Origin of the sequence: Micromonospora sp. CA-259024, from assembly GCF_050936255.1 — a bacterium.
In the GTDB taxonomy this organism is placed as follows: Bacteria; Actinomycetota; Actinomycetes; order Mycobacteriales; family Micromonosporaceae; genus Micromonospora.
This window is the reverse complement of the sequence record NZ_JBNJND010000002.1, coordinates 969,028-1,080,074: the sequence shown is the minus strand read 5'-3', so window position 1 is coordinate 1,080,074 and position 111,047 is coordinate 969,028. Positions and strand designations below refer to the sequence as shown.

Annotated in this window: 120 protein-coding genes and 4 tRNA genes (2 of these 124 only partly in view); 99 read left to right on the top strand and 25 right to left on the bottom strand. The window is 69.3% G+C overall.

Annotation, left to right across the window (positions count from 1 at the left end):
• From ACQEUX_RS24410 to ACQEUX_RS24400, 3 genes are all read left to right on the top strand, one after another.
• On the top strand, positions 1–1,145 hold the 3' portion of the coding sequence (locus ACQEUX_RS24410) for a DEAD/DEAH box helicase (protein ID WP_433052647.1). The gene continues 988 nt to the left of window position 1, outside the view; only the last 1,145 of its 2,133 coding nucleotides appear in the window; its start codon lies off the left edge, out of view; it ends in the stop codon at positions 1,143–1,145.
• Between the two features lie 104 nt (positions 1,146–1,249).
• Positions 1,250–1,384 carry a hypothetical protein gene (locus ACQEUX_RS24405; RefSeq protein ID WP_433052644.1) on the top strand — a complete coding sequence of 45 codons (135 nt, stop codon included), beginning with the start codon at positions 1,250–1,252 and terminating at the stop codon, positions 1,382–1,384.
• Positions 1,377–2,303 carry a hypothetical protein gene (locus ACQEUX_RS24400; RefSeq protein WP_433052641.1) on the top strand — a complete coding sequence of 309 codons (927 nt, stop codon included), beginning with the start codon at positions 1,377–1,379 and terminating at the stop codon, positions 2,301–2,303. The genes ACQEUX_RS24405 and ACQEUX_RS24400 overlap by 8 nt, the downstream gene beginning before the upstream one ends.
• 10 nt (positions 2,304–2,313) lie before the next feature.
• Here ACQEUX_RS24400 and ACQEUX_RS24395 read toward each other — a convergent pair whose 3' ends face one another.
• The 3 genes from ACQEUX_RS24395 to ACQEUX_RS24385 form a co-directional block, all read right to left on the bottom strand.
• Positions 2,314–2,730 (bottom strand): helix-turn-helix domain-containing protein, encoded by a 417-nt coding sequence (locus ACQEUX_RS24395; RefSeq protein WP_433052638.1) that lies wholly within the window; start codon positions 2,728–2,730, stop codon positions 2,314–2,316.
• 271 nt (positions 2,731–3,001) lie between these two features.
• Positions 3,002–4,165: a class I SAM-dependent methyltransferase gene (locus ACQEUX_RS24390; protein WP_433052635.1), complete on the bottom strand. Its 1,164-nt coding sequence runs from the start codon at positions 4,163–4,165 to the stop codon at positions 3,002–3,004.
• Between the two features lie 86 nt (positions 4,166–4,251).
• On the bottom strand, positions 4,252–5,934 hold the full coding sequence (locus ACQEUX_RS24385) for a DEAD/DEAH box helicase (RefSeq protein WP_433052632.1): 1,683 nt from the start codon (positions 5,932–5,934) through the stop codon (positions 4,252–4,254).
• Between the two features lie 317 nt (positions 5,935–6,251).
• On the opposite strand from ACQEUX_RS24385, the gene ACQEUX_RS24380 reads away from it, so the two are divergent.
• On the top strand, positions 6,252–6,902 hold the full coding sequence (locus ACQEUX_RS24380; protein WP_433052629.1) for a ferritin-like fold-containing protein: 651 nt from the start codon (positions 6,252–6,254) through the stop codon (positions 6,900–6,902).
• A 75-nt stretch (positions 6,903–6,977) separates the two neighbouring features.
• Here the strand turns inward: ACQEUX_RS24380 and ACQEUX_RS24375 are convergent, their stop codons facing one another.
• Both ACQEUX_RS24375 and ACQEUX_RS24370 read right to left on the bottom strand, forming a co-directional pair.
• Positions 6,978–7,205 (bottom strand): DUF3107 domain-containing protein, encoded by a 228-nt coding sequence (locus tag ACQEUX_RS24375; protein WP_110563159.1) that lies wholly within the window; start codon positions 7,203–7,205, stop codon positions 6,978–6,980.
• Between the two features lie 64 nt (positions 7,206–7,269).
• Positions 7,270–7,908 carry a TetR/AcrR family transcriptional regulator gene (locus ACQEUX_RS24370; protein WP_184178846.1) on the bottom strand — a complete coding sequence of 213 codons (639 nt, stop codon included), beginning with the start codon at positions 7,906–7,908 and terminating at the stop codon, positions 7,270–7,272.
• 1,388 nt (positions 7,909–9,296) lie between these two features.
• Between ACQEUX_RS24370 and ACQEUX_RS24365 the strand changes: the two genes are divergently transcribed.
• The 6 genes from ACQEUX_RS24365 to ACQEUX_RS24340 all read left to right on the top strand — a co-directional run bounded on the left by ACQEUX_RS24365 (position 9,297) and on the right by ACQEUX_RS24340 (position 16,464).
• Positions 9,297–11,390 carry a hypothetical protein gene (locus tag ACQEUX_RS24365; protein ID WP_433057099.1) on the top strand — a complete coding sequence of 698 codons (2,094 nt, stop codon included), beginning with the start codon at positions 9,297–9,299 and terminating at the stop codon, positions 11,388–11,390.
• 22 nt (positions 11,391–11,412) lie between these two features.
• A complete protein-coding gene (locus ACQEUX_RS24360; protein WP_433052625.1) occupies positions 11,413–12,387 on the top strand; it encodes an alpha/beta fold hydrolase in 975 nt (324 codons plus the stop codon).
• Positions 12,388–12,392: 5 nt separating this feature from the next.
• Positions 12,393–13,247 carry a DUF3152 domain-containing protein gene (locus tag ACQEUX_RS24355; RefSeq protein ID WP_433052622.1) on the top strand — a complete coding sequence of 285 codons (855 nt, stop codon included), beginning with the start codon at positions 12,393–12,395 and terminating at the stop codon, positions 13,245–13,247.
• A 101-nt stretch (positions 13,248–13,348) separates the two neighbouring features.
• Positions 13,349–14,176: a DUF3152 domain-containing protein gene (locus tag ACQEUX_RS24350; RefSeq protein ID WP_433052619.1), complete on the top strand. Its 828-nt coding sequence runs from the start codon at positions 13,349–13,351 to the stop codon at positions 14,174–14,176.
• Between the two features lie 123 nt (positions 14,177–14,299).
• Positions 14,300–15,481: an adenylyltransferase/sulfurtransferase MoeZ gene (gene moeZ / locus ACQEUX_RS24345; protein WP_433052616.1), complete on the top strand. Its 1,182-nt coding sequence runs from the start codon at positions 14,300–14,302 to the stop codon at positions 15,479–15,481.
• A gap of 95 nt (positions 15,482–15,576) precedes the next feature.
• A complete protein-coding gene (locus ACQEUX_RS24340; protein ID WP_433057097.1) occupies positions 15,577–16,464 on the top strand; it encodes a prenyltransferase/squalene oxidase repeat-containing protein in 888 nt (295 codons plus the stop codon).
• 6 nt (positions 16,465–16,470) lie between these two features.
• Here ACQEUX_RS24340 and ACQEUX_RS24335 read toward each other — a convergent pair whose 3' ends face one another.
• Together ACQEUX_RS24335 and proB are read right to left on the bottom strand one after the other, a co-directional pair.
• Complete coding sequence (locus tag ACQEUX_RS24335; RefSeq protein ID WP_433052613.1) at positions 16,471–17,712, bottom strand: glutamate-5-semialdehyde dehydrogenase; 1,242 nt, start codon at positions 17,710–17,712, stop codon at positions 16,471–16,473.
• A gap of 115 nt (positions 17,713–17,827) precedes the next feature.
• On the bottom strand, positions 17,828–18,985 hold the full coding sequence (proB, locus tag ACQEUX_RS24330) for a glutamate 5-kinase (protein ID WP_433052610.1): 1,158 nt from the start codon (positions 18,983–18,985) through the stop codon (positions 17,828–17,830).
• A 13-nt stretch (positions 18,986–18,998) separates the two neighbouring features.
• On the opposite strand from proB, the gene ACQEUX_RS24325 reads away from it, so the two are divergent.
• From ACQEUX_RS24325 to ACQEUX_RS24315, 3 genes are read left to right on the top strand one after another with little or no spacing between them, the layout of a single operon-like run.
• Positions 18,999–19,313, top strand: coding sequence for an MGMT family protein (locus ACQEUX_RS24325; protein WP_433052607.1), 315 nt, complete (start codon positions 18,999–19,001; stop codon positions 19,311–19,313).
• A gap of 32 nt (positions 19,314–19,345) precedes the next feature.
• The gene (locus tag ACQEUX_RS24320; RefSeq protein WP_433052604.1) at positions 19,346–20,752 is read left to right on the top strand and encodes an MFS transporter; all 1,407 of its coding nucleotides are present in this window, start codon (positions 19,346–19,348) and stop codon (positions 20,750–20,752) included.
• Positions 20,753–20,779: 27 nt separating this feature from the next.
• Positions 20,780–22,282: a pyridoxal phosphate-dependent decarboxylase family protein gene (locus ACQEUX_RS24315; RefSeq protein ID WP_433052601.1), complete on the top strand. Its 1,503-nt coding sequence runs from the start codon at positions 20,780–20,782 to the stop codon at positions 22,280–22,282.
• Positions 22,283–22,320: 38 nt separating this feature from the next.
• On the opposite strand, the gene ACQEUX_RS24310 is transcribed toward ACQEUX_RS24315, so the two are convergent.
• Both ACQEUX_RS24310 and ACQEUX_RS24305 read right to left on the bottom strand, forming a co-directional pair.
• Complete coding sequence (locus ACQEUX_RS24310) at positions 22,321–23,526, bottom strand: hypothetical protein (RefSeq protein WP_433052598.1); 1,206 nt, start codon at positions 23,524–23,526, stop codon at positions 22,321–22,323.
• Positions 23,519–24,037 (bottom strand): SigE family RNA polymerase sigma factor, encoded by a 519-nt coding sequence (locus tag ACQEUX_RS24305; protein WP_433057095.1) that lies wholly within the window; start codon positions 24,035–24,037, stop codon positions 23,519–23,521. The genes ACQEUX_RS24310 and ACQEUX_RS24305 overlap by 8 nt, the downstream gene beginning before the upstream one ends.
• 243 nt (positions 24,038–24,280) lie before the next feature.
• Between ACQEUX_RS24305 and ACQEUX_RS24300 the strand changes: the two genes are divergently transcribed.
• Both ACQEUX_RS24300 and ACQEUX_RS24295 read left to right on the top strand, forming a co-directional pair.
• Complete coding sequence (locus ACQEUX_RS24300) at positions 24,281–24,862, top strand: NADH-quinone oxidoreductase subunit B (protein WP_433052595.1); 582 nt, start codon at positions 24,281–24,283, stop codon at positions 24,860–24,862.
• Between the two features lie 112 nt (positions 24,863–24,974).
• Positions 24,975–26,291: a DUF2252 domain-containing protein gene (locus ACQEUX_RS24295; RefSeq protein ID WP_433052592.1), complete on the top strand. Its 1,317-nt coding sequence runs from the start codon at positions 24,975–24,977 to the stop codon at positions 26,289–26,291.
• A gap of 16 nt (positions 26,292–26,307) precedes the next feature.
• Here the strand turns inward: ACQEUX_RS24295 and ACQEUX_RS24290 are convergent, their stop codons facing one another.
• On the bottom strand, positions 26,308–27,354 hold the full coding sequence (locus ACQEUX_RS24290; protein WP_433052589.1) for a glucose 1-dehydrogenase: 1,047 nt from the start codon (positions 27,352–27,354) through the stop codon (positions 26,308–26,310).
• Between the two features lie 104 nt (positions 27,355–27,458).
• On the opposite strand from ACQEUX_RS24290, the gene ACQEUX_RS24285 reads away from it, so the two are divergent.
• Together ACQEUX_RS24285 and ACQEUX_RS24280 are read left to right on the top strand one after the other, a co-directional pair.
• The gene (locus tag ACQEUX_RS24285) at positions 27,459–28,247 is read left to right on the top strand and encodes an NADH-quinone oxidoreductase subunit C (protein ID WP_433052586.1); all 789 of its coding nucleotides are present in this window, start codon (positions 27,459–27,461) and stop codon (positions 28,245–28,247) included.
• Positions 28,247–29,209, top strand: a complete 963-nt coding sequence (locus ACQEUX_RS24280) for a complex I subunit 1/NuoH family protein (RefSeq protein ID WP_433052583.1) — start codon at positions 28,247–28,249, stop codon at positions 29,207–29,209. The genes ACQEUX_RS24285 and ACQEUX_RS24280 overlap by 1 nt, the downstream gene beginning before the upstream one ends.
• 157 nt (positions 29,210–29,366) lie before the next feature.
• Here ACQEUX_RS24280 and ACQEUX_RS24275 read toward each other — a convergent pair whose 3' ends face one another.
• On the bottom strand, positions 29,367–30,386 hold the full coding sequence (locus ACQEUX_RS24275; RefSeq protein ID WP_433052580.1) for a glutathione S-transferase family protein: 1,020 nt from the start codon (positions 30,384–30,386) through the stop codon (positions 29,367–29,369).
• 82 nt (positions 30,387–30,468) lie between these two features.
• Between ACQEUX_RS24275 and ACQEUX_RS24270 the strand changes: the two genes are divergently transcribed.
• The 9 genes from ACQEUX_RS24270 (at position 30,469) to ACQEUX_RS24230 (ending at position 39,993) form a co-directional block, all read left to right on the top strand.
• Positions 30,469–30,897, top strand: a complete 429-nt coding sequence (locus ACQEUX_RS24270; protein ID WP_433052577.1) for an ester cyclase — start codon at positions 30,469–30,471, stop codon at positions 30,895–30,897.
• Positions 30,898–30,991: 94 nt separating this feature from the next.
• The gene (locus ACQEUX_RS24265) at positions 30,992–31,615 is read left to right on the top strand and encodes a NuoI/complex I 23 kDa subunit family protein (protein WP_433052574.1); all 624 of its coding nucleotides are present in this window, start codon (positions 30,992–30,994) and stop codon (positions 31,613–31,615) included.
• A 40-nt stretch (positions 31,616–31,655) separates the two neighbouring features.
• A complete protein-coding gene (locus tag ACQEUX_RS24260) occupies positions 31,656–32,222 on the top strand; it encodes an NADH-quinone oxidoreductase subunit J family protein (protein WP_433052571.1) in 567 nt (188 codons plus the stop codon).
• Entirely contained in the window at positions 32,219–32,596 is a 378-nt protein-coding gene (gene nuoK, locus ACQEUX_RS24255) for an NADH-quinone oxidoreductase subunit NuoK (RefSeq protein WP_433052568.1), read from the top strand. The genes ACQEUX_RS24260 and nuoK overlap by 4 nt, the downstream gene beginning before the upstream one ends.
• The gene (locus ACQEUX_RS24250; protein ID WP_433052565.1) at positions 32,593–34,530 is read left to right on the top strand and encodes an NADH-quinone oxidoreductase subunit 5 family protein; all 1,938 of its coding nucleotides are present in this window, start codon (positions 32,593–32,595) and stop codon (positions 34,528–34,530) included. Before nuoK ends, ACQEUX_RS24250 begins: the two co-directional genes overlap by 4 nt.
• Positions 34,527–36,035, top strand: a complete 1,509-nt coding sequence (locus tag ACQEUX_RS24245) for a complex I subunit 4 family protein (protein ID WP_433052562.1) — start codon at positions 34,527–34,529, stop codon at positions 36,033–36,035. Before ACQEUX_RS24250 ends, ACQEUX_RS24245 begins: the two co-directional genes overlap by 4 nt.
• Positions 36,036–36,090: 55 nt before the next feature.
• Entirely contained in the window at positions 36,091–37,587 is a 1,497-nt protein-coding gene (locus ACQEUX_RS24240) for an NADH-quinone oxidoreductase subunit N (RefSeq protein WP_433052559.1), read from the top strand.
• A 123-nt stretch (positions 37,588–37,710) separates the two neighbouring features.
• A complete protein-coding gene (gene htpX, locus ACQEUX_RS24235) occupies positions 37,711–38,586 on the top strand; it encodes a zinc metalloprotease HtpX (RefSeq protein ID WP_433052556.1) in 876 nt (291 codons plus the stop codon).
• 147 nt (positions 38,587–38,733) lie between these two features.
• Entirely contained in the window at positions 38,734–39,993 is a 1,260-nt protein-coding gene (locus ACQEUX_RS24230; protein ID WP_433052553.1) for an MFS transporter, read from the top strand.
• A 52-nt stretch (positions 39,994–40,045) separates the two neighbouring features.
• Here the strand turns inward: ACQEUX_RS24230 and ACQEUX_RS24225 are convergent, their stop codons facing one another.
• From ACQEUX_RS24225 to ACQEUX_RS24215, 3 genes are all read right to left on the bottom strand, one after another.
• Entirely contained in the window at positions 40,046–40,381 is a 336-nt protein-coding gene (locus tag ACQEUX_RS24225; protein WP_433052550.1) for a YnfA family protein, read from the bottom strand.
• Positions 40,382–40,697: 316 nt separating this feature from the next.
• Positions 40,698–41,060 (bottom strand): tyrosine-type recombinase/integrase, encoded by a 363-nt coding sequence (locus ACQEUX_RS24220; RefSeq protein WP_433052547.1) that lies wholly within the window; start codon positions 41,058–41,060, stop codon positions 40,698–40,700.
• 396 nt (positions 41,061–41,456) lie between these two features.
• On the bottom strand, positions 41,457–41,855 hold the full coding sequence (locus tag ACQEUX_RS24215) for a hypothetical protein (RefSeq protein WP_433052544.1): 399 nt from the start codon (positions 41,853–41,855) through the stop codon (positions 41,457–41,459).
• A gap of 655 nt (positions 41,856–42,510) precedes the next feature.
• Between ACQEUX_RS24215 and ACQEUX_RS24210 the strand changes: the two genes are divergently transcribed.
• Positions 42,511–42,741, top strand: a complete 231-nt coding sequence (locus ACQEUX_RS24210; protein ID WP_433052541.1) for a hypothetical protein — start codon at positions 42,511–42,513, stop codon at positions 42,739–42,741.
• 183 nt (positions 42,742–42,924) lie between these two features.
• On the opposite strand, the gene ACQEUX_RS24205 is transcribed toward ACQEUX_RS24210, so the two are convergent.
• Positions 42,925–43,308 (bottom strand): hypothetical protein, encoded by a 384-nt coding sequence (locus tag ACQEUX_RS24205; protein WP_433052538.1) that lies wholly within the window; start codon positions 43,306–43,308, stop codon positions 42,925–42,927.
• Positions 43,309–43,535: 227 nt separating this feature from the next.
• On the opposite strand from ACQEUX_RS24205, the gene ACQEUX_RS24200 reads away from it, so the two are divergent.
• Both ACQEUX_RS24200 and tcmP read left to right on the top strand, forming a co-directional pair.
• Positions 43,536–43,853, top strand: coding sequence for a hypothetical protein (locus ACQEUX_RS24200; protein ID WP_433052535.1), 318 nt, complete (start codon positions 43,536–43,538; stop codon positions 43,851–43,853).
• Between the two features lie 211 nt (positions 43,854–44,064).
• Positions 44,065–45,255, top strand: coding sequence for a three-Cys-motif partner protein TcmP (gene tcmP, locus ACQEUX_RS24195; protein ID WP_433052532.1), 1,191 nt, complete (start codon positions 44,065–44,067; stop codon positions 45,253–45,255).
• Positions 45,256–45,276: 21 nt separating this feature from the next.
• Here the strand turns inward: tcmP and ACQEUX_RS24190 are convergent, their stop codons facing one another.
• A complete protein-coding gene (locus ACQEUX_RS24190) occupies positions 45,277–46,035 on the bottom strand; it encodes a DUF5131 family protein (RefSeq protein ID WP_433052529.1) in 759 nt (252 codons plus the stop codon).
• A gap of 269 nt (positions 46,036–46,304) precedes the next feature.
• Positions 46,305–46,799 (bottom strand): YajQ family cyclic di-GMP-binding protein, encoded by a 495-nt coding sequence (locus tag ACQEUX_RS24185; RefSeq protein ID WP_433052526.1) that lies wholly within the window; start codon positions 46,797–46,799, stop codon positions 46,305–46,307.
• A gap of 147 nt (positions 46,800–46,946) precedes the next feature.
• Between ACQEUX_RS24185 and ACQEUX_RS24180 the strand changes: the two genes are divergently transcribed.
• Positions 46,947–47,030 (top strand) — tRNA-Tyr (locus ACQEUX_RS24180).
• Positions 47,031–47,620: 590 nt separating this feature from the next.
• Here the strand turns inward: ACQEUX_RS24180 and ACQEUX_RS24175 are convergent.
• From ACQEUX_RS24175 to ACQEUX_RS24160, 4 genes are all read right to left on the bottom strand, one after another.
• Positions 47,621–50,206 carry a GIY-YIG nuclease family protein gene (locus ACQEUX_RS24175; protein WP_433052523.1) on the bottom strand — a complete coding sequence of 862 codons (2,586 nt, stop codon included), beginning with the start codon at positions 50,204–50,206 and terminating at the stop codon, positions 47,621–47,623.
• Entirely contained in the window at positions 50,203–51,753 is a 1,551-nt protein-coding gene (locus tag ACQEUX_RS24170) for an Eco57I restriction-modification methylase domain-containing protein (RefSeq protein ID WP_433052520.1), read from the bottom strand. The genes ACQEUX_RS24175 and ACQEUX_RS24170 overlap by 4 nt, the downstream gene beginning before the upstream one ends.
• Positions 51,746–52,561: a hypothetical protein gene (locus ACQEUX_RS24165; RefSeq protein ID WP_433052517.1), complete on the bottom strand. Its 816-nt coding sequence runs from the start codon at positions 52,559–52,561 to the stop codon at positions 51,746–51,748. The genes ACQEUX_RS24170 and ACQEUX_RS24165 overlap by 8 nt, the downstream gene beginning before the upstream one ends.
• A 549-nt stretch (positions 52,562–53,110) precedes the next feature.
• Complete coding sequence (locus tag ACQEUX_RS24160; protein ID WP_433052514.1) at positions 53,111–53,812, bottom strand: GntR family transcriptional regulator; 702 nt, start codon at positions 53,810–53,812, stop codon at positions 53,111–53,113.
• Between the two features lie 691 nt (positions 53,813–54,503).
• Between ACQEUX_RS24160 and ACQEUX_RS24155 the strand changes: the two genes are divergently transcribed.
• The 3 genes from ACQEUX_RS24155 (at position 54,504) to ACQEUX_RS24145 (ending at position 56,484) form a co-directional block, all read left to right on the top strand.
• Positions 54,504–54,749 (top strand): precorrin-4 C11-methyltransferase, encoded by a 246-nt coding sequence (locus ACQEUX_RS24155; protein WP_433052511.1) that lies wholly within the window; start codon positions 54,504–54,506, stop codon positions 54,747–54,749.
• Between the two features lie 149 nt (positions 54,750–54,898).
• Positions 54,899–55,720, top strand: coding sequence for a GntR family transcriptional regulator (locus tag ACQEUX_RS24150; protein WP_433052509.1), 822 nt, complete (start codon positions 54,899–54,901; stop codon positions 55,718–55,720).
• Entirely contained in the window at positions 55,708–56,484 is a 777-nt protein-coding gene (locus ACQEUX_RS24145) for a glycosyltransferase family 2 protein (RefSeq protein ID WP_433052506.1), read from the top strand. The genes ACQEUX_RS24150 and ACQEUX_RS24145 overlap by 13 nt, the downstream gene beginning before the upstream one ends.
• On the opposite strand, the gene ACQEUX_RS24140 is transcribed toward ACQEUX_RS24145, so the two are convergent.
• Positions 56,474–56,917 carry a hypothetical protein gene (locus ACQEUX_RS24140; protein WP_433052503.1) on the bottom strand — a complete coding sequence of 148 codons (444 nt, stop codon included), beginning with the start codon at positions 56,915–56,917 and terminating at the stop codon, positions 56,474–56,476. The two genes, ACQEUX_RS24145 and ACQEUX_RS24140, sit on opposite strands and share 11 nt — an antisense overlap.
• A 103-nt stretch (positions 56,918–57,020) precedes the next feature.
• Positions 57,021–58,199 carry a Fic family protein gene (locus ACQEUX_RS24135; RefSeq protein WP_433052500.1) on the bottom strand — a complete coding sequence of 393 codons (1,179 nt, stop codon included), beginning with the start codon at positions 58,197–58,199 and terminating at the stop codon, positions 57,021–57,023.
• A 205-nt stretch (positions 58,200–58,404) separates the two neighbouring features.
• On the opposite strand from ACQEUX_RS24135, the gene ACQEUX_RS24130 reads away from it, so the two are divergent.
• The 5 genes from ACQEUX_RS24130 to ACQEUX_RS24110 all read left to right on the top strand — a co-directional run bounded on the left by ACQEUX_RS24130 (position 58,405) and on the right by ACQEUX_RS24110 (position 61,565).
• On the top strand, positions 58,405–58,800 hold the full coding sequence (locus ACQEUX_RS24130; RefSeq protein WP_091402451.1) for a transcriptional regulator: 396 nt from the start codon (positions 58,405–58,407) through the stop codon (positions 58,798–58,800).
• A gap of 175 nt (positions 58,801–58,975) precedes the next feature.
• A complete protein-coding gene (locus ACQEUX_RS24125; RefSeq protein ID WP_433052497.1) occupies positions 58,976–60,571 on the top strand; it encodes an FtsK/SpoIIIE domain-containing protein in 1,596 nt (531 codons plus the stop codon).
• Entirely contained in the window at positions 60,568–60,834 is a 267-nt protein-coding gene (locus ACQEUX_RS24120; protein ID WP_433052494.1) for a hypothetical protein, read from the top strand. Before ACQEUX_RS24125 ends, ACQEUX_RS24120 begins: the two co-directional genes overlap by 4 nt.
• Before the next feature lie 3 nt (positions 60,835–60,837).
• Positions 60,838–61,026 (top strand): hypothetical protein, encoded by a 189-nt coding sequence (locus ACQEUX_RS24115; RefSeq protein WP_433052491.1) that lies wholly within the window; start codon positions 60,838–60,840, stop codon positions 61,024–61,026.
• Positions 61,023–61,565, top strand: coding sequence for a DUF2637 domain-containing protein (locus ACQEUX_RS24110; RefSeq protein WP_433052488.1), 543 nt, complete (start codon positions 61,023–61,025; stop codon positions 61,563–61,565). Before ACQEUX_RS24115 ends, ACQEUX_RS24110 begins: the two co-directional genes overlap by 4 nt.
• A gap of 26 nt (positions 61,566–61,591) precedes the next feature.
• On the opposite strand, the gene ACQEUX_RS24105 is transcribed toward ACQEUX_RS24110, so the two are convergent.
• A complete protein-coding gene (locus ACQEUX_RS24105) occupies positions 61,592–61,945 on the bottom strand; it encodes a hypothetical protein (protein WP_433052485.1) in 354 nt (117 codons plus the stop codon).
• 95 nt (positions 61,946–62,040) lie between these two features.
• Between ACQEUX_RS24105 and ACQEUX_RS24100 the strand changes: the two genes are divergently transcribed.
• The 3 genes from ACQEUX_RS24100 to ACQEUX_RS24090 are packed head-to-tail and all read left to right on the top strand — an operon-like array spanning position 62,041 to position 65,410.
• On the top strand, positions 62,041–63,795 hold the full coding sequence (locus tag ACQEUX_RS24100; RefSeq protein ID WP_433052482.1) for a replication initiator: 1,755 nt from the start codon (positions 62,041–62,043) through the stop codon (positions 63,793–63,795).
• On the top strand, positions 63,792–63,977 hold the full coding sequence (locus ACQEUX_RS24095; protein ID WP_030329852.1) for a helix-turn-helix transcriptional regulator: 186 nt from the start codon (positions 63,792–63,794) through the stop codon (positions 63,975–63,977). The genes ACQEUX_RS24100 and ACQEUX_RS24095 overlap by 4 nt, the downstream gene beginning before the upstream one ends.
• On the top strand, positions 63,974–65,410 hold the full coding sequence (locus ACQEUX_RS24090) for a tyrosine-type recombinase/integrase (protein WP_433052479.1): 1,437 nt from the start codon (positions 63,974–63,976) through the stop codon (positions 65,408–65,410). The genes ACQEUX_RS24095 and ACQEUX_RS24090 overlap by 4 nt, the downstream gene beginning before the upstream one ends.
• Before the next feature lie 11 nt (positions 65,411–65,421).
• Here the strand turns inward: ACQEUX_RS24090 and ACQEUX_RS24085 are convergent, their stop codons facing one another.
• A complete protein-coding gene (locus ACQEUX_RS24085) occupies positions 65,422–65,943 on the bottom strand; it encodes a hypothetical protein (RefSeq protein WP_433052476.1) in 522 nt (173 codons plus the stop codon).
• A gap of 277 nt (positions 65,944–66,220) precedes the next feature.
• Between ACQEUX_RS24085 and ACQEUX_RS24080 the strand changes: the two genes are divergently transcribed.
• From ACQEUX_RS24080 to rpsK, 58 genes are all read left to right on the top strand, one after another.
• The gene (locus ACQEUX_RS24080; protein ID WP_433052472.1) at positions 66,221–66,433 is read left to right on the top strand and encodes a hypothetical protein; all 213 of its coding nucleotides are present in this window, start codon (positions 66,221–66,223) and stop codon (positions 66,431–66,433) included.
• A gap of 297 nt (positions 66,434–66,730) precedes the next feature.
• Complete coding sequence (locus tag ACQEUX_RS24075; RefSeq protein WP_433052470.1) at positions 66,731–67,048, top strand: hypothetical protein; 318 nt, start codon at positions 66,731–66,733, stop codon at positions 67,046–67,048.
• Between the two features lie 307 nt (positions 67,049–67,355).
• A complete protein-coding gene (locus ACQEUX_RS24070) occupies positions 67,356–67,922 on the top strand; it encodes a hypothetical protein (RefSeq protein ID WP_433052467.1) in 567 nt (188 codons plus the stop codon).
• Between the two features lie 795 nt (positions 67,923–68,717).
• Positions 68,718–69,017, top strand: a complete 300-nt coding sequence (locus tag ACQEUX_RS24065; RefSeq protein WP_433052464.1) for a hypothetical protein — start codon at positions 68,718–68,720, stop codon at positions 69,015–69,017.
• 342 nt (positions 69,018–69,359) lie between these two features.
• Positions 69,360–70,550: an epoxide hydrolase family protein gene (locus tag ACQEUX_RS24060; protein ID WP_433052461.1), complete on the top strand. Its 1,191-nt coding sequence runs from the start codon at positions 69,360–69,362 to the stop codon at positions 70,548–70,550.
• Between the two features lie 574 nt (positions 70,551–71,124).
• Complete coding sequence (locus tag ACQEUX_RS24055) at positions 71,125–71,283, top strand: hypothetical protein (protein ID WP_433052458.1); 159 nt, start codon at positions 71,125–71,127, stop codon at positions 71,281–71,283.
• Positions 71,284–71,341: 58 nt separating this feature from the next.
• Positions 71,342–73,870 carry a putative bifunctional diguanylate cyclase/phosphodiesterase gene (locus tag ACQEUX_RS24050; RefSeq protein WP_433052455.1) on the top strand — a complete coding sequence of 843 codons (2,529 nt, stop codon included), beginning with the start codon at positions 71,342–71,344 and terminating at the stop codon, positions 73,868–73,870.
• Between the two features lie 93 nt (positions 73,871–73,963).
• A tRNA-Thr gene (locus tag ACQEUX_RS24045) sits at positions 73,964–74,036 on the top strand.
• A gap of 24 nt (positions 74,037–74,060) precedes the next feature.
• Positions 74,061–74,133: transfer RNA gene (locus tag ACQEUX_RS24040), tRNA-Met, on the top strand.
• Between the two features lie 132 nt (positions 74,134–74,265).
• Positions 74,266–74,433, top strand: coding sequence for a 50S ribosomal protein L33 (gene rpmG / locus ACQEUX_RS24035; RefSeq protein ID WP_007073056.1), 168 nt, complete (start codon positions 74,266–74,268; stop codon positions 74,431–74,433).
• A gap of 126 nt (positions 74,434–74,559) precedes the next feature.
• Positions 74,560–75,006, top strand: a complete 447-nt coding sequence (locus ACQEUX_RS24030; protein ID WP_433052451.1) for an FAS1-like dehydratase domain-containing protein — start codon at positions 74,560–74,562, stop codon at positions 75,004–75,006.
• 1 nt (position 75,007) lies between these two features.
• Positions 75,008–75,400, top strand: coding sequence for a MaoC family dehydratase (locus ACQEUX_RS24025; RefSeq protein ID WP_433052448.1), 393 nt, complete (start codon positions 75,008–75,010; stop codon positions 75,398–75,400).
• Between the two features lie 129 nt (positions 75,401–75,529).
• Positions 75,530–75,602: transfer RNA gene (locus tag ACQEUX_RS24020), tRNA-Trp, on the top strand.
• Between the two features lie 214 nt (positions 75,603–75,816).
• Entirely contained in the window at positions 75,817–76,209 is a 393-nt protein-coding gene (gene secE / locus ACQEUX_RS24015) for a preprotein translocase subunit SecE (RefSeq protein ID WP_089018931.1), read from the top strand.
• A gap of 41 nt (positions 76,210–76,250) precedes the next feature.
• Entirely contained in the window at positions 76,251–76,970 is a 720-nt protein-coding gene (gene nusG, locus ACQEUX_RS24010) for a transcription termination/antitermination protein NusG (protein WP_433052445.1), read from the top strand.
• Positions 76,971–77,157: 187 nt separating this feature from the next.
• Positions 77,158–77,589, top strand: a complete 432-nt coding sequence (rplK, locus tag ACQEUX_RS24005) for a 50S ribosomal protein L11 (protein WP_203174332.1) — start codon at positions 77,158–77,160, stop codon at positions 77,587–77,589.
• Between the two features lie 78 nt (positions 77,590–77,667).
• Positions 77,668–78,384 (top strand): 50S ribosomal protein L1, encoded by a 717-nt coding sequence (gene rplA, locus ACQEUX_RS24000; RefSeq protein ID WP_433052442.1) that lies wholly within the window; start codon positions 77,668–77,670, stop codon positions 78,382–78,384.
• Between the two features lie 81 nt (positions 78,385–78,465).
• Positions 78,466–79,275, top strand: coding sequence for an ABC transporter ATP-binding protein (locus tag ACQEUX_RS23995; protein ID WP_433052439.1), 810 nt, complete (start codon positions 78,466–78,468; stop codon positions 79,273–79,275).
• Entirely contained in the window at positions 79,272–79,961 is a 690-nt protein-coding gene (locus tag ACQEUX_RS23990) for a hypothetical protein (RefSeq protein ID WP_433052436.1), read from the top strand. Before ACQEUX_RS23995 ends, ACQEUX_RS23990 begins: the two co-directional genes overlap by 4 nt.
• Positions 79,962–80,313: 352 nt before the next feature.
• The gene (gene rplJ / locus ACQEUX_RS23985) at positions 80,314–80,859 is read left to right on the top strand and encodes a 50S ribosomal protein L10 (protein WP_030329872.1); all 546 of its coding nucleotides are present in this window, start codon (positions 80,314–80,316) and stop codon (positions 80,857–80,859) included.
• A 54-nt stretch (positions 80,860–80,913) separates the two neighbouring features.
• Complete coding sequence (gene rplL, locus ACQEUX_RS23980; RefSeq protein WP_433052433.1) at positions 80,914–81,303, top strand: 50S ribosomal protein L7/L12; 390 nt, start codon at positions 80,914–80,916, stop codon at positions 81,301–81,303.
• A gap of 572 nt (positions 81,304–81,875) precedes the next feature.
• Complete coding sequence (locus ACQEUX_RS23975; protein ID WP_433052430.1) at positions 81,876–85,307, top strand: DNA-directed RNA polymerase subunit beta; 3,432 nt, start codon at positions 81,876–81,878, stop codon at positions 85,305–85,307.
• Positions 85,308–85,387: 80 nt separating this feature from the next.
• Positions 85,388–89,275 carry a DNA-directed RNA polymerase subunit beta' gene (locus tag ACQEUX_RS23970; RefSeq protein ID WP_433052427.1) on the top strand — a complete coding sequence of 1,296 codons (3,888 nt, stop codon included), beginning with the start codon at positions 85,388–85,390 and terminating at the stop codon, positions 89,273–89,275.
• 94 nt (positions 89,276–89,369) lie between these two features.
• Positions 89,370–89,738 (top strand): hypothetical protein, encoded by a 369-nt coding sequence (locus ACQEUX_RS23965; protein ID WP_433052424.1) that lies wholly within the window; start codon positions 89,370–89,372, stop codon positions 89,736–89,738.
• Positions 89,739–90,250: 512 nt separating this feature from the next.
• A complete protein-coding gene (locus ACQEUX_RS23960; protein WP_433057093.1) occupies positions 90,251–90,622 on the top strand; it encodes a hypothetical protein in 372 nt (123 codons plus the stop codon).
• A 518-nt stretch (positions 90,623–91,140) separates the two neighbouring features.
• Entirely contained in the window at positions 91,141–91,515 is a 375-nt protein-coding gene (gene rpsL / locus ACQEUX_RS23955; protein WP_014440718.1) for a 30S ribosomal protein S12, read from the top strand.
• Between the two features lies 1 nt (position 91,516).
• On the top strand, positions 91,517–91,987 hold the full coding sequence (gene rpsG / locus ACQEUX_RS23950) for a 30S ribosomal protein S7 (RefSeq protein WP_007465317.1): 471 nt from the start codon (positions 91,517–91,519) through the stop codon (positions 91,985–91,987).
• Between the two features lie 75 nt (positions 91,988–92,062).
• Positions 92,063–94,159, top strand: coding sequence for an elongation factor G (fusA, locus tag ACQEUX_RS23945; protein ID WP_433052420.1), 2,097 nt, complete (start codon positions 92,063–92,065; stop codon positions 94,157–94,159).
• Positions 94,160–94,373: 214 nt separating this feature from the next.
• Positions 94,374–95,567, top strand: a complete 1,194-nt coding sequence (gene tuf, locus ACQEUX_RS23940) for an elongation factor Tu (protein WP_433052418.1) — start codon at positions 94,374–94,376, stop codon at positions 95,565–95,567.
• 350 nt (positions 95,568–95,917) lie between these two features.
• A complete protein-coding gene (gene rpsJ / locus ACQEUX_RS23935) occupies positions 95,918–96,226 on the top strand; it encodes a 30S ribosomal protein S10 (RefSeq protein ID WP_007073037.1) in 309 nt (102 codons plus the stop codon).
• Between the two features lie 11 nt (positions 96,227–96,237).
• A complete protein-coding gene (gene rplC, locus ACQEUX_RS23930) occupies positions 96,238–96,903 on the top strand; it encodes a 50S ribosomal protein L3 (RefSeq protein WP_433052415.1) in 666 nt (221 codons plus the stop codon).
• A complete protein-coding gene (gene rplD, locus ACQEUX_RS23925; protein ID WP_433052412.1) occupies positions 96,900–97,550 on the top strand; it encodes a 50S ribosomal protein L4 in 651 nt (216 codons plus the stop codon). Before rplC ends, rplD begins: the two co-directional genes overlap by 4 nt.
• The gene (gene rplW / locus ACQEUX_RS23920; RefSeq protein WP_007465304.1) at positions 97,547–97,849 is read left to right on the top strand and encodes a 50S ribosomal protein L23; all 303 of its coding nucleotides are present in this window, start codon (positions 97,547–97,549) and stop codon (positions 97,847–97,849) included. Before rplD ends, rplW begins: the two co-directional genes overlap by 4 nt.
• Positions 97,850–97,861: 12 nt before the next feature.
• Entirely contained in the window at positions 97,862–98,701 is an 840-nt protein-coding gene (gene rplB, locus ACQEUX_RS23915; RefSeq protein ID WP_030329891.1) for a 50S ribosomal protein L2, read from the top strand.
• A gap of 12 nt (positions 98,702–98,713) precedes the next feature.
• The gene (gene rpsS / locus ACQEUX_RS23910; protein WP_007465299.1) at positions 98,714–98,995 is read left to right on the top strand and encodes a 30S ribosomal protein S19; all 282 of its coding nucleotides are present in this window, start codon (positions 98,714–98,716) and stop codon (positions 98,993–98,995) included.
• A gap of 41 nt (positions 98,996–99,036) precedes the next feature.
• Entirely contained in the window at positions 99,037–99,495 is a 459-nt protein-coding gene (gene rplV / locus ACQEUX_RS23905; RefSeq protein ID WP_007465297.1) for a 50S ribosomal protein L22, read from the top strand.
• Entirely contained in the window at positions 99,495–100,382 is an 888-nt protein-coding gene (rpsC, locus tag ACQEUX_RS23900; RefSeq protein ID WP_433052406.1) for a 30S ribosomal protein S3, read from the top strand. Before rplV ends, rpsC begins: the two co-directional genes overlap by 1 nt.
• A 3-nt stretch (positions 100,383–100,385) precedes the next feature.
• Positions 100,386–100,811: a 50S ribosomal protein L16 gene (gene rplP, locus ACQEUX_RS23895; protein ID WP_007465292.1), complete on the top strand. Its 426-nt coding sequence runs from the start codon at positions 100,386–100,388 to the stop codon at positions 100,809–100,811.
• On the top strand, positions 100,811–101,047 hold the full coding sequence (rpmC, locus tag ACQEUX_RS23890; RefSeq protein ID WP_007465283.1) for a 50S ribosomal protein L29: 237 nt from the start codon (positions 100,811–100,813) through the stop codon (positions 101,045–101,047). Before rplP ends, rpmC begins: the two co-directional genes overlap by 1 nt.
• Complete coding sequence (rpsQ, locus tag ACQEUX_RS23885) at positions 101,044–101,322, top strand: 30S ribosomal protein S17 (RefSeq protein ID WP_112584814.1); 279 nt, start codon at positions 101,044–101,046, stop codon at positions 101,320–101,322. The genes rpmC and rpsQ overlap by 4 nt, the downstream gene beginning before the upstream one ends.
• 97 nt (positions 101,323–101,419) lie before the next feature.
• The gene (gene rplN / locus ACQEUX_RS23880) at positions 101,420–101,788 is read left to right on the top strand and encodes a 50S ribosomal protein L14 (protein WP_007073026.1); all 369 of its coding nucleotides are present in this window, start codon (positions 101,420–101,422) and stop codon (positions 101,786–101,788) included.
• Positions 101,785–102,105, top strand: coding sequence for a 50S ribosomal protein L24 (rplX, locus tag ACQEUX_RS23875; RefSeq protein WP_007465276.1), 321 nt, complete (start codon positions 101,785–101,787; stop codon positions 102,103–102,105). Before rplN ends, rplX begins: the two co-directional genes overlap by 4 nt.
• Complete coding sequence (gene rplE, locus ACQEUX_RS23870; RefSeq protein ID WP_354858655.1) at positions 102,105–102,671, top strand: 50S ribosomal protein L5; 567 nt, start codon at positions 102,105–102,107, stop codon at positions 102,669–102,671. The genes rplX and rplE overlap by 1 nt, the downstream gene beginning before the upstream one ends.
• A 1-nt stretch (position 102,672) precedes the next feature.
• Positions 102,673–102,858 (top strand): type Z 30S ribosomal protein S14, encoded by a 186-nt coding sequence (locus tag ACQEUX_RS23865; RefSeq protein WP_007465272.1) that lies wholly within the window; start codon positions 102,673–102,675, stop codon positions 102,856–102,858.
• Between the two features lie 116 nt (positions 102,859–102,974).
• A complete protein-coding gene (rpsH, locus tag ACQEUX_RS23860; protein ID WP_007465270.1) occupies positions 102,975–103,382 on the top strand; it encodes a 30S ribosomal protein S8 in 408 nt (135 codons plus the stop codon).
• A 16-nt stretch (positions 103,383–103,398) separates the two neighbouring features.
• The gene (rplF, locus tag ACQEUX_RS23855) at positions 103,399–103,941 is read left to right on the top strand and encodes a 50S ribosomal protein L6 (RefSeq protein ID WP_203174876.1); all 543 of its coding nucleotides are present in this window, start codon (positions 103,399–103,401) and stop codon (positions 103,939–103,941) included.
• A complete protein-coding gene (rplR, locus tag ACQEUX_RS23850; RefSeq protein ID WP_357080808.1) occupies positions 103,938–104,327 on the top strand; it encodes a 50S ribosomal protein L18 in 390 nt (129 codons plus the stop codon). Before rplF ends, rplR begins: the two co-directional genes overlap by 4 nt.
• A 33-nt stretch (positions 104,328–104,360) precedes the next feature.
• Positions 104,361–104,975 carry a 30S ribosomal protein S5 gene (gene rpsE, locus ACQEUX_RS23845; RefSeq protein ID WP_074314587.1) on the top strand — a complete coding sequence of 205 codons (615 nt, stop codon included), beginning with the start codon at positions 104,361–104,363 and terminating at the stop codon, positions 104,973–104,975.
• Positions 104,975–105,157: a 50S ribosomal protein L30 gene (rpmD, locus tag ACQEUX_RS23840; RefSeq protein ID WP_074314584.1), complete on the top strand. Its 183-nt coding sequence runs from the start codon at positions 104,975–104,977 to the stop codon at positions 105,155–105,157. The genes rpsE and rpmD overlap by 1 nt, the downstream gene beginning before the upstream one ends.
• Positions 105,157–105,600, top strand: a complete 444-nt coding sequence (gene rplO, locus ACQEUX_RS23835; RefSeq protein ID WP_030329906.1) for a 50S ribosomal protein L15 — start codon at positions 105,157–105,159, stop codon at positions 105,598–105,600. Before rpmD ends, rplO begins: the two co-directional genes overlap by 1 nt.
• A gap of 233 nt (positions 105,601–105,833) precedes the next feature.
• Entirely contained in the window at positions 105,834–107,162 is a 1,329-nt protein-coding gene (gene secY / locus ACQEUX_RS23830; protein WP_433052395.1) for a preprotein translocase subunit SecY, read from the top strand.
• The gene (locus tag ACQEUX_RS23825) at positions 107,163–107,816 is read left to right on the top strand and encodes an adenylate kinase (protein ID WP_088950228.1); all 654 of its coding nucleotides are present in this window, start codon (positions 107,163–107,165) and stop codon (positions 107,814–107,816) included.
• 87 nt (positions 107,817–107,903) lie between these two features.
• Positions 107,904–108,755 carry a type I methionyl aminopeptidase gene (gene map / locus ACQEUX_RS23820; RefSeq protein ID WP_433052391.1) on the top strand — a complete coding sequence of 284 codons (852 nt, stop codon included), beginning with the start codon at positions 107,904–107,906 and terminating at the stop codon, positions 108,753–108,755.
• A gap of 147 nt (positions 108,756–108,902) precedes the next feature.
• Entirely contained in the window at positions 108,903–109,469 is a 567-nt protein-coding gene (locus ACQEUX_RS23815) for a DUF1707 SHOCT-like domain-containing protein (RefSeq protein ID WP_433052388.1), read from the top strand.
• Between the two features lie 305 nt (positions 109,470–109,774).
• On the top strand, positions 109,775–109,996 hold the full coding sequence (gene infA, locus ACQEUX_RS23810; RefSeq protein WP_007073013.1) for a translation initiation factor IF-1: 222 nt from the start codon (positions 109,775–109,777) through the stop codon (positions 109,994–109,996).
• Positions 109,997–110,087: 91 nt separating this feature from the next.
• Complete coding sequence (gene rpmJ / locus ACQEUX_RS23805; protein ID WP_043965539.1) at positions 110,088–110,201, top strand: 50S ribosomal protein L36; 114 nt, start codon at positions 110,088–110,090, stop codon at positions 110,199–110,201.
• Between the two features lie 266 nt (positions 110,202–110,467).
• Positions 110,468–110,848, top strand: coding sequence for a 30S ribosomal protein S13 (gene rpsM, locus ACQEUX_RS23800; protein WP_030329917.1), 381 nt, complete (start codon positions 110,468–110,470; stop codon positions 110,846–110,848).
• A gap of 87 nt (positions 110,849–110,935) precedes the next feature.
• A protein-coding gene (gene rpsK / locus ACQEUX_RS23795) for a 30S ribosomal protein S11 (RefSeq protein ID WP_007073011.1) crosses the window boundary here: on the top strand, positions 110,936–111,047 show its beginning. Its footprint extends 296 nt past the window's final position; 112 of the gene's 408 nt are visible here — the first part of the coding sequence; it begins with the start codon at positions 110,936–110,938; its stop codon lies off the right edge, out of view.

The following is a 111,047-nucleotide window of genomic DNA, read 5'->3' as shown; positions in this document are numbered from 1 at the left end:
CGATCGCGTACTACCAGCAGGTCGGTCGCGCCGGCCGGGCCGTCGAGCACGCCGAGGTGCTGCTGCTGCCCGGTGTCGAGGACGCCGCCATCTGGCGCTACTTCGCCTCGCTGGCGTTCCCACCGGAACAGCAGGTCCGGGCCGTGCTGGCCGCCCTGCACACCGACCGCCCGCTCTCCACCCAGGCCCTCGAACCACTGGTCGACCTGCGCCGGGCCCGGTTGGAACTGATGCTCAAGGTGCTCGACGTGGACGGCGCGGTCCGCCGGGTGCGCGGCGGCTGGCTCGCCACCGGCGAGCCCTGGGTCTACGACGAGACCCGGTTGCGCCGCGTCGCCGAGGCACGCACCGTCGAGCAACAGGCCATGCGGGAGTACGCGACCACGTCCGACTGCCGGATGCGGTATCTACGGGAATGCCTGGACGACACCGGGGCGGCCGACTGCGGCCGGTGCGACCGGTGCGCGGACCCACTCTTCGGCGCGGACGTGTCGACGGCCGCGCTCGCCGCCGCGCAGACCTTCCTGGGTCGGCCCGGGGTGGAGGTCCCGCCGAAGAAGCTCTGGCCGACCGGGATGGACGCGGTGGGCGTACCCCTCAAGGGCCGGATCGCCCCCGCCGAGCAGGCGCTGCCGGGGCGTGCCGTCGGGCGCCTCTCCGACCTGGGCTGGGGTGGTCGGCTGCGTGACCTGGTCGGCCCGGAGGCGCCCGACGCGCCGGTGCCCGACGACGTCGCCGGCGCGGTCGTGGAGGTGCTGAAGGCCTGGGCGCACGGCGACGACCCGTGGCCCCGCCGGCCGGTGGCGGTGGTCGCGCTCGGTTCCCGGCGACGGCCCCGACTGGTCGGGTCGCTCGCCGAGCGGATCGCCGCCGTGGGCCGGCTGCCGCTGCTCGGCGAGGTCGTCCCGGCCGGCCCGGGCGGCCCAGCCGGGCCGCGCGGCAACAGCGCCCAGCGGGTACGCGCGTTGCACGACACCTTCACGGTGCCGGCCGACCTGGCCGACGCGCTGGTCGGGCTGGACGGCCCGGTGCTGCTCGTCGACGACCTGGTCGACTCGGGCTGGACGATGGCACTGGTGGCCCGGGCGCTGCGCCGGGCCGGCGCACCCGACGTGCTCCCGCTGGCCCTCGCCGTGGCCGGCTGAGCGTGTTGGCGCGAGAAAGTTCCCGGGCATCGCCGAATGCGACAGTCGCCACGCCGTCCGGGCACCGGTCGGGAGCGGCCCGACGCGGCGGTACCGTGGGCGGCATGACCGACCAGCAGCCCGTCAACCGCGCGTACGCCGGCACCGCGCCGGTGACCAGCGACGTGCCGCTGCCCGACGAGTCGGTGCGGGCCGCCGTCGACGAGGCTGGCCACGCGCTGGGCGCTGGCGGTGCCTGACCAGGTCTCCGCCGCGCCGGATCGGAGCACGCTCCGGCTGGCGCTGGTGGTCGGCGGACTGGTGCTGGCGGTGCTGCTCGGCTTCGGCCTCGGCCGGCTGAACGCCACCGGCACCACCACCGGCAGCCCGTCCTTGGCAGCCGATCACACCGACCCGCCCGGCGTCGGGCCGCACAACCACGGCACCGCCACGGGCACCGATCAGGGTGGGACCACCGAGCCGGGCGGTCTGTCGGTCAGCTCAGCCGGGTTCACCCTGGCACCCCTGACCACGGAGTTCGCGGCCGGCCGGCCCGGTCAGCTCCGCTTCCAGGTGCGCGACGTGCAGCGCCGCCCCGTCACCCGCTTCGCCGTGGTGCACGACAAGCCGATGCACCTCATCGTCGTCCGCCGGGACCTGACCGGCTACCAGCACCTGCATCCGACCATGGCGGCGGACGGCACCTGGTCGGTGCCGTTGACCCTCGCACAGCCCGGGGTCTGGCGCGCGTACGCCGACTTCACCGTGGTCGCCGGCAACGGCGCGCAGACCGCGGTGACCCTCGGTACGGACCTGGTCGCGCCCGGCGGCTACCAGCCTCGTCCGCTGCCGGGGCCGGCCACCTCGACGACCGTGGACCGGTTCACCGTCGGCTATCAGGGCACCCCGCAGGCCGGAGCGACCGTGCCGCTGGCGTTCCGGGTCGCCGACGCTGGTGGTGCCGCCCCGCTGGAGCGTTACCTCGGGGCGTACGGGCACCTGGTGGCGTTGCGCGAGGGCGACCTCGGTTACCTGCATGTGCACCCGGAGCCGGAGCTGGTGGACGGCCAGGTCAAGTTCTGGCTGACCACCCCCGGCCCGGGCCGCTACCGCCTCTACCTCGACTTCCAGGTAGGGGCCGATGTGCACACCGCCGAATTCACCCTCACCGTCCCGTGAGCCGGCAGGCTCAGCCGGCGCGGCGGATGGGTCGGCGGGCCAGGTAGCGGAGCAGGTCGCGGATGTGGTGCTTCTCCTCGGCCGGGACCGTGGGGTCGGCCAGCCGATCCAGGATGGCCCGGACGTCCGCCTCGACGGGGCCCTCGTCGTTGCGGCGGCGGGGAGCCGGGCCGGCGTCGGGTAGCCCGAGCGCCCGGAACGCGGCCGCGACCGGCAGATCCAGTGCCGCGCAGAAACCTCGAACTTTGGCCAACTCGGGATAATCCTGCCAATCCCCGGCCAACCAACGGAACACCGTGGAGCGGCCCACGCCCGTGTGTGAGGCAAGGTCGGTCACGGTCCACCCGCGTTCGTCACGAGCGTCGTCAATCGCGCGCCGGACGAAGCGGGCGAATGCCATTTGTGGCGAAACCTCTGCGGAGCCCATGCCTGCGGGCTTCCCCCTCCCGGCCGGAGCACTGGGACGATGCGCCTTCCGAGGGTAGTACGCCCGGGGCCGGAAACAATTGACTGACCGCACAATCTGTCCCGTGTACGGGACTTTTTCTCGCACATCTGCGGGACTGCCGAAAGAGACATCGTTCAACCATTGCCGTTCATCAACCAAGCTCTGGTCCCGGCAACGCGCTCCGTCCTGCCGTCTTCGACCGCAGCACTGCTGAGGGCCATCGACCGGCCGCAGGCCCCCCGTACGACAACTAGGCGGCGGGCGCCCCGTCGACGGACAGCAGTGTCTCCAGTCGTGGCGTGACCTGCCACTGGTCGACCAGGTCGCGGTACTCCGCGCGCTGCGACCCGGTCGGCCCGTTGCCCGTCCGGCGGGCGCGGATCAGCAGGTTGCGGGGCGTGTGCTGGGAGTCCACGAACTCCACCACCTCGGCCCGGTACCCGTGCACCCGCAGCAACCCGGCGCGCAGCGCGTCGGTGAGCACGTCGGCGAAGCGCTCGCGCAGGATGCCCTGCCGGGTCAGCAGCTCGTACGGGGCCGGGGCAGGGTGGGCGCGGAGCTGCTTCGCCAGATCGTGGTGGCAGCACGGCGCGGCCAGCACCCAGCGGGCCTCCCAGCGCACCGCGCGGGCCAGCGCCTCGTCGGTGGCGGTGTCGCAGGCGTGCAGCGCCAGCACCAGGTCGGGGGCGGGGTCGACGACAGCGTCGGCGATCGTGCCGGCCACGAAGCTGACCCGGTCCGCCCAGCCCAGCCGCTGCGCCAGCTCGGTGTTGCGCTGCCGCTGGTCCTCCCGGACGTCCACGCCGATCAGCTGGACGTCGAGCCCTCGGCTCGACAGGTAGCGGTACGCGGCGAACGTCAGGTAGGCGTTGCCGCAGCCCAGGTCGACAACCCGCAGCGGACCGGTCAGCTCGTCGGGCAGGGTCGCGGCCAGGGCACGCAGGAACGCGTCCACCTGGCGGCGTTTGGCCGCCGAGCCGCCGATCTCGGTGAAGATCGGGTCACCCGGGTCGAGGAGGTACTCCTTTGTCCGGTCATTCCCACCGGGCGTGGCCGCCGCCGGGCGGGACGTCGCGGCCCGGTGCACCTGCGCCTCGCCGGACTTGGTCACCCGCAGTTGCAGCGTCGCGTCGGTCGTCTCGACGTGCCAGTTGCCGAACGGTTCGGCCAGTAGCTCGTCGATGGCCTGGACTGTCTCCGGACCGAGGGCGACGTTGCGGGTGTACGGGCGCGTGCCGTCAGAGGTGGCGATCTGCAGCCGCGGGCCGGCCTTGAGCGTCACCGGCCGCAGCTCGGCCCGAATCACCACGGGATGGCGCCCACGGCGTCGTCCGGCGGCGACCGCCCGGGTCAGCGTGGGGTCGAGCAGCAACGCCCGAACTTCGGTCAGGGCGGCGTCCAGTGATTCCGGCATCGTTCCATCTTCGGCAGGTGGGGTGGGAAGGGAACATCCCCCGTACCGCGCGATGCGGTGCGGGGGATGTCAGGTGTGGCTGGTGGTCAGTCCGCGGTCGCCTCGGCCGGCGTACCCGCACCGGAACCGCCACCACGGCGGCGCCGGCGACGGCGCGGCTTCGACGGCTCGCTGTCGGACGCGGCGGCCGGCTCGGTGGGGCCGGCGTCGGCGGAGATCACCGCGGTCGGCTCGCCCACGACCACCTCGCCGGCCCGGCGGCGACGCCGGCGGCGCGGGGTACGGGTGCCTTCCTCGGCGGCGTCTTCCACCGGTGCCTCGGCGACGGCCGGCGTGCCGGAGCGCTCGCTGCGGCCGTCGCCCCGACCACGGCGCTCGCCCCGGCCCTCGCTGCGGCTCTCACCGCGTCGGGGACCCCGGCCACCACTGTCACCCCGGCGGGAGCGCGTCGTCCCACCCAGGTCCTCTTCGACCTCGGCGGACAGGCCGGCCCGGGTGCGCTCGGCGGTGGGCAGCGTGCCGCTGACGTCGGTGGGGATGTGCAGGTCGGTGTAGAGGTGCGGCGACGTGTGGTACGTCTCCGGCGGCTCCGGCATCTCCAGACCGAGGGTCTTGTCGATGATGCGCCAGCGCGGCATGTCGTCCCAGTCGACGAAGGTCACCGCGACACCCGTCGCGCCGGCCCGGCCGGTGCGGCCGATCCGGTGGGTGTAGGTGTCCTGGTCTTCCGGGCAGTCGTAGTTGATCACGTGGGTGACGCCGGTGACGTCCAGCCCTCGTGCTGCCACGTCGGTGGCGACCAGGATGTCGATCTTGCCGGCTCGGAAAGCCCGCAGCGCCCGCTCACGGGCACCCTGGCCCAGGTCACCGTGTACCGCGGCGACCGCGAACCCGCGGAAGTCGAGATCCTCGGCGACCCGGTCGGCGGCCCGCTTGGTACGGGTGAAGATCATGGTCAGCCCACGCCCCTCCGCCTGGAGGATGCGTGCCACCACCTCGACCTTGTTCATCGAGTGGGTGCGGTAGACCAGCTGCTGGGTCTGCGGCGACGGGCCGGTCTCGGCGGTGTGCCCGGCGTGGATCGTCATCGGCTGACGCAGGAAGCGCCGGGACAGGGTGACGATCGGGTCCGGCATGGTGGCCGAGAAGAGCATCGTCTGCCGGTCTTCCGGAAGCATCGCGAGGATCTTCTCGACGTCGTCGAGGAAGCCCAGGTCGAGCATCCGGTCGGCCTCGTCGAGGACGAGCGCGTGCACCCGGTCCAGCCGGAGGTGCTTCTGCTTCTGCAGGTCCATCAACCGGCCGGGGGTGCCGACCAGGATCTCCACGCCCTTGCGCAGCGCGTCGATCTGCGGCTCGTACGCCACGCCGCCGTAGATCGGCAGCACCCGGACGCCCCGCGTCCGGCCGGCGGCGGCCAGATCCTTGGCGACCTGGATGCCCAGCTCGCGAGTGGGGACGACGACCAGCGCCTGGGGGACGCCGTCGCTGCCCTCGCCCGGCGCGAAGACCCGGTCCAGCAGCGGTACGCCGAAGCCGAGGGTCTTGCCGGTGCCGGTGGGTGCCTGACCGATCAGGTCGACGCCGCGCAGCGCGATCGGGATCGCGTACTCCTGGATGGCGAACGCGCGGGTGATGCCGGCCGCGGCCAGCGCCTCGACGGTCTCGGCGCGGGCGCCGAGTGCGGCGAACGTGGGGGCCTCCGGTCGAACCGGGGCGGTGGGGGCCAGTTCCTGGCCGTCCATCAGATCTTGAGTCAACTCGCTCATGTGGATGTGGGGGTGCCCTCTCGTGGGTGCGCCCCGTCATGTCCTCAGGGCGCGTTCGGTATGACGCGGGCCACACGGTCGGCGGCAGATTGCCGAGCCGGACCGGGCCGCACGCGCGCCGCGGGCTGAGCTTCGATCAGATCGGCGCCCACGGCAACTGCTCCATGCTACCTGAACAGGGATGCCCCCGTCCCGATTCCCGCGCGGCCAGGCGCCACGCGGGGGCGATGATTGTGACCTGCGCCACGCTAGCGGCGGGGGTGAGGACGTGCCCCGCGCGGGTCACGCGCCTGGTTGCCGCGCGGTAGCCTGCCCTCGTGTCCGCGCCGCCCACTCCCGGTGCCGCCGTTGCCGACCTACTGGGTCTCGTCGCCTTCGGTGAGCTGCTCGCCTTCGAACGGATGGCCGGCGACGCCCGGCTCGCCCCCGACCTGCACCGCCGGGCCGCGCTGAGTGAGATGGCCGCGGCCGAGATCACCAACTACCGGCGCCTCGCCGACCGGCTCACCGCGCTGGGCGTGCCGCCGGAGGACGCGATGGCGCCCTACCTCGAGCCGTTGCAGGCATACCACGACTCGACCGAGCCACGGGACTGGGCGGAAGTGGTCACCAAGGCGTACGTCGGCGACGCGATCACCGACGACTTCCTGCGAGAGATCGCGGACGCGCTGACCGAACCGGACCGGGCGCTGGTGCTGGACGTCCTACACGACTCCCGGTACGCGGACTTCGCCGCGGCGGAGATCCGGGTGGCCGTCGCCGACGACCCTCGGGTGGCGGGCCGGCTCTCGATGTGGGCGCGACGGCTGGTCGGCGAGGCGCTGTCCCAGGCCGGCCGTGTCGGCGCCGAGCGGGCCGCACTCACCACGTTGATCGCTCAGGGCGACCGAGTCGACGTGCCGGGGCTGTTCGGGAGGCTCACCGCCGCGCATACCGAGCGGATGGCCGCCGTCGGGCTGAACAACTGACCGCCCGGAAGTCGGGCCCGGCGCCGGCCCGCGGCAGGTGGGCCGGACGCCGACCTGCCGCGATGGCCGGACCGGTCAGCGGACGGTGAAACCGACCGACCGGGGCGACGCCTCGGCGATCTCGACGTAGGCGACCTTCTCGACCGGAACGATGACCCGCCGGCCCTTCTCGTCGGTCAGGGAGAGCGTGCCGCCGTTGCCGGCGAAGGCGTCGGTCACGATCTGCTCGATCTCGGCCGGCGACTGCGCGCTGTCCAGTACCAGCTCGCGCGGCGCGTACTGCACGCCGATCTTGACCTCCACTGTGCCTCCTCAACTGGGGCGAAAGAACCGCCCTGCGAAGGCTATCCGATCACGGGGTCAGCGGTCAGGCTGACTCACCTTGCAGCGGGAAGCTCGCGATGCCCCGCCACGACAGCGCGGCCACCAACGCCTCGGCCTCGGCCTTCGGCACCTGCCGACCGCCGGCCAGCCAGAACTGCGCGGCTGTCTCCGCCGCGCCGACCAGCCCGGAGGCGAGCAACTCGGCGTGCGCCCGGCTCACCCCGGTGTCCGAGATGATGGTGTCGGTGATCGCCGCGATGCAGCCCTGCTCGACCCGCTCCACCCGCTGCCGCACCGCCGGGTCGTTTCGCAGATCCGACTCGAAGACGAGGCGGAACGCCTCGCTCTCGTGATCGACGAAGTCGAAGTACGCCCGCACCGAGGCGCCGACCCGTTCCTTGTTGTCGCTGGTGCCGCGCATCGCGTCGTGCACCTTGGCGACGATGGCGTCACAGTGCGTGTCGAGCAGCGCCAGATAGAGATCCATCTTTCCGGGAAAGTGTTGGTAGAGCACCGGCTTCGAGACCCCGGCCCGCTCGGCGATGTCGTCCATCGCGGCGGCGTGGTAGCCCTGCGCGACGAACACCTCCTGCGCCGCAGCGAGAAGCTGCTTACGGCGCGCGGAGCGGGGCAGGCGGGTGGGCCGGCCAGCGGTCTGTGCACCGTTCCCCGCAGCGGTCATGGGATCCTCCGAGTTCTCCGTACGAGCCGGCATTTTCCCCCCAGACCGGGCGAGGCCCGTGACCCTCGTCGTGGAAATGGCCCGCCGCTGTAACTTATCGCCACTCTCGGCACACGGTAGCCTCAGCGGGGGCGACCAAGGAGCGCGCGGTGAGTGAAACAGGGCAACCCGGAGCCGCCACCCCGGGAGAGCACGGTGACGGAGCGGGTCAGCACGACGACCCGGGCCGTTCCGTCAGCGGGTGGGCACCCCCGGCGGGTGGGTGGCCCCGAGCCGCCGATCGCGAGGACGCCCGGGACCAGGCGCCGCGCTGGCAGCCCGATCCCGCGTCCGGCTGGCGCACCTCTTCCACGCGCCACGGCGACCTGCCGTCGCCCCTGGTCGGGCTGTCGAATGACCTCGACCCGTCGGCCCGGGTCAACGGTCACCACGCCAACGGTGTGCACCACCCGGACGACGCCAACGGCGTCCGCCATCCGGGTCTCGAATCACCCGCGGGACGCCCCACGCCGGTGAGCGCACCACCCGGGCTGCCCGCCGAGAGCCGACCCGAGGCAGCCAGCGACCGGCTGGTGGTGCCCGCCCAACGTCCCGCACCGCCGACCGAGCAGGGGGTCGGCGAGCCCGAGACGGGCCCCGCCCAACATTCCACCGTCGATCCGGCCACCGGCCGCCGCGCCCGCTGGGCCGAGCCCGGGTTGCCCGCCTCCGCGCCGCCGGCCGTCCAGGTGCCGCCCGTCGGCACCGCCGCATCGGGTTTCGAGGTGCCGCCCGGCTTCCACGCGCCCACCGTCGAACGGCTGGCCGGCGACGAGCCACCGGCCGCGCCGCGCGACTGGCGGGACCCGCCCGCACCGGAGCACGCGGCAGCGCAGGGACGCGGCCCGGGGCCGGCCGGTCACGCCGACGCGCCCGAGCCGGGTCGCGCCGCCGAGAGTTCCGGGCCGGGAGAAACACACCGTGCCGGGGAGTCGCACCGTGCCGGGGAGTCGCCGGACATCGAGCCGGACTGGTCCGGGCCGAGTTGGAACCGCCCGAGCTGGGGCGGCGGGTGGGCACCGCCCTGGTCCCGACCGGATGACGAGCCGGCTGGCCCGGCGGCCGGGGACGAGTCCGCGCCCGGTTGGGCCGCCGAGCCCCACCAGCCTTACGAGCCGGTGCGCGCCGAGTCACCCCGCCCGTACGAGCCGGTCCGGGCCGAGCCGCCCCGCGGGTACGACCGCGCCCGGGGTGAGTCCGCGACCGAGGCTGCGCCGGAACGGGCCGCCGAACCAACCAGCGCGCCGCCGATCGACCGCCCGTCCTGGGCCGCCCCGCCCACCGCCCAGCCCGCCGATCGCCCCCTCCCGGCTGCCGACGCCGACCCGTCCCCGACCAGTGGGCCGCCGGTGTCGTCGCCCCGCGCGGCACCGGTCGTCGAGCGCCCCGCGTGGGCCGGCGGCCCAACGCCGACCAGCGGCCCGCCGGCCGACCGGCCATCCTGGGCCGGTGCACCCCGGGTCGACCGCCCGTCCTGGGCCGGTGGGGCCGACCCCGAGCCCACCAGCGCGCCGCCAGCGCGGCCCTCCCGGGCCGGCGGGTCCGATCCGGCGCCGACCAGCGTCCCGCCGGGACGCCCGTCCTGGGCCGGCGGGTCCGACACGACGCCGAGTGCTCCGCCGGCGCGGCCGTCCTGGGCTGGAGGGTCCGACCCGGTGCCAACCAGTTCCCCGCCAACGCGGCCCTCCTGGGCTGCCAGCCGGTCATCGGCCGACGCCTCACCTCCGGCGCCAGCCGGGCCACCCCCCACGCTGGCCGACGCGCCACCAGCTCCGGCAGGCCCGCCCCTGGTGGCGGAGCGCCCGTCCTGGGCCGGCGGTTCGCCGACCACCCCGGCGAGCGCAGCCCGGGCGGAGCGGCCGGACTGGTCCGAGGGCCGCATTCCCGCATCCCCTGTCGAACGCCCGTCCTGGGCGGCGAGCCAGTCGGCCAGCATGTCCCGTGGAGGCGACGCGGGCGAGAGCCCCGGCCTGCCCCGACCCGAGATCCGGCCGGCCGCACCGTTCCGGCTCCGACCGGCGACTCCCGAGTCGCCCGGTCCCGTCGAGCCACCCCGCGTGACCGGGCCGACGAACGACCCGTCGTCCGCCGACGCCACGTCGGCCTCCACCGGAGCCGTCCCGCCCCCCGCCGCGGGCGGGTCCGGGCGGCGCGACCGGCCCGCACCCGCGTCCGCCTCTCCCTACGCGGCTCGCCGATCCGCCCCTGACCCGACGACGCCAGCCGACGAGAGCCGGCAACCGGAGCCGACGGCGGTGGTGCTGCCGCAGCGCGTCCCCGCGGAACCGGACGTGCCCGTCGTGCCGGAGCCGCCAGCCGTGGAGCCACCCGCCGAAACCCCGGAACTCGCCCGCATCGCCACCCACCTGCGCCGTGACGACGAGCCAGCCCCGCTGCGGGAGCGCCCCGAGGGGTTCGACGTCAACGCGATCCTGGACGCCGTTCGGGAGGTGGCCGGTGTCCGCGACGCGGCGCTGCGCCGTACCCCGGCGGGGGCGCACAGTCTGCGACTGGACCTGGCCGACGGTGCCGACCCGGCCGAGGTGAGCCGACAGGTGGCCCGGCTGCTCCAGGAGCGGATGGGGCTGGCCGCCGCTCCGCAGAACGTGCCCGGCCTGCCCACCACGCCACCCCCGCCGGTTCGCCGTCGCGCGGCCGAGTCCCGACCCGCCGAGCGGCGCGGCCAGGAGCCCCGGACCGCGGAGCCGCGCGACGCCGGTGTGGACCCGCGTGCCGGCGAGGTGCGCAACGGCGAGGTGCGGGCGGCCGAGTCGACGGCGGTCGGTCGTCCTTCGGGCGGGCGGGCCGAGGCCGTGCCGGCTGGTACGGAGCAGTGGACCGGCACGGACACCTCGCGCCGGCGTCGGCCGAACGCCCCGCACCGGGGTCGCGCCACGGTCGAGGAACCCGGATCGGTCTCGGCCGCGCCGGGTGGTGCCGCAACCGGCAGCCCGGCGACGCTCGGCACGTCGTACTCCGGTGGTCAGGTGACCACGACGGAGTCGGCGCCGTCCCGGCCTCTGGACACCGGCGGCGCGCCGGGGCCGCGGGTCGTCATCGACCACGTGCAGGTCAGCACCTTCGGCTTGGACGCCAACGTGGAGGTCCGGCTGCTGGCCGGGGGCGACAGCGCCTCCGGGTACGCCACCGGGCCGGCGGTGGACGGCTACGTGCTGCGGCTCTGCGCGGTGGCGGCGGCCGCCGCCGTGGACGAGCTGCTGCGCGGCGCCGAGAACGCCGAGCGGGGGCGCTGCTTCGTCGAGCACGCGGCGGTGGTGCCGTTCGGCAACTGCGAGGTGGCCACCGTGGTGGTGCTGCTCGTCTGTGAGGGTTGGGTCGAGCAGCTCGCCGGCTCGGCTCTGGTCGCCGGCGATCCGCGCCAGGCGGTGGTCCGGGCGACGCTGGCGGCGGTGAACCGTCGGCTGGAGGCGCTGCTGTCCTGAGTGGTCCGGGCAGACTGGAACTATGAAACGCGCCACTCTCTGGCCGGACCATCTGCTCCCCGATGACCGTGTTCCGCCGCCATGGCCGGGCCGGGAGGTCCGACTCGATGGCCTGGTCACGTACGTGCGGGACACGCCGGCCACCGCCGCCGACGCGGAGCCGGCGCTGTACGTGCACGGGCTGGGCGGCTCGTCGCAGAACTGGACCGACCTGGCCGGGCTGCTCGCCGACCGGCTGGACGGTCAGGCCATCGACCTGCCCGGCTTCGGCCGCAGCGAGCCGGGGCGCAGCTACACCATTCCTGCCTTCGCGGACCTGGTGGTTCGCTGGATCGGGCACTCCGATCGGGGTCCGGTGCACCTGTTCGGGAACTCGCTGGGCGGTGCGGTCGCGGTCCAGGTGGCCGGGCTCCGGCCTGATCTGGTCCGCACCCTCACCCTGATCTCCCCGGCTCTGCCGTTCCTGGACTTTCGTCGCTCGTTGCAGGGACGGCTGCTGCCGGTGCTCGCCATTCCCCGGGGTGAACGGCTGGTCGCCCGGCGGCTCACCCAGCTGGCCCCCGAGGTGATGGCCCAGCAGGTGTTGGAGGCGTGCGTGGCTGACCTCAGCCGGATCTGCGAGCAGCGCCGGGCCGAGGCGTTGGAGGAGATCCGGGTGCGCTACGAGGCGGCGCACTACGCCGCGGCGTACGTCCGGACGTTTCGTGGTCTGGTCTCCAGCTTCCTGCGGGCGTACCTGCCGGGGCCGGGGTCGCTGTGGCGGCTCGCCCGGGCGGTGCGGGCGCCGACCCTGGTGGTGGGCGGCCGGCAGGACCGGCTGGTCGACGTGCGGGTCGCGGCGCAGACCGCCCGCGTCATCCCGGACAGCCGGTTGATGATGCTCCACGGCGTCGGGCATGTGGCGCAGCTGGAAGTTCCCCGCCTGGTTGCCCGGGCGGTGGTCGGCCTGCTCGCCGAAACGGGGGAGAGCGTCGGGCGGTCTGATCTGGCAGGCTGAGCTGGATGCCCAGCTCAGCCCGCCGCCCCGTTCGTCGTCAGCGGCGCTTCGCACTGTTTGCCCAACTGGTGGCGGTGGTGTTGGCCGTCGGCGCGGCGGTGACCGTGATCGCCGAGGGGCCGGGTGGTCACCCTGGCGCCGATCGGCTTCTCGCGGAGGAGGTCGCCGGGCCGCCGCCGCTGGTGGCCGCGCCGCTGCCGCCGTCGGCCGACCCGTCGCCCTCCGACCCGGTGCCGTCCAGCCCGCCCGTGGTGCTGCGGGTGCCGGGCGCGGTCCCGAGCGCGGGCACGGGCCGGTTCGGCTACGACGACCGCTCCGGCCCGGTGCTGGGTCGTGCGGGTGAGCTGCGCCGTTATCGGGTGGCGGTGGAGTCGGGCAGCAACGAGGACGCCGCCGAATTCGCGCAGGCGGTGCAGACCGCGCTCGCCGGGCCGGGCAGCTGGGTCGACAGCGGCCGGCTGCGGTTGCAGCAGGTGCCTGGGGGTGCGCCCCGTGACTTCACCGTCTATCTGGCCACCGCCCGTACGGCGGGTCGGATGTGCGCCGACGGCGGGGTGGACATTCGGGTCGACGGTCGGCCCTACACCTCCTGCCGGGCGCCCGGCCAGGTGATCATCAACCTGGATCGGTGGCGGCTGTCCGTGCCGCACTTCGTCTCGGCCCGCGTGCCGCTGGCGGTCTACCGGACGTACGTGGTCAACCACGAGGTGGGTCACCAACTCGGGCACCGGCACGAGCGCTGCCCGGGCGCGGGCCGGCCAGCGCCGGTGATGATGCAGCAGACGCTCTTCCTCAACGGGTGCCGCGTCAATCCGTGGCCGTACCTCGACGGGCGCCGTTACGCCGGTCCTGCGCTGTGAGTGACCGGACGACACGCCGGCGGTCCACCCGCCATCAGGCGCCTTGCGCTAATAGCGGCAAAAACGGAGAAATGCCCGAATAATCTGGCAGGCTCGACGTCATGACGCCGTCGTCCCGTTACGGCCCGACCCGGCCCGACCCGTCGGGCCGGCCGGCGTACGGGGGCGTGCGTTCCGCGCTCGTCCGGATGCACCGGCGGCGTCGCCGTAGTCTGCTGCTCGGCCTGCTCGTCCTCGCCGCCGCCATCGGCGTGCTGCTCGGCAGGGGCGGCGAGCGACCAGCCGAGACCCCGGCCACCGCCACCCAGGGCGGCATGGGCCACGGCGGCGGGCTGGCCGCGCACCCGACGCCCACCAGTTACCCGTCGGCCGGGGAGGGACGGTTCACCGCGGCCGACGGCGAGACACCGGTGCACGGTGCGGACGGGCCACTGCGTCGCTACCGGGTCGTGGTCGAACGCGACACCGGCCAGGACGCCGACGTGTTCGCCGCCAAAGTGGACGAGGTGCTGGCCGACCCGCGCAGTTGGATCGCCTCCGACGAGTTGCGGGTGCAACGGGTGGCCGACGCCGATGCCGCCGACTTCACCATCTACCTGGCCACCCCGGTCACGTCCGAGCGGATGTGCGCCGAGGGTGGGCTGACCACCGAGCGCTACACCTCCTGCCGCCTGCCCGGCCAGGTCATCATCAACCTGGCCCGCTGGATGGAGGCGGTTCCCGACTACGGTGCTCCGCTGGACACCTACCGCACCTACGTGATCAACCACGAGGTGGGACACGAGTTCGGCGAACAGCACGAGGCCTGCCCCGCCCCGGGGGAGCCCGCCCCGGTGATGCAGCAGCAGACGTACGGCCTGCACGGCTGCGTCGCCAACGCCTGGCCCTACCTCGATGGTCGTCGCTACGGCGGGGACATCGTCCCCTGATCGACCGGGTCGTCGGTTATTCCCGCTCCCGTATCGCGGACCACGTGTCATCCCTCATGGCCGAGTGGGGCTCCGGCGAGCAACAATGGCGCGGTTCACACCGCCGATCCCGGGGAGTCCACCGTGTCGTTGCCCCCGCTCGTCGAGCCCGCCGCCGAGCTGACCGTTGACGAGATCCGCCGCTACTCACGCCACTTGATCATCCCGGATGTCGGGGTGACCGGGCAGAAGCGGCTGAAGAACGCCCGGGTGCTCTGTGTCGGCGCTGGTGGCCTCGGGTCGCCCGCCCTGATGTATCTCGCCGCCGCCGGGGTCGGCACACTCGGCATCATCGACTTCGACACCGTCGACGAGTCCAACCTCCAGCGCCAGATCATCCACGGCGTGTCCGACATCGGCCGGTCCAAGGCCGAGTCCGCCGCCGCGTCGATCCGCGAGATCAACCCCCTGGTCAACGTGGAGATCCACAACACCGCCCTGGACCGGGAGAACGTCCGGGAGATCTTCGCCCAGTACGACCTGATCGTCGACGGCACCGACAACTTCGCCACCCGCTACATGGTCAACGATGCGGCGGTGCTGCTCGGCAAGCCGTACGTCTGGGGCTCGATCTACCGCTTCGACGGCCAGGCGTCGGTGTTCTGGGCCGAGCACGGCCCCTGCTACCGCTGCCTCTACCCGGAGCCGCCGCCGCCCGGCATGGTCCCCTCCTGCGCCGAGGGCGGCGTGCTCGGTGTGCTCTGCGCGTCGATCGGCTCGATCCAGGTGAACGAGGCGATCAAGCTGCTCACCGGCATCGGCGACCCGCTGGTCGGCCGGCTGATGGTCTACGACGCCCTGGAGATGGAATACCGCAAGATCAAGGTTCGGAAGGACCCGAACTGCGCGCTCTGCGGAGAGAACCCGACGGTCACCGACCTGCTGGAGGACTACGAGGACTTCTGCGGCGCGGTCTCCGAGGAGGCCCAGGAGGCGGTCGTCGAATCGACGATCACCGCGCTGGAGCTCAAGGAATGGCAGGACGCCGGCAAGGACATCTTCCTCGTCGACGTCCGGGAGCCGGCCGAGTACGAGATCGTCCGCATCCCCGGCGCCACCCTGATCCCCAAGGGCGACATCATCTCCGGCGAGGCGCTCGCGAAGCTGCCGCAGGACCGGCAGATCGTGCTGCACTGCAAGTCCGGCGTCCGCTCGGCGGAGGCGCTCGCCGCGCTCAAGGCGGCCGGCTTCCGGGACGCCGTGCACGTCCAGGGCGGCGTGCTCTCCTGGATCAAGCAGATCGACCCGTCGCTGCCCGCGTACTGACCGGCTGAGCCGGGGCGGCCGACACCGCCGCCCCGGCAATCCGACGCAGCCGACACCGAGCAGCCCTCCGGCCGCAGCGACGCAGCCATCCCGGGCTGGCCGATTCTCCGAGGCGGCATCGCGTCTGCGCAGGTAGCGTTCCCGCCGTGGTCGATTTGGAAGCCGCGATCGGGTTCGTCGTGGCGCATGGGGACGCGGTGGAACGCGCCCGCCTCTCCTGGCTTCGCAACGGCACTCCGGTGCCCGCCGAGTTGCTGGAGACGGCCGAGGTCGGCCAGTCACCCGACGGCGGTTGGCCGCCCACCTGGGGCGGCGAGATCGCCTCGATCGACGCCACCTGCTTCCGGCTCGCCGAGCTGGACGACCTGGGCGCGCTCGGCCGTCCCGCCGCTCGCCGGGCACTGGACTGGCTGGCGTCCCGGCAGCAGGCCGACGGCGGCTGGGACGAGGACGCGTCGCTGGCCGACTCGGCTCCGGAGTGGGCCCGGCCGGGCGATCCGGAGGCCGGGTTCCTGCTGTCGGCCAACGCCGGTTTCTGGCTCACCGTCGCCGGCCTGGACGCCCGCGCCTCAGGCCCGCTCGACCATCGGGTCGGTGGGGCGTACGCCGGGGTGGTGCAGGCCGCGGCCCACTCGCTCGCCGGGCGGCTGCGCCCGGACGGCAGCTGGCCGTCGTTCCTCGCCGCCGGCTGGTTGAGCGCGGCCGTGCTGCACCGGCAGGAGATGTTCCAGGAGTCGGCGCGGATCCAGGTGGTGCTCGCCGAGCGGATGCCGAAGATGTCCCCGGGGGACGTGGCGTGGCTGGGGGCCACGCTGCGCCGCGCCGGCGTCGACCCGCAGGACTGGATCATGGTGCGGGCCCTGCGCCGGCTGGCCGAGACCCAGCGCAGCGACGGCGGCTGGGAGAGCGACGACGGCCACCAGTTCGACGTGCACGCCACGCTGTCCGCGATCCGCGCCGCCCGGCCCGCGCCGCCCGGCTGAGCCGCTCTAGCGCAGGTGCCCGTCCCCGGTGACGACGTACTTGGTGCTGGTCAGCTCGGGTAGGCCCATCGGGCCGCGGGCGTGCAGCTTCTGCGTGGAGATGCCGATCTCCGCTCCGAACCCGAACTCGCCTCCGTCGGTAAACCGGGTGGAGGCGTTCACCATCACCGCCGCCGCGTCCACCCGGGCGACGAAGTCGCGGGCCGCGCTCGCCGAGTCGGTGAGGATCGCCTCGGTGTGCCCGGTGCCGTAGCGGCGGATGTGCGCGACCGCCGCGTCCAGCGAGTCGACCACCGCGACCGAGATGTCGGCGGACAGGTATTCGGTGGCGAAGTCCTCCTCGGTGGCCGGGACCACGGCCGCGGAGTACGCGGCCACCTCGGGGGAGCCGTGCACGGTCACCCCCGCCTCGGCGAACGCGGCCAGCATCGGCGGCAGGAACGCGTCGGCGACGCCCGCGTGCACCAGCAGCGACTCGGCGGTGTTGCAGGTGGACAGGCGCTGCGTCTTGGCGTTCAGCATCACCGCGACGGCCTTCGCCACGTCCGCGGCGGCGTCGACGTACACGTGGCAGTTGCCCACCCCGGTCTCGATCACCGGCACGGTCGACTCCTCGACCACGGTGCGGATCAGCGACGCGCCACCGCGCGGGATGAGCACGTCGACCAGCCCTCGGGCGCGCATCAGCTCCTTCACCGAGTCGCGGGAGCTGGCGTCGAGCAGTTGCACCGCGTCGGCCGGCAGCCCGGCGTCGACGATCGCGTCGCGCAGCACCGCGACCAGCGCGGCGTTGGAGTGTGCGGCCGAGGATGACCCGCGCAGCAGCGCCGCGTTGCCCGACTTGAGGCAGATCCCGGCGGCGTCCACGGTCACGTTCGGCCGCGCTTCGTAGATGATGCCGACCACCCCGAACGGCACCCGGATCTGGCGCAGTTCCAGCCCGTTGGGCAGGGTCGAACCGCGGACCACCTCACCGACCGGGTCGGGCAGCGCGGCCATCTGGCGCAGCGCGTCGGCGATGCCGGCCACCCGGCCCGCGTCGAGGGCGAGCCGGTCCAGCACGGCCGCGCTCAGCCCGGCCTCCCGGCCGGCCGCCAGGTCCGTCTCGTTCGCGGCCAGGATCTCCGGGGTACGCGCCACCAGCGCGTCGGCCATCGCCGCCAGCGCGGCGTCCTTGACCGTACGGGTGGCCACGGCCAACTCGGCGGCGGCGTCCCGCGCCCGTCGCGCCTGCTCGACGACGCTCATGCCGGCACTCCGCTGCGCTCCGTGCCGCCCTGAGGCACCAACGCCCTGAGTCGATGATTCGCTCGCTGGCGCTCACTCATGCTGCACTCCTCACGTGTTGACAGGCTGCCCTTGCTCACAGCAGTACGAGGTCGTCGCGGTGGACGACCTCCCGTTCGTACGCCGGGCCGAGCGCCGCGGCGAGTTCGGACGTGGAGCGGCCGAGCAGCCCGGGCAGCTCCACCGCGTCGTAGTTGACCAGCCCGCGGGCGACCGACGCGCCGGCGGTGTCCACCAGGTCCACCGGGTCGCCCGCGGTGAACGTGCCGTCCACGGCGGTGATACCGGCGGGCAGCAGCGACTTGCGGCGCCCGACGACGGCGGCCACCGCGCCCGGGTCGAGGTGCAGCCGGCCCCGGGGTGAGGTGGCGTGGGCCAGCCAGAACAGCCGGGCCGTGGGGCGTTGCCGCTGCGGATGGAACAGCGTGCCGACCGGCTCGCCGGCCAGTGCCGGACCGGCCAGGTCGGCGGCGGTGAGCACCACCGGGATGCCGAAGCCGGTCGCGATCCGGGCGGCCTCGACCTTGGTCACCATCCCGCCGGTGCCGACGCCGGACCGGCCGGCCCCGCCGATGGTGATCCCGGCGAGGTCCGCGTCGCCGTGGACCTCGGTGATCCGGGTCGAGTGCGGTTTGGTGGGGTCGCCGGTCCAGAGCGCGTCCACGTCGGAGAGGAGCACCAGCAGGTCGGCGTGCACCAGCGCGGCCACCAGCGCGGCGAGACGGTCGTTGTCGCCGAACCGGATCTCCTCGGTGGCCACCGTGTCGTTCTCGTTGACGATCGGCACCGCCCGCAGGTCGAGCAGCTTGCGCAACGTCCGGTACGCGTTGCGGTAGTGCGCCCGCCGGGTCACGTCGTCCACGGTGAGCAGCACCTGGCCGACCGTGCGGCCGTGCCGGGCGAAGCTGGCCGCGTACCGGCCGATCAGCAGCCCCTGCCCGACGCTGGCGGCGGCCTGCTGGGTGGCCAGGTCGCGCGGGCGTCGGGTCAGCCCGAGCGGGGCGAGGCCGGCGGCGATCGCGCCGGAGGACACCAGCACCACCTCCCGCCCTTCGGTGGTGAGTCGGCCGAGGGTGTCGACCAGCGCGTCGACGCGCTCGTCGGCCAGCCGGCCGGTGGCGGTGGTCAACGAGGAGGATCCGATCTTGACGACGACCCGCCGGGCCGTCGTGACTGCGTCGCGCACCCGACCATTCTGCGTGGTCACGGCCGCACCGCCCGGCGGCGTTCCCATATGGTGGCGGGTTGTGACACCTGACGAGTACGTCGAGGCGGTGCTCGACCTGGTCGAGCGGATCCCGGAGGGCCGGGTGATGTCGTACGGCGCGGTGGCCGACGCGCTGGCCGAGCGCTCAGGTCGGGCCTCGGCGCGGCTGGTGGGCAGCATCATGGCCCGGCACGGTGGCGCGGTGCCCTGGCACCGGGTGGTGACGGCGGGTGGCCGGCTACCGCCGGGGCACGAGCGGGAGGCGCGGGCCCGACTGCGGGCCGAGGGGGCCCCGCTGCGCGGCCACGGCGTGGACATCGCGGCGGCGGGTTGGTCACCGGATGAGGGGATGTGACCTACGACATAACGTGAGTAACATTCGGCCCCATGAAAACGCCGCCGGGCGCCGGCTCGTCAGCCGCCGGCTCGCTGCCCCGACCGGTGCGCGCCGGCTACGCGCTCGGCTCATTGGCGACCGGCGCGTTCGGCACCGTGCCCGGTCTGCTGCTGCTGCCGTACCTGACCGACACGCTGGGCGTGGCCGCCGGGCTGGCCGCCCTGCTGGTGCTCCTGCCCAAGGCATGGGACGTGCTGGTCAACCCGGTCGCCGGGCGGATCTCCGACCGCACCCGATCGCGCTGGGGCGCCCGCCGGCCGTACCTGCTCATCGCCGGCCTCGCGCTCGCCGTCCTGTTCGCGTCCATCTTCGCCGCGCCGTTCGGTAGTGGCCCGGCCGCCACGGCGTACGTGGCGTTCGCCTTCCTCGCCACCGCCACCGCGTTCGCCTTCTTCCAGGTGCCGTACGTGGCGATGCCGGCGGAGCTGACCGACGACTACACCGAGCGCACCCGGTTGATGACCTGGCGGATCGCGGTGCTGGCGCTGGCCATCCTGGTCTCCGGCGCGGTCGCCCCGCTGGTGGTGACCGCCGGTGGCGACGGCGTGGCCGGACACCGGTGGATGGGCCTGTTCGTGGCGGTGCTGATCGCCCTCGGTGCCCTCGGCGCGTTTTTCGGCACCCGGTCCGCGCCGACCGGCACGGTGGGCGGCAGCGAGCCGACCCTGCGCGCCCAGCTCGCCGTGGCCGGTGCCAACCGCCCGTTCCGGGCCCTGCTGATCTGCTTCGTGGTGCAGTCCGCCGGGGTGGCGACGATCCTGGCCGGGGTCAACTACTTCGCGGGGCAGATCCTGCGCGACGACAAGAGCGGACCGACCCTGCTCTTCGTCTGCTTCGTCGGGCCGGCGCTGCTGGTGATGCCGATCTGGACCCGGGTCGGCGCCCGGCTGGGCAAGCGGACCGCACTGGTCGTCGCCTCGCTGGTCCTCGCCGCCGGGGCGCTCGCCCTGGTCGCCGCGTCGGTGCTACCGCCGGTCGCGGTCTACCTGGTGGTCGCGGCGATCGGCGTCGGGTACGCCGGGCAGCAGGTCTTCGCGCTGGCCATGCTGCCCGACTGCATCGCGTACGAGACGGCGCGCACGGGTCGACGGCAGGCGGGGGTCTTCACCGGCCTGTGGACCGCCGGGGAGACCCTCGGCCTGGCGCTCGGCCCGGGCATCTACGGCCTGGTGCTCCAGATGTCCGGCTACGTCTCCTCCGACACCGGAACGGCGGCCGCCCAGTCCGACGGTGCCCGCCTGGGCGTCCTGCTCGGCTTCACGGTCATCCCCGCCCTCCTGATAGCCCCTCCGATCCTCCTGCTGCGCCGCTACACCCTGACCCCAGCCGTCCTGGCCGCAGCCCCACCGGTCCCGTCGGACGATCATGGAGTTGTGCTGGGGGACAAAAGCCGTTGACCGTCACGAGAAGGGCACCATGACTCCATGATCGACGAGAGCAGGGTCGGGGCTTGGGCGTTACCGCCCGGGGTTTCGGCGGAGGTTGCGCTTTCCGAGGTTCGTCAGTTGCGCGCTGGGGACCGGCCCACCCACGGGGGGCGGTTGTTCGCGTACGTCTACGACCCGGCGGTGCCGGGGCTGGACGAGCTGGCCGCCGCCGCCCACCGGGAGAGCGCGCACGTCAACGGCCTCGACCCGACCGCCTTCCCGTCCCTGCTGGCCATGGAGAACGCGCTGGTCGGCGCCGCCGGCCGAGTGCTCGGCGCTGGCCCGGGCACCACCGCCCCGGACGTCGTCGGCAGCGTCACCAGCGGCGGCACCGAGTCGCTGATCCTCGCCGTCAAGACGGCCCGGGACGCCCACCCGGAAATCGCCGCGCCCCGGATCGTGGTGCCGTCGAGCGCGCACGCCGCGTTCGCCAAGGCGGCGCACTATTTGCGGGTGGCGATGGACGTCGTGCCGGTCTCCCCGGACACGCTGCGCCCCGACCCGGCTGCGGTGGCCGCCGCGATCCGCCCCGAGACGGTGCTGGTCGCCTGCTCGGCACCCTCGTACGCGCACGGGGTGGTGGACCCGGTCGAGGAGATCGCGGCCGTGGCGGCCGACGCGGGGGTGCGCTGCCACGTGGACGCCTGCTTCGGCGGCTGGACCCTGCCCTACCTGCGCCGTCTCGGGGAGCCGGTGCCGGCGTTCGACTTCGCGGTACCCGGGGTCACCTCCATCTCGGTCGACCTGCACAAGTACGCGTACGCGCCGAAGGGGGTGTCGGTGCTGCTGCACCGTGACCCCGCGAGACGTGCCCCGCAGTACTTCGCGTACGCCGACTGGCCCGGTTACACGATGATCAACCCGGTGATCGCGTCCACCCGCTCGGGCGGGCCGATCGCGGCCGCGTACGCGACCCTGCGGCACCTCGGCGACGACGGTTACCTGCGGCTGGCCGCGGTCACCCGGGACGCGGTCGCCGGTCTGGCCGACGCGGTCCGCGGCGTCGACGGGTTGCGGCTGATGGCCGAGCCGGAGTCCACGGTGGTCTGCTTCACCGCCACCGAGGGTGGGCCCGACCTGTTCGTCCTGGTCGACGAGCTGACCGCGCGCGGCTGGCACACCCAACCCCAGCTCTCGTACGCCGGCCTGCCCGCCAGCGTGCACCTCACGGTGACCGCGGCGGTCGCACCCCGGGTGGCCGAGTTCGGGCCGGCCCTGGAAGACGCCGTGGCTGTGGCCCGGTCCACTGGCCCGGTGCGGCTGCCCGCCGAGTTGGCGTCACTGGTCGGCGCCCTCACCCCCGAGGCGCTGACCCCGGAACTGGTGATGGGCCTGGCTGCCGGGCTGGGTCTCGGTGACGGTTCGGGCACGGGGCCGCTGCCGGAGCGCATGGCGCTGGTGAACACGCTGCTCGACGCCGCGCCGCCCTCCCTGCGTGAGCGGTTGTTGGTCGAGTTCGTCGGTCTGCTGCAACGACCCGCGTGGGGTTCGGACGGCTGAACGGCGACGCCCCACCTGGCTCCGGACACCCCTCCCGATCAGCCGTAGTAGTGGGTGATGGTGGCGAAGTTGTCGTCCCGATCACGTTCCACCAGGCCGTTCCCATCCGCACCGGTGACGAGAAGTTCGATGGTCGCCTTGCCGGAAGGCAACGGCGTCCCCTGCGCCCGCCGCAATTGAAGGTTGAAACGGATGTCTGCGTGCGGTGCCAGCCGCCCCAGGGTGCAGTGATACGGCGCTCGCGCCTCGAGCATGTTCTCGCGACATCGGTCCCAGCCTTCCCCGAACGGCCGCAACTGCCACGGCAGGCCGAACGACAGCACGGCAATGGGCACCTCGCCTGCGCTGGCGTTGCGTACCCGGACCTGGATCGTGCCCGCGAAACTGTCGCCCGGCTCCCTGGTGAGAGCCAGGTTCGAGGAGCTGACCGACACGTCTGCGGCGTACGGGTTGGGGCCGAAGCCCTGTGGCCCCTCCACCTGCCGGAACCGTTGGCCGTCCCACTTGTACCCGCGCCACTGTCGCTGTGACTGCTCCAGCGGCCAGCCAACTCCCGGCGCCCGGTCGGCCATCGCCACCCGGGTCACCCCGTCGGCGGCCCGCACCTCCAGCCCGATCAGCCACTCGGGAGTCGGGTCGGCGGTGGCGGCCACCCGGCCGAGCGTGACGATCCGGCCGGCGGCGTCCCGGTCGAAGGCGACCACCTGCGCCGGCCCTCGAGTGCCGAACAGGCAGCGCACCAGGACGACGGTCTCCGTTGCCCCGTCCCGATCGACGTCCCCGTAGCCCAGTTCGACGAGCAGGTTGACGTCGTCGCCTACCGGGTCACCGCTCAGCCGGATCCCACGGGAGTGGCACTGCTTGCCGTCCGGGCGGTCCGGCAGGTCGTCCCAGCTGGGCAGGTCAACGGTGGCGGCGAGCAACTCGGCACGCTCGATCCTTCCGTCCGGCGCCGCCGGGGAGAGGGAGACGCTGGGAGTCGGCGATGGGGAGTCGGACGGGGTGGGTGAAGTCGTCGTCGGAGTCGCAGGCGGTCCGGGGTTCCGGCGCAACCCGGCCTGCCCTGCCACCGGCACGGCCACCGCCACCACCAGCGCCGCGGCCACAGCCACCGCCCTGCGCCGCCGTCGGCGACGGACCGTCTGCCGGACCGAGGCCGGGCCGTCCGGCGCGATGGCCGGGAACAATGCCGTTCGGTACGCGGAGAACTCCGCATCGAGCCGGACTTCGTCGAACTCAGCCATGGTCGGTCACCTCGTTCTGAGGAGCCAGCTGGGCCGCCAGCGCGGCACGGCCCCGATGCAACCAGGACTTGACCGTGCCCTCCGGCACGTCCTCCTGCTGGGCGATTTCGGTGACGGAGAGGTCCGCGAGGTGGTGCAACACCACCACGCGCCGATGGTTCGGCGGCAGTGCCGCGAGTGCTCGTGTCAGCACCACCCGGTCCGGGACCGGGCCGGGCACGTGCTCCTCCCGCTGACGTCGCAGGTATGACTGGGCGGTTCGCAGCCGACGCCAGCGACTGGTGGCCAGGTTCCAGGCGACCCGCCGCACCCAGGCGACCGGGTCGTCGTAGCGGGAGACCTTCGCCCACCGGGCGAAGGCCCGGCAGAACGCCTCCTGAACCAGATCCTGAGCCTGGTTCAGGTCGCCGCAGTACGCGGCCAGCTGAACGGTCAGCGACCGAAAGTGAGCGTGGTATAGCTGATCGAAGTCGACGGCTTCGACCGAGGGTCGACCGGCCTGGCGGACCATGTCCTCTGGTGGAGGCTTGTCGAGCCTCGATTCGGCGCTCACCTCACCTGGGTCCTCCCCGTCTCCGTCACCCTCCCTCGTCGGGGCGACGCTGCTCTCTCGCCACACGTGGGGGAGCCGGATCAGGTTGCGGTCTTCACGCAGCAGTTCGGTGAACGCTCGATGTCGCTCGTGACCGCCACTCACCGCCGGGCCGCGCCAGCGTCGACTGTGATTCACTGTCGGTGAGGGAAGGGGTCGCTCGTGCAGCTACCGGCAGTGCTCGGTGAGCCGATCCGGTTCGTGCTGAACTGGGGGCGCCGCTACTCGCTCTGGGTGTTCAACTTCGGCCTGGCCTGCTGCGCGATCGAGTTCATCGCCACCAGCATGGGTCGGCACGACTTCATCCGGCTCGGCGTGATCCCGTTCGCCCACGGCCCCCGCCAGGCCGACCTGATGGTGGTCTCCGGCACGGTGACCGACAAGATGGCTCCGGCGATCAAGCGGCTCTACGACCAGATGCCCGAGCCGAAGTACGTCATCTCGTTCGGCGCCTGCTCCAACTGCGGCGGCCCCTACTGGGATTCGTACTCGGTGACCAAGGGCGTCGACCAGCTCATCCCGGTCGACGTCTACGTGCCCGGCTGCCCGCCCCGGCCCGAGGCGTTGCTGCACGGCATCCTGCGCCTGCAGGAGAAGATCGCCGCCGAGCAGTCCGGCATCGGCGGGGTGCCCCAACGGGATGTGCTCGCCGCGCCGCTGGACGCCCCGCCCCGCGAAGCCGCCGCTCCGCGCTCCGTCGACTCACTCACCGCCCCGTCGGTACGCCCACCCGCCCCGAACTGACGCCGCCGGAGTCGACCTGTCAGCCGTTCGCGGCGACAGCCAGCCTGGTTCGAACGACGTTGTCACCCGGGTCGGACGTCCGTGGTGGCCGGGCCGGGCTAGCCTGCGCATCATGAGCAGCTCCACGGACCAGCGGTCCGCCCACATCGTCGACGTGCTCACCGAGGAGTTCGGTGCGTCGATGGCGATCGACCCGGCCGCCTTCCGCCGCAAGTTCCGCAAGATGGCGGCCTCTCCGTTCGCCTTCTACCGGGGCAGCGCCGCGCTGTTCTACGCCGACCAGCTCGGCGATTTCGCCGACGACCGGTTCTCCGACGAGCGGACCAGCCGGGTGTGGATCCACGGTGACCTGCACGCGGAGAACTTCGGCACCTACATGAACGCCTCCGGGCAGCTGGTGTTCAACGTCAACGACTTCGACGAGGCGTACGTCGGGCCGTTCACCTGGGACCTGCGGCGACTCGCGGCCAGCGTGGCGCTGCTCGGCTACGGCAAGGCGCTCTCCGACACGGCGATCGGTGACCTGGTGGCCGGCTTCGCCCGGTCGTACCTGACCGAGCTGCGGGCGATCGCCGCCGGCGGCGACGACGCGATCGGCTCGATCACCCTGGACAACGCCGACGGTGTGCTGCGCCGGGTCCTCCAGCAGGCCCGGCTCAACACCCGCGTCGACCTGCTCGCCACGCAGACCACCATCGACAACTACGAGCGGCGCTTCTCCATCGGTGACGGGGTCTTCGAGATCGACGACGCCACCCGGGACAAGGTCCGCGCGGCCTTCCAGGAATACCTCGGCACCCTGCCCGTCACCTCGACACAGCTCCGGCCGGTGGAGGCGCGGATCAAGGACGTGGTGCTGCGCAAGGGGGTCGGCATCGGCTCGGCCGGGCTGCCGTCGTACAACCTGCTGCTGGAGGGGCACACCCAGGCCCTGGAGAACGACGTCGTCATCTACATGAAGCAGGCGCAGGTGCCAGCCGTGGCGCGGTACGTCACCGACGAGTCGGTCCGCGGCTACTTCCAGCACCAGGGTCACCGGACCGCCGAGTCGCAGCGGGCGTTGCAGGCGCACGCCGACCCGTGGCTGGGCTTCACCGAGCTGGACGGGGCCGGTCAGCTCGTCGCCGAGGTCTCTCCGTACGCCGCCGACCTGGACTGGTCGGACGTGAACGAGCCGGAGGAGCTGACCGGGGTGTTCGTCGACCTCGGCCGGGCGGTGGCCCGGATGCACTCGGTCGCCGACGACGAATCCAGCCACGACCTGGTCGACTACTCCACCGAGGAGGCGATCGTCGGGGCGGTGGGCACCGACGAGACGGGCTTCGTCACCCACCTGGTGGACTTCGCGCACGCGTACGGGGTGCGCGCCCGGCAGGACCACCAGCTCTTCGTCGACCTGTTCCGCAACGGTCGGTTGCCGGGCATCTGATCGGGTGGAGCGTCGCTCAGGCGGCGAACTCCAGCACCACCTTGATGTCGTCCGGCCCGGCGGTGTACGCGTCGGCGTACCTGGTCACCGGCACCCGGCGGGTGATCAGCGACTCGAGCCAGGCCTGGTCGGCGCGGGCGAGTGCCTGCGCGGCCATGTTCCAGTGCCGCCGGTTGGCGTTCACCGAGCCGAACACCACGTTGTTCTCCAACACCAGCGCCCGATTCAGTGCCCCGGCGTCGAAGTCGATGCTCCGGCCGCCGCTGGACACCCCCGCCAGGCAGACGATCCCGGTCGGCGCCGCCTTGCACATGACGTCGAGAACGACCGTGGGTGCGCCGGTGCACTCGATCACCACGTCCGGCTCGAAGGGCAGGTCGTTGACCGGCACCGCGTGGTAGGTGGCCCCGAGCGCGGCGACCAGCGCCGGCTTCGGTCCCTCGGTGGCCCGGTCCAACACGTGGACGGTGAGGCCACGCTGGGTGCCGAGCAGCGCGGCCAGCAGCCCGATCGGCCCGGCGCCGGTCACCAGGACGGTCTGCGGCTGCCATTCGGCCCGGCGCCCGATCCGCTCGATGTGGTCCCACGCCTTGGCGACCACACTTGTCGGTTCCAGCAGCACGCCGACCTGGCCCAGCGCCGGGTCGAGCCCGACCGCGAACTGGGGCTCGATCCGCCAGCGGTCGCGGGCGAACCCGGGTAGTGCCTTGATGCCGTGTTCGGTGAACTGACCGTTGCGGCACATGTCCCACTCGCCGACCGCGCAGTTCAGGCAGGGGACCGGGTCGGGATGCCGGACGATCCCGGCCACCAGGTCACCCGGTTGCAGGGTGCCGGTCGGGTCCTCGATCACCCGACCCAGCGATTCGTGCCCGATGACCAGGCGGTCCGCACCCGGCGGTGCCTCGCCGTAGTCCCCGGCGATGATCTCGTGGTCGGTGCCGCAGATGCCGACTGCCAGCGCCTCCACCAGGACCGAGCCCTCCTCGGCAGCCGGCTCCGGCTGATCCTCGATGAGGCACAGCGAGTTGGCGACTCCGGGTGTCACAGTGACAGCGCGCACGCCCTCATCTTTCCCCGCCGGGGGCTGCGCCGCGCCCAAAGCGGCAGATCGCCGGGCATCGGCGGCGGACGGGCGAGGGCCGGGCCGGCACTAGGATCAGCGGCATGACTCCCGAAGAGGTCGGCGCTCGGCTGGTCGTGCTGCTCGCGCCGGTTGAGGCGACCCCGTCGGTCTCCGGCGGGCAGCGGTTCGCCCGTGCCACCGTCGATGTGCCGTCGGCGAGCTGGCTGGTCGCGGTTCGCGCGGCCCGCGACGACGCCGAACTGGCCTGCGACTTCTTCGACTGGCTCTCCGCCGTCGACGAGTTGGCCGAGGGTTTCGACGTGGTGGCGCACCTCTGGTCGACGCGACTGCGGCACGGTGTGCTGCTGCGTACCCGGGTGCCGCGTGGCGCGCCCACGGTCGCCTCGGTGGTCGACATCTACCCGGGGGCGGCCTGGCACGAGCGGGAGACGCACGAGATGTTCGGCATCGACTTCGCCGGGCATGGGGAACTGCTGCCGCTGTTGCTGCCGCCGGAGTTCGAAGGTCATCCGCTGCGGAAGGAGTTCGTGCTCGCTTCCCGGGTGGCCAAGCCGTGGCCGGGTGCGAAGGAGCCGGGCGAGTCCGAGGCCGGTGGCGGGCGTCGACCGATCCGCCCGCCGGGCGTTCCCGCTCCGGGCGAGTGGGGGACCACCCCCACCCCGGCCGGTGCGGGTGGCGTGGGGGAGGGCCCGCGTGGCGGCACCCCGGCCAGGCCGGCAGGTGAGCGTCCGGCGCGGCCGGCCCCGGGGGCCCGTCCGGCGCGTACCCCCCGGCCCGCCGCAACCGACGACGGCCCGGCCGCGCCCGGCCCGGTCGCGGACCCGCCGGCCCGCGCCGACCGCACCGACGACGACGGGGGTACGACCTGATGCCGCTCTGGGTGGAGCTGCTGCTGCGAGTGGGCGGCGTGCTGGTCGCGTTCCTCACCCTGCCGTTGCTGGTCGGCCAGACCGAGCACAAGGTGATGGCGCACATGCAGGGCCGGCTCGGCCCGATGTACGCGGGTGGCTTCCACGGCTGGGCCCAGTTGATCGCGGACGGGGTCAAGTTCGTGCAGAAGGAGGACGTGACCCCGCGCGAGGCGGACCGGGCGGTGTTCCGGCTGGCCCCGGCGGTGGCGCTGGTGCCCTACCTGCTGGTGCTGCTGGTCATCCCGCTCGGCCCGAACGACCTGGTCGGGCAACCGTTGGACATCGGCCTGTTCTTCGTACTGGCCGTGGTGGGTGTCGGGGTCGTGGCGGTGCTCATGTCGGCGTGGGCCTCGGCCAACAAGTACAGCCTGCTCGGTGGGCTGCGTGGGGCCGCCCAGTTGCTCGGTTACGAGCTGCCGCTGGTGCTGGCCGCCGCCTCGGTGGCGATGGCGGCGGGCACGCTCAGTCTCTCCGGCATCGTCGAGGCGTGGCAGCCGTGGTGGCTGCTCTGGCAGGCACCCGCGATGATCATTTTCTTCGTCGCCGGGCTGGCCGAGATCCGCCGGCCGCCGTTCGACATGCCGGTGGCCGACTCGGAGCTGGTCTTCGGCTACATGACCGAGTACACGGGTCTGCGGTTCGCGTTCTTCCTGCTCGCCGAGTACGTCGGCATCGTGGTGATCGCCGCGCTGACCACGGTGCTGTTCCTCGGCGGGTGGCAGGGCCCGTTCGCCGACGAGCAGTTGGGCTGGCTCTGGACGCTGCTCAAGGTCTTCGCCGTGTCCTTCGTGATCATCTGGCTTCGGGTGTCCTACCCCCGGTTGCGTGAGGACCAGTTGCAGCGGCTCTGCTGGCTGGTGCTGGTGCCGGCGTCCCTCGCGCAACTGGTCCTCACCGCAGCCGTCCGCCTAGCCCTCTAACCCCTCCCCCGCGCCCTCACCCCACCCCACCCCCCGCGCCGATCTTGCGGTTTCTGTCCTGGCGAATGTGGCGAAGAGGGCATTTCGGCGTCGCAAAGTGCAAGATCGGCGGGGTGAGGGCGGGGTGAGGGCGGGGCGGGGTGAGGGCGAGGGTGGGTTAGGGCAGCGGGGTGTGTGCGGGGTTGACGGGCTCGGCGGGGGGCGGGGGCGGCGTGCCGTCGCCGAAGGGACGGCCACCCAGGGTTTCCCGACCGTGCGGGGTGACCCAGTTGGACAGGTCGGGGCCGAGCGGCACGATGCCGGTCGGGTTGATGTCGCGGTGCACCTCGTAGTAGTGCCGCTTGATGTGGTCGAAGTCGATGGTGTCGCCGAAGCCGGGAGTCTGGAACAGGTCCCGGGCGTACGCCCACAGCACCGGCATCTCGCTCAACTTCTGCCGGTTGCACTTGAAGTGACCGTGGTAGACCGGGTCGAAGCGAACCAGCGTGGTGAACAGCCGCACGTCGGCCTCGGTGATGGTGTCGCCGACCAGGTAGCGCTGGTCGGTCAGCCGCTCGGTCAGCCAGTCCAACCGGTCGAAGAGCCGGTGGTACGCCTTGTCGTACGCCTCCTGGCTGCCCGCGAATCCGCACCGGTAGACGCCGTTGTTGACGTCCCGGAACACCACGTCGTTGATCTCGTCGATCTGCGCCCGCAGGTGTTCGGGGTAGAGCTGCGGGGCGCCCTCACGGTGATACGCGCGCCACTGCGTGGACAGGTCGAGGCTCATCTGGGCGTAGTCGTTGGTCACCACCTGCCCGGTCGGCACGTCCACGATCGCCGGCACGGTGATGCCGCGCTCGTAACCGGGGAAGCGCTTGAAGTACGCCTCCTGGATCCGCTCGATGCCGAGCACCGGGTCCCGGCCGCCCGGGTCGAGGTCGAAGGTCCAGCTCCGGGCGTCATGGGTCGGGCCGGCCACCGCCATCGAGATGGCGTCCTCCAGGCCGAGCAGCCGCCGCACGATGATCAGACGGTTGGCCCACGGGCAGGCTCGACTGACAGCCAGCCGGTACCGGCCCGGCTCCACCGGGTACCCGTCGCGCCCGTCCGCGGTGATCCGGGTGGCGATGTACCGCTGGTCCCGGGTGAACTCGCCGCCCGGCTCGACGTACTTCCCGCCTGTTTCCTCGCCCACGTCACCCTCCCGGTTCGGTCACTGTCTCTACCCCATCCTCACGGATCTACGGCTCACCAGCAGGCCCGGTTACCCTGCCGGGATGACGGATGTGGAGACCGCGGCCCGGCGGTTCATCGCCGACGTGTGGAACGCACGCCGGGAGGAGTCGGCGTACGAGTTGATCGCCGAGGAGTGCCCGGGGCTGGGCGGCACCGGGCCGGAGGCGACGCTGGCCTGGCACCGCGAACGGCGGGCGGCCTTCCCGGACCTGCGCTACAAGATCGTGGACGTGGTGGCGGCCGGCGAGCGGGTGGCCGTGCACTGGCGTGCGGCCGGCACCCACGTCGGGCAGTTCGGGCCGGTGCCCCCGACCGGGCAGGTGGTCAGCTACTCCGGGGCGACGTTCCTCCGCTTCGACGCGGCGGGACGAATCGTCGAGGTGTGGAGCTGCAACGAGTTGTTCCAGTTGCTCCAGCAGCTCGGCGTCGAGATGCTCCCTCCGACCGCCGTCAGCGGGCCCGGGGCGTGATCGGACTGATCGCCAGGTCGCCGCGCTCCCCGCGTACACCCTAGGGCCGCCGACCCACGGGTGGTGGTCGCGCGCGCCGAGGCCACAGGGCAGGATGGTCGACATGAGCGACCCCAGCGAGCACGGCGACCCGGCCGGCGCCACCAGCGCGCGCGGCCTACCCGGTGCGGGCCTGGTGAAGGGGTTGGCGGTCACCCTCAAGACGATGACCAGCCGCTCGACCACCCAGCAGTACCCGGACGCGGCCCCCGACCTGCCGCCCCGCTCGCGTGGCGTGATCGCGCTGTCCGAGGAGAACTGCACGGTCTGCATGCTCTGCGCCCGCGAGTGTCCGGACTGGTGCATCTACATCGACTCCCACAAGGAGGAGGTGGTGGTGCCCGGCGCCACCCGCCCCCGCCAGCGCAACGTGCTCGACAAGTTCGACATCGACTTCTCGCTCTGCATGTACTGCGGCATCTGCATCGAGGTGTGTCCGTTCGACGCGCTCTACTGGTCACCGGAATTCGAGTACGCCGAGTACGACATCAAGGATCTGCTGCACGACAAGGATCACCTCGGTCAGTGGATGGCCACCGTTCCGCCGCCGCCCGCGCACGACCCCAACGGCGAACCGGCCAAGGAGGAGACCGCCGCCGCGCGCAAGGCGGCCGCCGCGCGTCCCGCCCCTCCATCGGTACGCCCCGAGCCCGGCGCCGATCCAGGTTCGGCGTCATGAGCGCGCGACGTGTGGCCGCCGGAGCCGTGAGGGAGGCCCGGTGACGGGCGCGGATGTGCTGCTGCTCGCCCTCGGCGCGGTGGCTGTCGGTGCCGGCGTGCTGGTGGTGACCACGAAACACCTGGTCCGGGCGGGGCTCTACCTGGTCGTCTGCCTGGGTGCTCTGGCCGGTGACTTCCTGGTGCTCAGCGCCGAGCTGGTGGCCTGGGTCCAGGTGCTGATCTACGTGGGCGCGGTGGTGGTCCTGCTGCTGTTCGCGGTGATGCTGACCCGGGCACCGATCGGCGCCTCCGAGGACCTGGACCGGCCCGGCTGGCCGGCCGCCCTGATCGGTGGCGGTGCCGGGCTGGGTCTGACCGTCCTGCTGGTCGACGCGTACCGCTGGAGCAGCGTCGCGCTGCCCGACGCGGGCACCGCCGAGCGGCTGGGGGAGCAGATCTTCCAATCCTGGGTGCTGCCGTTCGAGGTGCTCTCCGTGCTGCTGCTGTCCGCCCTGGTCGGCGCGGTGGTGCTGTCCCGGCCGGACATCGGCCGACCAGGCCCGCAACGCGATGGCACGACGGCGCCGGGTGACAGGGCCGGCGTCGGGTCCGGGGGGCGGCGGTGAGGCCGGTCATCCCGTACGTCACCGCCGCGCTGCTGTTCGGCCTCGGCGTCTACGGCGTGCTGCGTCGGCGCAACGCGGTGCTGGTGCTGATGTCGGTCGAGTTGATGCTCAACGCGGTCAACCTGATCCTGGTCACCGCGGACACCACGGCCCGCGCCGTCCTGCCGCACTCCGGGCAGGTCTTCGCGCTGTTCGTCATCGTCCTCGCCGCCGCCGAGATCGGGGTGGGGTTGGCGATCGTCCTGCAGCTCTACCGGTTGCGGGCCACCGTGGCGGTGGATGACGTGCCGCTGACCGAGCCGGCCGAGTCGCCGCAGCCCGTCGGTCAGCGAGAGTCGGCCACCGCCGGCCGGGACGGGGAGGCCGCCCGGTGACCGGGCTGCTCGGGGCACTGCTGCCCGCCGTACCGTTGGTCGCCGGTCTGCTCGGCCTGCTGATGCCGCCGGCCCCCCGTGATCCGAGCGCCGGTGCGGAAGGTGGTGACCGGGCCCGACGGGCGTCCGTCGCGCTCGGGGTCGTCGGCGCGGCCGGTGCGTTGGCGTTGGCCGTCGCGCTGCTGCTGGCGGTCGGCGCGCCGACGGAGACATCGACCACCTGGGTCGACGTCGGCGGGCTGACGGTGACGCTCGGCGTACGGCTGGACGGCGCCGCCGCGCTGGTCGCCGTGGCGGTCACCGCGGTCGCCCTGGCCGTGCAGGTCTACTCGATCGGTTACCTGCGGCGTGGCCCGCACGACGACATCGACGTCGACCACCGCTATCCGCCGTACGCCGCCCAGATCAGCCTCTTCACCGGTGCCATGCTGCTGGTGGTCGTCGCCGGTGACCTGATCATGCTGCTGGTCGGCTGGGAGGTGATGGGCCTCTGCTCGTACCTGCTCATCGCCCACGACCGCCGACTGCCCGGCGCGCCGGCCGCCGCGATGAAGGCGTTCCTGGTGACCCGGGTCGGTGACGTCGGGTTCCTGCTCGGCATCGCGTTGCTCGGCGTGTCGACGGGCAGTTTCCGGATCGCCGACGTGCTCGCCCACGACCACTCCACCGCGACGTTGACCGCCGCCGGCCTGCTACTGCTCGCCGGGGTGGCCGGCAAGAGCGCACAGTTCCCGCTGCACACCTGGTTGCCGGACGCGATGGCCGGCCCGACGCCGATCTCGGCGCTGATCCACGCGGCGACGATGGTCGCCGCCGGGGTGTACGCCGTGGCCCGGCTCTACCCACTGTTCACGGCCGCGCCGGTGACGCTGACCGTGCTCGGCGTGCTCGGCGCGATCACGCTGCTGCTCGGCGCGCTCGCCGCCACCGCGCAGGACGACATCAAACGCGTGCTGGCCTGGTCGACCGTCTCCCAGTTGGGCTACATGACCGGGGCGCTGGCGGTCGGCTCGCCGTCCGCGGCGCTGTTCCACCTGCTCACCCACGCCGCGTTCAAGGCGCTGCTGTTCCTCGCTGCCGGCGCGGTGATCCACGCGGTCGGCACGACGCTGATGTCGGAGATGGGCGGGCTGCGACGGAGCATGCCGGTGACGTTCTGGTGCACCCTGGTGGGCCTGGGCGCGCTGGCCGGGGTGCCGCCGCTGGCCGGTTTCTGGAGCAAGGACGGCGTACTGACGGTGGCCGAAGCCGCCGCGCTGGGGGGCACCGGCCCGGCGCCGTCCTGGGTGGGCTGGCTGGTGTGGCTGGCCGGGTTGGTCGGCGTGGCGATCACCGCCTGGTATGCCGGTCGGTTGCTCCTGCGAGCCTTCTTCGGCGCTCCCCGCCTGCCGCTGGTCCGGCCGCACGACCCGCCGGCGTTGCTGCGCTGGCCGGTGCTGCTGCTGGCCGTGCCGGCCGCGCTGCTCGGTCTTCTCGGGTTCGTCGGGGCGTTCGCCGATCGGTTGCGGTTTCCCACCGTGCCGGTGGCGGGCTCCGAGGACGGCCTGGTCCACCTCGGGCCAGGGCTGCTGCTGCCGCTCGCGCTGCTGCTGGCCGGCGCCGGGCTGGTGGTGCTGGGCTGGCGTCGTGACCCGGCCGCCGACCCGGCGGCAGCGCTGGGTCCGCTGCGGCCGGTCTTCGCCCGCGCGTTCCGGCTCGACGACATCCAGCACACCCTGGTGGTACGCCCCGTCCGCGCGCTGGCCCGCGCCATGCGCACGGGCGACGAGGTGGTGGTGGACGGCGCTGTCGAGGGCAGCGGTCGGGCCGCGTCCGGCCTGGGCGCGGGGCTGGCCGCGCTGCACCGGGCGGCGTTGCCCCGGGCCGCCGCAGGCGTGCTGACCGGCGCACTGTTGCTCGGGTTGGCCGCGGCCGTGATAGGAGCAACCCGATGACGTTCGGGCAGGTGTTGCTGGTCGCTGTTCTGGCGGTGCCGGCGCTCGGCGCGGTCGCGGTGGCGGCGACGCCACGGGACCGGGCGGCCCGGCTGGTCGGCACGGTCGCGGCGGCGCTGACCCTGCTGGCGACCGTGCTGCTGGTGTTCGGCGGTCGGGGCTGGTATGCCTGGTCCGCCGACGGGCCGGCGGTGCGTCCCTGGCACCAACTGGACCTGCCCTGGGTGCCCGGCCTGGAGTTGCGCTTCCACCTCGGCGTCGACGGCATCTCCTGGCCGTTGGTGGTCTTGACCGCGCTGCTCACGCTGCTCTGCTGCGCGTACACGATGTGGCGGGTGCCGGACGGCGGGAGCGGCGGGGCGTTGGTCGCGTTGCTGTTGGTGGTCGAGGTGGGCATCCTGGGCACCTTCCTCGCCCTGGACCTGGTGCTGTTCTTCCTGTTCTTCGAGGTCGTCCTGCTGCCGATGTACGCGATCATCGCCGGCTGGGGTGGTGCGGACCGGCGTCGGGCGGCCCGCAAGTTCGCGCTCTACACCCTGTTCGGCTCGGTGCTGCTGCTGGTCGGCGTGTACGTCGTGGTCGCGGCCACCGGCACCGCCGACATCGTGGCGCTGACCGGTGGCCCGGGGTTGTCCCGGGGCACCCAGTTGGCCGCGTTCACCCTGCTGGCATTGGCGTTCGCGGTGAAGAGCCCGCTGTGGCCGCTGCACTCCTGGCTGCCCGACGCGCACACCCAGGCCCCCACGGTGGGCAGTGTCGTGCTGGCCGGGGTGCTGCTGAAGATGGGCACCTACGGTCTGATCCGGGTGGCGGTGGGGGTGGCGCCGGAGGGTGCCCGCTGGGCGGCGCCGGTGCTCGGCGTGCTGGCTGTCGCCGCGATCCTGGTCGGTTCGCTGGTCTGCCTGGCCCAGACCGAGGTGAAGCGGCTGATCGCGTACTCGAGCGTGGGGCACATGGGCTTCGTGCTGCTGGGCGTCGCCACGCTGACCACCGTGGGCATCCAGGCGGCGTTGATCGGCAACGTCGCGCACGGGGTGATCACCGGCCTGCTGTTCTTCCTGGCGGGTGCGGTTAAGGACCGCACCGGCACGGGCACTCTCGCCGAGCTGTCCGGGCTGCGGGAGACCGCGCCTCGGCTGGCCGGCCTGCTCGCGTTCGCGGCGATCGCGTCGCTCGGCCTGCCCGGGCTGGCCGGCTTCTGGGGCGAGGCGTTCGCGGTGATCGCGGCCGTCCAGGTGGGCGGCCCGCTCTGGACCACTCTCGGGGTGCTGGCCGCGATCGGCGGAGCGCTCACCGCCGCGTACTTCCTGCGGCTGCTGCGCCAGGTCACCCACAACCGTCCGAGCCCCGCCGTCGGGCAGGTCGGCCCCGGCCTGGCCGGTGCGGAGCTGACCGCGTGGGTGCCGCTGGTGCTGCTCGCGTTGGCCATCGGGCTGGCCCCGGCGCTGGTCCTCGGCGTCGCTGAAACCCCCGTTGCCGCCCTGGTGGGGGTGGTCTTCCCGTGAGCGCGAGGAGCGCAGCGCGGCGGAGCCCCGCAGTCGCGAACGAAGGCAGGCTCCGATGAACGTCGTGCAGAGCGTGGACAGCGTCGCGCTGCTGCCGGCCTACCTGGCCGCCGGCACCGCCGTGCTCGTGCTCCTCACCGACCTGCTGCTGGCCCGGCCACGGGCGACGATCGTGGTGGCCGCACTCGGGGCGCTCGGCACCGCCGTCGGCGCAGCCCTGGTCGGTGCTGCCGGGGAGCGGCGGACGTTCTGCGTCGGCGTCGACTGCTCCTGGATCTTCGGCGGTCGTGCCGCCCTGGTCGGCGCGGTGGTGGCGCTGCTCACCCTGGGCGTGCTCGGGCTGTCGGTGCCCGCGCTGCGGGCCGGGCGTTCGCCGGTGGGGGAGTACTGCTTCCTGCTGGCCTGCTCCATGACCGGTGGTGTGGTGCTCGGCGCGGCCGGCGACCTGATCACGCTGATCGTCGCCCTGGAGACGCTGACCCTGCCGCTGTACGTGCTGGTCGGTCTGCGCCGGGGGAGCCTCGCGAGTGCCGAGGCCGCAGTGACCTTCTTCGTGGTCAGCGTGGTGGCGACCACTCTGACCCTGCTCGGCGCGGCGCTGCTGTACGCGGTGACCGGCGGGCTGCACCTGGACCGGCTCAGCGCGCTGCTCGCCGAGCGGCCGGAGCTGCGGGACCTGCCGCTGACCACTGCGGCGGTGGCGGTGCTGCTGGTCGGGCTGGCCTTCAAGGTGGCGGCGGTGCCGTTCCACGCCTGGGCGCCAGCCACCTATGACGGAGCGCCGCTGCCGGTGGCCGCGTACCTGTCCACGGCGTCGAAGTTGGGCGGCCTGGTCGCTCTGCTCGCCGTGGTGCAGCGGGCGCTGCCGGCGGACCAGACCGGGCCGGTGCTCGCCCTGCTCGCGGTGCTCACCATGACCGTCGGCAACCTCGTCGCCCTGCGTCAGCGGCGTACGGTCCGGCTGCTCGCCTGGTCGTCCGTCGCGCAGGCCGGCTACATCCTCGCCCCGCTGGGGGCGTTGGCGCTGGCTGCCGGTCGCACGGACGAGGCCCGGTCCGCCGCGTACGCCGCCGCGATGGCGTACGCCGTCTTCTTCGTGGTGTTGGAGCTGGCGGCGTTCGCCGGGGTGACCGCGCTGCGCCCGGCCGGTGCGGACGGCGGCAGCCTGGACGACCTGCGTGGAGCGGCCCGTCGGCACCCGTGGCGGGGCGCGGCGCTCGGTCTCGCGCTGGTGGGTCTGGCTGGCCTGCCTCCGGGGCTGGCCGGCCTGTTCGCGAAGGTGACCGTGGTGCGGGCGCTGCTGGACGGTGGTGCGGCCTGGCTGGCGCTGGTGGTGGCCCTGAACGCCGTGATCGGGCTTGCCTACTACCTGCGGGTGACCGCCGCACTCTGGGCGCCGTCGACGACGTCCGGCGCCGCTGTGCCGCTTCCCGGCGGCGCGGCGGCCGTGCCCCTGGTGGGTGTGGTGGCCGTGGTGCTGGCGGTGGCGACGGTGGCCGCCGTGGTGCTCGGCGTCGCCCCACAGTTGGTGCTCGACCTGGCCGGCCGCTGACCGCACACGGGTCCGGCCCGGCACGTCTCAGTCAACTCTCAGCGTTGAGACGGATGGTTGGTGGGTACCGGGTTGTTACACCGGTCAGCGGATCCCGGCGATCCGTGCACCGAAGGAGACATCGTGCACCACAACCGTCTGAAGACCGCGGCGCTGCTTGGCCTGCTCACCGCCCTGATCCTCGCGGTGGGCTACTGGTTCGGCGGCAGTGGCGGCCTGGTCATCGCCGTCCTCGTGTCTCTGGTCATGAACGGCATTTCCTACTTCTACTCCGACAAGCTCGCACTGCGCTCGATGCGGGCGCAACCGGTCAGCGAGGCAGAGTTCCCCGACCTGTACCGGATGGTGCGGGAGTTGGCGGCTGAGGCCCGGCAGCCGATGCCGCGGCTCTACGTCAGCCCGACCGCGCAGCCCAACGCGTTCGCCACGGGTCGTAACCCGCAGCACGCGGCGGTCTGCGTGACCCAGGGCATCACCGAGATCCTCGACTACCGCGAGCTGCGCGGTGTGATCGGGCACGAGCTGTCGCACGTCTACAACCGGGACATCCTGATCTCCAGCGTGGCGGCCGGTCTGGCCAGCATCATCACCCTGCTGGCGAACCTCGCCTTCTTCATCCCGCTGGGCGGTGGGGACGACGAGGACAGGCCGAACCCGGCCGTGCTGCTGCTCACCCTGATCCTGGGCCCGATCGCGGCCACCGTGATCCAGTTGGCGATCAGCCGGAGCCGCGAGTTCCAGGCGGACGCCTCGGGCGCCGAGTTGAGCCGCGACCCGCTGGCCCTGGCCAGCGCGCTCCGCAAGATCGACGCGGTGGCCCGACGTCGGCCGTTGCCGGCCCAGGGCCAGCTCACCAGCACCGCGCACCTCATGATCGCCAACCCGTTCCGGGGCGGTGGCATGGCCGCGCTCTTCTCCACCCACCCCAAGATGGAGGACCGCGTCGCCCGGCTGGAGCAGTTGGCCCGCAACTCGGGGCCGGTGCAGTTCCAGCGCTGACCCACTGATTCACCGCCTCCGCCCGTACCCGGTCACACCGGGTACGGGCGGATCGCTGTCTCGGGGCGAATATCTGGTGTCTTCCTGTCGGACGGCGGCGTTAGGGTCGTAACGGCTCATGCTCATTACACCTTCGGGAGGTTCACGGTGACCGCGCTGCGTCAGTACCTGGGTGTCTGGCGGATCCCCGGCGCGCCGATGCTGCTGATCACCGGCATCATCGGGCGGCTCGGGATCGGCATGACACCGCTGGCGCTGCTCCTGGTGGTCGAGCACGTGACCGGGCGATACTCGCTGGCCGCCATCGCGGGCGGGATCTACGCCGTGGCCGGTGCCGCGCTCAGCCCGGTGGCCGGGCGGATCGCCGACCGGGTCGGCCCGAGCCCCGTCCTGCTGGTCACCGCCGTGGCTCACCCGCTGGCGCTCATCGGGCTGCTGCTGGCCAGCCGCTCCGGCGACGACGCTCTCCCCACCATCTACCTCGCCGCAGGCGTGGCCGGCGCCACGTACCCGCCGCTCACCGCCGCCATCCGAGGCGCCTGGAACGACCTGACCGGCCCCAGTTCCGGCCGGTACGCCCTGCGCAACACCGCGCTGGCCGCCGAGACCACCCTGTTCGAAATCGTCTTCGTGCTCGGCCCACTGCTCGTCGCCGGCTTCGTGCTGGTCGCCGACGCGGCGGCGGCGCTGATCGGCGCGGCCGTGGTCACCCTGGCCGGCACGACCGCCGTGGCCCTCGGCCGGGTGATGCGCGGCTGGCGTCCACACCCGCAGGAGCACCACGCCCGCGGGCTCGGCCCCCTGCGGGTTCCCGGTTTCCCGGCCCTGCTGGTCTGTGTGGCCGGGCTGGGCATCGCGTTCGGCGCCGCCGGGGTGATCGTGCCGGCATTCGCGAGCGGTCACACCACCGACGACCCGGAGAGCCTGGCCGGCCTGCTGCTCGCGGTCTGGGGGATCGGCAGCGCCATCGGCGGGTTCATGTTCGGTGTCCGCAAGCCGGCACCGAACATGACCCGACAGTTCGCCCTGCTGCTCGCCGCGTTGGCCGGCACCTTCGTCGTGTTCGCGGTGATGCCCACCCCGCTGGCGTTGGGTGTCGCGCTGGTCGCCGGCGGGGCCGCCATCGCACCCGCGCTGACCCTGGAGAACACCCTGGTCGGCCGGATCGCCCCGACCGCCATGCTGAACGAGGCGTACACCTGGGTGGTCACCGTGGCGGTGGCGGCGAGCGCCGCCGGTGGCTCGGTGGCCGGCCTGATCGTCGACCATGCCGGCGGCGTCCGGTGGGCGTTCATCTTCGCCGGGGCGGCGGTCGCCGTCGGGGCCGCGGTCGCCGCGCTGCCCGCCGGGCCCATCGCCCGTGCGGAAAACACGGCGGTACGCGCCGACGAGCCGGTCACGGTCTGAACAGTCCCGCTGGTGCGACTCAGGTGCGCCGCTGTCGCCGGCGGGGCTGGAGCTACGAGCCGCGGGGGGCGTACATGATGATGGCGACGCCGACGAGGCAGACGGCCGCGCCGATGAGGTCGTAGCGGTCGGGGCGGAACCCGTCGACGACCATGCCCCAGACGAGCGAGCCGGCGACGAAGACTCCGCCGTAGGCGGCCAGGATGCGCCCGAAGTTCGGGTCTGGTTGGAAGGTGGCGGCGAAGCCGTAGAGCCCGAGTGCGATGACTCCGGCCGCGATCCAGAGCAGCCCTCGATTTTCCCGCCAACCTTGCCACACGAGCCATGCGCCGCCGATTTCGGTGATCGCGGCGAGCACGAACAGCAGGATCGATCGGACCACCGTCATCGTCGGACCTTAACCGCAGCACCCGGCGGTCGGGCTGGTCACCGGCAGCCGCTCAACACGCCGGACCTCGCCATCGACCTCGGCGGGCCACAGCGGCCAATCGGCGGTTGGCAGACTGCCCGCGCCCGGCACTCTGTCGTGACGTGTCGGTCGCTCGTACCCCGACGGTAGGCCTGCACCTGATTACCGGATGCAAGCCCACGTCCGAGTCCGGGTCGCCGCCTGGCCGGATGTGCGGCGCAGACGGGCCCTACCGGTAGTTGTTGAACTGGAGGGATACCGTCCGCTACCAGCCAGAATGCAGCCATGATCGTCGCTAGGCCGTCGCCAGGCCGTCCGAGGGTGACCCGAACACCTTGTCGACAGCGCGCCGCGTGCGGTCCTCGCTGGTCGGCATCAGGTGCGTGTAGGTGCGCAGGGTGAAGCCGGGATCGGTGTGGCCCAGGTACTCCGACAGTGCCTTGACGCTCTCCCCAGCGTCGAGCAGGACCGAGGCGTAGAAGTGCCGCAGCGCGTGCATCCCGGTGGCCCGCGAGGACTGGATAGCTGCGGCCGTGAGTGCGGGATGCCAGTAGTCACGGTTGAACGTGTGCCGGTCTATGGCGACGTTTGTGCGCCCGTGGACGACCAGGTTGACGGTGACCGGAGGACCGCCGGGCACCTCCCACGGCAGCGTCACCGGCACCGGGCTACGTCAGCAGCTCCACCGGCAAATCCCCGTGGTGCACGTTGGCCAGGTCGACGCGGTCGATGCTGTCCGCCTGGCCTTCCCCGACGTTCGGTGGACCGTGGTTGCTCTTACCTGTCCCCGAGACGTGGCGGAACGACGCATCGTTGAACGCCAGACCGGCGACTCGGCGGAACGCCTCAGGGTATGGGACGAGACAGAGACGGTTCCTGCCGCCGATCTGACCATCGACACGTCCAAGTCTTCCCCCGATGTCGCCGCTGGGTTGGTCGACCAGGCGGTCCGACGCAGCCAGGTAGCGGCGGGGTAGCGGCCGGCCGACTGCCGGCGTGTCTAGTCCCACCACATGCTTTACAGATCCGTCCGAGCACATGCTTCACACATCGCCTAGCAGCTCTGTAGGACGCGCTCCACGTCCGCGCCCGCTTGGACGACCACGGCGTCGGCGCGAAGTTCCTCGGGAAGGTGGTGCCGCTGACCTTCGTGCGCGAGCAAGGTGGGGCAGCCAGGTGGAAGCACAACGGCATCGGCGAGCCCGATGAACTTGACGAGCAGGTCGAGAACGGCGCCCACGGAGAACCGGCTGATCATGAGACTGTCGAGCGCGTCGTCGGCAAGGGCAGCGTAGATGTTTGCGGTGCCGCCGTCGTCGGCGCTGATGTGCCAGTAGCTGTGCTGAGGTTCCCGGCGGTCGACGCGGGGCTCAAAGGCGGCCAGGAAGGCATCACCCGCCATTGGGGCGGCATCGCCCTGCTCGAACCGTTGAACGAACATGTCGTAGCTCACCGGAGCAAGTTAGCGCCTCGGTCAGAACGATCATGTCAAGCATCTGGTGGGACGCAGGTGTAAAGCATCAGCCGTGACGGGACAAGCCGACTGCCGGCGAAGTGGTGAGAACTTTCTGTACGTCTTCATGGCGGACCGCAATGGGCCGCACGCGCCGCCGCCAGGGCGCGTGTCCGACGCTCCGCTGTCGCTTCACGCCGGCCACGCAACACGCCCGGCGGCTGGCGCGGAGAGCGGGGAGCCCGGGGCCGCCGCAGACGGTAGCGCCGAGGTGGTTGAGGTTCGTGGGCCGGCAGCCGGCCGGGCCGCGCCCGATCGGGCGCGGCGCAGGAAAGGGCACGCCAGGTCCGCGCGGCGGGTCGTGGCGGCGAGCTGGTCGCGGTTACCGCGCCTCCGGCGGGGGCGCAACGACTCCGAGATGGCCGGGTGTCCGTCGGCGGGTCGCGATCCGTGGGTGGTTGCGCAGGACCATCCCGCCAGCCGACGACCCGGGCGAGCCGAGCAGACCACCACCCGGCCCGCCAGCGTCCGTACGTGCGTCAAGGCCGTCTTGACGTGGCGGACCGGGCGGCGGCCCGCTCCCCAGGAGGGCGGGTTGGCGGCAGACGGGATGGCAGGAAAGGTGCTAATCGTTCAGCGTGGATAGGATGACGGAGTGATCAAGTATGCATACGCTCAGCTCTTCACCTATCTCCGGGACAGCAGCTACCGGACGGCCGCGTTCGTCGATTCCGATGGACGTTCTCAGGAGTGGACCGCTGAGAACTACGACGTGATCCACCTGAGCCGGGCCGCCGCCGACGGTTGGCGAGTGATCAACGTTCAGACCGACTCTGAAGAGGGCGTTGCCTATCTGCTGGAGAGGCAGATCAGCTCGCGCCCCTGAGGCGACGCTCCGGGTAACCAACTGAGTGACAACCGGCACGGACGTTCATGGACCACGCCGGACGTCGATGGACTGTTTACGCAGCTCAGGGCCGCTGTCCGCGCAGCTCGACGTTCCGGGGTGGTCCTTCACACAGGAGGGGTCGGTCGCCGGCCCGCACGACGGGCGGAGGGTGAGCCTTTACTACCGAGGTCGCTTGTCCTCAACGTGAACGACGTGAAGTTCGTGGCCGTCCGCGTCCCGCTTGCGGCGCCCGTACAAGCCGACGGCCACACCGCTACTGTCTGAGACCTCGTCCTCTCCTACGTAGGTCAGCACATCCGGGTGGTGGCCGTAGACCACCCATCCTGGACCGGGATCCAGGATTACCGTGCTGAAGTCGCCGGCAGGTGAGCCTGCGTAGACGGGCCCAAACTCGCGAAGGATGTCCACGGCCTGGGCGGCGAGGTCGGCAGTGGGTCCGGGGTCCGGTAGCACGACACACGTGTCGTGGGCAAATGCTACCCATGACTTGCCGTCCCCTCGGATGATGCGACGCCAGGTTGCGGCAAGATCGTGCTCCATCATGACGGTGATGATGTATGAGTCAATTTGCCATCGCTACCCGCCGGAGCGTGCCCGATGCAGGGGTCAACGCGGGGCTGTGCCTGTACCTGCGCTGACCGCTGCCCGACGCTCGGTAGCGGTATCCCTGGTGACGCAACTACCCATTGTGCAGATCAATCCGATTCCCAAGCTGATGGTTGGCACCTTCCAAACTGACGGTGCCTAGCGGCGGCTGAAAGAGGGACGACATGACGCTTGCTCGGCACGACCAGGAGGCGACCGAGGCCGCCGTCGCGCACCTGCTGACGGAATCGTTGCTGATGATCCGTTACCTGGCAGCACCTGACGGGGATCTGGCAGTGCTGGGCAACCGCCGCCAGGAGCAGGTGCACGGGCTCGCGGACCTCTCCCACAACCTCCCGGCCTGGCTCGACCCGGCGCGCCGCGAACGCATCCATGAGGGAATCACCTTCATGTGGCGTACAGCCTCGCCGGTCAAACGCAAGTGGGTTCGCCAGTGCTGGGACGCGATCAGCTACGACTACCGCTGGCTCTTGGGTGACTAACTGGTTGACGACGGGCACGAGCAAGGCCGGACGTCTATGGACACTGCCGGACCGTTCAAGCCGCTCGGCCATGCTGTCAGCGCAGCTCTTCGAGGGACGATCGTTCCTTCGGGACGAAGGGGTCAAATCATATTGACGGAGGTCCGCAGCCTTCCGTGTATCGCAACCTTCCGCTAGCGTGACGCTACTTGCTGTAGCCGGGAGAGGGCTCATGGCTGGCGCGGACTTCTTCGCTTCCAAGAAGGCGGCTGCCGTCTTCAAGCACGGCATCTTGAGCCGGTACCCGGTTGTCTTCGCATCGAAGACCGGCAAGAGCGTGGAGGGTAACCGGGTTGTCTTCCTCGATGGGTACGCAGGCCGCGGAGAGTACGACGACGGCCTGCCCGGTTCGCCGCTGCTGCTGTCGCGGTGTGCCGAGTTCGTCAAGGACTACCGCAACGTCCTGGGGTTCTTCATCGAACAGAACCCGAACAACTTCGCCAACCTGGAGCGGGTGCTCGACGAGAAGGGTGGCGACGCTGAGCGGATCGTCCGGCCCGGCTCGGTTGACAAGCACCTCCCTGAAGTCCTAAAGCGGGCTGAGGGTGCGTCCCTGTTTGCTTTCCTCGATCCGTTCGGCCCTGCGTTGGACTTCGACCTTCTCAAGGCTGCCCTGCTCGGTCGGCCGTCATGGCCGCCTACTGAGGTCCTGCTGCACTTCAGCGTGTTGAGCGTCGCTCGGATGGGTCGCGCCGTATATGCAGCTCGTGCGAAGCGCGGGGAGCTTTCGGCGGCAGATCAGAAGACAGCTGACCGGCTGGACCGCTTCCTCGGCGGCGACTGGTGGCAAGAGCACTTTGCTGGCGTCCGAGACGATAGTGATGAGCAGCGGGCTACCGAGATCGCCTTAGAGGTGTGCGACGGGTACGAGAAGCTGTTGACGACCGGAACGAGATACCGAGCGGTCAAGATGCCGGTACGGCCCAGGCCCGATCTGCTGCCGAAGTACGTGCTGGCGTTGTTTACGGCCAGCAACGAGGGAGCCTGGCACTTCGCGGACTCGCTGGGTAAAGCGGGCGTGGAGTGGTCCGTGGCGTGGCAGACGGACCTGCTCCGCAAGGGGGAGAGATACGGACAGGGTTCGCTGTTCGGCGACGATGAGTTGCCAACCCCTGACAGCCACAGGAGCAGTCACGGCCCGGAGTGGACGAGGATCATTGCAGGGAACCTCGAACGGCTGCTGGACGAGCTGGGCCCTTTCTGTCCTGCCGATTACGTGCCGGAGGTCTACGGCACGACGCTAGGCCAGGCAGGCACGCCGCACGTCCGGGCCGCAGTGAAGCTATTGAGCGGAACGTCTGTGGCCAACACCGGTAAGGGCGACTTCTGGAAGGAGCAGCTGCGGCGCCCGGAGGGGCTGTAACCCCTTCTCGGTCGGTGGCTTCTACCCGATCGAGGTAAGTTCCCGCGCTGCCGGCATCTCGTCCCACGTTCGGCCGTCCAACTCCCGGCCGCCGGCCTTTGGCGTTCTGCCGCCCCACTGCTTGAAGAAGAAGGCCGTTCCGCTAGCGCCGCACTGGTCGCGCAGAGATCGCACCCAAGCGGGATCGGCCGGTCGGCAGCCGGGACCAGACTCGCCACCGGCGATCAGCCAGTCAATGCCCTCAAGGTTCAGGTCGTCCAGCGGACCGAGCAGCGGCTCGGCCGAGACGAACCGAACGGCAGCAGGCACCTGACGGAGATGATCGATGCGCTCCGTCTGTTCATCGTCCTCGACAGAGACACCCATCCAGACGTTGGCCGGCCAGGTCAGTCGTGGAGCGAGCTTCGCAAGCCTCGCGGCTCGCTTTGTGAGTACCTGGTAGGTGTGCTGCGGGGTTGCCGCCATGACTTCAAAGACCTGCTCGACGAAGTTGAGGGGCACCTTCGCGTGGAACAGGTCGCTCATCGAATTGACGAACACGACCCGGGGCTCTCGCCACCGAAGAGGCAACGTCAGCTCATTTGGGTGTACTGCGACTCCGAAGCCTGGTCCCGACGTACGCGGGTCTCCGTCCGTCTGATACTTGGCGGACCCCATGGCCTTCAGTCGCTTTGCCAAGGTCAACGCGTAGCAGTGATCGCAGCCACGCGAGATGCGGTCACAGCCAGTTGTTGGGTTCCACGTGGCTTCGGTCCACTCGATAGAACTCTTGTCCGCCATCACCACACTCCCCGCCGGTTGGGACGATTCTGTCGAACATGCGTACGGATTGAAAGGTGTGGAAGCGATCTTTCTTGACGGCCAGCAACAAGCGCAGCAGTCGGCCACACCCCGCTCAACCAACGTGCAGAAGGCGGAGTCAGACGCGGCTAGGCCGTCACCAGGCCGTCGGAGGCCGAACGCTGGCGACCAACGATGACCGTTGGTGACATTGTTTGCCCAGGTAACGAGGCGTGGCCGACCCACCCATCAGGCCGTCCAGACTCCTATTACCTGTAGTTGTTGAACTGGAGGGCGACCCCGAAATCCTCGCCCTTGAGCAGGGCGATGACCGCCTGGAGATCATCCCTCTTCTTGCCGGTGACGCGCAGCTGATCGCCCTGGATCTGCGCCTGCACGCCCTTCGGGCCCTCCTCGCGGATCTTCTTGCTGATCGCCTTGGCCTTGTCCGTCTCGATGCCCTGGATCACCTTGCAGTCGATCTTGAAGATCTTGCCGGACGGTCGCGGCTCGCCGGCGTCCAGCGACTTCAGCGAGATGTTCCGCTTGACCAACTTCTCCTTGAAGACGTCCAGTGCGGCACGGACCCGCTCCTCGGTCTCCGCCTGAAGACCGATCGACTCCTCACCGGACCAGGAGATCTCCGCACCGGTGCCGCGGAAGTCGAACCTCGTCGCAAGCTCCTTCTCCGCCTGCCGGAGGGCGTTGTCGACCTCCTGGCGGTCAACCTTGCTCACGATGTCAAACGACGGGTTCGCTGCCATGTTTCTGCTCCTGCTGTCCGGCGGTCTGGGCCTGCCGTCGGCCGCCGACCAGCGGCACGACCCCCTGACGGTACCCGGTTGCGCTGCGGCCGGGGGGAGCCGCTATCCTTGCTTCCGCCGCCGCGTTACGACGCGGTGGGGTGCCCTGGCGGGTTGCCCGAGCGGCCAATGGGAGCGGACTGTAAATCCGTCGCGAAAGCTTCAGAGGTTCGAATCCTCTACCCGCCACCAGGTGCAGACACGGCCCCTGACCAGCAGAGATGCTGATCGGGGGCCGTTGTCGTTTGTCCGGGCGAATCTGGCTAAGTCCAGCCGTTGACGACTGGTTGTGGGCAGATGGTGGGCAGGTCGATCTTGCCGCTGAGGGCTCCTCTGAGTACGCGACAGTTGACGTTGGTGGCGCTTGCCGTGCTGGCGTGGGCCGTGCGCGTAGCGACTGGCTGAGGGCTCCGCGGTGCCGTCTCGCTGGCTAAGGGAGGCAGACCGGGGGCAAGCCAGTCCCGGGGTTGGACTTGCGCGGCAGTCGGAAGCCCTGACCGTCGACCAAGTCGACCCGTTCGGCTTCCGTACCGCCTGGCCGTGATCGTGTCACCCTTGGGGCGGCGGTCCGGCGGCAGTCGGTGGCTCTCCGCCCCGGCGCCGCAGGCGGCCGGGGCGGCTTGCCGCCGGCCGGCTCACCGCCCCCGCGTCGCGCGGAGCGCGGCGCCTTGATCCAGAATAGAGGAAATCGGCAATAATAACCGCCTATGGTCCCGGATAACCACGGCTTGTGCCGCCAGCCGTTCAACACTAAACCCCTCTGGCTAGCGCTGATGCTGTGCTTACTCTGGTACGAGCAACTCCGTCGTTCGGCCTTCAAAAGCGCTGAGTTCGCGATTTGCCCCACGCTGATGACCCGGCACAGCGTCGGAAAACTCGCCGCCGCTAATGGTCCTGTCCCACAACCCGACGTCGCCCTCGGGTTGTACCTCCCGGTCTCTATCGGCGTAATGGAGACTGTCTTGTTCGAACATGCGGAACTGAAAGATCGCCGCGTTTAGGTTCTCTTCATTGAAGAGCCTCAGCCGGTTCAACTTCTTGAAGTCGTCTATCGTGAGCCCGGTCACCTTCTCGAAGAGCGCCGAGTCAAGCGACTCGATAACATGCCTCAGCGCCTCCTCGCGGAAATCGGTGACGTACATAAAAACTGGGATCTTTGCAAGGAATTTCTGCAACTTCTCCCTGATCTCCTTGCGGAGCCGAGCCGTCTCCTTCTGCTGTTCGCGCTGCGCCGGGTCGAGTTGGCCGCCCTGTTCGCGCTTGGCCTTCTTGAGCATTTTGGTCGAGGTTACGACCTGGTCCCCGAGATTGATCAGGGCGCGGAAGTCTTCGACTTGATCGAGCGCCTCCATCAACTCATGGTCGGCGAGTACAGCGGAAATGGTGTGCTCGTTGACCTCAACCAGAAGCGGCGAGTTCCATCTGGCGGCAAGTGCCGTGGCGCCGATCCCAACCGTTGCCCAGTCGAGGACTTCGGTAGTGTCGAGGCGGTGCATCTCGCCGCCGGAGAACGCGAAGATCGGGAGATAACTCAGAAGTTCGCCGATGGATTCGCGGGGTGTCACCCCATCGTCGCGCCCTAGGCGGGTGCCGTAGTCGGCGACGAGTGCCAGCGCGCGGTTGGGGTCGAACTCGAACACGTAGCAGGTGGGCTTGTGGATCGTGAGGTTATCCTCGGCATCCCGGTGCGCCCAGGGCGACTGCACACGGAATGCAGCCTGGAAGTAGGACTCGGCGGCATTCAGGGTACGTAGCATGAGGATTGCGCCCCATTCGCGGACGGTTACCCCGGTCATGAGCTTGCCACAGGACAGCGTGATTGACCCAGACTTGTTCTTCTTCGTGGCTGTGCCGATGGCAGCCTCGACTGGCGGCTTAGCTGCTGCACCCTGGCCGGTGCCGTTGCCCGCTGCGACGACCACCTCGTACCCAGAGAAGTACGGATGCTCGTCGAGCATGTCGCGCATTGCGAAGCAGGAGGCAACATCGGCCATATACCAAACCGAGTGCCTGACCGCTGGGGCGAAATCGGGGTACTCGTACGGGAACGGCGGCTTCTGGCCTGCGAGGACCTGCACCTTCATCTGGTCGGTGAGCTTGCCTCGCAGCATCTCCAGAAACTCCCGGACCCGCTGGCGACCCTCGAATACGTAGGCGCCGGCCCCCGTCCAACGGCTGGACTTGTCGACCTTATGGGCTTTGAAATACTCCGACAGGTTGAATGAAGAGAACTCGCCGTCCTCGGCGTACTCGGCGGCTTCGGGTGCGATCTTGTAGGCGTACATCTCCATAGCCGGCAGTTCGAGGTACGGGTTTTCCCCGCCGGCGGGATCCCAATTGGCCTTCGCGCGCTGCTCGTGGACGTAGGTCCAGTTGAAGACTTGGTCCTCGGTGAACTCACCATTGGTAATTGCCCGAAAGGGTGTACCGGACAAATAAAGGTAGTGCCGCGAGTTGAGGCCGAGGTCGTCCTCGGTGACCCATTCGTCCGGCTCTTCAAAATCGGCCAGTGCTGAGTCGCTGGGGTCGTACAGGGATCGAGCGCTGTCCCGCCAGGCACCGAAGTGGTACTCGTCAATGACGATGCAGTCCCAGTCGGTTAGGTGGATCGACTCGTTGTGAGCCTTGACTTGGCCGTCTGGCGACTTGCCGTTGAGGTCCTGGAAGGATGCGAACCGGACAACAGGAGCAGCGCCGTCGAGCAGTTGGTCGGCATGCTCGATCGGGGTGTCACGGTCAACGAAGTGCCAGCCTGCAAAATCGACGTGGCTCAGCAGGTCATCTCGCCAGGCTGCCTGTACAGCAGGCTTATATGTGAGGACTAGCAGCCGCGTCCAGCTCATCTCCCGGGTCAGATGGTAGGCCGTGAAGGTCTTACCGAAGCGCATCTTGGCGTTCCAGAGGAACTTGGGGGGACGATCGCCGCGGCTCTTGCGGAAGTACGCTGCGGTAACGTCAACCGCTTCCTGCTGCTCAGGGCGCATCGCAAACTTTGCGGTACGGGTGGCGTCGAAGTTGGAGCCGGTGCGCACCGAATGAATGGCGGCCTTAACCTCGTCGAGGGTCGCTTCGAACCACTCGCCACCGGGGCGCTTGATCCCTGCCGTAACAAGAGCGGCGTGGACATGGTGGTCGGTAAACGCGCTGCCGTCGTCGCGGGCCGCTTTCTCGTCGAGGAGGATTGTCACGCCGTCGAGGTTCGGGTAGGCCGTTCCGAGCTGTTGTTTGATCCGCTCTCTGGCGGTCCGACTGGTGGTCTGCCCAACCTTGATGAGTCCGGTCCCGGTGGTGCGGGTCTGGCCGACGGTGCGCTCCCAGGTTTCTGAGTCCTTGCCATTATGCGTGTATGCGTAGATGCGAAGCGTCATGCCAGTGGCTCGACCGGGTCATGTGCGGGCATTTCCTTGACTTGCGACTCGATAAAGGCGATCTCTTCTTCGGTCAGGCCAAAGCGCTCGTATAGGTCAGCGTCGGTCCACCTCCGGTCCATCGGAAGGTCGGGGACGAAAGTGAAGGTGTCACTCTTGATGTCCTGGGTGTTCATTCGGAGTTGGATGAGGAACCGGACGAAGCGGGTCCGTAGGTACGCATCCAGGTTTCCGGCCTCTTCCGCAGTAGGGAAGGCTCCGACGACCAGGTAGGTACCCGAGCATGCTGTTTGTGGACCTACCAGGGTGGGGTAGGCGGTGACCTTGTACGGCGGCTCGCCGTCCTCGCCATATGCCCGATGCATTAGTACCTTGTGCATGGGCACCGCGGTGGCGTTCACCTTGATATCGCTGCGAGCCATCCACGACTGCCGCCTGCTGCCGTAGAACTCGACGGGATTCTTGAGGCCGGTTGGCGTTGACGCCCCATGCACGTTGGTCTGAAACCCGAATGGGAGACGTGAGGAAACCTTGGAAGCGAGGCTCGCCCCGCCCGCGCCCTGTACCTTCCGCAGGATGCCGACCGCCTCGTTGCGGCGTACCAGCACGTCCCATTCGTTTAGGCAGCGCTCAACCGGCTCGCCGATGGGGTTTCCATTCCACATGGTCTGCACCCGGCAGGGGCCGTTGTACTCCCGTTCCCAGAGGAAGTACGAGACGCCACCGCGGATCTTGACCCCGGGGAAAGCGTCGTAGAGTCGTGGGTAGTCGACGAGCATGCGCATCCGACGGTCATTCAGGCGATCGTTGCGGAACTCTGCGAGGCCCAGACCTCCTGCGAACCACCGCGAGGGTGTAATCATTGCGATGTAGCGTGGGTTCAGGGCGATGGCCTGGTCAACAAAATATTGGTAGAGAGGCCGGTCTCGGTTGCTACCCTCTGTCCCAATCTGATATGGCGGGTTTCCAACAATTACATCGAACTTCATTCTTCTCATCTCCTCGGTCGGATACGTCCCGTGGATGAAGGAGTAAGCGTAGTTTTCGCGGCCCTCGCCGCGTTCAAGTTCAAGCGGGGCGCCGCAGATGCTGCAGCTCCCATCGGCCGTTCTGTTTTTTTGTTTCGGGCGGGTGTGGTTGCTCCGGATAAAGGGCAAATTCCCATCAGCGCTGCCAAATCTGATTACCGACGCTGCGCCCGAGGCATCGCGTGAGTAGTAGAGCGAGCGACGCGAGATCATCCCGGTCATTTCGGTGGTGGCGGTGCCCCATAGCATCTCTCGATAGATGTGTTCGCGGCGCATGTCGAAGTTGGGGATCTGATCCGACAGGCCTTCGAGGAGGCGAACGGCGATCTCGCGCAGGAAGATCCCGGACTTGCACACCGGGTCCAGCCACACATAGTCGGGCTTGCCCCACACCTCGGCGGGGAGGATGTCGAGCGTGGCCCGGGCCAGTCTGGGTGGTGTAGGGACTTCGTTATTCGACAGCTGTGCGAGGCAGTCCAGGATGTCAGGGATGTGCCGTTCGGTGCTCGCTTTACGCATCGTGGCTCCCCTGCTCGCTGTCGGACCCTCGGTGGACCGGCCCGGGGTGTTTTGCCAGCTCGGTGTAGTTGATTGGGAGGGCGTCCCGAACGGGCTCTATAGACGCTTTTGAAAACAAATCCAGCTGGCCGTTCTCCTGCAGCAGCGACCACTCCCGCAGGAAGCAACCGTCGCCGACAGACTGGTACTCGACTAGTTGAATCTTTTGGGCATCGGCCAAGGTGTCTGCGCACTGAATGTTCGTGTCAAGCACGGCGTCCACCGCTGCGAGGAGTTCGATGCTGACGGGCTGGCCGGCGAGGTGGTTTTCCAGGACTCCGCGCATCCGATCGCGCGCTTCGACCACGTTGGCCTCGAAGATGTCGATGCCGTAAGTCGAAGTGAAGCACCGCAGAATTCGGTACTCGAAGTCCTCCTCTGTTCCGTAGCGGTCGGTAGTGACATGCGCGAGTTTGCGTCGGAGGACCTCGACCAGGAAGTTGCCGTGGCCGCAGGCTGGTTCCAAGAAGGTCCGGTCGATGTTTTCCGGGTCGTCGGCGCTGGGGAACATGTCGGCCACCAGATCGAGCATCGCGTTGACCTCGCGGTCGTGCGTGTAGACCTCGGCGAGATCGCGGACCCGCTGGCGCGAGCGGATCTGCATCCTGGGGTGCCAGACATCGTCGGCCCGAATCTTGCCCTGACCGTCGGTTGGCAGTCGGTGGTCCCCGATTTTGATGCCCTGACTCACTAGGGTCCCTTCTCCGCGAATCTCTACGGGCACCCTAATTGAGGCCCTGCCACCAGTCACGACCTCGCGCAGAGACACCCGACGACCGGACCACCGTTGCGACAGACAGCTAACCCGACGCCTTCAGTTGCCGTTTGAGAGCCGTAGTTCCATCCCGCCGTCATCGGCCCGCCCTCTTGGAAGCGGGCCGCCGCCCGGCCTGCCATGTCAAGCGGACCTTGACGGCTCGTACCGACGCTGGCGGGTCGGGCGGCGGTCTGCTCGGCTTCTCCGGGGCAATGGTGAGCGGATGGCTCGCTTGACCACCCACGGAATGTAACGCGCCGACGGATCTTGAACATCCCCGAGCCAGAGCGCCCCGCCGGCGGCGACCTAACCGCATCCCTGCGACCGTCGCCCGGTCGCCGACGCGGCCGGCGTGCGCTTCCCTGCGCCGCGAACTTGTGGCTGCGCGCACAGGCGGGCCGTCGGCTCACCGTTCACCGGTCAACGATCTGTCCTTCTGCGGCGGTCCCTCCCGGCGCCCGCTCCCCGCGCCAGCCGCCGGGCATCCGGCGCACGCCCAGACGGCGGCGCCCGCGGCCCGTTGCGTGCCACCTTGAGGACGTATAGAAGCTGCGAACGGTTCTACTGGCTCGGCCGAGGCAATCTGTAGGTTCTGACGACCGCAACGACGGCTTCATGTGTTCGGCTGATGCTCTGCTGTTCGAGTAGGGCTGCACCAACCTCTACAGCGAAAAGGGCTGCAAGTTCCGGGTCTGCGGCGATTTCCCGGTGTCCGGTCTCGGATCGGGAGGGCCTGGCTACTCGGCTTCCCTGTGGCCGAGGGCTTGCGTAAGTGCCGCGGCCGTGTTCGGTAGCGACCAAGCCCGCCTCGCGCAACACAGCTACGGCTTGGCGAATCGTGCCGCGGCTTACCCGAAACTCGGCGGTGAGGACGCTCTCGGCTGGTAAGAGAGCACCCGGCGGGATGACGCCGCTTTCGATGCGCTCTTTCAGCTCGTTGGCGATGACGCGGTAGCGGGGCGTTCCGTAGTGCGGGGTGGGCACAGGCTCACCGTACCTGGCACTTGTCTTGACAACTGCCAACCAAGTGACCTGTTTCGACGTCTGGACAACTCGTCCACTTGTAGATACGTTTCTTTTTGTGCGGCTGAGGTGACGGCTCGCGTCAGGGGTGTTCTCGCGCTGGCCCTGGTCGCACCTGATGCGCGGCGTCCTGTCGGACCGGTTGCGGTAGCCGCGCGTACAAGTTGGCTCGGCGATACCCGACCCGTCCGGCGTCGGACGGTGTGCCGTGCCTTCATCCGGGCCGGTGGCCGGCCGCATTTCCCCCGTGGCTGGCCACCGGTTCCTGTCTACCTGTGGAGGTGCGATGTCCGGCTCTCATCGTCGGCAACATTGGCTCTCGTCCTGGTGGTCTCGGAAGCGCCTATCTGCCCGGCGTGCCACCAGCAACGTTCAGTCGAGTCCACGCGCGAGATCTACTACCCCCTCGCCGCGGTGGTCGACGGGTGTCACCCGCGAACTGCCAGCGCTCCGGTACGCGCCCTTGATGACGCGAGCCCAGCTCTTCCGAGGCAACGGCGGGCGGTGGCCGCGATGAGTCGCACGAACAAGCCGGCCGCTGTCACGAGCCACCCGGACTGGTGCGCCCCGGACCGCTGCGGCTACCTCGTGCCGCCGGTGATGGCGCACATGGCCCGCCGTCATCGTGGCCCGATGCAGCGGGTCGGCGAGAGTCGGGCGGGCGGACTCGTTGTCACGTACCTCATCGGCAGTGAGGCTCTGGACGGTCCCATGGTTGGCGTTCACGTGACGTGCCGGGCCGGGAACGCCTGGGCGGAGCTGTCCTTGCCGCAGGCGGCCCAACTGGTCGAGCACCTTCGCGGATCGCTGGCACAGGCCACCAGGCAACAAGGGGCCGGCGATGAGTAAGAGTGCTGCCGTCCCAGAAGGCTCGCCGCCGTCGTCGATCGCGTGCCCGGTCTGGTGTCGAGGCTGTGGACCGAACGACCCGATGCACCGTGGGTTTCTCACCACCATCGGGCGAGAGCGGACCGGCTGGGTCACCGTCCAACTGGTCGTCGACCGGTTCGCCCGCCGGGACCTGGCCGTGAAGCTCGACGCGACCCGTTACGGCGCGACGCAGACCGTGCTCCTGTCGTCCGCGCAGGTAGACCGGCTCATCGACGAACTGGTATACGCCCAGCTGGAGATGCTGACACCGGCAGAAGGCGGCGAGCGGGCCGGAGAGACGCGGTGAATCCCAATACCCGTCAGGGCTCAGCCGTTCCTCGTACTTCTGGCCTGCGCCCTGCGCGACCACCGCGAGCAGCCGTAGCCGTACCGCCGGTTCCTGAGCGGCCCGCTGGCGGCACCACCTGGCAGACGTTGGAACGTCTAGGGGGTACGGTGACCGGTGTGCAAGGCCGGGACTGGCGCCCTCGCTACCTGCAACTCGCGGAGGAGTTGCGGGCGAAGATCGTGAGCGGCGAACTTGCCCCCGGCACTCTGATGCCTAGCGAGACCGAGCTGGCCGACACCTCGGGCCTGTCGCGAACGAGCGTCCGCAACGCTATACGGCAGCTCCGTGAATGGGGTCTGGTCCGCGCGGAGCAGGGGCGCGGCACCTACGTGCGGGCACCCCGTCAACGGGTACGCCGTCGCAACACCGAGCGGTACCAGTGGGAGAAGGATCGCGTCCTGCTCGACGAAAACGAGCGGCTGAAGACTGGCGCCACCGAGCACGACACCGGCCTAACCGTCGACGACCTGAAGTTCCACGCCGAGTACTCCCGGGTGGAGGCTGATGCGGAGATGGCGGCGGCCTTACAGGTCGAGCCGGGTACGTCGCTGCTACGCCGGGTCTACTGGACGTCGTCGCGGCACGAGAACGCGCCGCTGACTGTGTCGTACTCCTACCTGCCGTACGGCCTGGTGGCCGCGAACCCGGACCTACTCGATGCGGGCAAAGAACCGTGGCCGGGCGGCACGCAGCACCAGCTCTACACGCTCGGCATCGAGCTGGACCGGATCGACGACGAGATCCGCGCCCGCCCGCCGTCGCCCGATGAGGCCGAGTTGCTGGACATCGACCCGGGCGTCTCCGTGCTCACCGTGCGGAAGACCTCGACCGACACCACCGGCCGGGTCGTCGAGGTCGCCGACGTGGTGATGCCGGGTGACCGCACCGAGCTTGTCTACTCCCACAAACTCCAGCGGTGGAAAACTTGACGCAGCTCGTCTCAGTCATCACCCCGGTCCACGCGCCCAGCATCGAGCACCTGCCTGGCGCCTACGAGTCGTTGGCCAAGCAGGAGATGCCGACTGGGTGGGACTGGGAATGGCTCGTCCAAGAGGACGGGCAGACCGGCGCCCTGGTCGACGCGCTGCCCGACGATCCCCGGATCAGTCTGGGCACCGGCCGTGCCGGTGGGCCTGGTGTTGCCCGTACCCTCGCGCTCTCGCGGGTTTCCGGGAAACTCATCAAGGTCCTGGACGCTGACGACCAGTTGACCCCCGGCGCGCTCGCCCGGGACATCGCCGCATTCGAGGCGCATCCACAGATCGGCTGGACCACCTCGCGGGTACTCGACCTGCTGCCCGACGGATCGACCGCCGGTTGGGACAAGGACCCAGCTGGCGGAGTCATCGACCGCGGTTCGGTCCTGACGTTCTGGAAGGCCAACGACTACCGGGCATCGGTGCACCCGGCGACGCTGTGCCTGCGGCGGGATCTCGTCTTCGCCTTGGGCGGCTGGATGGCGCTGCCGGCCTCCGAGGACACCGGTCTGCTGCTCGCCGCTAACGCGGTCAGCGCGGGCTACTTCATCCGTGAGTACGGCTTGCTCTACCGCAAGTGGCCCGGCCAGGTCACCAGCCAGGCCGCGCACCGAGAGCCGGCCGAGTATCTGGCACGTATGAGGATCATCGAGGCCAGAGCCAACGCCCTGGCCTCGATGATCCCGTACGGCTTCGGGGACAGCGCTACGGCGTAGCCTCGTGCCCCGGCATCCCGTGGGTACGCCGCCGCTCCTTCATTTCCGCCTCGAAGATGTGCCGTCGACCGCCGGCCAGCTTCTCCCGCGCGTCCCGCTCGATTTCCTGGAACGCGGCGTAGTAGCCGTCGTCGAATTCCTCCACGATCTGGAACGTCCACCTGCCGGGTAGCACGTTGCGTCCCAAAAGCTCGTGCTCGACCCGGTCGGCCACCTCGTCGTGCCCGGCCTGGCGCAGCAGCTTCACGACCCGGTCAAGGGTGAGATCCGCGCCGCCGACGAGCTGGTGCGCCGAGTATAGGTGGCCGCGTACGCGATGCATCGTTTCCAATGCTTTGCTTAGCTCACCAAGGGCTTCAATGGTTGCATCGTCAGTCCCCGGCGGACGACGGTGCGCTTCGCTCGCCCAAACAGCAGAATTATCTTCCCGCATGCGCTGCTTATACCCTTCAATGCTAGCTCAGTTGGCCTTCTTTTTCGCCTTGGCATAAGTCAGCCCGTCTGGTCGTGGAACCGGCTGGGATAAGTTGTCAAGATTAGTTCTCTGCCCGCAGTGGCAGGAAGGCTCTGATTACATCGGTGTTTGCCAGGAGCCCGCCGCGAACTCGTCTTAACAGCTTCATCTTCACTAGCTCGTTAACATCCCTGCTGATCGTTTTCGAGCCCTTGCCCGCGTACATCACAGCAAGTCTGCCGGATACTTCCGGCAACTTACTTGCCGGAATCGGGGTTCCCTTTTCGCTAAGATCAAGGACTAGGCACTTCTGGCGTCTCTTGGCCGGAGTGTCAGCGTCGCGAAACGACTCATGGACAAAGTTTTCCCAGGTAACCCGCATCTGCTCGCGGCGGATGTCCTCAAGCTGCTCCCGCAGTTCGTCCACGAAACCCTGCACTGCGTAGTCGATGAATCTTTCGACAGGAAATGGCGGTCGACTAGTGCGTGCGAGTTCCCGATAGTAAGCGTCACGGGTTTTGTTGTAGAAGTCCGACAGCAGGTGGGCTGCGGGTACCGGCACGCCGGCTTGGATTAGGAGCTGAAACTCGATTAATCGAGCGGTTCTTCCATTGCCATCCCCGAACGGATGAATCCATGCGATGTAGAGGTGTGCCAGGATCGCCTTGAGTATGGCGAGGGGGAACGTCATCGCGTCATCGTCAATGCGCAACTGATTCAACCATGTGCACATTCGATCAAGCAGGAATTCGCAATCTTCGGCAGGAGCTCCGCGATAGTTAAGGACCCCAACCTGATGCTGTCGAATTTCGCCGGGAGCAACGCCGTCCTCTAGGTCGAGACCGCTGAGGACTTGGCCGTTGAAGGTAGAAATCCGCGCTGGGGTCAGTTCCATCGGGCGCCTGTTCGCTACATCGCTAAGGATGTTGTTGCAGGCGGCAAGAATGTTGTCGATTTCGCGGCCTAGATATTCCCTGGACGGTGGCAACTTAAGCTCGCCGGTGACGCGTTGTAGCACCTCGTCCTCGGAGAGCGTGTTTCCCTCGATGCTCGCGGTGCCGTGGATGCCCTTGCTCAGGTAGATCTCGTGGAGCCGTCGCGCGACGGCGGGTCGTAGGGGTACGCCGGCGACATGTTGGCACTTCGACTCTGCTTCGCCTAGCAGTAGCCAGGTCTTGTGGGAGAGCTTCGTGAGGTCAACTTGAAAGGTGATCCAGGGGTGAGTTTCAGCGTATTGCCGTGCTGGTGCGGGTCCGGTCATGGCTGGTAGCTCCTGGGTCATCGGGGGGGTAGCTGATTTATAGCACCTTTTCTGTCCTCTGACATGTCCTTCCGGTTGTCTCTCTTGATGTCCACTGAGCTGTCCTCAATGTGCGCCTGGCTCGCAAACTCGTTGACTTGTCTGCCAAGTTCCGTCTACCTTGGATGCAACTTGGCAGACAAGTTAACAAGTTGGAGGTTGAACGATGGCTCTGCGCGGCGGTACGAGGTTCGCGGTGCGGTGTGAGGACGTGTTCCCGGCGGGGTGCGCGTTGGTGCCCGAGTCCCTGGGCGAGGTTGAGGACTACGACGAGAAGACCGGCCGGCGTAGCCCGGCGAAGGACAAGCTGACCGGCCAGCGGGTGTGGCAGGTCCGGGTGATGGACCTGGATCCGGAGCTGGGGAAGCGGTCGCGGGAGACGACGGTGAAGATTTCGGCCGACTACCAGCCGGTGCCGCCGACGGGTGGCCTGTTCGAGGCGGTCGAGTTCGACGGCATGACCGTCACCCCGTACGTGGGCAACAACGGTCGGATGGCGTATTCGCTGCGGGCGACCGGGATGCGTGCCCCGGCGGGCGTGGCCACGAAGGCGGCGCAGTAGCCGCATCTGGTGGGGGCGGGGCTGTCAGGTCTTGGCGGACGGCAGCCCCGCCCTCTGTCTCTTTCCCCTGCTCTGTCGAGAGAGGTAGTGACATGTCCAAGCGTATGCCCACCGTCCTGCGGCGGCCCACAGCGGCGGGTGCGCGATGATGCGCCGGCCGCGTGGCGAGGTCGTGATGACCACCGCCGGGGACCTGATGGTGATCCGCCCGCGCAGGCTGGAGCTGCCGGTCTGGCTGATCGCGGTCGGCCTGGTACTGCGGTGGCTGTGGCGGGGCCTGTGGTGGTGTCTTCGCCACCCCGTCGCCGTCGGCCTGGTCGTGGCCGGGGTGAGCCTCTACCGGGAGTTCGGCCGGGCCGGCGTGATCGTGCCCGTGGTCCTGGCCTCTGCCGCGTCGGCGCTGTGGCGGTGGCGGCACGAATCGTCCTGGTGGACCTGGTGCGCCGGGCCGATCCTCGGCCGTTTCCGTCAGCTCTTCGTCTACCGGCGGGCTTGGCGTGAGGCCATGACCCTCTGCGGCCTGGCCAAGGTGTACGACCATCGCACGGTCCTGCCGGAGCTGCTGCGGGTCCGCTCGGATCAGGCGCTCGACGTGCTGACCATCCGCATGGTCCGCGGCCAGACACCCGAGGAATTCCAGAAGGCAACGGCAAACCTGGCGTACGCCTTCGGTCGGCGGCACGCCCGGGTCTATTCCGAGCGCCCTGATGACCCGCCGATCCGGTCGGGCTACTGGGCGCTGGTCCTGGGCGCGGTGGACCGGCTGCGGTTCCGGGACCGGCCGTCGGTGGTCTATCTGGTGGTGGTCCGCACGGATGCGCTGCGCACTCTGGTCGACCCGTTCGACGTGCCGTCGGTGCCCGACTTCACCGCGCTGCCCCTGGCTCGACGGGAAGACCTGCGGCACTGGTGCCTGCACCTGCTCGCCACCCACGTCCTCGTCGGCGGTGCCACCCGGTCCGGTAAGGGCTCGGTGCTGTGGTCGCTGGTCCGCGTTCTGGCCGGTGGGATCTCCTCCGGGCTGGTCCGGCTCTGGGTGATCGACCCCAAGGGCGGGATGGAATTCGAGATGGGGCGGCCGTTGTTCGCCCGGTTCGCCTGCAAGTCGTTCGAGGCCATGGCCGATCTGCTCGACGAGGCCGTGACGGTGATGCGGGAGCGGCAGACCCGGCTTGCCGGTGCGGTGCGGGTGCACACTCCGACCCTGGCTGACCCTCTGGTCGTGGTCGTCATCGACGAGATGGCGGCACTGACCGCGTACCTCCAGGACGTCGAGCTGCGAAAGCGCATCGCCGGGTCGCTCGGGCTGCTGCTGTCGCAGGGTGCCGGCGTCGGTGTCCTGGTGGTGGCGGCGTTGCAGGACCCCCGCAAGGAGGTGCTGCCGTTCCGGGACCTGTTCCCGACCCGGATCGCGCTCGGCCTGACCGAGGCCGCTCAGGTCGACCTCGTGTTGGGCGACGGTGCCCGTAACCGGGGTGCCCTCGCCGACCAGATGCCCCGCTGGGCCAAGGGCGTTGGCTACGTGATCCTCGACGGCACTCCCGAGCCCGCGCGGGTCCGCTTCTCCTACATCTCCGACGACCACATTCGGGAGCTGGCCGCCGAATACCCTGCACCGGCCGACGCGGCGGACATCCTCGCCCAGGTCGGCCGGGAAACCGCCGCTGAACCGGCCCGACCGCCCCTGCCCCGGCAGCGTCGCGGACCACTGCTGCCCGACTCACTGCTGAACATCCTCGACCGGGACACCGACGGGGGTGAGCCGCGGTGACCGCCCCGACCGACGGCCGAACCTTCTACCGGCTACGCGCACCCGGCATCGACGGCGCCACCAGCACGGCGGTGTCTGTCCGCGTCGACCCCGCCCGGCCCGATGCGTACCCGGTCTATCTCGCCGTCGGTGGTGGCCGGCGCCGCATGTACCTCACCCCCGACGAGGCGTGGGCGCTGTGGCGCTGCCTCTCCGAAGCGGTGGCCTCTCTCGGCGAGCCACCCGACCACATCCGTACCCGCGTCACCCCGGCCCGGAGGTAACCGATGTCCCTCAAGAGCTTCTTCCTCGGCACCCACCGGCTCAAGCCGCTGCACATCGAACTCGACGGCTCCCCGGACCGGCTCGCCGGTGCCCTGCACGGCCTGGCGCACATGGTCAACCGCCGCCGCGACCTGAACGGCCAGCAGATCTGCATCATCCTGACCGTCCGTGACAACAGGGGCGGCCGATGATCCGCGAACGCGCCGAGTCCGCCGTCCGGGTGCTGATCCTGCTCGCCATCGGCACCATGGCCGGCGCCGCAGCCTTCACCCACGTCCACGACCTGACCGTCGCCCACGGCCAACCCGACTGGATCGGCTGGGCCAACGCCGTAGCGGTCGAGCTGATGGCTATCTACCTTGGCCTGGAGATCCGCGCCCGGCGTCGCGCCGGTCGACCTGTCGGCCTGGTCGGCGTCCTCCTGATCGCGTTCGCGCTGCTCTCCCTCGCCGCCCAGGTCGCCGAAGCCGAACCCTCCGTCTGGGGCTGGATCGTCGCGGCCGTGCCCTCGCTGGCGTTCCTCGCCCTGGTCAAGGTCGTCCTGTCCAGCGCACCCGCTGTCCCGCCGGCTCCCGGGCCCGATCAGCCGCAGGGTGACTGGTACGACAAGCCGCAGCCTGTCGAACCCACGCCGCCGGCTCCGGTGATGCCGCCGGCATCAGTCGCGGTGTTGCCTCCGGTCGGTGTCGTCCACCCAAACCGGCCCCAGGTCGTCGGGATCATCCGATGACGGCCACCCTCGCCGCCGGGCCGCGGCTACCGGAACTCGTGCACGACCTCGATCAGTCCAACGATGTGAGCGTTGAACTCGTCCAGCTCCTCGGCCGGCACCCACAGCTCCAGAATGGTCTTTCCGCCGGCCTGGCGTACCGGGTACCGACTCAGGAACTCCGACTCCACCCGGAAGCGGGTCACGTAGCCGATGCCGGACGCGGGCACGTTCCAGTCCCGGGCGATCATCACCGCGTAGTCCTCGTTCAGAACCGGGTAGAAGATCGGCTGATCCGGCAGGCGCGGCGGCCACGCCCGCCATCCGGACTCGCGGACGAGATCCAGCTCTTTCGGCCCGGTTGGGCGCCACAGCACCGTCGTACCGTCATCGCTGTTCATCTCGACCTCGCCGCTCGGATTCTTGGTGAGCCCGGACAGTACCGGCGGCCCTGCACCCGAGACCACCGCATTCGACTCACGGTGGGGGTGGGCCGATGACGGCTCCGACCCTGCCCGGCCTCGAACCCGCCCCGACCCCGGCTGCTCCTCGCCCGGGGTCGCGGGCGGCCCGCATGGCACTGCCCCGCTCGATCGATGTGCTCAAGGACATCGCCATCGAGTACGGCGTCTGCGTCCGCCCGCTCGCCATGCGCCGCACCGACCTCGACACCGGCCTGACCGAAGTCATCGACCTGCCCTGCGGCGCGACCCGCGAGGACAAATGCCCGCCGTGCGCCAAGAAGAACCGCCGGCTACGCCAAGCCCAGATCCGCGAGGGCTGGCACCGCGACGACGAGCCGCTACCCGGCCCGGAACCCGCAACCGAAGCACAGAAGTCACTGATCCTGTACCGCGCACACCTGGAGTTCTCCCGCGACGAGGCCGTACGCGCCGCCCAGTGGGACCAGGTGACCGACCTCGACGAGGCAATCCGCGAGGTAGAGGAAGCCATCGCCGCTGAGGGCCTGCGCGGGCGCGTCGGACCACCGCACACCAGCGACGACGAGGACCAGGACGACGAGCCCGGCCCACGGCGCAAGCGCTCCACCAAACGGCGCCAAGATGCCCCCGAACTGCCCAGGCGCAAGGTCGAGCGCCGCACCGTCGGCAAGACCTATACCGCCCCGGACGGCTCCACCTACCAACCGTCGATGTGGCTCACACTCACCCTCGACTCCTACGGCCCGGTCCGCCCCGACGGCACACCGGTCAACCCGGCCAGGTACGACTACCGCCGCGCTGCCTGGGACGCCGTGCACTTCCCCCGACTGCTCGACCGGTTCTGGCAGAACCTCCGACGGTGTGAGGGCTGGAACGTCCAGTACGCCGGCTGCGTCGAGCCGCAACGCCGCCTCGCCCCGCATGCCCACTTCGCCATCCGGGGCACCATCCCTCGGGACGTGCTCCGCACCGTGGCGGCAGCCACCTACCACCAGGTGTGGTGGCCCTCGGTCGACGTCCAGCGCTACACCCTTGACCGGCTCCCGATCTGGGACGAGCAAGCAGCGGCATGGGTCGACCCGGACACCCGCGAGCCGCTGACCACCTGGACGGAAGCCCTCGACACCATCGATGACGACCCCGACGCCGAGCCTGTGCACGTCGTGCGCTTCGGCACCCAGGTCGATGCCCGCGGCGTCATGCCCGGCACCGAGGACGCCGAACGGACCATCCGGTACGTCACGAAATACATCGCCAAGCACACCGGCGACTGCCACAAGGCGACTACCGACCGGCAACGCAAGCACCTCGACCGGCTCTGGCAGCAACTCCAGCTCACCCCTTGCACCGACCGGTGCGCCAACTGGCTGCTCTACGGCGTCCAGCCGAAGAAGGCACACGCCAAGCTCAAGCCGGGCCGCTGCAAGGGCAAGGTCCACCAGCGCGACACCCTCGGCATCGGCGGCCGACGCATCCTCATCTCCCGCGACTGGTCCGGCAAGACCCTCGCCGACCACAAGCACGACGCTCGGGCCTGGGTGCGGGCACTGCTCGGCGTCACCACCGACGGCACGCAGCTCGTCGACGACCAGGGCGACACCGCCGAACGGATCCGGCACGCCTGGGAGTTGGCCCGACCCGATGACCCGGACGTCGGCCCGATGACCCACCGGCTCATGCGATCGATCAGCGAACGCGCCCGCTGGCGGTCCGAACTGCTCGCCGCGAAGGACCGGGCCGCGCAGGAGCCTCCAGATCTCTCGGCAACTCAGCACAGCGCACAGCACCACGGGGAGGAAACGCAGTGAACGAGGAGTTGTTGACCGTGCCGGAAGTGCTCGCCGAGCTACGCGTACCGCGCTCGACCTGGTTCTACTGGCGGCAGACCGGCAAGGGACCACGGGTGATCAAGCTCCCGAACGGGCAGCTGCGGGTCCGCCGGTCGGCGCTCGGTCGGTGGCTCGGCGACCTGGAGCAGGACGCCGCATGAAGAGCTACGAGGTCCAGATCTGGGAGATCGGTAAGCGCGCTGACCGGAAGGCTCGGCCGTGGCGGGTCCGTTGGGCGGTGAGCGGCCAGCGCTTCGAGGACATGTTCCGTACCAAGGCGCTGGCGCACTCGTTCCGCGCCGAGCTGGTTCAGGCGGCCAACGCGGGGGAGCCGTTCGACCCGGCCACCGGGCGCCCGGTTTCCGAGGCGAGAACCAAGAACCCCACCACCTGGTACGCGCACAGCCGCGCGTACGTCGAGATGAAGTGGCCTCGGGCGGCTGCCAAGACCCGGCGTTCGATCGTCGAGGCGCTGACCTCGATCACGGTGACCCTGACCCGGCCGGCGAAACGGGGCCGACCGACTGACGCCCTGCTCCGCGAGTCGCTGTACCTCTACGGCCTCAACCCACGCCGCTGGTCCGACGAGATCCCGCCCGAGCACGCGGCGGCGCTCGCCTGGCTGGAAACAGCGTCCCTGCCGGTCGTCGAGCTGGACTCGCCCGCGATGGTCCGCCGCGTCCTCGACAGCCTCTGCGTACGCCTCGACGGCAAGCCCGCGGCTGCCTCCACCGTCCAGCGGAAGCGGGCGACCTTCTACAACGTGCTCGGGTACGCCGTCGAGCTGGAGCTGATCGCCTCCAACCCGGTCGACCGCGTCCAGTGGACTGCCCCCGAGGTAGCGCAGTCCATCGACCGGCGGGTGGTGGCGAACCCGGCCCAAGTCGCCACGCTGCTGGAGGCGGTGAAATCTCTCGGCAAACGCGCCGACAAGGTCACGGCCTTCTTCGGCTGTCTCTACTACGCGGGGATGCGGCCCTCGGAAGCGGCGGACCTACGGCGGGAGGACTGCGACCTTGCCGGCCGGTGCGCCGACTGCGGGGCCGACTTCGACGACCTGGCGGCGGTGAAGCCTTCTCGGTCCTGCGAGCACGAGAAGATCGAATATCGCTGGGGCCGCTTGGTGCTCGCTGGCACCTCGCCGCGCGCCGGGTCGCACTGGACCGATCATGGCGGCTCACACGAGCGGCGGGGACTCAAGCACCGGGGGAGGGCGGAGACTCGTACGGTCCCGATCCCGCCTCGGCTCGTCGAGCTGCTGTGCGCGCATGTCGAGAATCACGGGGTCGGCCCAGACGGCCGGTTCTTCCGCGGCCTGCACGGTGGGCCGCTCTCCGAGTCGGTCTACGACCGGTGGTGGAAGCTCGCCCGCGAGAAGGCGCTGACGGAGTCGCAGGTCGCCTCGCCGCTCGTCCGCCGGCCCTACGACCTACGTCACGCGGCTGCCTCGCTCTGGCTGAATGCCGGCGTCCCGCCGACCGAGGTAGCCCGGCGCCTGGGTCACGGCGTCGCCGTCCTGCTCCGCGTCTACGCCAACTGCATCGACGGCGGCGACGACACCATGAACGACAAGATCGGCGATGCACTCGAATGAGAGCCCGCGCTTCAGTCCTTCTCGGCGGTCGTCGCGTCGCCGAGAAGGCGCCCAGCTTCGTCGACGACGGCCGCGTCAATATCCCTGGTTTCGGTGCTGGTGTGCGGTTGCCAGTCGTGAACGGCGTCTACGAGCTCGTAGGCGTTGTCCAAGGCGATCAGCTCGGCTGCCAGGGGAGTCCCGTCGTGGGAGATGAATCGGTATGCCCAAGAGGTGAGATCACGAGGTGTGATGGCCTGTGCGAGCAGTCGCCGGGCCATGAGTCGGAGGGCTTCCTCCTCGCTCTCGCGGCTTCCCTCACCGTAGTAATCCAGAGAGAGTTCGGACAGCGCGCCTTCGAGCCAACGCCGCAGCTCGTCATTCTCCTCGCCCTTCACCGGCGAGATGCCGGCGAGGATCCCGAGAGTCGGGCTGTCTATACCCGCGGTGAGGCAGTCGCAGGCGGCTTCGATCACCTGGGCCGCGGTGCCGGAACCGACGCTCCAAAAGACAGCGGCGTCCTGGAGGCGAGCGAGGGCATCCTGACCGAGCATCGCTACATGATCCGGCAGCGCGCCCCCGCTGTCGCTGGCTTATCCGCGGCTCGTCTGCCGGCCGTACGACCTGCGGCATGCGGCGGCCGCGCGGAGGCTGAATGCCGGCGTCCCACCGACCGAGGTCACCCGGCGCCTGGGTCACGGCGTCGCCGTCCTGCTCCGCGTCTACGCCAACTGCATCGACGGTGGAGACGACACCATGAACGACAAGATCGGCGACGCCCTCGGATGATTGACGATTTCTGGCCCGGGGTTTGCGGGCGAGAATGGCTCCATGTTTCACGTGATGTTCTACTCGGCGGCGGTGGTGGCGCTGGGCCTGGTAGCCGTGCTCGCAGCAGTGCGCCTCGCGATGTGGTTCTGGGGTGTGATGAGGCGGGGTGCTGCTGCGCTGCCGGGGGCGTTGAAGTCACTGACGGTCGAGCCACCACAGGGAGGGGCCTTCAACGACTCCCGCGACGTGTGGCCGATGCCGAAGGACAACTGAGGCGTGCTCCCTGTGGGCGTGGGCAGATGGTGGGCGACCTGACGGCAGCGCTCACCTCGTGAGAGAGAAGCAGCAGCTCAGACCGCTTGTCCACCACAAGATCACGGACGCCCTGTAAATCCGTCGCGAAAGCTTCAGAGGTTCGAATCCTCTACCCGCCACCAGGGAACGGCAAGGCCCTTGACCTGCGGAGACGCTAGTCAAGGGCCTTAGTCGTCTTCTGCCGCTGTTGACCGCCATTGCGCCTGATCGACCCACCGATCGGGCACGTATCGGGCACGCGAGGGGGCTGACGTCATGGCTGAGCTTGAGGAGCTGGTGCTCACGATCGCGCGGCACCTCGAACTCGACTGGCAGTACGTCGAGCGTGTCGAGGCGTGGAATACCGAACGCATCGCCGATGTCCGCTCGGCTGGCCGTAGAGCTGGGGGTCGGATCGGCTACAAGATCGCCACCTTCCAGTCTGACGCGGACGATGAGGGCAGGGTCGTCGTGATCGTTGCGGTGCGGGAGCCGCCGAACGCCGAGGACCACCGCCGGATGACGGACCGGGGGATGCTGCTCATGAATGACTTCTGGTCGAAGCTGCTGCCGGGCGACGACCGCGAGCCGTAGCAGCGTCAGTTTGGAAGAGCGTGATCAACCGTTCGTGATGCCCGAAACGCCTGCGGGCGGCAGCCAGCTCGGTTGCGTCTCGTGCCCGCTCGTGACCGATACGCGCCACGGTTACTGGCCCATGGATGGCCCATGCCGGCCTTCGAATTAGAAGAAGATCGCGGATGCCGATCAGGTGGCCTCGCCCCTGGTCAGCCCGCCTGCGTTGTCGGCCAGCGTCGGTGCCAGCCGACAGTCTTGGCTGTACGGATGGCTGTACGGTCAAGCCCTCTAAGATCAGGATGTGTGGATAGACCGGATCGTCGAAGTGACCGGATGGCGCCAGGGTGCTGAGGGCCCTGAATGGGGGCAGGTAGAGGCCGAGCTCGGCGTTGCGCTGCCCGGCGACTTCAAGGAGTTGAGCCGGCGGTTCGTGCCGGGGACGTTCTGGGGCTACCTCAGCCTGCTGCGGCCGACGGATGAGCACTTCGAAACGCCGTTGCTGTCGATGTGGCACGGCGGCCGTCAGGTGTCAGCCCAGAGTAAGTTCGGCGCTCAGATCTTCGAGCCGTACGGGGTCTACGGGCCGGACACTGGGCCAGGGCTGGTTCAGTGGGGGCTCGACATCACCGAGGGGGACTACTACTGGCTGGTGGACAGCTCGGTGGAGCCGGATCGGTGGCCGGTGGTCTCCCGACGGGCGGAGGATGAGCCGTGGCACCAGTTCGACATGTCGACGGCGGAGTTCGTCTACCGCGTGATCGCGGACCCGGAGTTCAAGCCGTTTACGGTGGCCGACCCCCCGCGGCAACCGTTCTACCTTCCGTACTGGGCGCCATACCCACCCAGCCCTGAGGAGTGGGCTGCTCTCAGCAGCCCGAACCGCGAGGACTGAAAACGTTGACCGCCGACGTGGCAACCGGAGAACCTTCCTATCTGGACGTGCCGCGCTTTGCCATCGATCGGCGGCGAGATAGAGGGCACCTGAGGCGGATCTCCTCGTCGGGCAGTCGTAGACCGTCCAGCCTCCCCGGCTGCACGTGTGTAACGATGATCGGTATGTCGACTCCACGAAAGGGCAATGCCGCGTAGGCGCCCCGCACAACTGCGTGCCGACTCCATCTACCGGCGACCGCTTGACGGGTCAACCTCCGTCATCCCGGGGCTCTCGACCCGGGGTTTGAAAGCCATCGCCTACCTCGAACGCACCCGCCTGTGGAACCAGGCCGTGTCTGATGCGCTGCGGACCTGGTCATGGTTCGTACGCCACCCAGGGCGCCGCGTGTGGGACCCGACTGCCGGCTGTGGGGTGATGGAGTGCTGTCCGAACCCGCCCGAGTTGCGTTGGGTCCTGGACGTCGCCGTTGCGGTCCTGCCGGGGAAGGATGCCCGAACCCTCCGTCAGCAGATCGCAGCCCTCGATGAGCAGTGGTGAGCGGTAAGGCAAGTTCGTCGGGTCGGGCGCCTCCGACCCGTCGTTCATGACCCCCGTCATTGACATCAGGTCCGGCCCGCATCAAAGCTTGCGCTGCCCTTGCCGCCTGGGCCGCGGGCCGCCCGGCCCTGCCGCTGCAAGATTCCGTGCGTCAGCCAGAGATCGACTGGCAGTACGTAGGGCACGTCGACCAGGGGGACACCGAGCGGATCACGCTGGTTCGTCCGCAGACCTGGACCACGTACCGTGCATCGCATGGCCAGTCGGGTGTTCGTCGACGACGTCGGCATCAGCCTCGTCTACCCCAACGGCACGGCGCAGTACCTGTGGCCCGAGATTGCCGATGTCACCGTGCAAGCCTCGCTACCGCCGCCCGGTGATCAGCGACTCGTGGAGATCGACATCAGCCACGTCTCGGGAGAATTCACAACTGCGAGCGAACTGTTCGACGGCTTCTACGAGTCAGTTGCCGCCGTCGCGGCACGCTCTGGTGTCAGGCTCCCTGATCTGGCGACCCTGGAACCCTCAGACGGCGTCGTCCAGATCTATCCCTGAGTGCGGCGAGGCCCGTGCCCGCCGTGCCGGGCGATCCCCGCCCGGAGGCCGCCAGCAGGCCGAGCGCGAGTGGGCAGTGTTCGGCCGCCGCGGACCTGGACGGGCTACGACGTCAATCTCGTCAGCATCGAGCGGCGTATCGACGTGCTGTAGCGCAACCGTCAGACGATCAGGGCGCCTACCTGCGCGCCTGGGCGGGGGCTGAACCCACGACGTGACGGCGTCGGACCGAATGCGAAATGGTGTTTCGGCCTGTCGGCCCCCGGACCGCTGCGAAACTGGGCGAGTGCCAGCTCCGCCGGCGCAGCGGCGCCGGTCGACCCGACCCGGCAGGTGGAGACCATGTCCAACGACAACGACATCCGCCCGTTCCGGCTCGACACGCCGGAAGAAGTGATCGACGACATGCGTCGCCGGATCGCAGCCACGCGGTGGCCCACCCGAGAGTTGGTCAGCGACCGCTCCCAGGGCGTGCAGCTGGCGACAATCCAGGAGCTGGCCCGCTACTGGACGAGCGACTACGACTGGCGCGCGCTCGAGGCGCAGCTGAACGCCCTGTCGCAGTACACGACAGTCATCGACGGCGTCGAGATCCACTTCATCCACGTGCGGTCGCAGCACGAGAACGCCCTGCCTCTGATCATGACGCACGGCTGGCCAGGATCGGTCGTCGAGTTGCTCGGGGCCGTCGGTCCGCTCACCGACCCGACCGCGCACGGCGGCACCGCCGAGGACGCCTTCCACCTGGTGCTGCCGTCCCTGCCTGGCTACGGTTTCTCCGGCGAGCCGACGGACCTCGGCTGGGACTCCGGTCGCATGGCGGCGGCGTGGGCGGTGCTGATGAACCGCCTCGGCTACACGCGCTACGTCGCTCAGGGGGGCGACGTGGGCGCTGCCGTCACGGACGCGATGGGTCGCCAGGCACCCGAGGGGCTGATCGGCATCCACGTCAACCTGCTCGCCGGGGCGATCGGCATCAAGGACCAACTGCCGGCGAAGACCGAGCAGGAGCGAGCAGCGCTCGACGCGCTCAACCTGTTCACGAAGGACGGCTTCGGTTACTTCCTGGAGCAGTCCACCCGGCCGCAGACGATCGGCTACTCCCTGCTGGACTCACCGGTCGGGCTGGCGGCCTGGATGCTCGACCACGACACGGACAGCTACTACAAGATCTCCCGCGCGTTCGTCGAAGGCAAGCCCGCGGGCATGCTCACCCGGGACAGCATCCTCGACAACATCACGCTGTACTGGCTGACGGGCACCGGCGCCTCATCCGCCCGCTGGTACTGGGAGTTTGGCCGGTTCCTGGCCGCGGCCCAGGCGTCCGGCCAGGCCCCTCCGCCGGTCGGGGTTCCGGTCGGCTTCACGACGTTCCCTGGTGAGATCTGGGCTGCCCCGCGCAGTTGGGCCGAGACGGTCTACCCCAACCTCGCGTACTTCAACGAGGCCGCCCGCGGGGGTCACTTCGCCGCCTGGGAGGAGCCGGAGCTCTTCTCGACCGAGGTACGAGCCGCGTTCCGGCCGCTGCGGTGATCCTGAGGCAGAGTCGGGAGCCGTCAGCTCGGCGGAAACTCGTCCGTCGTCCAGGTCAGGGCTTCGGCTGGTGCTGCTGACCGGTGCGGCTCAGCGGCGGTGCGCGCCCACCCGCAACCGTCGAATGCGGCCTGCGATCTGAGTTGCGCTGGCGCTGCTCACGGCTGGGGCCGTGCTGAGCCGCCTCCGGTGTGTAACGAACCCGTCGAGGGACTGGCGGGATGGCGATGAGCCGGTATGGTGGTCGATGGCTGACACGGAGAGCGAGCATCGGCGCACCGCCTCCACGTATTACGCACGGTGACCATGGCGCTGAATTCGGTGAGTGTTCCTACGGCTGGACCGAATTGTGGTGAAGGTCGTATTCAACGTTCTGCGAAGCGGTGAGCTGCCCCGCAGGCTTGTGATCTGGTCCGGTGCGACGAGGGCGGTGGGCCGAACGGCGGGAAGTCACAGACGGTGGGGTCACTCGGGGCGTCCACCACTTTTCTGGCTGCCCGCGCTATGGCACGATCGTGGAATCTTCATCCACGCTGCACATCTTCTGACAGGAGCGATAATGTCTGGTCGTAGGTTGGGCCGACTGAGCGGGTCGCTTCTCCTCCTCCTCGCTGCCGCCGCCATCGTCGGATTCAACGCCGGTCTTTACGACGGCATCGCCGATGCTTACCAGGCCACCGACATCATTTGGACCATCGGTACAGAGAGCGCTGTCGTCGACAGCGGCCGCTGAGCGGTCCCGCCGTCATCACCACCGGACGGCGGGGACCGCAGAAGCCGTAGGGAGCGACATGGCGCAGCGTGATCGCTCGCGACGTCGATCAGCAGATCGGGCCTGGTTCATCACTGGGCCGTTGGTGCTGTTCGCGGCTGTCTGTTCCCTGGTCACGGGGCTGGTGTCTGACTCGCCGTTCGGCGACTGGCTGTTGGCGGCCGCATTGCTGGTCGCCATGGTCGGCATCGGTATGCCGGTCCTCAACTTTGTCATCCGTCGGCAGTCGTTCGGCGTGACGCTGACCGAGATTCCGCTGGTCCTCGCACTCTTTCTGCTGCCTCCGCTGACTGTCGTCGTGATCTACACGGTGGCGTCCATGCTCACGCAGACGCGGCACCGGTTCGCGCCCGTCAAGTTCTGGTTCAACGTGGCCAAGGCGGCCGCTGGGACATCACTCGCCGTCCTCGTCCTCCAGGCACTGCCGCCCCTGGAGAAGGTCGAACCCGGCACCTGGCTGGGTCTGTTCGCGGCCGTCACCGCAGTGATCCTCGTCAGTCTGGTGGCCGTGGTCGGCGTACACACGCTGTTGCAGGGTTGGCAGGCGGGCCGGGACGCCCTACGCACCGCGCCCCCCGCTCTCCTCACCGCAGCGATCAACGCCTCGCTCGGTCTGATCATCCTGATCGCCGTCACCACCACGTGGTGGTCTGTGGTGCTGCTGGCCGCACTCGGTGCGGCCCTGGTGCTGGTCTACCGCTCCTACGCGGAGTTCTTCCGTCAGCACCGGACGCTGGCCGCGATGTACGACCTGACCCGCGCAATCGCGGAGCGGGGCCAGGACGGCACGCTCGTCGATGCTCTCCTGGGCCGGGTCCGAGCCCTGATGCAGGCCGAATACGCGACTCTCTGGCTGCCCGCCCAGGGCCGTCATCCCGAGGTGCTGCTCACCGCCAGGGTCGACGATTCGGGCCTGCTGGACGTCGTGCCTACGCCGGCATCCCTCCGTCAGCGGGCCGCAGACGAGGGGCGGACCCTCGCGGTGGGACGTGCCTTCGACGGAGAGTCGAACGAGCGCCAGGCGCTGAGTCAGGGCAAGGTCAAGGACGTCATCGTGGTGCCGCTCCGGTCCGGCCAAGCGGTCATCGGCACGCTGGAGGTGGCCAACCGGCTCAGCGATGTCGGTCATTTCACCCGTGGCGACATCCCCATCTTCGAGACCGTGGCGGCGCACGCGGCGGTGGCGTTGGAAAACTCCCGGCTGGTGGACCGGCTGCGGCACGACGCCTACCACGATGCGCTGACCCGGCTGCCCAACCGGCGGCGGATCACCGGAGCGCTGGACGAATCGGTCAAGATCCGTCTACCCGGTGAGGTGGTGGCGCTGCTGCTCTTCGACGTCGGCGGGCTGCGCCAGGTCAACGAGTCTCTTGGTCACGCGGCGGGGGACAAGGTCCTCGCCGAGGTCGCCAGCCGGTTGCGGGCCAGCGCGCCGTCGTCGGCTCTGGTCGGCCGGGCCGGTGGGGACGAGTTCCTGGTGACGCTGCGGTTGGAGAGCGCTGAGGCGGCGCTTGAGTTGGCCGCTCAGCTACGCGACCAGATCCGCGACGAGATGGTCTTCGACGCGCTCACTCTCGACGTGAACACCGCCGTCGGGGTGGCCGTACACCCGGATCATGGCAGCGACGCGGCGACCCTGCTGCTGCGGGTCGACCTGGCCGCCACGGCGGCCAAGTCGGTGCCGGGCAGCGTGCAGCTGTTCAACCCTGCGCTGGAGTCCCGGTCGCTGCGCCGGTTGGGTCTCGCCGGCGATCTGCGTCAGGCTCTGGACCAGGACGAGCTGGAGGTCTACTTCCAGCCGAAGGTGACCCTGCGGGACCGGCGCCTGGTCGGTGTCGAGTGCCTGGCCCGGTGGGAGCATCCGACGCACGGCACGGTCGCCCCCGAGGACTTCGTGGCGGTGGCCGAGCACACCGGCCAGCTGAGTCGGCTCACGGAGGTGGTGCTCCGCGAAGGGCTGCGCCGCAGCCGGGACTGGGCACTGGCCGATCAGCCGCTGCCCATCGCGGTGAACCTCTCGGCCCGTACGCTCACCGATCAGCACTTCCCGGACCGGGTGCAGGAGTTGTTGACCGAGTACCAGGTGCCGGCGCAGCGACTCACCCTGGAGATCACCGAGGCGGGGGTGCTGGACGGCACGGACCGGCCCATCCCGACCCTGCGGCGGCTGCGCGATCTTGGTGTCCGGCTGTCGGTGGACGACTTCGGCACCGGCGACTCGTCCCTGGCGCATCTACGCCGGCTGCCGGTGCACGAGGTGAAGGTGGACCGCTCCTTCGTGCAGGGCATGGCGACCGACCCGGGGGACCTGGCCATCGTCAACGCCGTGGTGACCCTCTCTCAGCAGTTCGGCCTGGCCGTGGTCGCCGAGGGCGTGGAGAGTGAGCTGACCCTGGAGCTTCTCCAGGACATCGGCTGTGAGATCGGGCAGGGCTTCCTGTTCAGCCGGCCGCTGCCGTACGAGCGGTTGGCCGCCTGGTTCGGTGCGCAGGTCGAGCCGGAAACGATCTCCGACGGGGTGCTTCCGCGCCTTCGTGTCGTGCCCTGAGCAGGGCGCGGACGATCACGGGGGATCCGATTTCACCTGTCGAGCCGGGCCGTGTACTCTTACTTCTGCGCGCCCCACGGGGAGATCGCGCAGGCCCCCTTAGCTCAGTCGGCAGAGCGTCTCCATGGTAAGGAGAAGGTCTACGGTTCGATTCCGTAAGGGGGCTCGAGGGTTCAGCTGGACCCATCGCAGCGGTGTAGCTCAGATGGTAGAGCAAGCGGCTCATAATCGCTGTGTCGCCGGTTCAAGTCCGGCCACCGCTACTCTCGTCTTCCGGGCTCGTTGCCGGTGGTCGTAAGAATGGGCGCTTCTGGCGCCCACTTTGCATGTCCGCGCTGTCAGCGTCTAGGCTGGCGCGTCGTAGTTGTTTCCGTTAGCGAGGAAGGCACTCCGCCGTGGCGAAGGCTACCGATGTCCGGCCGAAGATCACTTTGGCGTGTGTGGAGTGCAAGGAGCGCAACTACATCACGCGCAAGAACCGCCGCAACGACCCCGACCGCATCGAGCTGAAGAAGTTCTGCCCGCGCGACGGTCGTCACACGGTCCACCGCGAGACCCGCTGATTCGTGGCCGGCTTCGCTGCCGGCCACCGTCGAAGCGTTCCAGTCGCCGATCTGACCGGTTTGGCGCGGCTCTGCCGCTGCCTGCCGATCAGGTCGGCGATTGTGCTTTCCGTGTAGGTTCGCGGCATGCCTCTGGACCCTTCCTTCGTCGGCCGGACTTATCCGCCGACCGCCCCCTACCAGGTGGGCCGAGAAAAGATCCGTGAGTTCGCCAGCGCCATCGGCGCCACCGACCCGGCCCACCACGACCCGGAGGCCGCTCGGGCTCTGGGCCACTCCGACGTGGTGGCCCCGCCGACCTTCCCGGTGATCGTCACGATGGCCGCGAGCCAGCAGATCATCGAGGACCCGGCCCTGGGTGTCGACTATAGCCGTCTGGTGCACGGCGACCAGCGGTTCGAGTACGCCCGACCGGTGGTCGCGGGCGACGAGCTGGTCTGCGTCAACACGATCGAGGACGTCAGCACCCGGGGCGGGCACGGCTTCCTGACCACGCGCACCGACGTGAGCACCGTCGGCGGGGAACCGGTGGTCGCCGTCTGGGCCAAATACGTCGTACGCGGGGAGGCCTGAGATGGAGTTGCCAGCCAAGACGTTCCAGGTGACCCGTGCGGACCTGGTCCGCTATGCCGGCGCCTCGGGTGACTTCAACCCGATCCACTGGAGCGATCGGGTCGCCACCAAGGTGGGTCTGCCCGGGGTGATCGCCCACGGCATGTTCACCATGGCGCTGGTCGGCCGGGCGATCACCGAGTGGGCCGGGACGCCGGACGCGGTGGTCGACTACGGCGTCCGGTTCACCCGGCCGGTGGTGGTCCCGGACGACGACCAGGGGACCGAGATCGAGGTCACCGCGCGGGTGCGTGAGGTGACCGAGGACGGCCTCACCCGACTGGACGTGACCGCCACCTGCTTGGGCGAGAAGGTGCTGTCGCAGGCCCGGGCAACCATCCGGACGGCACGCTGAAACCTCCCCGCCACGCGTGGCGGGGAGACCGGTTGGGAAAGTCGGGCGGGTACCCGTACACTGGTCCGCCGTGGGGCAAGTGACCCCTGCTCGGTCGTCTGTGACCGCGTGGGGCGAGTGTTGCCGCATAGGGGTGTAGCTCAATTGGCAGAGCAGCGGTCTCCAAAACCGCAGGCTGCAGGTTCAAGTCCTGTCACCCCTGCGCCTCAGGCCTGACCGTTCCCGTGGGTCGCGCCGCCAGCATGGCGGCGTCCGGCCCGTGGTGGTGGCATCGGCGGGGTGGTTCCGAGGCAATCGGGGCCCTCCGGATGATCCACCGGCCGCGGCCCGTCGCGGGACGGTTGGGCCCGGCCGGCGTGACCAGCGCTGCGCACGCCGCCCGGCGTGCGACCCGAGATTCCGCGACGGAGGGCGAAGTGGCCGACAACAAGCGGCGCGGCGAGGACGCCGGCGACGATCGTCTGGACGACGAGGTCGTCGACGACGTAGCTGACGACGACGCCACCAGCGCGGACGAGCCGGTCTCCCGGGGAGGCACCGCGACGCGGTCGCGTGCCCGGGCGGAGTCGGCGGACAGCCGGCCGACCACGCGGTCGGAGACCGGTCGGGTGGGCGTCTTCGGCCGCATCGCCCGGTTCTTCCGCGAGGTCGTGGCCGAACTGCGTAAGGTCATCTGGCCGACGCGCAAGGAGTTGCTGACCTACACCGCCGTGGTGGTCGCGTTCGTCGCGGTGATGCTGACGATCGTGGGTGTGCTGGACTACGGCTTCGCCAAGGTCGTGCTGTTTGTCTTCGGCAACTCGAGCTGACCGGCTGCCTCCAGAGCCGATAGTGACGGAAGTGAGCGAGCGTGCCTGAGTACGACGAGACCGCCGGACCGGTGGACGAGCAGTCCACCGTCGCGACGGCGGCTGGTGACGAGTCGGTTGAGGCCGCCAGCGAGCCGGAGTTCCCAACGACCGAGCCCGCCGACGAGGACTACGACCCGGTCGCCGAGCTGCGGCAGAAGCTGCGCTACGCGCCGGGTGACTGGTACGTGGTGCACTCGTACGCCGGTTATGAGAACAAGGTCAAGACCAACCTCGAGACCCGGATCACGAGCCTCGACATGGAAGACTTCATCTACCAGGTCGAGGTGCCGACCCGGGAAGAGGTCGAGGTCAAGAACGGCAAGCGTTCCCAGATCCAGGCCAAGGTCTTCCCGGGTTACATCCTGGTCCGGATGGAGCTGACCGCCGAGTCCTACTCGTGTGTCCGCAACACCCCGGGCGTGACCGGCTTCGTCGGCGCGACCGACCGGGCCGACCGGCCCGCCCCGCTCTCCCTCGACGAGGTGCTGAAGTGGTTGGCGCCGGCCGTCGAGACCGAGCAGAAGAAGGCGAAGCCGGAGATCAAGGTCCTCGACTTCGAGGTGGGTGACTCCGTCACCGTCACCGACGGCGCGTTCGCCTCGCTGCCGGCCACGATCAGCGAGATCAACGCCGACCAGCAGAAGCTCAAGGTGCTGGTGTCGATCTTCGGTCGCGAGACGCCGGTGGAGCTCAACTTCAACCAGGTCGCCAAGATCTGACTGGTCGTCGGCGGCGGGCCCGGCCCGCCGCCGACGTCGGCGTACGCCCTCCCGCTCGACCTCGGCGGACGAGTGGGCTGCGGCCTGCGCTACTCTTGAATGTCGCCGCTGTCGCACCGCGCTGACCGTGCGCGCTCCGAGGGCGGCGACAGCCGCATTTTCCCAGCTCCAAGCCCCAGGAAGTGACATGCCTCCGAAGAAGAAGCTCGTCAAGACGTTCACGCTTCAGCTGCCGGCGGGCCAGGCCACGCCGGCGCCGCCGGTCGGCCCCGCGCTCGGCCAGCACGGCGTGAACATCATGGAGTTCTGCAAGTCCTACAACGCGCAGACCGAGTCCCAGCGGGGCGACATCGTCCCCGCCGAGATCAGCGTGTACGAGGACCGGTCCTTCACGTTCGTGCTGAAGACCCCGCCCGCTGCCCGGCTGCTGATCAAGGCCGCCGGTGTCCAGAAGGGCTCGGGCGTTCCGCAGGCCGAGAAGGTCGGCTCGGTCAGCCGCGCCCAGCTGCGTGAGATCGCCGAGAAGAAGATGGCCGACCTCAACGCCAACGACCTGGACCAGGCCGAGAAGATCATCGCCGGCACCGCCCGGTCGATGGGCATCACCGTCAACGACTGACGTCGGCCCAGGCCAACGACCCGACCGTGGGAGGGCCCGCGCCGAGCGGCCCGCCAGAGACCACAGGAGTAATCAGCAATGCAGCGCAGCAAGAGCTACCGCAAGGCCGCCGATGTCATCGACCGGTCCAAGCTCTACACCCCCGCCGAGGCCGTGAAGCTGGCCAAGGAGACCACCAACGTCAAGTTCGACGCCACGGTCGAGGTCGCCATGCGCCTCGGCGTCGACCCCCGCAAGGCGGACCAGATGGTCCGCGGCACGGTCAACCTGCCGCACGGCACCGGTAAGACCGCCCGCGTGATCGTGTTCGCCGGTGGCGCGAAGGCCGACGAGGCCACCGCGGCGGGTGCGGACGAGGTGGGCACCGACGAGCTGGTCGCCCGGATCCAGGGTGGTTGGCTCGACTTCGACGCGGCGATCGCCACGCCGGACCAGATGGCCAAGATCGGCCGGATCGCGCGGATCCTGGGCCCGCGCGGTCTCATGCCGAACCCGAAGACCGGCACGGTGACCATGGACGTCACCAAGGCGGTGCAGGACATCAAGGGCGGCAAGATCACCTTCCGGGTGGACAAGCACTCCAACCTGCACCTGATCATCGGCAAGGCCTCCTTCACGGAGAGCCAGCTGGTGGACAACTACGCGGCGGTGCTCGACGAGGTGCTGCGTGCCAAGCCGTCCGCGGCCAAGGGCAAGTACCTTCGCAAGGTCATCCTGACCACCACGATGGGCCCGGGCGTCCCGGTCGACCCGAACCTGGTGAAGAACCTCACTGAGGAGTCGGCCGAGGCCTGAGCCGACAGTTCGCTCGCACCGGGGCGCCGCCACGACCGTGGCGGCGCCCCGGTGTGTCTGAGGTGTGGGAAGCTCGACCGCATGCGGCTGGAGAACGTCTGGTTGCGGTACCACCGGCGGGGGCCGTGGGTCCTGCGGGGCGTGGACGTGCGAATCGGTCCGGGTGAGGTGGCGGTCGTTCTGGGCCGCAACGGGGTGGGCAAGTCGACCCTGCTCCAGGCGGCCGCGGGGGTGCTCCGACCGGGCCGTGGCCGGGTCACCGGCCGGCCTGCGCGGGTGGGCTGGGTGCCGGAGCGTTTCCCGGCCGACCAGCCGTTCACCGTGGCCCGCTACCTGACCGGGATGGCCCGGGTGGCGGGGCTGGGCGGCGCTGCGGCGGACGAGGCGGTGGGCTTCTGGACCGACCGGCTCGGGCTGTCCGCCTTCCGCTCGGTCCGGCTTCCGGAGCTGTCCAAGGGCACCGCGCAGAAGGTGGGCCTCGCCCAGGCGATGTTGCGCCCGCCGGGCCTGCTCGTGCTCGACGAGCCGTGGGAGGGGCTGGACGCCGCCACCCGCGAGCTGGTTCCGGAGGTGATCGCCGAGGTGCTCGCCGCCGACGGTGCGGTCCTGGTCAGCGACCACCGTGGGGAGACGGTCCGGCTGCCGGCCGCGCGCCGCTGGTTGGTTGCCGACGGTTCGTTGACCGAGGAGACGTCGCCGGCGGACGAGGCGATCGCGGTGGTCGAGGTCGCGGTGCCGGCCGCGCGGGTCGCCGGCACCGTCGCCCGGTTACGCGCCGAGGGCCACCAGGTGCTGCGGGTACGCTCCGACGCGCCATCTGCCCCGGCAGGGGAACCAGAGGCCGCGTACGGCGCCGTGGTGGCCGAACGGGCGGCGGGGGAGGTCCCGTGATCGCCCTGGTGCGGATGCGCCTGGCCGGTTTCCTGCGGACCGGGCGGGCGGTGGCACCGCTGCTCGCCGGCCTGGTCACGCTCGGCATCCTCTACGGCGGTGGCCGATCCCAGCCGGCGGAGGCGTATGGCGTCTCGGCCGTGGTGCTCTTCCCGGTCGTCGCGTGGCAGACCAAGATCCTGCTGGACGTGGAGCCGGACGTGCAGCGCCGGCTGGCGCAGACCGTGGTCGGGGTGGCCCGGGAGCGGTTCGCGGGGCTTCTCGCCGCCGGCGTAGCCGCGCTGGTCACGGTGGCCGTCGCGCTGCTCTTCCCGTGGCTGGTCGGCGGGGTCTCCGGCCCGGTCGATCCGGGGGACCGGTCGATCCCGGTCGGCCTCGCGCTGGGGGTGTGGGCGCATCTGCTCGCCGTGCCGGCCGCGGTTGCCCTCGGCGCGCTGGCCAGCCGGGCATCGGTGGGCAGCGCCGGGTACGGCGTCGCGGTGTTGGCTCTCGGTGGCGTCGGCTCGGTGGTGCTCGGCCTGGCCGACTCGGCGGCCCCGTGGCTGGCGCCGCCGATCATGGCCGTCGCCCGGACCACCGCGGGCGATGCCGCCGCGCTCACTCTGCTCGGGCTCAGTGCGTGGGCGTTGGCCTGGAGCGCCACCGCGCTCGGCGGGTACCTGTTGCGGCGGCGGGCCCAGGGCTGACCGACGCGGGGGCTACCCGCAAACGGTGGCCCGGCCCACACGGTCCCGATTTGGCGCAGGTCGGGGCGTCGCGTACTCTTCAACCGTCATCCGTGTTCTCATGGATGAGGAACCACCCAGAGACCGCTGGTCACCGTGCTTCGGCACGGTCGAAGGCCCCGCGATGACGGGCGACCCGCGTAGGGCGGCAAGCGTAACTCGGCAGTGAGCATGGTCCGCCGACCGTGACGATCTGCTGGCCCTCGCCCCGTGCGCCCTGCGCCGGGGCTTTTCTCGTTGTCGTGCTGCCTCCGCTCCTGTCCCGGCTTCGGCTGTGACGGGGACCAGCCTCGAGTAACGAGAGAGGAGGGACATGGCGGACAAGCCGATCCGGGCCGACAAGGCCACGGCCGTCGCTGAGCTGACCGAGAGCTTCCGCAGCTCGGGCGCCACCGTGCTGACCGAGTACCGCGGTCTGACGGTTTCCCAGCTCACCCAGCTTCGGCGCTCGCTCGGCGCCGACACCAGCTACACGGTCGCGAAGAACACGTTGGCGAAGCGTGCTGCGACGGACGCGGGCATCACCGGCCTCGACGAGCTGTTCACCGGTCCTACCGCGCTGACTTTCGTTTCGGGCGACGTCGTCGAGGCGGCGAAGGGGCTTCGCGACTTCGCGAAGGCCAACCCGAAGCTCGTCATCAAGGGCGGTGTCTTCGAGGGCAAGGCCATTTCCGCGGCCGAGGTCACGAAGCTCGCCGACCTGGAGTCCCGCGAGGTGCTGCTGGCCAAGCTGGCCGGCGCGATGAAGGGCAACCTGAGCAAGGCCGCGGCCCTGTTCCAGGCCCCGCTGTCGAAGACCGCCCGTCTGGCGGCTGCCCTGCAGGACAAGCGCGAGAAGGAGGGCGCCGAGGCGGCCTGAGGCCCCCACGGCGCACCAGTTCTTACTTAACAGAACCAGGAAAGGACGCCAGACATGGCGAAGCTCAGCACCGACGAGCTGCTTGACGCGTTCAAGGAGATGACGCTGATCGAGCTCTCTGAGTTCGTGAAGCAGTTCGAGACGACCTTCGAGGTCACCGCTGCCGCTCCGGTCGCGGTTGCCGCGGCCGGCGGTGCCGCCGGTGGCGCTGCCGCTCCGGCCGTGGAGGAGCAGGACGAGTTCGACGTCATCCTCGAGGCTGACGGCGGCAAGAAGATCCAGGTCATCAAGGTCGTGCGCGAGCTGACCGGCCTGGGCCTCAAGGAGGCCAAGGACGCGGTCGAGTCCGCGCCGAAGGCCATCCTGGAGAAGGTCAACAAGGAGACCGCCGACAAGGCGAAGGCCAAGCTCGAGGGCGAGGGCGCCAAGGTCACCCTCAAGTGACCTGACGTTCCACCAGCGCGTACCCGGCTCGTGAGCCGGGACACGAATCGCGTCGCGGCGGGCGGTGATCCGACACGGATCGCCGCCCGCCGTGTTGGTGGATCCAGCGCCGACCGGTCCTGAGCTGGGCTCCGACGACCGGCGCCGTTGGCCCGAACGAGCATGGTGGGTCGCCCTCCAGTGGGAAAGAAGCGGCGACCCGGATACCGGCCCTTGACGTGGCCCCGGGCTGCCAGGCACGCTGACACCAGCAAGACACCGCGCTTGCGACGGCTACGACGTGGGTATGACAGCGGCGGCACCATCGGCCGTTGCAACCCGAGCGGCCCAGTGGGGACGTTGCGTTCTGAGCGGCCCGGCAGCCCCCGGTTTACGGGGGGCCGAGGCACGTTCCGCAAACGACCTGCAGGGTGGGCTGGACAGCGGTTAGCCTCTCGGCTACACTGCTAGTTTGCGCTGCCTTCCGACTAGACCCCTGCTCGGAAATGTCCGTTTACGGATATTTCTGGTGGGGTCATTGGAGTGCACGCGTACCAGCCGTTCTGCAGCACCGGTCCTCGGAAGGACGCATCTTGGCAGCTTCCCGCCCTGCGAAGACCAGTCGTACGTCGAGCGCATTCGCTCCCCGCCGAGTTTCATTCGGCAGGATCACCGAACACCTCGAGGTCCCCAACCTCCTTGCCATCCAGAACGAGTCCTTTGACTGGCTCGTCGGCAACGAGGCTTGGCAGGGCCGGTCGGCGGACGACCCGCACGCACGCTCGGGTCTCGCGGAGATCCTTGAAGAGATCAGTCCCATTGAGGACTTCTCCGGCACCATGTCGCTCTCCTTCTCGGCGCCGCGCTTCGACGAGGTCAAGGCCTCGATCGAGGAGTGCAAGGAGAAGGACCTGACCTACTGCGCTCCGCTCTTCGTGACCGCGGAGTTCACCAACAACACCACTGGCGAGATCAAGAGCCAGACGGTGTTCATGGGTGACTTCCCGATGATGACGCCCAAGGGCACCTTCGTCATCAACGGCACCGAGCGCGTCGTGGTCAGCCAGCTCGTCCGGTCCCCGGGCGTGTACTTCGACAAGCAGCCGGACAAGACCTCCGACCGCGACCTCTCCAGCGTCAAGGTCATCCCGAGCCGGGGTGCCTGGCTGGAGTTTGACATCGACAAGCGCGACACGGTCGGCGTACGCATCGACCGCAAGCGTCGGCAGGCCGTCACGGTCCTGCTCAAGGCCATCGGTTGGTCGGCCGAGCGGATCCGTGAGCGGTTCGGTTGGTCCGAGCTCATGATGACCACGCTCGAGAAGGACCACATCGCCGGCCAGGACGAGGCCCTGCTAGACATCTACCGCAAGCTGCGCCCTGGCGAGCCGCCGACGCGCGAGAACGCCCAGACCCTGCTCGACAACCTCTTCTTCAACCCGAAGCGGTACGACGTCGCCAAGGTCGGGCGCTACAAGTTCAACAAGAAGCTCGAAGTCAACGTGCCGATCACCACGGGCACGCTGACCGAGGACGACATCGTTGCCACCGTGGAGTACCTCTGCCGGCTGCACGCCGGTGAGGACGGCTACGAGGCCGACGACATCGACCACTTCGGCAACCGGCGCCTGCGCACCGTGGGTGAGCTGATCCAGAACCAGGTTCGGGTCGGCCTCTCCCGCATGGAGCGGGTCGTCCGTGAGCGGATGACCACGCAGGACGTCGAGGCGATCACCCCGCAGACCCTGATCAACATCCGCCCGGTGGTGGCGGCGATCAAGGAGTTCTTCGGGACGTCGCAGCTGTCCCAGTTCATGGACCAGACCAACCCGCTGGCGGGTCTGACCCACCGGCGTCGGCTGAGCGCGCTCGGCCCGGGTGGTCTGTCCCGGGAGCGGGCCGGCTTCGAGGTCCGCGACGTGCACCCGTCCCACTACGGCCGGATGTGCCCGATCGAGACGCCGGAAGGCCCGAACATCGGTCTGATCGGCGCGCTGTCCACCTTCGCCCGGGTCAACCCGTTCGGCTTCATCGAGACGCCGTACCGGAAGGTCGTCGAGGGTCGGGTCACCGACCAGATCGACTACCTGACCGCGGACGAGGAGGACCGGTTCGTCAAGGCCCAGGCCAACGCGCCGCTGAAGGCTGACGGCACGTTCGCCGAGGACCGGGTGCTCTGCCGCCGTAAGGGCGGCGAGACCGAGGACGTCGTCCCCGGTGCCGTCGACTACATGGACGTCTCGCCCCGGCAGATGACCTCGGTCGCGACCGCCATGATCCCGTTCCTCGAGCACGACGACGCCAACCGGGCACTGATGGGCGCGAACATGCAGCGCCAGGCGGTGCCGCTGGTCAAGGCCGAGGCGCCGCTCGTGGGTACGGGCATGGAATACCGGGCCGCGGTCGACGCTGGCGACGTGGTGGTCGCCGAGGTCGGCGGTGTGATCGAGGATCTCTGCGCCGACTACGTCACCATCCACCAGGATGACGGCCACCGCCGGACGTACCTGCTGCACAAGTTCCGCCGCTCCAACGCCGGCTCCTGCGTCAACCAGAAGCCGGTGGTCTTCGAGGGCGACCGCGTCGAGGCCGGTCAGGTCATCGCCGACGGGCCGTGCACCGACGAGGGCGAGATGGCACTCGGGCGCAACCTGCTCGTGGCCTTCATGACCTGGGAGGGGCACAACTACGAGGACGCGATCATCCTGTCGCAGCGCCTCGTGCAGCAGGACGTGCTCACCTCGATCCACATCGAGGAGCACGAGGTCGACGCTCGGGACACCAAGCTCGGCCCGGAGGAGATCACCCGCGACATCCCGAACGTCAGCGAGGAAATGCTCGCTGACCTCGACGAGCGCGGCATCATCCGGATCGGTGCCGAGGTCGTCCCCGGTGACATCCTGGTCGGCAAGGTCACGCCCAAGGGTGAGACCGAGCTGACCCCGGAGGAGCGACTGCTCCGCGCGATCTTCGGTGAGAAGGCGCGCGAGGTTCGGGACACCTCGCTGAAGGTGCCGCACGGCGAGACCGGCACGGTCATCGGTGTGCGCACGTTCTCCCGCGAGGACGGCGACGAGTTGCCGCCGGGTGTCAACGAGCTGGTCCGGGTCTACGTCGCCCAGAAGCGCAAGATCCAGGACGGCGACAAGCTCGCCGGCCGGCACGGCAACAAGGGCGTCATCTCGAAGATCCTGCCGATCGAGGACATGCCGTTCCTGGAGGACGGCACCCCGGTCGACATCGTGCTCAACCCGCTGGGTGTGCCGAGCCGGATGAACATCGGCCAGGTGCTGGAGACCCACCTCGGTTGGGTCGCCAAGACCGGTTGGAAGGTCGAGGGCGACGACGCGGCCTGGAAGAAGCAGCTGCGTTCGATCGACGCGCACGAGTCCGAGGGGGACACGAACGTGGCCACCCCGGTCTTCGACGGTGCGCGTGAGGAGGAGATCGCCGGTCTGCTCTCGTCGACCCTGCCCAACCGGGACGGCAACCAGCTGATCGGTTCCAGCGGCAAGGCGCAGCTGTTCGACGGTCGTTCCGGTGAGCCGCTGCCGGACCCGATCGCGGTCGGCTACATCTACATCCTGAAGCTCAACCACCTGGTCGACGACAAGATCCACGCTCGGTCGACCGGCCCGTACTCGATGATCACGCAGCAGCCGCTGGGTGGTAAGGCGCAGTTCGGTGGTCAGCGTTTCGGTGAGATGGAGTGCTGGGCGATGCAGGCGTACGGCGCCGCGTACGCCCTGCAGGAGCTGCTCACGATCAAGTCCGACGACGTGCTCGGCCGGGTGAAGGTCTACGAGGCCATCGTCAAGGGCGAGAACATCCCGGAGCCGGGCATCCCGGAGTCGTTCAAGGTGCTGCTCAAGGAGCTGCAGTCGCTGTGCCTCAACGTTGAGGTGCTCTCCAGCGACGGTGTGGCCCTGGAAATGCGCGAGACCGACGACGAGGTGTTCCGGGCCGCTGAGGAGCTGGGCATCGACCTGTCCCGGCGCGAGCCGAGCTCGGTCGAAGAGGTCTGAGGTGAGCGGTCGGGGGCCGGTTCGCCGGCCCCCGACCTCGCCCGAGAATTAGCAGTACAGACGACGACATAGGGGACATAGTGCTCGACGTCAACTTCTTCGACGAGCTGCGCATTGGTCTCGCCACCGCCGACGACATCCGTCAGTGGTCGCACGGCGAGGTCAAGAAGCCTGAGACGATCAACTACCGCACCCTGAAGCCGGAGAAGGACGGGCTCTTCTGCGAGAAGATCTTTGGTCCGCAGCGCGACTGGGAGTGCTACTGCGGTAAGTACAAGCGCGTTCGGTTCAAGGGCATCATCTGTGAGCGCTGCGGCGTCGAGGTGACTCGCTCCAAGGTCCGTCGTGAGCGGATGGGGCACATCGAGCTCGCTGCTCCGGTGACCCACATCTGGTACTTCAAGGGCGTTCCGAGCCGGCTGGGTTACCTGCTGGACCTCGCCCCCAAGGACCTCGAGAAGATCATCTACTTCGCCTCGTACGTCGTGACGAGCGTGGACGCGGAGTCGCGTCACCGTGACCTCTCGACGATCGAGAACGAGATCCTGGCCGAGAAGCGGCAGTCCGAGAACAGCCGCGACTCGGAGATCGAGAAGCGGGCCGCCAAGCTCGAGGCCGACCTGGCCGAGCTGGAGGCCGAGGGTGCCAAGGCGGACGTCCGGCGCAAGGTCAAGGAGGGCGGAGAGCGCGAGATGCGCCAGATCCGCGACCGGGCCCAGCGCGAGATCGACCGCCTGGACGAGGTGCTGGACACCTTCCGCAAGCTGGAGCCGAAGCAGCTGGTCACCGACGAGCTGCTCTACCGCGAGCTGCGCGACCGGTTCGGTGAGTACTTCACCGGTTCCATGGGCGCCGAGGCGATCAAGGCGTTGGTCCAGAACATGGACCTCGACGCCGAGGCCGAGAGCCTGCGGGAGACCATCCGGTCCGGCAAGGGCCAGCGGAAGATCCGGGCGCTCAAGCGGCTCAAGGTCGTGGCGGCGTTCCTGAACACCCGCAACTCGCCGCTCGGCATGGTGCTGGACTGCGTCCCGGTCATCCCACCGGACCTGCGCCCGATGGTGCAGCTCGACGGTGGCCGGTTCGCGACCTCGGACCTGAACGACCTGTACCGCCGCGTGATCAACCGGAACAACCGCCTCAAGCGGCTGATCGACCTCGGCGCGCCCGAGATCATCGTCAACAACGAGAAGCGGATGCTCCAGGAGGCCGTCGACGCACTGTTCGACAACGGCCGTCGCGGCCGGCCGGTCACCGGTCCGGGTAACCGCCCGCTCAAGTCGCTGTCCGACATGCTCAAGGGCAAGCAGGGCCGGTTCCGCCAGAACCTGCTGGGCAAGCGCGTCGACTACTCCGGCCGTTCGGTCATCGTGGTCGGCCCGAAGCTCAAGCTGCACCAGTGCGGCCTGCCCAAGCAGATGGCGCTGGAGCTGTTCAAGCCGTTCGTCATGAAGCGGCTGGTCGACCTCAACCACGCGCAGAACATCAAGTCCGCCAAGCGGATGGTCGAGCGTCAGCGCCCGGTCGTGTGGGACGTGCTGGAAGAGGTCATCGGCGAGCACCCGGTGCTGCTCAACCGGGCGCCGACCCTGCACCGCCTGGGCATCCAGGCCTTCGAGCCGCAGCTGGTCGAGGGCAAGGCGATCCAGATCCACCCGCTGGTCTGCACCGCGTTCAACGCCGACTTCGACGGTGACCAGATGGCGGTGCACGTGCCGCTGTCCGCTGAGGCTCAGGCCGAGGCGCGGATCCTGATGCTGTCGTCGAACAACATCCTCAAGCCGGCCGACGGCAAGCCGGTCACCATGCCCACCCAGGACATGGTCATCGGTCTCTACCACCTCACCCACCTCACCGCCGGTGAGAAGGGCGAGGGCCGGGCGTTCAGCTCGGACGCCGAGGCGCGGATGGCCTTCGACAACGGCGAGCTGCACCTGCAGGCGCCGGTGAAGATCCGCCTGCGTGGCGTGATCGGGGTCGACAACGGCGCCGGCTCCGAGGCGTGGACCGCCCCGGAGGGCTGGGTCGAGGGTGACGCGCTGACCGTGGAGACCACCCTGGGTCGGGTGCTGTTCAACGAGACGCTGCCGCAGGGCTACCGCTTCGTGAACTACGAGATCCGCAAGGGTCAGCTCTCCGCGATCGTCAACGACCTCGCCGAGCGCTTCCCCAAGGTGGCGCTGGCCGCCACCCTGGACGGGCTCAAGGAGGCCGGTTTCCACTGGGCCACCTGGTCCGGCGTGACGATCGGCATGGAGGACGTCATCGCGCCGCCGCGCAAGGCGGAGATCCTGGCGAAGTACGAGAAGGAAGCCGACCGGATCGACAAGCAGTACCAGCGTGGTCTGATGACCGCCGAGGAGCGTCGCGGCGAGCTCATCGAGATCTGGACCAAGGCGACCAACGAGGTCGCCAAGGAGATGGACACCGCGCTGCCGCAGGAGAACCCACTGTGGAAGATGATCCACTCGGGTGCCCGCGGTAACCTGCTCCAGCTCCGGCAGATCGCGGCGATCCGTGGTCTGGTGGCCAACCCGAAGGGCGAGATCATCCCGCGGCCGATCAAGGCCAGCTACCGGGAGGGTCTGTCCGTGCTGGAGTACTTCATCTCCACGCACGGTGCCCGTAAGGGTCTCGCCGACACCGCGCTGCGGACCGCCGACTCGGGTTACCTGACCCGTCGTCTGGTGGACGTCTCCCAGGACGTCATCATCCGCGAAGAGGACTGCGGCACCGACCGGGCGATCCCGATGCAGATCGGCGAGAAGCTGGACGGCAAGCTCGTCGTCCACACCCACGCCGAGACCAGCGTGCACGCCCGGACCCTGGCCGACGACATCAAGGGGCCGGACGGCACCGTGGTGGCCGAGCGCGGTCAGGACATCAACTCCATCGGCGTCGACAAGATCGTCGCCGCTGGCGTGGAGACGGTCCGGGTGCGCAGCGTGCTCACCTGCGAGTCGAAGCTGGGCGTCTGCGCGGCCTGCTACGGCCGGTCGCTGCCGACCGGTAAGTCGGTCGACATCGGTGAGGCGGTCGGCATCATCGCCGCCCAGTCCATCGGTGAGCCCGGTACGCAGCTGACGATGCGTACCTTCCACACCGGTGGTGTCGCGGGTGAGGACATCACCCAGGGTCTGCCGCGTGTCCAGGAGATCTTCGAGGCTCGGGTCCCGAAGGGTAAGGCGCCTATCGCCGACACCCCCGGCCGGATCCGGATCGAGGACGGCGAGCGCTCGCGGAAGATCATCGTTGTTCCGGACGACGGCAGCGAAGAGATCGTCTACGACAAGATCTCGAAGCGGGTCAAGCTCCGGACCCACGACGGCGGCCACGTCGCGGTCGGCGAGAAGCTCACCGAGGGCACCATCGACCCGCACGAGTTGCTGCGGATCATGGGTCCGCGGGCGGTCCAGGTCCACCTGACCAGTGAGGTTCAGGAGGTCTACCGCTCGCAGGGTGTGCTCATCCACGACAAGCACATCGAGATCATCATCCGCCAGATGCTCAAGCGGGTGACGGTCATCGACTCCGGTTCGACCGAGTTCCTGCCGGGTGTGCTCGTCGACCGGGCGCTGTTCGAGTCGGAGAACCGCCGACTCGTCTCGGAGGGCGGCGAGCCTGCCGCCGGTCGTCCGGTGCTGATGGGTATCACCAAGGCCTCGCTGGCCACCGACTCCTGGCTCTCCGCGGCCTCCTTCCAGGAGACCACCCGGGTGCTGACCGACGCTGCGATCAACTCGCGCAGCGACTCGCTGGTCGGCCTCAAGGAGAACGTGATCATCGGTAAGCTCATCCCGGCCGGTACGGGCATCAGCAAGTACCGCAACGTCCGGGTGGAGCCGACCGAGGAGGCCAAGGCCAAGGTCTACTCGATGACCGGGTACCCGGAGACCGACTACGGTTTCGGGCCGGCCAGCGGGCAGGCTGTGCCGCTGGACGACTTCGACTTCGGGTCGTATCGCTAAGCACTCAGCACACGACGAGGCCCCCGGCACCCGCCGGGGGCCTCGTCGTGTCTGGACCGACCCGGTCCCGGTCCGAGTTCGGCATGATGGGGGGATGACGACCGCACCCGGACAGGTGTCCGTCGCGCAGGAGAGCCTGCGTCACCCGCTGGACCCGGATCCGGCCCGGGCCACGAAGGCACGGGCGGTTTTCGCGCTGGGGCTGCTCGGCATGCTGACCGGGCTGTTCATCGGTGGGGTGGTGCCGGCGACGGTGGCACTGCAACTGGCCCGGCAGGCGCGCCGTGAGGCGTACGCCTCCGGGGGTTTCCTGACCGGCGGAGCCTGGCTGCGACGGGGGGAGTGGATGGCCTGGACCGGCCTGCTGCTGGTCGCGGTCACTGTGGTGGCCGCGGTGGTCATCGGGGTGGTTCGGTTGGCCGGAGCGCCGTTCGGCCACGACTACCCGGCGAACATGGACTGAGCCGTCCGCGGCCGCGCCCGGCGCGGGCGGCGGTGCTCTCGGCGGTAGCCTGGCCGGTGTCCCGCCGTGCGGCGGTGGCGGCCTTTCGACAGGAGGACCTCGTGACGGAACCGGCGCGGCCCCCTGCGGACGAACCGGCCGGCCCTCCGGACGCGCCGGCTCCGTCCGAGCCGAGTGGCTGGGCGCGACCGGGCCCGAGCGGCGAGCCGCACCCACCCGTCTCCGCGTCGGGCTGGGGCGCGCCGCCACCCTCCGCGCCGCACCCCGGATGGGGTACGCCCGGCTCCGCGCAGCCGTACCCGGTCTCCGGGGTGCCGACTCCGCCGCCAGGCTGGGGCCCGCCGGCGTCCGGGGCTGGCATGCCGTACGGCTGGGGCCCTCCACCGCCGGGCCACGCGCCCGGCTGGGGCCCTCCGGCGCCGGGTCACGCGCCCGGCTGGGGTGCGGCGCCAGGGCATCCGGTGCGACCGCCCACCGACGACCAACGCCGTCCGCCGAAGCGGGTGGAGATGGTGCCCGGTACGCCGTTCGGCGTCGTGCACCTGGACGTGGCGCCGGTCACCTCCGGGCTGGCCATCGGGGCGCTGGTGGCCGGGATCGCGTCGGTCCTGGTCGCACTGCTGGTGATCTGCTTCGGGGTGGCCTTCGTGAACGAGGGCGGGGCCTGGGCGTCCGGCGCGTTCGCTGCGCTCGGTGTGCTGGCCGGCGTGGCGGCGGTCGTCGCCGGCCTGCTCGGCCAGCGACAGATCCGCAGGCCGGCCGCGCCCTCTGCGGTTCGGTTCACCGGCCGGGGGCTGGCCGTGGCCGGGATCAGCTGTGGTGCGGCCGGGGCGCTGCTCAGTCTCCTGGGCCTGGGTCTGGCGCTGCTTCTCGCCCTGACGTGAGGCTGGTCACCGTTCGCCCCGCCACCTGACGCGGTTCCGCAGCTCCCGCGAGGCCTCCCGGTGCCCGCCCCGGGGGCGCCGGGTGGTCCCGAGGGAAAGCCGGTACACTTGTGTTCGTAGGTGCCCATCGCGGGCGACGGGGCAGAACGAGATCTGACCGGCGGGTGTGAGACAGTCGCCGGGCCATTCCGTTTTGACCTGGGCGGTTGTGGTAGGTACTCTTTCCCCTTGTGCCCGGGCATGCCCGGGCAACTCGTGCGTGCGCTGTTTCCGGAACCCGGACGGCGGCACGACAAGCCAAAGATCCGGGGCGGGGCGACTCGCGAGCCGGTGACACAAACCCGGTACGCACGTGAAAGCGTCCGCAACGGGACCGTGATGAGGGCGACACGCCCGACCGCGGGTGCCGGGGTCTCCGTGAGGTGGCCCTGGTTGGAATGTAGGAGAGCCGGTCATCAGGCTGGCTAACGAGCAGACGGCGCGGCCGCGAATGCGGCCGAAGGGAGCGGAGAAACCCGGTGCCCACGATCCAGCAGCTGGTCCGAAAGGGCCGCCAGGCGAAGACGAGCAAGACCAAGACCCCGGCGCTGAAGGGTTCCCCTCAGCGGCGCGGCGTGTGCACCCGCGTGTACACCACTACCCCGAAGAAGCCGAACTCGGCGCTGCGCAAGGTCGCTCGTGTGAAGCTCAGCAGCCAGATCGAGGTGACCGCCTACATCCCCGGCGTCGGTCACAACCTGCAGGAGCACTCGATCGTGCTCGTTCGCGGCGGCCGGGTGAAGGACCTCCCCGGCGTGCGTTACAAGATCGTTCGCGGTTCGCTGGACACCCAGGGTGTCCGCAACCGCAAGCAGGCGCGCAGCCGTTACGGCGCGAAGAAGGAGAAGAGCTGACATGCCGCGTAAGGGACCCGCTCCGCGGCGGCCACTGGTCGCTGACCCGGTGTACAACTCGCCGCTGGTCACCCAGCTGGTGAACAAGATCCTGCTGCGCGGCAAGCGCCAGCTCGCCGAGTCCATCGTGTACGCGGCCCTCGAGGGCTGCCGCGAGAAGTCCGGCACCGACCCCGTCGTCACCCTCAAGCGGGCGATGGACAACGTCAAGCCGACCCTCGAGGTGCGCAGCCGTCGTGTCGGTGGCGCCACCTACCAGGTTCCGGTCGAGGTCCGTCCCACCCGGGCGACCACCCTGGGCCTGCGCTGGCTGGTCACCTACTCCCGCGCCCGGCGCGAGAAGACCATGGTCGAGCGGCTCATGAACGAGCTGCTGGACGCGAGCAACGGCCTCGGTGCCGCCGTCAAGCGGCGCGAGGACACGCACAAGATGGCCGAGTCGAACAAGGCCTTCGCGCACTACCGCTGGTAACACCCTGGTTCCGGCGCCCCACGGGCGCCGGAACCGCCACCAGTTGAGTCGAGACGACGATAAGTAGGGATTGAAGTGGCCGCCGCAGACGCGCTCGCCAACGTACGCAACATCGGCATCATGGCGCACATCGATGCCGGTAAGACCACGACCACCGAGCGGATCCTGTTCTACACCGGTATCACGTACAAGATCGGTGAAGTCCACGAGGGCGCTGCCGTCATGGACTGGATGGAGCAGGAGCAGGAGCGTGGTATCACCATCACCTCCGCTGCTACCAAGTGTGAGTGGAAGGGCCACACGATCCAGATCATCGACACGCCCGGACACGTCGACTTCACGGTCGAGGTCGAGCGGTCGCTGCGGGTCCTGGATGGTGCGGTCGCGGTCTACGACGGTGTCGCCGGCGTGGAGCCGCAGACGGAGAACGTCTGGCGGCAGGCCGACAAGTACAACGTCCCGCGTATGTGCTTCGTCAACAAGCTCGACCGGACCGGCGCCGACTTCTTCCGCTGCGTGCAGATGATGATCGACCGGCTGAACGCGACCCCGCTGGTGCTCCAGATCCCGATCGGGCTCGAGGGTGACCACATCGGTGTCGTCGACCTGATCGGCATGCGCGCCCTCACCTGGCGCGGGGAGACCCAGAAGGGTGAGGACTACGCGATCGAGGAGATCCCGGCCGACCTGGCCGACTCCGCGGCCGAGTGGCGCGAGAAGCTGATGGAGACCCTCGCCGACGTCGACGACGCGGTGATGGAGAAGTACCTGGAGGGCGAGGAGGTCTCCGTCGAGGAGATCAAGGCCGCCATCCGGCGTGCCACCATCGCCGGCAAGGCCAACCCGGTGCTCTGCGGCTCGGCGTTCAAGAACAAGGGTGTCCAGCCCATGCTCGACGCCGTGGTCGACTTCCTGCCGTCGCCGCTGGACGTTCCCGCGATCGAGGGTACGGCCACCGACGGCGAGACGCCGCTGCTGCGGAAGCCGTCCAACTCGGAGCCGTTCTCCGGTCTGGCCTTCAAGATCCAGACGGACAAGCACCTCGGCAAGCTCACCTACGTCCGGGTCTACTCCGGCACGCTCGATTCCGGCTCCCAGGTGGTCAACTCCACCAAGGACCGTAAGGAGCGGATCGGCAAGATCTACCAGATGCACGCCAACAAGCGGGAAGAGCGCAACTCGGCCCAGGCTGGCGACATCATCGCGGTGCAGGGTCTCAAGCAGACCACCACCGGTGACACGCTGTCCGACCCGGCGAACCCGGTCATCCTGGAATCGATGACCTTCCCGGAGCCGGTCATCTCGGTGGCGATCGAGCCGAAGACCAAGTCCGACCAGGAGAAGCTGGGCACGGCCATCCAGCGGCTGGCCGAGGAGGACCCGACCTTCCGCGTCCAGCTGGACGAGGAGACCGGTCAGACGGTCATCTCCGGCATGGGCGAGCTGCACCTGGACATCCTGGTCGACCGGATGCGCCGCGAGTTCAACGTCGAGGCCAACGTCGGCAAGCCGCAGGTGGCGTACCGCGAGACCATTCGCCGCAAGGTGGAGAAGGTCGAGTACACCCACAAGAAGCAGACCGGTGGTTCCGGCCAGTACGCCCGCGTGATCGTGAGCGTGGAGCCGCTGCCGCTGGACAACGAGTCGCCGACCTACGAGTTCGCCAACGCCGTCAGCGGTGGCCGCATCCCCCGGGAGTTCATCCCGTCGGTGGACGCCGGCGCCCAGGACGCGCTGCAGTACGGCGTCCTCGCGGGCTTCCCGCTGGTCGGTGTGAAGCTGACTCTGCTGGACGGCCAGTACCACGAGGTCGACTCGTCGGAAATGGCATTCAAGATCGCCGGCTCGATGGTGATGAAGGACGCGGCCCGCAAGGCCGATCCCGCACTGCTCGAGCCGATGATGGCCGTTGAAGTCACCACTCCTGAGGAGAACATGGGTGACGTCATCGGTGACCTCAACTCCCGCCGCGGCATCATCCAGGCGATGGAGGAGCGCAGTGGCGCCCGCATCGTGAAGGCTCTGGTGCCGTTGTCGGAGATGTTCGGCTACGTCGGCGACCTGCGGTCGAAGACCCAGGGCCGGGCGAGCTACAGCATGCAGTTCGACTCCTACGCCGAGGTTCCGCAGAGCGTCGCGAAGGAGATCATCGCCAAGGCAACGGGCGAGTAATCGCCCCGAGCAGGTGATTCGTGGTTGGTCGCGGGAGGGTTCACCCGCCCGCGGCCACCACGATCGGATCGCGTGAGACCGGGCCTGTAGGCTTCATCGCCGCAGAACCCACAAAAGACTCTCCGGCCGTCAGGCCGGAAAGGCTGTCGACAGAGTCCTAAGCGCCGACCGGCGCGCCGGGCGTACGAACCAAGAAGTCCACAGGAGGACACCAGTGGCGAAGGCGAAGTTCGAGCGGACTAAGCCGCACGTCAACATCGGCACCATTGGTCACATCGACCACGGTAAGACGACGCTGACGGCGGCCATCACCAAGGTCCTGCACGACCAGTTCCCGGACCTGAACCCGTACACGCCGTTCGACGAGATCGACAAGGCGCCGGAGGAGAAGGCCCGCGGCATCACGATCTCGATCGCGCACGTCGAGTACCAGACCGAGGCGCGGCACTACGCGCACGTCGACTGCCCCGGCCACGCGGACTACATCAAGAACATGATCACCGGTGCCGCGCAGATGGACGGCGCGATCCTGGTGGTCGCGGCGACCGACGGCCCGATGCCGCAGACCCGCGAGCACGTGCTGCTGGCGCGTCAGGTTGGTGTGCCGTACATCGTCGTGGCGCTCAACAAGAGCGACATGGTCGATGACGAGGAGCTCCTGGAGCTCGTCGAGCTCGAGGTCCGTGAGCTGCTCTCCACCCAGGAGTACCCGGGTGACGACCTGCCGGTCGTCCGGGTTTCGGCGCTGAAGGCCCTCGAGGGTGACCCCGAGTGGACCGGCAAGCTGCTGGACCTGATGACCGCGGTCGACACCTCGATCCCGCAGCCGGAGCGCGAGGTTGACAAGCCGTTCCTGATGCCGGTTGAGGACGTCTTCACGATCACTGGTCGTGGCACCGTCGTCACCGGTCGTGTGGAGCGCGGCGTTCTCCTGCCGAACGAGGATGTTGAGCTCGTCGGTATCAAGGAGAAGAGCTTCAAGACCAAGGTCACCGCGATCGAGATGTTCCGGAAGACCCTGGACGACGCTCGCGCAGGCGAGAACGTCGGCCTGCTGCTGCGTGGTACCAAGCGCGACGAGGTCGAGCGCGGCATGGTCGTCGTGAAGCCGGGCTCGAACACCCCGCACACGGAGTTCGAGGCGACGGTCTACATCCTCTCCAAGGAGGAGGGCGGCCGGCACACCCCGTTCTTCCAGAACTACCGTCCGCAGTTCTACTTCCGGACCACGGACGTCACCGGTGTCGTCACCCTTCCCGAGGGCACCGAGATGGTCATGCCGGGCGACAACACCACCATGTCGGTGAAGCTGATCCAGCCCATCGCCATGGAGGAGAACCTCAAGTTCGCGATCCGCGAGGGTGGCCGCACCGTCGGCGCCGGGTTCGTCACCAAGATCATCAAGTGAACTAGGTAACCCCGATTAGACCCGCCGCCGGTCGTGCGGCATACTAGTCAGGTTGCGTAACGACAGTTCGTCGCCTGTGTTCGGCTTTCGCTGAACCTCCGGGTGGCGAGACAGTCGAGCGTAGGGTGGTTGGCGGCCCAGTCGCCAACCACCCTCGCACGGCGTTCAGGTCGCGGTAATGCGATCGGCGCCTTGACCCACCGCGCGGTCAGCACCACTCCGGAACCACGGGGCGGAGCCCGGCCCGAGGGCGCGACACGCCCGACCGCGGGGGTCGGCGAAGTGGGCCTGTGCCAGCCGGCACAGGCGCCCGCAACACAGCGGCATCGAGAGAAGGAACAGAAGCCACCATGGCGGGACAGAAGATCCGCATCCGGCTCAAGGCCTATGACCACGAGGTCGTCGACTCCTCGGCTCGGAAGATCGTCGAGACGGTGACGCGCACCGGGGCGCAGGTCGCGGGCCCGGTGCCGCTGCCCACGGAGATCAACCGTTTCTGCGTTATCCGCTCGCCGCACAAGTACAAGGACTCGCGCGAGCACTTCGAGATGCGCACGCACAAGCGGCTGATCGACATCATCGACCCGACCCCGAAGACGGTCGACTCGCTCATGCGCCTCGACCTGCCGGCTGGCGTCGACATCGAGATCAAGCTGTAGGGACCGGACAAATGGACAGGCAAGTCAAGGGGATCCTGGGCGCCAAGCTCGGCATGACCCAGGTCTGGGACAACAACCGTGTTGTTCCCGTGACCGTGGTCGAGGCCGGCCCGTGCGTCATCAGCCAGGTTCGTAGCGCCGAGAAGGACGGTTACTCCGCGGTCCAGCTGGCGTACGGCACCATCGACCCGCGCAAGGTCAAGAAGCCGATCAGCGGGCACTACGCCAAGGCGGACGTGGCGCCGCGCCGGCACATCGTCGAGCTGCGCACCACGGACGCTGGGGAATACTCGCTCGGCCAGGAAGTCACGGTCGAGGAGTTCCCGGCCGGCGTCACCATCGACGTCACCGGCAAGACCAAGGGCAAGGGCTACGCCGGCCCGATGAAGCGGCACGGCTTCCACGGTCTGGGCGGCAGCCACGGTGTCGAGCGCAAGCACCGCTCGCCCGGTTCCATCGGCGCCTGCGCGACCCCGGGTCGTGTCTTCAAGGGCACCCGGATGGCCGGTCGGATGGGTGGCGTGCGGTACACCGTGCAGAACCTCACCGTCCAGGCGGTCGACACCGAGAACAACCTCCTGCTCGTCCGTGGCGCCATTCCTGGTCCCAAGGGCGCGCTGGTTCTGGTCCGTACCGCGGCCAAGATCAAGGTGAAGAAGGGCGGTGCGGCCAAGTGACCACCGTTGACGTGCGCACCGTCGAAGGCACCACCAGCAGCTCGGTCGAGCTGCCGGCGGACATCTTCGACGTGCAGGCCAACGTCGCGCTGATGCACCAGGTCGTGGTGGCCCAGCTCGCGGCGGCCCGACAGGGCACGCACAAGACCAAGACCCGCGCCGAGGTTGCTGGTGGCGGCAAGAAGCCGTACAAGCAGAAGGGCACCGGTCGCGCCCGGCAGGGCTCGATCCGCGCGCCGCAGTTCGCCGGTGGTGGCGTCGTGCACGGTCCCGTGCCGCGCGACTACAGCCAGCGGACCCCGAAGAAGATGAAGGCCGCCGCGCTGCGGGGTGCCCTCTCCGACCGGGCCCGCGCCGGGCAGGTGCACGTCGTCGAGGCGTTCGTCTCGGGTGAGAAGCCGTCGACCAAGGCGGCCCGGGCCACGCTGACCAAGCTCACCGAGGCCCGTCGGGTCCTGGTCGTGCTGAGCAGCACCGACGAGCTGAACTGGGTGTCGCTGCGCAACGAGCCGCGGGTGCACCTGATCGAGTCCGGCCAGCTGAACACGTACGACGTGCTGGTGGCCGACGACGTGGTCTTCACCAAGGACGCACTGGACGAGTTCCTGGGCGTTCCCGCCGAGACCACCGAGGAGGGTGGCAAGTGAGCACGATCGCCGACCCGCGCGACATCATCGTGGCGCCGGTCGTCTCGGAGAAGAGCTACAGCGAGCTGAACCGGAACTGGTACACCTTCCTGGTGCACCCGGACGCGAACAAGACCGAGATCAAGATCGCTATCCAGCAGATCTTCAACGTCCGCGTCCTGACGGTCAACACGCTCAACCGCCAGGGTAAGCGCAAGCGCACCAAGACCGGCTTCGGTCAGCGCAAGGCGACCAAGCGGGCGATCGTGAAGCTGGCTGACGGTGACCGCATCGAGGCCTTCGGCGGCCCGGTCAGCTGAGGGGTGTAGACAATGGCTATCCGTAAGTACAAGCCGACGACGCCGGGCCGACGTGGCTCCAGTGTCGCTGACTTCGCCGAGATCACCCGGTCCACGCCGGAGAAGTCGCTGCTGGCTCCGTTGCCGAAGAAGGGCGGGCGTAACGCCCACGGCCGGATCACCACGCGGCACCACGGTGGCGGTCACAAGCGCCAGTACCGTCTGATCGACTTCAAGCGGGTCGACAAGGACGGCGTGCCGGCGAAGGTCGCTCACATCGAGTACGACCCGAACCGCACGGCGCGCATCGCGCTGCTGCACTACGCCGACGGCGAGAAGCGGTACATCATCGCGCCGAAGGACATGAAGCAGGGCGACCGCGTCGAGTCCGGTCCGGGCGCCGACATCAAGCCGGGTAACAACCTGCCGCTGCGCAACATCCCGGTCGGTACCACGATCCACAACGTGGAGCTGCGTCCGGGTGGCGGGGCCAAGCTGGCCCGTTCCGCCGGCGTCGGCATCCAGCTGCTCGGCCGCGAGGGCGCGTACGCGACCCTGCGTATGCCGTCCGGCGAGATCCGGCGTGTGGACGTGCGCTGCCGCGCCAGCATCGGCGAGATCGGCAACGCCGACCAGTCGAACATCAACTGGGGCAAGGCCGGCCGTATGCGCTGGAAGGGCAAGCGCCCGACCGTCCGTGGTGTCGCCATGAACCCGGTCGACCACCCGCACGGTGGTGGTGAGGGTAAGACCTCCGGTGGTCGCCACCCGGTCAACCCGCAGGGTAAGCCCGAGGGCCGCACCCGCCGTAAGGGCCAGCCGAGTGACCGGCTGATCGTCCGCCGCCGCTACGCCACGCGTAAGCGCGGCTGAGGGAGATAAGACATGCCTCGCAGCCTGAAGAAGGGCCCGTTCGTAGACGACCACCTGCTCAAGAAGGTGGAAGTACAGAACGACAAGGGCTCGAAGAACGTGATCAAGACCTGGTCGCGGCGCTCGACGATCATCCCCGAGATGCTGGGGCACACGATCGCCGTGCATGACGGACGCAAGCACGTCCCGGTGTTCGTGACCGAGGCGATGGTCGGGCACAAGCTCGGCGAGTTCGCGCTGACCCGCACGTTCAAGGGTCACGAGAAGGACGACCGGAAGAGCCGTCGGCGCTGACGCCGCGGGCATACGGATAGAGGGAACAAGGGGTTACAGCGATGCCAGGAAAGGGCGACGCTCCGGTGCTTCCGGGCGCGCGGGCGGTTGCGCGGCACGTGCGCATCTCGCCGATGAAGGCGCGCCGGGTGGTCAACCTCGTCCGCGGCCTGCCCGCGAAGGAGGCGCTCACGGTGCTGCAGTTCGCGCCGCAGGCTGCGAGCGAGCAGGTGTACAAGGTGCTCGCTAGCGCGATCGCCAACGCGGAGAACAACGAGCGGCTGGACCCCGACGCGCTGCTCGTCAGCGAGGCCTTCGTGGACGAGGGCCCGACGATGAAGCGGTTCCAGCCGCGGGCGCAGGGTCGGGCGTACCGAATCCGCAAGCGCACCTGCCACATCACCGTGGCGGTCGAAGCGGTCGCGCCGGCAGCGCCGAGGAAGGCCGCGGCGAAGAAGGCCGCCCCGGCCACGGAGGCCGCACCGGCCGAAGCGCAGAGCAAGACGGAGGACGCCGAGTAATGGGTCAGAAGGTTCACCCCACTGGGTTCCGGCTCGGCATCTCGACCGACTGGAAGTCCCGCTGGTTCGCGGACAAGCTCTACAAGGACTACATCGGCGAGGATGTCAAGATCCGCCGCATGATGTCCAAGGGCCTCGAGCGTGCCGGGATTTCCAAGGTCGACATCGAGCGCACCCGCGACCGGGTTCGGGTCGACATCCACACCGCCCGGCCGGGCATCGTCATCGGCCGTAAGGGTGCGGAGGCCGACCGGATCCGCGGCGAGCTGGAGAAGCTCACCGGCAAGCAGGTTCAGCTGAACATCATCGAGGTGAAGAACCCCGAGTCGGACGCTCAGCTGGTCGCGCAGGGCGTGGCCGAGCAGCTGTCCAGCCGGGTCAGCTTCCGTCGGGCGATGCGCAAGGCCATGCAGTCGGCGATGAAGAACCCGGTCTGCAAGGGCATCCGGGTTCAGGTCTCGGGTCGCCTCGGCGGCGCCGAGATGAGCCGGACCGAGTTCTACCGTGAGGGCCGGGTTCCGCTGCACACGCTGCGGGCCAACATCGAGTACGGCTTCTTCGAGGCCCGTACGACGTTCGGCCGGATCGGTGTGAAGGTCTGGATCTACAAGGGCGACGCCGTCCCGGGCCGGGAGGCTCCGGCCGAGGCCGGTCCGTCCCGCCCGCGTCGTGGTGAGCGCGGCGACCGTCCCGAGCGTCCGCGCCGTGGCCGGTCGGGTTCGTCCGGCACCACGGCTGGTGGCACCGAGGCCGGTCGGGCTGCTGCGACCACCATCGCGCAGCAGGCCGAGACGCCGAGCGGCGAGCCCGTGGACACCGGTGCTGTCGCCGCCACGGCGTCTGCTCCGGCCGCGACTCAGCCGGCAGAAACGCAGCAGGAGGGCTGACAGATGCTGATGCCGCGCAAGCCCCCGAAGGGCTTCCGCAAGCCGCACCACCCGGACCGCAGTGGCGCGTCCAAGGGTGGTAACCGGGTGGTGTTCGGCGAGTTCGGGATCCAGGCTCTCGAGCCGGCGTACGTGACCAACCGGCAGATCGAGTCGGCGCGTATCGCGATGACTCGCCACATCAAGCGTGGTGGCAAGGTCTGGATCACGATCTTCCCGGACCAGGCCCTCACCAAGAAGCCTGCCGAGACCCGGATGGGTTCCGGTAAGGGTTCGCCCGAGTGGTGGGTCGCCAACGTCAAGCCGGGGCGGGTTCTCTTCGAGATGTCCTTCCCCAACGAGCAGATCGCGCGAGAGGCCATGCGTCGCGCGATCCACAAGCTCCCGATGAAGTGCCGCATTGTTACGCGCGAAGTGGGTGAATCCTGATGGCAGCGGGCGTTAAGGCGACCGAGCTGCGTGAGCTCTCCGAGGAGGAGCTGGTCACGAAGCTGCGGGAGGCCAAGGCGGAGCTGTTCAACCTCCGCGTGCAGGCCGCAACCGGGCAGCTGGACAACAACCGGCGGTTGCAGGTCATCCGTCGGGAGATCGCCCGGATCTACACGATCATGCGCGAGCGCGAGCTGGGGCTCTCGGCCGCGCCGACTGAGGTGACTGCATCATGACCGAAGACACCGCCACCGCCACCGCGCGGTCCCGCCGCAAGGTCCGTGAGGGCCTGGTGGTCAGCGACAAGATGGACAAGACCGTCGTGGTCGAGGTCGAGGACCGGGTTCGGCACGCTCTGTACGGCAAGATCATGCGCCGTACGAGCAAGCTGAAGGTGCACGACGAGCAGAACGCCGCTGGCACCGGCGACCGGGTCCTGATCATGGAGACCCGGCCGCTGAGCGCCACCAAGCGTTGGCGGATCGTGGAGATCCTGGAAAAGGCCAAGTAGCGAAGGCTCGAGCTCGCCCGGCGTTGCGTCGGGCGTAGGTTCCGCCAGGCTCCGGCCGCTCCGGCGGCCGGAGAACCGGCAGACATAGGAGATAGACGTGATTCAGCAGGAGTCGCGACTGCGCGTCGCCGACAACACGGGTGCTCGGGAGATCCTGTGCATCCGGGTTCTCGGTGGCTCCGGTCGGCGCTACGCGAGCATCGGCGACGTCATTGTGGCCACGGTCAAGGACGCGATCCCGGGTGCCGGTGTGAAGAAGGGCGACGTCGTCAAGGCGGTCGTCGTTCGCACGGCCAAGGAGAAGCGGCGGCCGGACGGCTCGTACATCCGCTTCGACGAGAACGCCGCCGTCATCATCAAGGACGGTGGGGACCCGCGCGGTACCCGCATCTTCGGCCCGGTGGGCCGGGAGCTGCGGGACAAGCGGTTCATGAAGATCATTTCCCTCGCGCCGGAGGTGTTGTGACCGTGAAGGTCAAGAAGGGCGACACGGTCGTCGTCATCGCCGGCAAGGACAAGGGTGCCAAGGGCAAGGTCATCGCGGCCTACCCGCGGCAGGACAAGGTCCTGGTCGAGGGCGTGAACCGGGTCAAGAAGCACACCCGCATCAGCACCACCCAGCGTGGCGCCAAGACCGGCGGCATCGTCACCCAGGAGGCCCCGATCCACGTCTCGAACGTGCAGGTCCTGGACTCCGACGGCAAGCCGACCCGCGTCGGTTACCGGATCGACGACAACGGCCAGAAGGTCCGCATCGCGCGTAGCACCGGTAAGGACCTGTGATGACCACGGCTACCGAAAAGACCATGCCGCGCCTCAAGGAGCGGTACCGCAACGAGATCGTGGCCCAGCTGCGTGAGCAGAACAGCTACGGCAACCCCATGCAGGTGCCGCGGCTGGTCAAGATCGTCGTCAACATGGGTGTCGGCGAGGCTGCTCGCGACGCCAAGCTGATCGACGGCGCGGTCCGCGACCTCGCCACGATCACCGGCCAGAAGCCGCAGGTGCGGCGGGCGACCAAGTCCATCGCGCAGTTCAAGCTCCGCGAGGGCATGCCGATCGGTGCGAAGGTGACCCTTCGCGGCGACCGGATGTGGGAGTTCCTGGACCGGCTGCTGTCCATCTCGCTGCCGCGTATCCGCGACTTCCGCGGTCTGGACGGGCGCAAGCTGGACGGGCACGGCAACTACACGTTCGGTCTGACCGAGCAGTCGGTGTTCCACGAGATCGACCAGGACCGGATCGATCGCCAGCGGGGCATGGACATCACGGTGGTCACGACCGCCACGACCGACGACGAGGGCCGGGCGCTGCTCAAGCTCCTGGGCTTCCCGTTCAAGGAGAACTGAGATGGCCAAGAAGGCGCTGATCATCAAGGCGGCCGCGAAGCCGAAGTTCTCGGTTCGCGCGTACACCCGCTGCCAGCGGTGCGGGCGTCCGAAGGCGGTCTACCGCAAGTTCGGGCTCTGCCGGGTCTGCATCCGGGAGATGGCTCACCGCGGTGAGCTGCCGGGCGTGTCCAAGGCTTCCTGGTAAGGGCGACCGCGTCCCGGCCGTCGGCCGGGAACTCCTGCACCGATTAGGTATTGCTCTTCGCCGTAGGCCCGGGGCTGATGCCCCGGGAACCCCGGCGAGAAAGGCTGACGAAATCCATGACGATGACCGACCCGATCGCAGACATGCTCACGCGTCTGCGTAACGCCAACCAGGCGTACCACGATCAGGTGAAGATGCCCTACTCCAAGATCAAGGCGAACATTGCCGAGGTCCTGAAGGCCGAGGGTTACATCGCCACCTGGTCGGTCGAGGAGCCCGAGGAGGGCGCCGTCGGCAAGCGACTGGTCGTCGAGCTGAAGTACGGCCAGAACCGCGAGCGGAGCCTGGCCGGCATCAAGCGCGTGTCCAAGCCCGGTCTCCGGGTGTACGCCAAGTCGGACGGGCTCCCGCGGGTGCTCGGTGGGCTGGGCGTGGCGATCATTTCGACGTCCCAGGGGCTGCTGACCGACCGGCAGGCCCGCAAGCGGAGTGTTGGCGGGGAAGTCCTCGCCTTCGTCTGGTAACGGGAGACAGGTAGAAATGTCGCGAATTGGACGTAAGTCGATCCCGGTACCAGCCGGCGTCGACATCACGATCGACGGGCAGACCGTCAAGGTCAAGGGCCCCAAGGGCCAGCTCCAGCACACCCTCGCCGAGCCGATCACGATCGAGCGGGCCGAGGATGGGCAGCTGAGCGTCAACCGGCCGAACGACGAGCGCAAGGCCAAGGAACTCCACGGCCTGAGCCGTACGCTGGTTGCGAACATGATCGTCGGGGTCACCGAGGGCTACCGCAAGAGCCTGGAGATCGCCGGCACCGGTTACCGGGTCACCGCCAAGGGTTCGGACCTCGAGTTCGCGCTCGGGTTCTCGCACCCGGTGGTCGTCGCCGCTCCGGCGGGCATCACCTTCACGGTGGAGCGGCCGACCCTGTTCCACGTGGCTGGCATCGACAAGCAGCAGGTCGGTGAGGTCGCCGCCAACATCCGGAAGATCCGCCCGCCGGAGCCCTACAAGGGCAAGGGTGTCAAGTACCAGGGCGAGGTCATCCGCCGCAAGGCCGGAAAGGCAGGTAAGAAGTGAGCGCCACGCTGCTCAAGCGCCGCCGCGGCGTTGCCGCCAAGCGCGCCGTTGGGCGTGCGCGTCGGCACTTCCGCGTCCGCAAGAACGTCAGCGGTACGTCCGAGCGTCCGCGCCTGGTCGTCACCCGTTCGCTGCGGCACATGGTCGCCCAGATCGTCGACGACACCAAGGGTCACACCCTGGCGTCGGCGTCGACCCTGGACGCCTCGCTGCGCGGTACGGAGGGCGACAAGAGCGCCCTGGCTGGCAAGGTGGGCGCGCTGCTCGCCGAGCGGGCCAAGGCCGCCGGCGTCTCCAAGGTCGTCTTCGACCGCGGTGGTAACCGGTACGCGGGGCGAGTCGCCGCGCTTGCCGACGCCGCCCGCGAAGCCGGGCTCGAGTTCTAACAACCCCGTCACGAGAGATAAGGAAGGCTGCTGATGCCAGGTCAACAGCGCCGTGGCGGCGGGTCCGGTGGCAACGAGGGTGGTCGCCGCGACAACCGCCGTGAGGGCGGCCGCGGAAACGCGCCCGTCGAGAAGACCCCGCACCTTGAGCGGGTCGTCGCGATCAACCGCGTCGCCAAGGTCGTGAAGGGTGGTCGTCGCTTCAGCTTCACCGCCCTGGTGATCGTGGGCGACGGCGACGGCACGGTCGGCGTGGGCTACGGAAAGGCCAAGGAGGTGCCCGCGGCCATCGCCAAGGGTGTCGAGGAGGCCAAGAAGCACTTCTTCAAGGTCCCGCGGATCGGTCAGTCGATCCCGCACCCGGTGACGGGTGAGGACGCCGCTGGTGTGGTGCTGCTCAAGCCGGCCTCGGCCGGTACGGGTGTCATCGCCGGCGGTCCGGTGCGCGCCGTGCTGGAGTGCGCCGGGATCCACGACGTGCTCTCCAAGAGCCTCGGCTCGTCGAACCCGATCAACATCGTGCACGCCACCGTGGCGGCCCTGAAGGGGCTTGAGTCCCCCGAGCAGGTCGCGGCGCGTCGTGGCCTGCCGGTGGAGGACGTCGCGCCGGCCGCCATGCTGGCGTCGCGTGCGGGGGTGGCGCACTGATGGCACGTCTGAAGGTCACCCAGGTCCGGTCCGGTATCGGGACCAAGCAGAACCAGCGTGATTCGCTGCGTTCGCTCGGTCTCAAGCGGATCAACGACGTGGTGGTCAAGGAGGACCGGCCCGAGATCCGCGGCATGATCTTCACTGTGAACCACCTCGTGAAGGTCGAGGAGGTCGAGTAATGACGATCAAGGTGCACCACCTGCGCCCGGCGCCCGGTTCCAAGACCGCGAAGACCCGCGTGGGTCGTGGTGAGGGTTCCAAGGGCAAGACCGCTGGTCGCGGTACCAAGGGTTCCAAGGCCCGCAAGAACATCTCGGCGGCGTTCGAGGGTGGGCAGATGCCCATCCACATGCGCCTGCCGAAGATGAAGGGCTTCAAGAACAAGTTCAAGGTGGTCTTCCAGGTGGTCAACCTGGACCGACTCGCTGAGCTGTTCCCGAACGGTGGCCAGGTCGGCCCGCTGGAGCTGGTCGAGTCCGGCGCGGTCCGCAAGGGTCACCCGGTCAAGGTCCTCGGCACCGGGGACCTCGGCGGAGTGGCGCTCCAGGTGTCGGCGCACGCGTTCAGTGCGTCGGCCAAGGAGAAGATCGCCGCCGCCGGTGGCTCCGTCACCGAGCTGTAAGGCGTACCACCCATGGCGCCCGTCCAGTTGTGAGCAACTGGCGGGCGCCATGGTCTACATGGGCCCTGAGCGCCCGGTAATATCGGAATCGATTTATGTAGTCGGGCGCATCTGCCCGGACCGGGGTGGGGCTGTTAGAGTCCCTTCCCAGTCATGGATTGCGGGCGCTCGCCCGTGGTCCACCCCCACCCGCCAGGGATCACCGGCGGCCCGCCTCGCGCAGGAGGAAGAAGTTGCTGTCCGCCTTTCTCAGTGCGTTCCGTACGCCTGACCTGCGCAAGAAGCTGCTGTTCACAGTAGGCATCATCGCGGTCTACCGGCTGGGTGCGACGCTCCCCAGTCCGGGCGTCTCGTACGGCAACGTGCAGAAGTGCCTCGACACCCTCCAGGGTGAGACGACGGGCGTCCTCAACCTGCTCAACCTGTTCTCGGGTGGAGCGCTGCTACAGCTCTCGGTCTTCGCGCTGGGCATCATGCCCTACATCACCGCGTCGATCATCTTGCAGCTGCTGACCGTCGTGATCCCGCGCCTCGAGCAGCTCCGCAAGGAGGGCCAGGCCGGCCAGGCGAAGATCACCCAGTACACCCGCTACCTGACCCTCGGTCTCGGTGTGCTGCAGGCCTCGGCGTTCGTGGCCCTGGCCCGCTCCGGGCAGCTCTTCCAGAACCGTTGCGACCAGTTCCCGATCATCCCCACCGGCACCGGCATCCCGGACTGGCTGACCCTGGCCATCCTGGTGATGACGATGACCGCCGGCACCGGCATGGTCATGTGGCTCGGTGAGCTGATCACCGACCGGGGTGTCGGCAACGGCATGTCTGTCCTGATCTTCACCTCGATCGCGGCTCGGCTCCCCAGCGAGGGTTGGCAGATCAAGACCAGCAAGGGCTGGGGCATGTTCGGCCTGGTCATCGCGCTGGTCCTGTTGGTCATCACTGCGGTCACGTTCATCGAGCAGGCGCAGCGCCGGATCCCGGTGCAGTACGCCAAGCGGATGATCGGCCGGCGGATGTACGGCGGCACCTCGACCTACATCCCGTTGAAGGTCAACCAGGCGGGTGTGATCCCGGTCATCTTCGGTTCGTCGCTGCTCTACCTGCCGCAGTTGGCTCTGCAGTTCTTCGACCAGACCGACCCCGGCAAGACCCAGGCGTGGATCCAGAACAACCTGGTCAACCCGAGCAGCCCGATCTACATCTCGGTCTACTTCCTGCTGATCATCTTCTTCACGTACTTCTACGTCTCGATCACGTTCAACCCGACCGAGGTCGCGGACAACATGAAGAAGTACGGCGGGTTCGTGCCGGGCATCCGTCCGGGCAAGCCGACGGCCGACTACCTGGACTTCATCCTCAGCCGGATCACGCTGCCGGGCGCGCTCTACCTCGGCGTCATCTCGATCCTGCCGAACTTCTTCTTCATCTGGCTGGACAACCAGCAGTACCAGAACTTCCCGTTCGGCGGCACCGCTGTGCTCATCATGGTCGGCGTCGGTCTGGAGACCGTGAAGCAGATCGAGAGCCAACTCATGCAGCGGAACTACGAAGGGTTCCTGCGGTAGATGAGACTCGTTCTGGTTGGCCCGCCGGGCGCGGGCAAGGGCACGCAGGCCGAGTTCATCGCCGCGCACCTGTCGGTGCCCAAGATCTCGACCGGGGACATTTTCCGGTCGAACGTCACCCAGGGCACGCCGCTCGGTGTCGAGGCGAAGCGGTACATGGACGCGGGCGAGCTGGTTCCGGACGAGGTCACCATCAACATGGTCCGGGACCGGCTGGCCGAGCCCGACGCCAGCGAGGGTTTCCTGCTCGACGGTTTCCCGCGGACCACTCCGCAGGCTGCCGCACTGGACAAGCTCCTCGCCGATCTGGGCACCGCCCTGGATCTGGTCCTGGAGTTGGTGGTCGACGACGACGAGGTCATCCGGCGTCTCTCCGGTCGGCGTACCTGCCGGGGTTGCGGCAAGATCTGGCACGTCGAGTTCGACGCCACCACCCGACCCGGCATCTGCGACCGGTGCGGCGCCGAGCTGTTCCAGCGCGACGACGACAAGCCGGAGACGATCGCCACCCGGCTTCGTGAGTACAGCGAGAAGACCGCACCCCTGGTCGACTACTACGGCGCTCAGGGCAAGTTGGTCGGGATCGACGCCACCGGGCCGGTGGAGGACGTCACCACCCGGGCCATCGACGCGCTGCGGTCGTACGGCGGCTGAGGTCCGGCCGGGCCACGGCGGATAGAGTGCGAACAGCGGGGTACGCACAACGTGCCCCGCTGTTCGGCAACGAAAGGTAATCGCTCCATGCGTCGTCCCCAGCTGGACATCCAGCTGAAGACCCCTGACCAGATCGAGAAGATGCGGTCCGCCGGGCTGGTGGTGGCCGAGGCGCTTCGTCGGATGCGGGAGGCGGTCGCCCCCGGGGTGAGCACCGCCGATCTGGACGCCATTGCCGAGTCGACCATCCGCGAGGCGGGTGGCGTTCCGTCGTTCAAGGGCTACCACGGTTTCCCGGCGTCGATCTGCTCCTCGGTCAACGAGCAGATCGTGCACGCCATCCCGTCGCCTGCGCAGGTGCTCCAGGCCGGTGATCTGATCTCCATCGACTGCGGTGCGGTGCTGGACGGGTGGCACGGCGACGCCGCGATCACCGTCGGGGTCGGCGACGTCGACCCGGCGCTGCTGAAGATGGCCGAGGTCGCCGAAGACGCGATGTGGGCCGGCATCGCCGCCGCCGCACGCGGCGCGGCCAGCGGCAAGGGCCGACTCACCGACATCTCGCACGCGGTGGAGACCGCCGTCCGTAAGGGCGGCCGGTACGGCATCGTCGACGGCTACGGCGGGCACGGCATCGGCACCGAGATGCACCAGGACCCGCACGTGCTCAACCACGGCCGGCCGGGCAAGGGCCCACGGCTGGTTCCCGGCATGGCGTTGGCCATCGAGCCCATGATCACGATGGCGTCCCCGCGTACGGTCGAGCTGGCCGACGGCTGGACGGTGGTCACCCGGGACGGCTCGGTGGCCGCGCATGTCGAGCACTCGATGGCTCTGCTGCCGGACGGCGTCTGGGTGCTCACCGCGTTCGACGGGGGCCGGGCCCGCCTGGGCGACCTCGTCACCGCAAGCCAACCCGCAACCTCCAAGACCCCCTAACCCCGGCCCCACCCCGGCCCCACCCCACCAAGCCCGTTGATCATGAAGTTATTGCCATGAAACGCCGCTGGACCGGGCAACAACTTCATGATCGACCGAGGTTGGCGGGTCCGGCGGGACTGGCGTGGCGGTGGCATGCTTGCCGGCATGGACGGGCAGGACGGGATGCGAGCCGCGGACGCGGACCGTGCGGCGGTGGCTGACCGGTTACGGGTCGCGCTCGACGAGGGCCGGTTGGACCTGTATGAGTACGACGAGCGGTTGCAGCGGGCCTACGCGGCGCGCACCTACGCCGATCTTGAGGCCCTGATCGCCGACCTGCCGCCGGTGACGCCGTCCCAGCGGTCGGGCCTGGCGCCGGCCTCGGGCGCCGCTCCGGCGGTCAGCCCGCTGGGTGGCCAGCTCGGTCAGGCACCTGCCGGGGGCGTCACCGCCCGCTGGTTGGCCGAGGTGTGGTTGCCGTACCTGAAGGTGGTCGCCATCGTGGTGACCATCTGGGCGGTGACCTCGCTGCTCAGCCAGGATCTGCTCTACTTCTGGCCGGCCTGGGTGGCAGGGCCGTGGGGTGCGGTGCTGGCAGTCCGCACGGTCACGGGACTGGCCGGGAAAGAGCCCCAGCGCGAGGCGATCGACCGGCGGCGCCGCCGAGACCGCAAGCGCGCCAAGCGCGAACGGCGCGCCCTCGAATCCGACGACCCCCCGGCAGTTACCTGACCTGACCGGCCCCAGCGCCGATGATCATGAAGTTATTGCCTCCGGCGCCGGGGTGTCGGGACGAAAACTTCATGATCAACGGCGCTGAGGGTGACGTGCCAGGGCGTGGGGGGTGGCCGGTTTGGCGACCGACTGCAGGCGGGCGTACACTTTCAGATCGGCGCACAGCGTCCACTCCGGCATGCCCACCCTGCGCTTCGGTGGGACCTGGAGCCGCGGCTGGCGCGGGCTTCTGATCTTGGTCAGTTCCCCGTGTAAGACGTTGTGGGCCGCCCGGAGCAATCGACGTCAGGACAGCGGAGGACATGCCGAAAAAAGACGGAGCCATTGAGATCGAGGGTCGGGTCATCGAGCCCCTGCCGAACGCCATGTTCCGGGTGGAGCTCGCGAACGGCCACAAGGTGCTGGCTCACATCAGCGGAAAGATGCGGCAGCACTACATCCGTATCCTTCCGGAGGACCGGGTCGTCGTCGAACTCTCGCCGTACGACCTGACCCGCGGGCGCATCGTCTACCGCTACAAGTAGTCCTGACGGCGGCCGGGAAGTCCCGTGTCCGTCTTCGACGTCCGGTCTCGCGCCTCGCGCGTCCCCGGGCCAGATGGGAAGTAAGGCAACCGTGAAGGTCAAGCCGAGCGTCAAGAGGATCTGCAACAAGTGCCGGGTTATCCGCCGGCACGGCCGGGTCATGGTCATCTGCAGCGACCCGCGCCACAAGCAGCGCCAGGGCTGACTCAGCCAGTCCGGCCGGAACACGGCCGGGTGGCGTTGGTCCCGGTAGATCCCCAGCGACACACACATCACACATGCTCGTCCCAGCCGCGAGCGGTACGCGAGACGTACCTCTGCGTGGCTGACCCCCGGTCGGAGGCCGGGGCCCGCTCGGGCAGCGACCGATCCCGGTCGCCGGCGCTCATCGCGTCGGAAAGACGGGACGGCCGGTAGCGGGGTGGGACGGGTCCACACCTCCGCCACACATCACGAGGAGTACGCCCGCACATGGCACGTCTAGTCGGCGTGGATCTCCCCCGCGAGAAGCGGTTGGAGATCGCGCTCACCTACATCTTCGGGGTCGGTCGCACCCGCGCCCTGGAGACACTCGCCGCCACCGGCATCTCGCCGGACAAGCGCGCTCGGGACCTCACGGACGAGGAGCTCGTGCAGCTCCGCGACCACATCGAGGGCAACTACAAGGTTGAAGGCGACCTGCGCCGCGAGGTCGCCGCTGACATCCGCCGCAAGGTTGAGATCGGCTGCTACGCCGGCATCCGGCACCGCCGGGGCCTGCCCGTGCGTGGCCAGCGGACCAAGACCAACGCGCGGACCCGCAAGGGCCCGAAGCGGACCGTCGCCGGCAAGAAGAAGCCCGGCAAGAAGTAGTTCTTAACCGGATGACGGGGTCGGCCGCCGCCGAGGTGGGCCAGGCCGCAACCCAATCCGGAAAGTCAACTAGGAGCGCACAGACTTATGCCACCGAAGGCTCGTGCCGGAGCCGCTGTCAAGAAGGTCCGGCGCAAGGAACGCAAGAACGTCGCCCACGGGCAGGCGCACATCAAGAGCACGTTCAACAACACCATCG

Bases quoted from the DNA above. Each gene is read 5' to 3' on its own strand.
- ACQEUX_RS24405 (WP_433052644.1), top strand. From the start codon at position 1,250: ATGACCGACCAGCAGCCCGTCAACCGCGCGTACGCCGGCACCGCGCCG.
- ACQEUX_RS24395 (WP_433052638.1), bottom strand. From the start codon at position 2,730: ATGGGCTCCGCAGAGGTTTCGCCACAAATGGCATTCGCCCGCTTCGTC.
- ACQEUX_RS24390 (WP_433052635.1), bottom strand. From the start codon at position 4,165: ATGCCGGAATCACTGGACGCCGCCCTGACCGAAGTTCGGGCGTTGCTG.
- ACQEUX_RS24385 (WP_433052632.1), bottom strand. From the start codon at position 5,934: ATGAGCGAGTTGACTCAAGATCTGATGGACGGCCAGGAACTGGCCCCC.
- ACQEUX_RS24370 (WP_184178846.1), bottom strand. From the start codon at position 7,908: ATGACCGCTGCGGGGAACGGTGCACAGACCGCTGGCCGGCCCACCCGC.
- ACQEUX_RS24360 (WP_433052625.1), top strand. From the start codon at position 11,413: ATGAAACGCGCCACTCTCTGGCCGGACCATCTGCTCCCCGATGACCGT.
- ACQEUX_RS24355 (WP_433052622.1), top strand. From the start codon at position 12,393: ATGCCCAGCTCAGCCCGCCGCCCCGTTCGTCGTCAGCGGCGCTTCGCA.
- ACQEUX_RS24350 (WP_433052619.1), top strand. From the start codon at position 13,349: ATGACGCCGTCGTCCCGTTACGGCCCGACCCGGCCCGACCCGTCGGGC.
- ACQEUX_RS24335 (WP_433052613.1), bottom strand. From the start codon at position 17,712: ATGAGCGTCGTCGAGCAGGCGCGACGGGCGCGGGACGCCGCCGCCGAG.
- proB (WP_433052610.1), bottom strand. From the start codon at position 18,985: ATGGGAACGCCGCCGGGCGGTGCGGCCGTGACCACGCAGAATGGTCGG.
- ACQEUX_RS24320 (WP_433052604.1), top strand. From the start codon at position 19,346: ATGAAAACGCCGCCGGGCGCCGGCTCGTCAGCCGCCGGCTCGCTGCCC.
- ACQEUX_RS24315 (WP_433052601.1), top strand. From the start codon at position 20,780: ATGATCGACGAGAGCAGGGTCGGGGCTTGGGCGTTACCGCCCGGGGTT.
- ACQEUX_RS24310 (WP_433052598.1), bottom strand. From the start codon at position 23,526: ATGGCTGAGTTCGACGAAGTCCGGCTCGATGCGGAGTTCTCCGCGTAC.
- ACQEUX_RS24305 (WP_433057095.1), bottom strand. From the start codon at position 24,037: ATGGTCCGCCAGGCCGGTCGACCCTCGGTCGAAGCCGTCGACTTCGAT.
- ACQEUX_RS24295 (WP_433052592.1), top strand. From the start codon at position 24,975: ATGAGCAGCTCCACGGACCAGCGGTCCGCCCACATCGTCGACGTGCTC.
- ACQEUX_RS24285 (WP_433052586.1), top strand. From the start codon at position 27,459: ATGACTCCCGAAGAGGTCGGCGCTCGGCTGGTCGTGCTGCTCGCGCCG.
- ACQEUX_RS24280 (WP_433052583.1), top strand. From the start codon at position 28,247: ATGCCGCTCTGGGTGGAGCTGCTGCTGCGAGTGGGCGGCGTGCTGGTC.
- ACQEUX_RS24270 (WP_433052577.1), top strand. From the start codon at position 30,469: ATGACGGATGTGGAGACCGCGGCCCGGCGGTTCATCGCCGACGTGTGG.
- ACQEUX_RS24265 (WP_433052574.1), top strand. From the start codon at position 30,992: ATGGTCGACATGAGCGACCCCAGCGAGCACGGCGACCCGGCCGGCGCC.
- ACQEUX_RS24245 (WP_433052562.1), top strand. From the start codon at position 34,527: ATGACGTTCGGGCAGGTGTTGCTGGTCGCTGTTCTGGCGGTGCCGGCG.
- ACQEUX_RS24240 (WP_433052559.1), top strand. From the start codon at position 36,091: ATGAACGTCGTGCAGAGCGTGGACAGCGTCGCGCTGCTGCCGGCCTAC.
- ACQEUX_RS24225 (WP_433052550.1), bottom strand. From the start codon at position 40,381: ATGACGGTGGTCCGATCGATCCTGCTGTTCGTGCTCGCCGCGATCACC.
- ACQEUX_RS24205 (WP_433052538.1), bottom strand. From the start codon at position 43,308: ATGATGGAGCACGATCTTGCCGCAACCTGGCGTCGCATCATCCGAGGG.
- ACQEUX_RS24200 (WP_433052535.1), top strand. From the start codon at position 43,536: ATGACGCTTGCTCGGCACGACCAGGAGGCGACCGAGGCCGCCGTCGCG.
- tcmP (WP_433052532.1), top strand. From the start codon at position 44,065: ATGGCTGGCGCGGACTTCTTCGCTTCCAAGAAGGCGGCTGCCGTCTTC.
- ACQEUX_RS24190 (WP_433052529.1), bottom strand. From the start codon at position 46,035: ATGGCGGACAAGAGTTCTATCGAGTGGACCGAAGCCACGTGGAACCCA.
- ACQEUX_RS24185 (WP_433052526.1), bottom strand. From the start codon at position 46,799: ATGGCAGCGAACCCGTCGTTTGACATCGTGAGCAAGGTTGACCGCCAG.
- ACQEUX_RS24175 (WP_433052523.1), bottom strand. From the start codon at position 50,206: ATGACGCTTCGCATCTACGCATACACGCATAATGGCAAGGACTCAGAA.
- ACQEUX_RS24170 (WP_433052520.1), bottom strand. From the start codon at position 51,753: ATGCGTAAAGCGAGCACCGAACGGCACATCCCTGACATCCTGGACTGC.
- ACQEUX_RS24160 (WP_433052514.1), bottom strand. From the start codon at position 53,812: ATGCGGCCGGCCACCGGCCCGGATGAAGGCACGGCACACCGTCCGACG.
- ACQEUX_RS24155 (WP_433052511.1), top strand. From the start codon at position 54,504: ATGCACCGTGGGTTTCTCACCACCATCGGGCGAGAGCGGACCGGCTGG.
- ACQEUX_RS24140 (WP_433052503.1), bottom strand. From the start codon at position 56,917: ATGCGGGAAGATAATTCTGCTGTTTGGGCGAGCGAAGCGCACCGTCGT.
- ACQEUX_RS24135 (WP_433052500.1), bottom strand. From the start codon at position 58,199: ATGACCGGACCCGCACCAGCACGGCAATACGCTGAAACTCACCCCTGG.
- ACQEUX_RS24130 (WP_091402451.1), top strand. From the start codon at position 58,405: ATGGCTCTGCGCGGCGGTACGAGGTTCGCGGTGCGGTGTGAGGACGTG.
- ACQEUX_RS24125 (WP_433052497.1), top strand. From the start codon at position 58,976: ATGACCACCGCCGGGGACCTGATGGTGATCCGCCCGCGCAGGCTGGAG.
- ACQEUX_RS24115 (WP_433052491.1), top strand. From the start codon at position 60,838: ATGTCCCTCAAGAGCTTCTTCCTCGGCACCCACCGGCTCAAGCCGCTG.
- ACQEUX_RS24110 (WP_433052488.1), top strand. From the start codon at position 61,023: ATGATCCGCGAACGCGCCGAGTCCGCCGTCCGGGTGCTGATCCTGCTC.
- ACQEUX_RS24105 (WP_433052485.1), bottom strand. From the start codon at position 61,945: ATGAACAGCGATGACGGTACGACGGTGCTGTGGCGCCCAACCGGGCCG.
- ACQEUX_RS24100 (WP_433052482.1), top strand. From the start codon at position 62,041: ATGACGGCTCCGACCCTGCCCGGCCTCGAACCCGCCCCGACCCCGGCT.
- ACQEUX_RS24090 (WP_433052479.1), top strand. From the start codon at position 63,974: ATGAAGAGCTACGAGGTCCAGATCTGGGAGATCGGTAAGCGCGCTGAC.
- ACQEUX_RS24085 (WP_433052476.1), bottom strand. From the start codon at position 65,943: ATGCTCGGTCAGGATGCCCTCGCTCGCCTCCAGGACGCCGCTGTCTTT.
- ACQEUX_RS24080 (WP_433052472.1), top strand. From the start codon at position 66,221: ATGTTTCACGTGATGTTCTACTCGGCGGCGGTGGTGGCGCTGGGCCTG.
- ACQEUX_RS24075 (WP_433052470.1), top strand. From the start codon at position 66,731: ATGGCTGAGCTTGAGGAGCTGGTGCTCACGATCGCGCGGCACCTCGAA.
- ACQEUX_RS24065 (WP_433052464.1), top strand. From the start codon at position 68,718: ATGGCCAGTCGGGTGTTCGTCGACGACGTCGGCATCAGCCTCGTCTAC.
- ACQEUX_RS24060 (WP_433052461.1), top strand. From the start codon at position 69,360: ATGTCCAACGACAACGACATCCGCCCGTTCCGGCTCGACACGCCGGAA.
- ACQEUX_RS24050 (WP_433052455.1), top strand. From the start codon at position 71,342: ATGGCGCAGCGTGATCGCTCGCGACGTCGATCAGCAGATCGGGCCTGG.
- ACQEUX_RS24030 (WP_433052451.1), top strand. From the start codon at position 74,560: ATGCCTCTGGACCCTTCCTTCGTCGGCCGGACTTATCCGCCGACCGCC.
- ACQEUX_RS24025 (WP_433052448.1), top strand. From the start codon at position 75,008: ATGGAGTTGCCAGCCAAGACGTTCCAGGTGACCCGTGCGGACCTGGTC.
- rplK (WP_203174332.1), top strand. From the start codon at position 77,158: ATGCCTCCGAAGAAGAAGCTCGTCAAGACGTTCACGCTTCAGCTGCCG.
- rplA (WP_433052442.1), top strand. From the start codon at position 77,668: ATGCAGCGCAGCAAGAGCTACCGCAAGGCCGCCGATGTCATCGACCGG.
- ACQEUX_RS23995 (WP_433052439.1), top strand. From the start codon at position 78,466: ATGCGGCTGGAGAACGTCTGGTTGCGGTACCACCGGCGGGGGCCGTGG.
- rplJ (WP_030329872.1), top strand. From the start codon at position 80,314: ATGGCGGACAAGCCGATCCGGGCCGACAAGGCCACGGCCGTCGCTGAG.
- rplL (WP_433052433.1), top strand. From the start codon at position 80,914: ATGGCGAAGCTCAGCACCGACGAGCTGCTTGACGCGTTCAAGGAGATG.
- ACQEUX_RS23965 (WP_433052424.1), top strand. From the start codon at position 89,370: ATGACGACCGCACCCGGACAGGTGTCCGTCGCGCAGGAGAGCCTGCGT.
- rpsG (WP_007465317.1), top strand. From the start codon at position 91,517: ATGCCGCGTAAGGGACCCGCTCCGCGGCGGCCACTGGTCGCTGACCCG.
- rpsJ (WP_007073037.1), top strand. From the start codon at position 95,918: ATGGCGGGACAGAAGATCCGCATCCGGCTCAAGGCCTATGACCACGAG.
- rplC (WP_433052415.1), top strand. From the start codon at position 96,238: ATGGACAGGCAAGTCAAGGGGATCCTGGGCGCCAAGCTCGGCATGACC.
- rplB (WP_030329891.1), top strand. From the start codon at position 97,862: ATGGCTATCCGTAAGTACAAGCCGACGACGCCGGGCCGACGTGGCTCC.
- rpsS (WP_007465299.1), top strand. From the start codon at position 98,714: ATGCCTCGCAGCCTGAAGAAGGGCCCGTTCGTAGACGACCACCTGCTC.
- rplV (WP_007465297.1), top strand. From the start codon at position 99,037: ATGCCAGGAAAGGGCGACGCTCCGGTGCTTCCGGGCGCGCGGGCGGTT.
- rpsC (WP_433052406.1), top strand. From the start codon at position 99,495: ATGGGTCAGAAGGTTCACCCCACTGGGTTCCGGCTCGGCATCTCGACC.
- rplP (WP_007465292.1), top strand. From the start codon at position 100,386: ATGCTGATGCCGCGCAAGCCCCCGAAGGGCTTCCGCAAGCCGCACCAC.
- rpmC (WP_007465283.1), top strand. From the start codon at position 100,811: ATGGCAGCGGGCGTTAAGGCGACCGAGCTGCGTGAGCTCTCCGAGGAG.
- rpsQ (WP_112584814.1), top strand. From the start codon at position 101,044: ATGACCGAAGACACCGCCACCGCCACCGCGCGGTCCCGCCGCAAGGTC.
- rplE (WP_354858655.1), top strand. From the start codon at position 102,105: ATGACCACGGCTACCGAAAAGACCATGCCGCGCCTCAAGGAGCGGTAC.
- ACQEUX_RS23865 (WP_007465272.1), top strand. From the start codon at position 102,673: ATGGCCAAGAAGGCGCTGATCATCAAGGCGGCCGCGAAGCCGAAGTTC.
- rpsH (WP_007465270.1), top strand. From the start codon at position 102,975: ATGACGATGACCGACCCGATCGCAGACATGCTCACGCGTCTGCGTAAC.
- rplF (WP_203174876.1), top strand. From the start codon at position 103,399: ATGTCGCGAATTGGACGTAAGTCGATCCCGGTACCAGCCGGCGTCGAC.
- rpsE (WP_074314587.1), top strand. From the start codon at position 104,361: ATGCCAGGTCAACAGCGCCGTGGCGGCGGGTCCGGTGGCAACGAGGGT.
- rpmD (WP_074314584.1), top strand. From the start codon at position 104,975: ATGGCACGTCTGAAGGTCACCCAGGTCCGGTCCGGTATCGGGACCAAG.
- rplO (WP_030329906.1), top strand. From the start codon at position 105,157: ATGACGATCAAGGTGCACCACCTGCGCCCGGCGCCCGGTTCCAAGACC.
- ACQEUX_RS23825 (WP_088950228.1), top strand. From the start codon at position 107,163: ATGAGACTCGTTCTGGTTGGCCCGCCGGGCGCGGGCAAGGGCACGCAG.
- map (WP_433052391.1), top strand. From the start codon at position 107,904: ATGCGTCGTCCCCAGCTGGACATCCAGCTGAAGACCCCTGACCAGATC.
- ACQEUX_RS23815 (WP_433052388.1), top strand. From the start codon at position 108,903: ATGGACGGGCAGGACGGGATGCGAGCCGCGGACGCGGACCGTGCGGCG.
- infA (WP_007073013.1), top strand. From the start codon at position 109,775: ATGCCGAAAAAAGACGGAGCCATTGAGATCGAGGGTCGGGTCATCGAG.
- rpsM (WP_030329917.1), top strand. From the start codon at position 110,468: ATGGCACGTCTAGTCGGCGTGGATCTCCCCCGCGAGAAGCGGTTGGAG.